112 protein-coding genes, 6 tRNA genes, 1 other RNA gene, 2 pseudogenes and 1 riboswitch (2 of these 122 cut by a window edge) are annotated in these 115,343 nt (G+C 40.7%); of the genes and pseudogenes, 58 read left to right on the forward strand and 63 right to left on the reverse strand.

What is annotated here, in order from left to right; genetic code table 11:
- A protein-coding gene (locus tag LXF01_RS04230) for a glutathione S-transferase family protein (RefSeq protein ID WP_180055598.1) crosses the window boundary here: on the forward strand, positions 1-25 show its final stretch. The gene continues 584 nt to the left of window position 1, outside the view; 25 of the gene's 609 nt are visible here — the last part of the coding sequence; the start codon falls outside the window, past its left edge; the stop codon is at positions 23-25.
- Between the two features lie 176 nt (positions 26-201).
- Here the strand turns inward: LXF01_RS04230 and LXF01_RS04235 are convergent, their stop codons facing one another.
- From LXF01_RS04235 to LXF01_RS04245, 3 genes are all read right to left on the reverse strand, one after another.
- A complete protein-coding gene (locus LXF01_RS04235) occupies positions 202-882 on the reverse strand; it encodes a hypothetical protein (RefSeq protein ID WP_233945057.1) in 681 nt (226 codons plus the stop codon).
- Between the two features lie 122 nt (positions 883-1,004).
- Positions 1,005-2,609, reverse strand: coding sequence for a bifunctional 3-(3-hydroxy-phenyl)propionate/3-hydroxycinnamic acid hydroxylase (locus LXF01_RS04240; RefSeq protein ID WP_180117596.1), 1,605 nt, complete (start codon positions 2,607-2,609; stop codon positions 1,005-1,007).
- A gap of 344 nt (positions 2,610-2,953) precedes the next feature.
- Positions 2,954-3,175, reverse strand: a complete 222-nt coding sequence (locus tag LXF01_RS04245) for a hypothetical protein (protein WP_233945058.1) — start codon at positions 3,173-3,175, stop codon at positions 2,954-2,956.
- 570 nt (positions 3,176-3,745) lie between these two features.
- On the opposite strand from LXF01_RS04245, the gene LXF01_RS04250 reads away from it, so the two are divergent.
- The 4 genes from LXF01_RS04250 to LXF01_RS04265 all read left to right on the forward strand — a co-directional run bounded on the left by LXF01_RS04250 (position 3,746) and on the right by LXF01_RS04265 (position 8,182).
- On the forward strand, positions 3,746-4,759 hold the full coding sequence (locus tag LXF01_RS04250) for a CobW family GTP-binding protein (RefSeq protein ID WP_233945059.1): 1,014 nt from the start codon (positions 3,746-3,748) through the stop codon (positions 4,757-4,759).
- Between the two features lie 65 nt (positions 4,760-4,824).
- Entirely contained in the window at positions 4,825-5,355 is a 531-nt protein-coding gene (locus LXF01_RS04255; protein ID WP_168379277.1) for a YaeQ family protein, read from the forward strand.
- A gap of 504 nt (positions 5,356-5,859) precedes the next feature.
- Entirely contained in the window at positions 5,860-6,198 is a 339-nt protein-coding gene (locus LXF01_RS04260) for an FKBP-type peptidyl-prolyl cis-trans isomerase (RefSeq protein WP_078191421.1), read from the forward strand.
- A 187-nt stretch (positions 6,199-6,385) separates the two neighbouring features.
- Complete coding sequence (locus LXF01_RS04265; RefSeq protein WP_233945419.1) at positions 6,386-8,182, forward strand: sensor domain-containing diguanylate cyclase; 1,797 nt, start codon at positions 6,386-6,388, stop codon at positions 8,180-8,182.
- Between the two features lie 126 nt (positions 8,183-8,308).
- Here the strand turns inward: LXF01_RS04265 and LXF01_RS04270 are convergent, their stop codons facing one another.
- Positions 8,309-8,755: a GNAT family N-acetyltransferase gene (locus tag LXF01_RS04270; RefSeq protein ID WP_233945060.1), complete on the reverse strand. Its 447-nt coding sequence runs from the start codon at positions 8,753-8,755 to the stop codon at positions 8,309-8,311.
- Between the two features lie 435 nt (positions 8,756-9,190).
- On the opposite strand from LXF01_RS04270, the gene LXF01_RS04275 reads away from it, so the two are divergent.
- The gene (locus LXF01_RS04275) at positions 9,191-9,679 is read left to right on the forward strand and encodes a hypothetical protein (RefSeq protein WP_180074120.1); all 489 of its coding nucleotides are present in this window, start codon (positions 9,191-9,193) and stop codon (positions 9,677-9,679) included.
- On the opposite strand, the gene LXF01_RS04280 is transcribed toward LXF01_RS04275, so the two are convergent.
- The 3 genes from LXF01_RS04280 to LXF01_RS04290 are packed head-to-tail and all read right to left on the reverse strand — an operon-like array spanning position 9,661 to position 12,005.
- Positions 9,661-10,224, reverse strand: a complete 564-nt coding sequence (locus tag LXF01_RS04280; protein ID WP_233945061.1) for a TetR/AcrR family transcriptional regulator — start codon at positions 10,222-10,224, stop codon at positions 9,661-9,663. The two genes, LXF01_RS04275 and LXF01_RS04280, sit on opposite strands and share 19 nt — an antisense overlap.
- Positions 10,225-10,274: 50 nt before the next feature.
- Complete coding sequence (locus tag LXF01_RS04285) at positions 10,275-11,165, reverse strand: alpha/beta hydrolase family protein (protein ID WP_233945062.1); 891 nt, start codon at positions 11,163-11,165, stop codon at positions 10,275-10,277.
- Positions 11,166-11,219: 54 nt separating this feature from the next.
- A complete protein-coding gene (locus LXF01_RS04290; protein WP_233945063.1) occupies positions 11,220-12,005 on the reverse strand; it encodes a crotonase/enoyl-CoA hydratase family protein in 786 nt (261 codons plus the stop codon).
- Positions 12,006-12,227: 222 nt separating this feature from the next.
- Here LXF01_RS04290 and pnuC point away from each other — a divergent pair, with 222 nt between their 5' ends.
- The 4 genes from pnuC (at position 12,228) to LXF01_RS04310 (ending at position 14,257) form a co-directional block, all read left to right on the forward strand.
- The gene (pnuC, locus tag LXF01_RS04295; RefSeq protein WP_168379271.1) at positions 12,228-12,812 is read left to right on the forward strand and encodes a nicotinamide riboside transporter PnuC; all 585 of its coding nucleotides are present in this window, start codon (positions 12,228-12,230) and stop codon (positions 12,810-12,812) included.
- A 79-nt stretch (positions 12,813-12,891) separates the two neighbouring features.
- Positions 12,892-13,191: a hypothetical protein gene (locus LXF01_RS04300; RefSeq protein WP_180023193.1), complete on the forward strand. Its 300-nt coding sequence runs from the start codon at positions 12,892-12,894 to the stop codon at positions 13,189-13,191.
- A gap of 109 nt (positions 13,192-13,300) precedes the next feature.
- Positions 13,301-13,582: a hypothetical protein gene (locus LXF01_RS04305; protein WP_233945064.1), complete on the forward strand. Its 282-nt coding sequence runs from the start codon at positions 13,301-13,303 to the stop codon at positions 13,580-13,582.
- A gap of 177 nt (positions 13,583-13,759) precedes the next feature.
- Positions 13,760-14,257, forward strand: a complete 498-nt coding sequence (locus LXF01_RS04310) for a DUF2505 family protein (RefSeq protein WP_078192225.1) — start codon at positions 13,760-13,762, stop codon at positions 14,255-14,257.
- Between the two features lie 54 nt (positions 14,258-14,311).
- Here the strand turns inward: LXF01_RS04310 and LXF01_RS04315 are convergent, their stop codons facing one another.
- Entirely contained in the window at positions 14,312-15,592 is a 1,281-nt protein-coding gene (locus LXF01_RS04315) for an MFS transporter (RefSeq protein ID WP_180055499.1), read from the reverse strand.
- Positions 15,593-15,970: 378 nt separating this feature from the next.
- Here LXF01_RS04315 and def point away from each other — a divergent pair, with 378 nt between their 5' ends.
- From def to LXF01_RS04345, 6 genes are all read left to right on the forward strand, one after another.
- Positions 15,971-16,453, forward strand: a complete 483-nt coding sequence (def, locus tag LXF01_RS04320) for a peptide deformylase (protein WP_180011481.1) — start codon at positions 15,971-15,973, stop codon at positions 16,451-16,453.
- A gap of 192 nt (positions 16,454-16,645) precedes the next feature.
- Positions 16,646-17,857: a GGDEF domain-containing protein gene (locus LXF01_RS04325; protein WP_233945065.1), complete on the forward strand. Its 1,212-nt coding sequence runs from the start codon at positions 16,646-16,648 to the stop codon at positions 17,855-17,857.
- An 18-nt stretch (positions 17,858-17,875) separates the two neighbouring features.
- Complete coding sequence (locus LXF01_RS04330) at positions 17,876-18,328, forward strand: hypothetical protein (protein ID WP_233945066.1); 453 nt, start codon at positions 17,876-17,878, stop codon at positions 18,326-18,328.
- A 64-nt stretch (positions 18,329-18,392) separates the two neighbouring features.
- A complete protein-coding gene (locus LXF01_RS04335) occupies positions 18,393-19,670 on the forward strand; it encodes a glutaminase (protein ID WP_233945067.1) in 1,278 nt (425 codons plus the stop codon).
- A gap of 90 nt (positions 19,671-19,760) precedes the next feature.
- Positions 19,761-20,801, forward strand: coding sequence for a molecular chaperone DnaJ (locus LXF01_RS04340; protein ID WP_233945068.1), 1,041 nt, complete (start codon positions 19,761-19,763; stop codon positions 20,799-20,801).
- Between the two features lie 170 nt (positions 20,802-20,971).
- Positions 20,972-21,337, forward strand: coding sequence for an endonuclease domain-containing protein (locus tag LXF01_RS04345; RefSeq protein ID WP_233945420.1), 366 nt, complete (start codon positions 20,972-20,974; stop codon positions 21,335-21,337).
- Positions 21,338-21,460: 123 nt separating this feature from the next.
- Here LXF01_RS04345 and LXF01_RS04350 read toward each other — a convergent pair whose 3' ends face one another.
- A complete protein-coding gene (locus LXF01_RS04350; protein WP_233945069.1) occupies positions 21,461-23,407 on the reverse strand; it encodes a protein kinase in 1,947 nt (648 codons plus the stop codon).
- A gap of 48 nt (positions 23,408-23,455) precedes the next feature.
- Positions 23,456-26,350: a valine--tRNA ligase gene (locus tag LXF01_RS04355; protein WP_233945070.1), complete on the reverse strand. Its 2,895-nt coding sequence runs from the start codon at positions 26,348-26,350 to the stop codon at positions 23,456-23,458.
- 184 nt (positions 26,351-26,534) lie between these two features.
- Here LXF01_RS04355 and LXF01_RS04360 point away from each other — a divergent pair, with 184 nt between their 5' ends.
- From LXF01_RS04360 to LXF01_RS04370, 3 genes are all read left to right on the forward strand, one after another.
- The gene (locus tag LXF01_RS04360) at positions 26,535-27,206 is read left to right on the forward strand and encodes a hypothetical protein (RefSeq protein WP_180093791.1); all 672 of its coding nucleotides are present in this window, start codon (positions 26,535-26,537) and stop codon (positions 27,204-27,206) included.
- Positions 27,207-27,250: 44 nt separating this feature from the next.
- Positions 27,251-28,057, forward strand: a complete 807-nt coding sequence (locus LXF01_RS04365; protein WP_233945071.1) for an SDR family oxidoreductase — start codon at positions 27,251-27,253, stop codon at positions 28,055-28,057.
- Between the two features lie 74 nt (positions 28,058-28,131).
- Positions 28,132-29,148 carry a hypothetical protein gene (locus LXF01_RS04370; RefSeq protein ID WP_233945072.1) on the forward strand — a complete coding sequence of 339 codons (1,017 nt, stop codon included), beginning with the start codon at positions 28,132-28,134 and terminating at the stop codon, positions 29,146-29,148.
- 34 nt (positions 29,149-29,182) lie between these two features.
- Here LXF01_RS04370 and LXF01_RS04375 read toward each other — a convergent pair whose 3' ends face one another.
- From LXF01_RS04375 to sdsA, 8 genes are all read right to left on the reverse strand, one after another.
- Complete coding sequence (locus LXF01_RS04375) at positions 29,183-29,626, reverse strand: YbjQ family protein (RefSeq protein ID WP_180005074.1); 444 nt, start codon at positions 29,624-29,626, stop codon at positions 29,183-29,185.
- Positions 29,627-29,629: 3 nt separating this feature from the next.
- On the reverse strand, positions 29,630-29,986 hold the full coding sequence (locus LXF01_RS04380) for a YbjQ family protein (RefSeq protein ID WP_078192212.1): 357 nt from the start codon (positions 29,984-29,986) through the stop codon (positions 29,630-29,632).
- 150 nt (positions 29,987-30,136) lie between these two features.
- Positions 30,137-31,591, reverse strand: coding sequence for a multidrug efflux RND transporter AdeIJK outer membrane channel subunit AdeK (gene adeK / locus LXF01_RS04385; protein ID WP_180021981.1), 1,455 nt, complete (start codon positions 31,589-31,591; stop codon positions 30,137-30,139).
- A complete protein-coding gene (locus tag LXF01_RS04390; RefSeq protein ID WP_111885287.1) occupies positions 31,591-34,770 on the reverse strand; it encodes an efflux RND transporter permease subunit in 3,180 nt (1,059 codons plus the stop codon). The genes adeK and LXF01_RS04390 overlap by 1 nt, the downstream gene beginning before the upstream one ends.
- Positions 34,771-34,782: 12 nt before the next feature.
- Complete coding sequence (locus LXF01_RS04395) at positions 34,783-36,048, reverse strand: efflux RND transporter periplasmic adaptor subunit (protein ID WP_233945073.1); 1,266 nt, start codon at positions 36,046-36,048, stop codon at positions 34,783-34,785.
- 42 nt (positions 36,049-36,090) lie between these two features.
- Positions 36,091-36,687, reverse strand: a complete 597-nt coding sequence (locus tag LXF01_RS04400; RefSeq protein ID WP_180063224.1) for a phosphatase PAP2 family protein — start codon at positions 36,685-36,687, stop codon at positions 36,091-36,093.
- Between the two features lie 152 nt (positions 36,688-36,839).
- A complete protein-coding gene (locus LXF01_RS04405) occupies positions 36,840-38,891 on the reverse strand; it encodes a site-specific recombinase (RefSeq protein WP_233945421.1) in 2,052 nt (683 codons plus the stop codon).
- 31 nt (positions 38,892-38,922) lie between these two features.
- A complete protein-coding gene (sdsA, locus tag LXF01_RS04410) occupies positions 38,923-39,900 on the reverse strand; it encodes an All-trans-nonaprenyl-diphosphate synthase (protein WP_180005068.1) in 978 nt (325 codons plus the stop codon).
- A gap of 459 nt (positions 39,901-40,359) precedes the next feature.
- On the opposite strand from sdsA, the gene rplU reads away from it, so the two are divergent.
- The 9 genes from rplU (at position 40,360) to LXF01_RS04465 (ending at position 48,616) form a co-directional block, all read left to right on the forward strand.
- On the forward strand, positions 40,360-40,671 hold the full coding sequence (gene rplU, locus LXF01_RS04415; RefSeq protein WP_078191390.1) for a 50S ribosomal protein L21: 312 nt from the start codon (positions 40,360-40,362) through the stop codon (positions 40,669-40,671).
- Between the two features lie 19 nt (positions 40,672-40,690).
- Positions 40,691-40,945: a 50S ribosomal protein L27 gene (gene rpmA / locus LXF01_RS04420; protein WP_067764378.1), complete on the forward strand. Its 255-nt coding sequence runs from the start codon at positions 40,691-40,693 to the stop codon at positions 40,943-40,945.
- Positions 40,946-41,127: 182 nt separating this feature from the next.
- Positions 41,128-42,465 (forward strand): YadA family autotransporter adhesin, encoded by a 1,338-nt coding sequence (locus LXF01_RS17510; protein ID WP_267967529.1) that lies wholly within the window; start codon positions 41,128-41,130, stop codon positions 42,463-42,465.
- A gap of 232 nt (positions 42,466-42,697) precedes the next feature.
- Positions 42,698-43,393, forward strand: coding sequence for an outer membrane lipoprotein chaperone LolA (gene lolA / locus LXF01_RS04440; protein ID WP_233945074.1), 696 nt, complete (start codon positions 42,698-42,700; stop codon positions 43,391-43,393).
- A gap of 161 nt (positions 43,394-43,554) precedes the next feature.
- Positions 43,555-44,346, forward strand: coding sequence for an RsiV family protein (locus LXF01_RS04445; protein ID WP_233945075.1), 792 nt, complete (start codon positions 43,555-43,557; stop codon positions 44,344-44,346).
- A 117-nt stretch (positions 44,347-44,463) separates the two neighbouring features.
- The gene (gene serS, locus LXF01_RS04450) at positions 44,464-45,735 is read left to right on the forward strand and encodes a serine--tRNA ligase (RefSeq protein ID WP_180023214.1); all 1,272 of its coding nucleotides are present in this window, start codon (positions 44,464-44,466) and stop codon (positions 45,733-45,735) included.
- 73 nt (positions 45,736-45,808) lie between these two features.
- Positions 45,809-47,209: a siroheme synthase CysG gene (gene cysG, locus LXF01_RS04455; protein WP_233945076.1), complete on the forward strand. Its 1,401-nt coding sequence runs from the start codon at positions 45,809-45,811 to the stop codon at positions 47,207-47,209.
- A gap of 258 nt (positions 47,210-47,467) precedes the next feature.
- Entirely contained in the window at positions 47,468-47,947 is a 480-nt protein-coding gene (locus tag LXF01_RS04460) for a tRNA (cytidine(34)-2'-O)-methyltransferase (protein ID WP_111885295.1), read from the forward strand.
- Between the two features lie 168 nt (positions 47,948-48,115).
- Positions 48,116-48,616: a hypothetical protein gene (locus tag LXF01_RS04465; protein ID WP_233945077.1), complete on the forward strand. Its 501-nt coding sequence runs from the start codon at positions 48,116-48,118 to the stop codon at positions 48,614-48,616.
- 112 nt (positions 48,617-48,728) lie between these two features.
- Here the strand turns inward: LXF01_RS04465 and LXF01_RS04470 are convergent, their stop codons facing one another.
- Together LXF01_RS04470 and LXF01_RS04475 are read right to left on the reverse strand one after the other, a co-directional pair.
- A complete protein-coding gene (locus tag LXF01_RS04470; protein ID WP_233945078.1) occupies positions 48,729-50,348 on the reverse strand; it encodes a PT dipeptide repeat lipoprotein in 1,620 nt (539 codons plus the stop codon).
- A 70-nt stretch (positions 50,349-50,418) separates the two neighbouring features.
- Complete coding sequence (locus LXF01_RS04475; RefSeq protein WP_233945079.1) at positions 50,419-50,814, reverse strand: hypothetical protein; 396 nt, start codon at positions 50,812-50,814, stop codon at positions 50,419-50,421.
- Positions 50,815-50,966: 152 nt separating this feature from the next.
- Between LXF01_RS04475 and LXF01_RS04480 the strand changes: the two genes are divergently transcribed.
- From LXF01_RS04480 to LXF01_RS04490, 3 genes are all read left to right on the forward strand, one after another.
- Positions 50,967-52,163 (forward strand): cupin-like domain-containing protein, encoded by a 1,197-nt coding sequence (locus tag LXF01_RS04480; RefSeq protein WP_233945080.1) that lies wholly within the window; start codon positions 50,967-50,969, stop codon positions 52,161-52,163.
- A gap of 66 nt (positions 52,164-52,229) precedes the next feature.
- Complete coding sequence (locus tag LXF01_RS04485; protein ID WP_233945081.1) at positions 52,230-53,042, forward strand: DUF6502 family protein; 813 nt, start codon at positions 52,230-52,232, stop codon at positions 53,040-53,042.
- Positions 53,020-53,658, forward strand: coding sequence for a hypothetical protein (locus LXF01_RS04490; RefSeq protein WP_078192196.1), 639 nt, complete (start codon positions 53,020-53,022; stop codon positions 53,656-53,658). The genes LXF01_RS04485 and LXF01_RS04490 overlap by 23 nt, the downstream gene beginning before the upstream one ends.
- A 64-nt stretch (positions 53,659-53,722) precedes the next feature.
- Here the strand turns inward: LXF01_RS04490 and LXF01_RS04495 are convergent, their stop codons facing one another.
- The 6 genes from LXF01_RS04495 to rpoD form a co-directional block, all read right to left on the reverse strand.
- Positions 53,723-55,120: an APC family permease gene (locus LXF01_RS04495; protein ID WP_180034458.1), complete on the reverse strand. Its 1,398-nt coding sequence runs from the start codon at positions 55,118-55,120 to the stop codon at positions 53,723-53,725.
- Positions 55,121-55,385: 265 nt separating this feature from the next.
- Positions 55,386-56,570: an iron-containing alcohol dehydrogenase gene (locus tag LXF01_RS04500; protein ID WP_078191377.1), complete on the reverse strand. Its 1,185-nt coding sequence runs from the start codon at positions 56,568-56,570 to the stop codon at positions 55,386-55,388.
- A gap of 3 nt (positions 56,571-56,573) precedes the next feature.
- The gene (locus LXF01_RS04505) at positions 56,574-57,107 is read right to left on the reverse strand and encodes a hypothetical protein (protein ID WP_180011534.1); all 534 of its coding nucleotides are present in this window, start codon (positions 57,105-57,107) and stop codon (positions 56,574-56,576) included.
- A 75-nt stretch (positions 57,108-57,182) separates the two neighbouring features.
- Positions 57,183-57,842: a lipoyl(octanoyl) transferase LipB gene (lipB, locus tag LXF01_RS04510; protein ID WP_180183115.1), complete on the reverse strand. Its 660-nt coding sequence runs from the start codon at positions 57,840-57,842 to the stop codon at positions 57,183-57,185.
- A gap of 154 nt (positions 57,843-57,996) precedes the next feature.
- On the reverse strand, positions 57,997-58,284 hold the full coding sequence (locus LXF01_RS04515; RefSeq protein ID WP_233945423.1) for a YbeD family protein: 288 nt from the start codon (positions 58,282-58,284) through the stop codon (positions 57,997-57,999).
- 127 nt (positions 58,285-58,411) lie between these two features.
- A complete protein-coding gene (gene rpoD, locus LXF01_RS04520) occupies positions 58,412-60,301 on the reverse strand; it encodes an RNA polymerase sigma factor RpoD (RefSeq protein ID WP_078192191.1) in 1,890 nt (629 codons plus the stop codon).
- Positions 60,302-60,700: 399 nt separating this feature from the next.
- On the opposite strand from rpoD, the gene LXF01_RS04525 reads away from it, so the two are divergent.
- Positions 60,701-60,910 carry a PA3496 family putative envelope integrity protein gene (locus LXF01_RS04525; RefSeq protein ID WP_078191373.1) on the forward strand — a complete coding sequence of 70 codons (210 nt, stop codon included), beginning with the start codon at positions 60,701-60,703 and terminating at the stop codon, positions 60,908-60,910.
- Positions 60,911-60,977: 67 nt separating this feature from the next.
- Entirely contained in the window at positions 60,978-61,502 is a 525-nt protein-coding gene (locus LXF01_RS04530) for a YecA/YgfB family protein (protein ID WP_078191372.1), read from the forward strand.
- An 80-nt stretch (positions 61,503-61,582) separates the two neighbouring features.
- On the opposite strand, the gene LXF01_RS04535 is transcribed toward LXF01_RS04530, so the two are convergent.
- The 5 genes from LXF01_RS04535 to trhO all read right to left on the reverse strand — a co-directional run bounded on the left by LXF01_RS04535 (position 61,583) and on the right by trhO (position 64,978).
- Positions 61,583-61,999, reverse strand: a complete 417-nt coding sequence (locus LXF01_RS04535; protein WP_180055764.1) for an ABZJ_00895 family protein — start codon at positions 61,997-61,999, stop codon at positions 61,583-61,585.
- Between the two features lie 123 nt (positions 62,000-62,122).
- Entirely contained in the window at positions 62,123-62,533 is a 411-nt protein-coding gene (locus tag LXF01_RS04540; RefSeq protein WP_078192189.1) for an ABZJ_00895 family protein, read from the reverse strand.
- Between the two features lie 20 nt (positions 62,534-62,553).
- Positions 62,554-63,165 carry a DedA family protein gene (locus LXF01_RS04545; RefSeq protein ID WP_168378111.1) on the reverse strand — a complete coding sequence of 204 codons (612 nt, stop codon included), beginning with the start codon at positions 63,163-63,165 and terminating at the stop codon, positions 62,554-62,556.
- A 389-nt stretch (positions 63,166-63,554) separates the two neighbouring features.
- Positions 63,555-63,851 (reverse strand): hypothetical protein, encoded by a 297-nt coding sequence (locus LXF01_RS04550; RefSeq protein WP_078192186.1) that lies wholly within the window; start codon positions 63,849-63,851, stop codon positions 63,555-63,557.
- A 194-nt stretch (positions 63,852-64,045) separates the two neighbouring features.
- Complete coding sequence (gene trhO, locus LXF01_RS04555; protein ID WP_111885306.1) at positions 64,046-64,978, reverse strand: oxygen-dependent tRNA uridine(34) hydroxylase TrhO; 933 nt, start codon at positions 64,976-64,978, stop codon at positions 64,046-64,048.
- Between the two features lie 188 nt (positions 64,979-65,166).
- On the opposite strand from trhO, the gene LXF01_RS04560 reads away from it, so the two are divergent.
- Together LXF01_RS04560 and LXF01_RS04565 are read left to right on the forward strand one after the other, a co-directional pair.
- Positions 65,167-65,655: a DUF1289 domain-containing protein gene (locus tag LXF01_RS04560; protein WP_168378110.1), complete on the forward strand. Its 489-nt coding sequence runs from the start codon at positions 65,167-65,169 to the stop codon at positions 65,653-65,655.
- A 63-nt stretch (positions 65,656-65,718) separates the two neighbouring features.
- Entirely contained in the window at positions 65,719-66,330 is a 612-nt protein-coding gene (locus LXF01_RS04565) for a LysE family translocator (RefSeq protein ID WP_233945082.1), read from the forward strand.
- 86 nt (positions 66,331-66,416) lie between these two features.
- Here the strand turns inward: LXF01_RS04565 and ribB are convergent, their stop codons facing one another.
- On the reverse strand, positions 66,417-67,076 hold the full coding sequence (ribB, locus tag LXF01_RS04570) for a 3,4-dihydroxy-2-butanone-4-phosphate synthase (protein ID WP_180101767.1): 660 nt from the start codon (positions 67,074-67,076) through the stop codon (positions 66,417-66,419).
- Positions 67,077-67,179: 103 nt separating this feature from the next.
- A riboswitch (FMN riboswitch) is annotated at positions 67,180-67,333 on the reverse strand.
- Between the two features lie 170 nt (positions 67,334-67,503).
- Here ribB and LXF01_RS04575 point away from each other — a divergent pair.
- Positions 67,504-69,345 (forward strand): DUF2157 domain-containing protein, encoded by a 1,842-nt coding sequence (locus tag LXF01_RS04575; RefSeq protein ID WP_233945083.1) that lies wholly within the window; start codon positions 67,504-67,506, stop codon positions 69,343-69,345.
- The gene (locus LXF01_RS04580; protein WP_233945084.1) at positions 69,342-69,965 is read left to right on the forward strand and encodes a GDYXXLXY domain-containing protein; all 624 of its coding nucleotides are present in this window, start codon (positions 69,342-69,344) and stop codon (positions 69,963-69,965) included. The genes LXF01_RS04575 and LXF01_RS04580 overlap by 4 nt, the downstream gene beginning before the upstream one ends.
- Before the next feature lie 123 nt (positions 69,966-70,088).
- Here the strand turns inward: LXF01_RS04580 and panD are convergent, their stop codons facing one another.
- From panD to LXF01_RS04635, 11 genes are all read right to left on the reverse strand, one after another.
- Positions 70,089-70,469 carry an aspartate 1-decarboxylase gene (gene panD / locus LXF01_RS04585; RefSeq protein WP_078192181.1) on the reverse strand — a complete coding sequence of 127 codons (381 nt, stop codon included), beginning with the start codon at positions 70,467-70,469 and terminating at the stop codon, positions 70,089-70,091.
- 150 nt (positions 70,470-70,619) lie between these two features.
- Complete coding sequence (gene pth / locus LXF01_RS04590; RefSeq protein WP_168378106.1) at positions 70,620-71,195, reverse strand: aminoacyl-tRNA hydrolase; 576 nt, start codon at positions 71,193-71,195, stop codon at positions 70,620-70,622.
- Positions 71,196-71,215: 20 nt separating this feature from the next.
- On the reverse strand, positions 71,216-71,512 hold the full coding sequence (gene rplY / locus LXF01_RS04595; protein ID WP_078192179.1) for a 50S ribosomal protein L25: 297 nt from the start codon (positions 71,510-71,512) through the stop codon (positions 71,216-71,218).
- A 98-nt stretch (positions 71,513-71,610) separates the two neighbouring features.
- Positions 71,611-72,564, reverse strand: a complete 954-nt coding sequence (locus LXF01_RS04600) for a ribose-phosphate pyrophosphokinase (RefSeq protein ID WP_078191360.1) — start codon at positions 72,562-72,564, stop codon at positions 71,611-71,613.
- 37 nt (positions 72,565-72,601) lie between these two features.
- Positions 72,602-72,676: transfer RNA gene (locus LXF01_RS04605), tRNA-Gln, on the reverse strand.
- Between the two features lie 91 nt (positions 72,677-72,767).
- Positions 72,768-72,842 (reverse strand) — tRNA-Gln (locus LXF01_RS04610).
- Between the two features lie 28 nt (positions 72,843-72,870).
- A tRNA-Gln gene (locus tag LXF01_RS04615) sits at positions 72,871-72,945 on the reverse strand.
- Positions 72,946-72,983: 38 nt separating this feature from the next.
- Positions 72,984-73,058, reverse strand: a tRNA-Gln gene (locus LXF01_RS04620).
- A gap of 3 nt (positions 73,059-73,061) precedes the next feature.
- Entirely contained in the window at positions 73,062-73,901 is an 840-nt protein-coding gene (ispE, locus tag LXF01_RS04625) for a 4-(cytidine 5'-diphospho)-2-C-methyl-D-erythritol kinase (RefSeq protein ID WP_233945424.1), read from the reverse strand.
- A 28-nt stretch (positions 73,902-73,929) separates the two neighbouring features.
- The gene (lolB, locus tag LXF01_RS04630) at positions 73,930-74,508 is read right to left on the reverse strand and encodes a lipoprotein insertase outer membrane protein LolB (RefSeq protein ID WP_180083771.1); all 579 of its coding nucleotides are present in this window, start codon (positions 74,506-74,508) and stop codon (positions 73,930-73,932) included.
- Positions 74,509-74,517: 9 nt separating this feature from the next.
- Positions 74,518-76,230 (reverse strand): hypothetical protein, encoded by a 1,713-nt coding sequence (locus tag LXF01_RS04635; protein WP_180005451.1) that lies wholly within the window; start codon positions 76,228-76,230, stop codon positions 74,518-74,520.
- 78 nt (positions 76,231-76,308) lie between these two features.
- On the opposite strand from LXF01_RS04635, the gene hemA reads away from it, so the two are divergent.
- Positions 76,309-77,592: a glutamyl-tRNA reductase gene (gene hemA, locus LXF01_RS04640; RefSeq protein ID WP_233945085.1), complete on the forward strand. Its 1,284-nt coding sequence runs from the start codon at positions 76,309-76,311 to the stop codon at positions 77,590-77,592.
- 55 nt (positions 77,593-77,647) lie between these two features.
- Here hemA and LXF01_RS04645 read toward each other — a convergent pair whose 3' ends face one another.
- Positions 77,648-79,576, reverse strand: a complete 1,929-nt coding sequence (locus tag LXF01_RS04645; protein WP_233945086.1) for a DNA primase — start codon at positions 79,574-79,576, stop codon at positions 77,648-77,650.
- Between the two features lie 221 nt (positions 79,577-79,797).
- Complete coding sequence (locus tag LXF01_RS04650) at positions 79,798-80,781, reverse strand: outer membrane protein assembly factor BamD (protein WP_180065829.1); 984 nt, start codon at positions 80,779-80,781, stop codon at positions 79,798-79,800.
- Positions 80,782-80,852: 71 nt separating this feature from the next.
- Between LXF01_RS04650 and rluD the strand changes: the two genes are divergently transcribed.
- From rluD to LXF01_RS04670, 4 genes are all read left to right on the forward strand, one after another.
- The gene (gene rluD / locus LXF01_RS04655; RefSeq protein ID WP_233945087.1) at positions 80,853-81,905 is read left to right on the forward strand and encodes a 23S rRNA pseudouridine(1911/1915/1917) synthase RluD; all 1,053 of its coding nucleotides are present in this window, start codon (positions 80,853-80,855) and stop codon (positions 81,903-81,905) included.
- Between the two features lie 44 nt (positions 81,906-81,949).
- Positions 81,950-82,690: a peptidoglycan editing factor PgeF gene (gene pgeF, locus LXF01_RS04660; protein WP_233945088.1), complete on the forward strand. Its 741-nt coding sequence runs from the start codon at positions 81,950-81,952 to the stop codon at positions 82,688-82,690.
- 40 nt (positions 82,691-82,730) lie between these two features.
- The gene (locus LXF01_RS04665; protein ID WP_180023236.1) at positions 82,731-83,282 is read left to right on the forward strand and encodes a flavodoxin family protein; all 552 of its coding nucleotides are present in this window, start codon (positions 82,731-82,733) and stop codon (positions 83,280-83,282) included.
- 229 nt (positions 83,283-83,511) lie between these two features.
- A complete protein-coding gene (locus LXF01_RS04670) occupies positions 83,512-84,861 on the forward strand; it encodes a hypothetical protein (RefSeq protein ID WP_233945089.1) in 1,350 nt (449 codons plus the stop codon).
- Between the two features lie 53 nt (positions 84,862-84,914).
- On the opposite strand, the gene smpB is transcribed toward LXF01_RS04670, so the two are convergent.
- Positions 84,915-85,388 (reverse strand): SsrA-binding protein SmpB, encoded by a 474-nt coding sequence (gene smpB, locus LXF01_RS04675; protein WP_078191351.1) that lies wholly within the window; start codon positions 85,386-85,388, stop codon positions 84,915-84,917.
- A 137-nt stretch (positions 85,389-85,525) separates the two neighbouring features.
- On the opposite strand from smpB, the gene coaD reads away from it, so the two are divergent.
- The 4 genes from coaD (at position 85,526) to LXF01_RS04695 (ending at position 86,838) form a co-directional block, all read left to right on the forward strand.
- Positions 85,526-86,017: a pantetheine-phosphate adenylyltransferase gene (gene coaD, locus LXF01_RS04680; protein WP_078191350.1), complete on the forward strand. Its 492-nt coding sequence runs from the start codon at positions 85,526-85,528 to the stop codon at positions 86,015-86,017.
- Between the two features lies 1 nt (position 86,018).
- On the forward strand, positions 86,019-86,282 hold the full coding sequence (locus LXF01_RS04685) for a YfhL family 4Fe-4S dicluster ferredoxin (RefSeq protein ID WP_078191349.1): 264 nt from the start codon (positions 86,019-86,021) through the stop codon (positions 86,280-86,282).
- Between the two features lie 26 nt (positions 86,283-86,308).
- An RNA gene (gene rnpB, locus LXF01_RS04690) (RNase P RNA component class A) lies at positions 86,309-86,688 on the forward strand.
- 73 nt (positions 86,689-86,761) lie between these two features.
- Positions 86,762-86,838, forward strand: a tRNA-Met gene (locus tag LXF01_RS04695).
- Positions 86,839-86,919: 81 nt separating this feature from the next.
- Here the strand turns inward: LXF01_RS04695 and LXF01_RS04700 are convergent.
- A complete protein-coding gene (locus tag LXF01_RS04700) occupies positions 86,920-87,498 on the reverse strand; it encodes a hypothetical protein (RefSeq protein ID WP_233945090.1) in 579 nt (192 codons plus the stop codon).
- Positions 87,499-87,659: 161 nt separating this feature from the next.
- Here LXF01_RS04700 and LXF01_RS04705 point away from each other — a divergent pair, with 161 nt between their 5' ends.
- Entirely contained in the window at positions 87,660-89,066 is a 1,407-nt protein-coding gene (locus tag LXF01_RS04705) for a KAP family P-loop NTPase fold protein (protein WP_233945091.1), read from the forward strand.
- Here LXF01_RS04705 and LXF01_RS04710 read toward each other — a convergent pair.
- Both LXF01_RS04710 and LXF01_RS04715 read right to left on the reverse strand, forming a co-directional pair.
- Positions 89,050-89,667: a CatB-related O-acetyltransferase gene (locus LXF01_RS04710; RefSeq protein WP_078192167.1), complete on the reverse strand. Its 618-nt coding sequence runs from the start codon at positions 89,665-89,667 to the stop codon at positions 89,050-89,052. The genes LXF01_RS04705 and LXF01_RS04710 overlap by 17 nt on opposite strands.
- Positions 89,668-89,768: 101 nt before the next feature.
- Positions 89,769-90,173, reverse strand: a complete 405-nt coding sequence (locus LXF01_RS04715) for a RidA family protein (protein ID WP_078192166.1) — start codon at positions 90,171-90,173, stop codon at positions 89,769-89,771.
- A 141-nt stretch (positions 90,174-90,314) separates the two neighbouring features.
- Between LXF01_RS04715 and LXF01_RS04720 the strand changes: the two genes are divergently transcribed.
- Positions 90,315-90,902 carry a TetR/AcrR family transcriptional regulator gene (locus LXF01_RS04720; RefSeq protein ID WP_078192165.1) on the forward strand — a complete coding sequence of 196 codons (588 nt, stop codon included), beginning with the start codon at positions 90,315-90,317 and terminating at the stop codon, positions 90,900-90,902.
- A gap of 79 nt (positions 90,903-90,981) precedes the next feature.
- Here the strand turns inward: LXF01_RS04720 and greA are convergent, their stop codons facing one another.
- From greA to carA, 3 genes are all read right to left on the reverse strand, one after another.
- On the reverse strand, positions 90,982-91,458 hold the full coding sequence (gene greA, locus LXF01_RS04725; RefSeq protein ID WP_078192164.1) for a transcription elongation factor GreA: 477 nt from the start codon (positions 91,456-91,458) through the stop codon (positions 90,982-90,984).
- A gap of 108 nt (positions 91,459-91,566) precedes the next feature.
- The gene (carB, locus tag LXF01_RS04730) at positions 91,567-94,797 is read right to left on the reverse strand and encodes a carbamoyl-phosphate synthase large subunit (RefSeq protein WP_233945092.1); all 3,231 of its coding nucleotides are present in this window, start codon (positions 94,795-94,797) and stop codon (positions 91,567-91,569) included.
- Positions 94,798-94,810: 13 nt separating this feature from the next.
- Positions 94,811-95,953, reverse strand: coding sequence for a glutamine-hydrolyzing carbamoyl-phosphate synthase small subunit (carA, locus tag LXF01_RS04735; protein ID WP_078192162.1), 1,143 nt, complete (start codon positions 95,951-95,953; stop codon positions 94,811-94,813).
- Positions 95,954-96,262: 309 nt separating this feature from the next.
- Here carA and LXF01_RS04740 point away from each other — a divergent pair, with 309 nt between their 5' ends.
- Entirely contained in the window at positions 96,263-96,748 is a 486-nt protein-coding gene (locus LXF01_RS04740) for a hypothetical protein (RefSeq protein ID WP_078192161.1), read from the forward strand.
- Between the two features lie 240 nt (positions 96,749-96,988).
- Here the strand turns inward: LXF01_RS04740 and LXF01_RS04745 are convergent, their stop codons facing one another.
- Entirely contained in the window at positions 96,989-97,528 is a 540-nt protein-coding gene (locus LXF01_RS04745; RefSeq protein WP_180083791.1) for a DOMON-like domain-containing protein, read from the reverse strand.
- Positions 97,529-97,534: 6 nt separating this feature from the next.
- Positions 97,535-97,858: a YhbY family RNA-binding protein gene (locus LXF01_RS04750; RefSeq protein WP_078191340.1), complete on the reverse strand. Its 324-nt coding sequence runs from the start codon at positions 97,856-97,858 to the stop codon at positions 97,535-97,537.
- Positions 97,859-98,053: 195 nt separating this feature from the next.
- Here LXF01_RS04750 and rlmE point away from each other — a divergent pair, with 195 nt between their 5' ends.
- The 4 genes from rlmE (at position 98,054) to LXF01_RS04770 (ending at position 102,108) form a co-directional block, all read left to right on the forward strand.
- Entirely contained in the window at positions 98,054-98,704 is a 651-nt protein-coding gene (gene rlmE / locus LXF01_RS04755) for a 23S rRNA (uridine(2552)-2'-O)-methyltransferase RlmE (protein WP_078191339.1), read from the forward strand.
- 136 nt (positions 98,705-98,840) lie between these two features.
- On the forward strand, positions 98,841-100,739 hold the full coding sequence (gene ftsH, locus LXF01_RS04760) for an ATP-dependent zinc metalloprotease FtsH (protein ID WP_078191443.1): 1,899 nt from the start codon (positions 98,841-98,843) through the stop codon (positions 100,737-100,739).
- A 112-nt stretch (positions 100,740-100,851) separates the two neighbouring features.
- Positions 100,852-101,706 carry a dihydropteroate synthase gene (folP, locus tag LXF01_RS04765; RefSeq protein WP_218954978.1) on the forward strand — a complete coding sequence of 285 codons (855 nt, stop codon included), beginning with the start codon at positions 100,852-100,854 and terminating at the stop codon, positions 101,704-101,706.
- 87 nt (positions 101,707-101,793) lie between these two features.
- Positions 101,794-102,108: a DUF5713 family protein gene (locus LXF01_RS04770; protein ID WP_078191338.1), complete on the forward strand. Its 315-nt coding sequence runs from the start codon at positions 101,794-101,796 to the stop codon at positions 102,106-102,108.
- A 61-nt stretch (positions 102,109-102,169) separates the two neighbouring features.
- On the opposite strand, the gene LXF01_RS04775 is transcribed toward LXF01_RS04770, so the two are convergent.
- The 3 genes from LXF01_RS04775 to LXF01_RS04785 all read right to left on the reverse strand — a co-directional run bounded on the left by LXF01_RS04775 (position 102,170) and on the right by LXF01_RS04785 (position 103,917).
- Complete coding sequence (locus LXF01_RS04775) at positions 102,170-102,838, reverse strand: hypothetical protein (protein WP_233945093.1); 669 nt, start codon at positions 102,836-102,838, stop codon at positions 102,170-102,172.
- An 88-nt stretch (positions 102,839-102,926) separates the two neighbouring features.
- Positions 102,927-103,012: transfer RNA gene (locus LXF01_RS04780), tRNA-Leu, on the reverse strand.
- Positions 103,013-103,182: 170 nt separating this feature from the next.
- Entirely contained in the window at positions 103,183-103,917 is a 735-nt protein-coding gene (locus LXF01_RS04785) for a hypothetical protein (RefSeq protein WP_233945094.1), read from the reverse strand.
- A gap of 195 nt (positions 103,918-104,112) precedes the next feature.
- Here LXF01_RS04785 and LXF01_RS04790 point away from each other — a divergent pair, with 195 nt between their 5' ends.
- The gene (locus LXF01_RS04790; protein WP_078191335.1) at positions 104,113-104,619 is read left to right on the forward strand and encodes a hypothetical protein; all 507 of its coding nucleotides are present in this window, start codon (positions 104,113-104,115) and stop codon (positions 104,617-104,619) included.
- 93 nt (positions 104,620-104,712) lie between these two features.
- On the opposite strand, the gene LXF01_RS04795 is transcribed toward LXF01_RS04790, so the two are convergent.
- From LXF01_RS04795 to LXF01_RS04810, 4 genes are all read right to left on the reverse strand, one after another.
- On the reverse strand, positions 104,713-106,053 hold the full coding sequence (locus LXF01_RS04795) for a CitMHS family transporter (RefSeq protein WP_233945095.1): 1,341 nt from the start codon (positions 106,051-106,053) through the stop codon (positions 104,713-104,715).
- A gap of 265 nt (positions 106,054-106,318) precedes the next feature.
- Positions 106,319-106,597, reverse strand: a complete 279-nt coding sequence (locus LXF01_RS04800; RefSeq protein WP_078191333.1) for a hypothetical protein — start codon at positions 106,595-106,597, stop codon at positions 106,319-106,321.
- 54 nt (positions 106,598-106,651) lie between these two features.
- Complete coding sequence (locus LXF01_RS04805) at positions 106,652-107,980, reverse strand: hemolysin family protein (protein WP_233945096.1); 1,329 nt, start codon at positions 107,978-107,980, stop codon at positions 106,652-106,654.
- 129 nt (positions 107,981-108,109) lie between these two features.
- A complete protein-coding gene (locus LXF01_RS04810; protein WP_078191331.1) occupies positions 108,110-109,102 on the reverse strand; it encodes a LysR family transcriptional regulator in 993 nt (330 codons plus the stop codon).
- Positions 109,103-109,785: 683 nt separating this feature from the next.
- On the opposite strand from LXF01_RS04810, the gene LXF01_RS04815 reads away from it, so the two are divergent.
- Positions 109,786-111,390 (forward strand): isocitrate lyase, encoded by a 1,605-nt coding sequence (locus LXF01_RS04815; protein ID WP_078192152.1) that lies wholly within the window; start codon positions 109,786-109,788, stop codon positions 111,388-111,390.
- 140 nt (positions 111,391-111,530) lie between these two features.
- Here LXF01_RS04815 and LXF01_RS04820 read toward each other — a convergent pair whose 3' ends face one another.
- Complete coding sequence (locus LXF01_RS04820; RefSeq protein WP_078192151.1) at positions 111,531-111,905, reverse strand: diacylglycerol kinase; 375 nt, start codon at positions 111,903-111,905, stop codon at positions 111,531-111,533.
- Positions 111,906-112,277: 372 nt separating this feature from the next.
- Between LXF01_RS04820 and LXF01_RS04825 the strand changes: the two are divergent.
- Together LXF01_RS04825 and LXF01_RS04830 are read left to right on the forward strand one after the other, a co-directional pair.
- A pseudogene (locus LXF01_RS04825) lies at positions 112,278-113,057 on the forward strand (MBL fold metallo-hydrolase); the annotation flags it as partial.
- Between the two features lie 90 nt (positions 113,058-113,147).
- A pseudogene (locus LXF01_RS04830) lies at positions 113,148-113,366 on the forward strand (hypothetical protein); the annotation flags it as partial.
- Positions 113,367-113,422: 56 nt separating this feature from the next.
- On the opposite strand, the gene LXF01_RS04835 reads toward LXF01_RS04830, so the two are convergent.
- Positions 113,423-114,610: a glycerophosphodiester phosphodiesterase gene (locus LXF01_RS04835; RefSeq protein ID WP_233945097.1), complete on the reverse strand. Its 1,188-nt coding sequence runs from the start codon at positions 114,608-114,610 to the stop codon at positions 113,423-113,425.
- A 271-nt stretch (positions 114,611-114,881) separates the two neighbouring features.
- Between LXF01_RS04835 and LXF01_RS04840 the strand changes: the two genes are divergently transcribed.
- Positions 114,882-115,343: the start of a multidrug efflux RND transporter permease subunit gene (locus LXF01_RS04840; RefSeq protein WP_233945098.1), read on the forward strand. The gene runs 2,646 nt beyond the window's last position; the window shows 462 of its 3,108 coding nt (coding positions 1-462); it begins with the start codon at positions 114,882-114,884; its stop codon lies beyond the right edge, outside the window.

Below are 115,343 nucleotides of genomic sequence, written 5' to 3' on the forward strand. Positions count from 1 at the left end.
TGTGCATTGGTTTCAGTCGGTTTAACTTGGATGCTTATTTGATTGTTGGCTGAACTTGGTATTGCTATATGTCTATTCATATAACTCTTTCTTTGAGAACTAAAAAGAAAGAGTTTTAAATATCAATCACGAAGATGATAAAGCGATTTTAATTATTGCCATAAATAATGTATGGCATATATTGCGCTAAATTAAATAGACTCAATCGTTGTTGGTTCTATTTAAAAAATCATGGGCTTCATCATCAGATAGAGGTGGGCCTAAATCTCTTTCAAGTTTGGCATATATTTCAAGCAGTCTTTTTTGTTGTGGATCCATATCTAAGGCACGATGCTGCTGATATGTTAATTGATCATTAATCCAATAATAATGCTGAACCGCAGCCCCTGCGAAACTGGTTTTCAAATGGAGTTTGTAATAACCAGAAAATTTATGTTTCTTGGTATCTAGACAGAGATACGCGAAGGTAGACCAACCACTTTCGGGAAATTTAAGGCGAGCTCGGCAGGGCTTCTTTTCTAGTGTAAATGTAGGTGAATAGACTTGGCCTTTTAGAATGATATTTTTATCTTGACCAAAATATTGAGTTTGTAATGCAAATAAAGCAAGAATCACTGTAGTGAGAAAAAAGCTGGCAATGACTGAATAAAAAAATGAAATGTATAAATGGAAGGACAAAAAATTAGATTCTTCGTTTTTGTTTACATCTTTTTCTAAGCGTAATAAATAGCAATTCAAAGAAATAAGAAAACAGAGGCAAAAAACGAAAATAGATAACCAACTATTGGCATGAAAATGATGTATCTCTACGAAAATGAGTGAACAGATAAAAATAAAGCCCAACAAACTATAAATGAATAATTTTTGAAATCTTTTTTGCATTTTGCGAAGCTTATAATTATGTATTGAACGATTATAGCATCTGATGTTTATAGTGATTATAGAAAAAAATCACCATGCTTTATGCATGGTGATTTTTAATTCTTGCAGATCTATTTGGATTATTAAGCATGCAATTTTGCAAACAATTGTTGGCTCACGCTGTCTAAAGTTTGTGGAATTGCAATCGCTGCAACAAAACGGTCTGGGCGAAGAATCGTAATAGATTCAGTGGTTTTACCAAACCAACCACGAATATCAGTACCAATATCACCAATCGTGATCACATTGTCGTACTTGGTGCGATTTTCATTGCTAAGCTGAACAGCAGGCAATACTTGGATAAATTTAACGCCCAATTTTTGCCATTTTTTCATGGTTGCATCTGACAGACCCCATTTCGGATCGACGCCCCAAGCAATGATTGCAAAGTCGTTACCGATGACTTCATCGAGTAGGACTTTCTCACCAGATTCAAGTTGAACATGTGGTTGAATGAACATTTTACCCACAGGTGAGTCTTTAACGCCGTTATTGATCAACGCACCGTCGTTGTACTTCGGCATCGGCTTGAAGCGCATTTCCAATAGATATTGCTTGATCGGTTTGATGTAATTGAGTGCATAGGCAATACCATCACGCACGAAACCTTGCCATTTTTTAGGTGGCGCAAGGACATGACCCGCCATTACAGAAAGATCAATCATCGCTTTGGCATGATCTTTACGTTCAACTTGGTATGTATCTAAAAGCGCAGGGCCAGCTTTGCCTTGTACAACCATTGCAACTTTCCACGCAAGGTTGAACGCATCACGCATACCACTGTTATAGCCTTGACCTTGCCATACTGGCATGATGTGCGCAGCATCGCCTGCAAGTAAAATACGGTCTACACGGAATTTATCTGCAATACGGGCATTGTGGGTATAAACGCGCTGACGAATCACTTCAATACCATCGGTCGTTGGAAGCACTTTCGACAATAGTTTGGCAATGTTTTCAGGTTTGCTTAATTCTTCTTGAGTCTCCCCAGGCATCACCATAAATTCGAAACGACGAATACCGTGTGGAAGCGCAGCAGATACATAAGGACGCACAGGGTCACAGCATAGGTAAATGTGTGGCGTTGCAAGTGGGTCATTATTGATGTCGATCACGATCCATTGGTTCGGTGCAGTTTTACCATCGAAGCCGATGTTGAGGGTACGACGTACCACTGAGTTACCACCATCACAAGCAATCAAATACTGCGCTTGAATTTTTTCAGCTTCACCGTCTTTATTTTGAATATTGAGCGTTACACCATTGGCATCTTGGCTAAAATCAGACAATTGACGAGAGAATAAAACATTTGTGGTTTCGTACTGTTTTAAACCTTGTAGTAGTACATTATCGACTTGCGGTTGAATAAAGGCATTACGACGTGAGAAACCAAATTCACGAGTGAGCGGTTGAATGTCTGCGAAACAACGACCTTTAGGGGTTAAGAAACGCATCGCGTGGTTTGGTGTTGTATGCGGTAACACTTGGTCCACTAAACCTAATGATTGGATGGTACGTAATGATTCATCATCAATACCAATCGCACGTGGGTAGTCAATCAGGCTGTCCAGTTGTTCAATCACAGTGACTTTGACACCTTGCTTACTTAAGTAGTTTGCAATGGTTAAGCCGACAGGACCTGCGCCCAAAATGGCAACTTCCGTTGTGTAATTTGCTTTATTGCTCATGCGTAAACATCCAATCACTTCACATATGCCACTATTAAGTTCTAAAGCTAGGCTTTCAACAAGCTAGGCATAAGTCGAAACGATGAATCGAATTGTCGTGTTTTTTGCAGGGTTTTATTTTAAATGAATGATATATATTTATTTATATGAAAATCATCAATCATTTTGAATGATTTGTCGATCATTAAAATCTATCAATCAGTGGCTTTGAGCATAAAAAAAGCCGAACCATTTTTCAATGATCCGGCGACTTTAATTCATTTAGCACAACATTCTATTAGTGAGGGATAAATGTTGAGCAGCAGACTAAATGAATTTAGCGTGTGGAGTACGCTATTCGTCTATTACTGAGCAGGTTGAGCTGGTGCAGAACCTTCAGCATTTGCTTCTGAAGCAGGTTGAGCAGCAGTACCTTCAGCAGCAGTTGTTTCAGTCGCTGGCTGTTCTTGAGTGCTAACCACGGCTTTTTCTTGCTCAGGCGTTTCTTGTTTATCTTTGCTCGCAGCAAAACTTGTTGCAGCTGCAGCAGCTAGAGTAGAAGCAAGTAAAATTTGAGTTAATTTCATTTTGAGCATCCTTATATATTTTAGTAAGTCCTGAAAAGATCACCACGTCCATCAGGAGAGAGCTCATGCTAAATCGAGAAAACCGAGTGATCAATGCGAGCAACAAAGTGAAACAGACTGGTTAACTGGATGAATACATAACCGTCCATCCTGTGTTTTAAATGTAAAAAAAATATCGGAATCTTCATTTAACTTTGCAAGAAAAAATGACCAAATCGGCTTCATGATTCATTCATTGTTTACATGATGATTACATCGATGTCGTAAATAAGCAGAATCCAGAAATTTCACTAAAATCCAAATGTAAGGATTCTTTTCGATATGACTATTTTTTTAAATATAAGAGTTAACTTTGCCAATAAAGTGTGACCAGATATGTAATGCATTCATGCCAATTGAGTAAACAGGCTGTTCAATAGCCAGATGATTATAAAATTCGTTGAAATAAGAGGCTGAACGATGCTTTAGGAAAATGAAGACAGAGAAATGAGGACTAGACTTGCAGCATTTTTTTGAAATCATTATGGTAAAGGCCATCAATCATTGGCTATTTATTTGAGTGACTCACTTTTGAAATTAGTTTCTACCTACGGTGCGATTCCGGTTCATATTATTTCTGGCTTTTTAGGTGCGGGTAAAACCACAGTTTTACAGCAGTTATTGAAGCAAAAGCCAGCGGGCGAAACTTGGGCCGTACTGATGAACGAGTTTGGACAAATCGGGGTCGATCAACAGATGTTGCCGCAAGATCAGGGCTTTGCGGTGAAGGAATTATTGGGTGGTTGTCTATGTTGTAGCAGTCAACTGCCGATGCAAATTGCGTTGTCACGGTTATTGTCAGAGGTGAAACCCGACCGACTGTTTATTGAACCGACAGGTTTGGGACATCCTGGGCAACTTTTGGAGCAATTGACCGAGCCACATTGGCATCCGCATTTAGCCATGCGGGCATTGGTAACCGTGGTTGATGGCTCACGCTTACATGATCAAGAGTGGACTTCGCAAAATCTGTATGCCGATCAACTCAAAGTGGCACAAATCGTTGTGGTGTCTCATGTCGATTGTATGAGTGATGCCGATCAAGCTGGTTTGGAACGACTCAAACAAGCATATTTACCGTATCAGCAGCAATGGATCAATGTTGTAAAAGGTGATTTAAAACTAACAAATATTGATCTTGCCTATATGGGAAGTCCTCGTAAAATTCAGCCTTTATTGGCGATGCAAAAGCAAATGTTGGTCGATGTACCCACAGAAATTAAACAGTTGCCTTATCATTATGTTGAATCCGCTCAGGGCTATAGTGTCGCAGGTTGGAAACTCCCAAAACGATGGATTTTCGACTTTTTTGAGCTGTTAGATTTACTCTGTGAGCAGCAAGATTGGCTACGGATCAAAGGTATTTTTCAGACAGACCAAGGGTGGAAAACCTTTAACTTTAATCCTGATCAGTTTAATTATCAGTCGAGCGAGGAAAGTATCGATAATCGTGTCGAAATTATTTACCAAACTGAACGTGAATGGCTCGAATTTGAAGATCGTTTAATGCAGTGTCGTATCGATGCCGATAAAGCGGAGAAATAAGTAAATCAACGCAGCAAAAGCTTGCTAAATCTTATATGCTAAGCGCCAAATTTGAGGACTTTCACATGGCGCTAAAAGCTACAATTTATAAAGCAGATTTGAACATTGCCAATATGGATGTACACCAATATGGTGATTATCAATTGACGATGGCTTTGCATCCTTCTGAAACGATTGAACGTTTGATGGTACGTGTCTTGGCATATGCACGCTATGCTGACGAAGCATTAGAATTTACCAAAGATCTTTTCGAAACAGATGAACCTGCGTTGTGGGAAAAAGATTTAACAGGTCAATTGGTGAAATGGATTGAAGTCGGTTGTCCTGACGAAGATAAAGTCAAAAAAGCCAGTGCTCGTTGTCCACAAGTTGCTGTGATTACCTATGGTTCTTCAGTAGACGAATGGTATAAACGCAACAGCAAACTGAAAACCCTGAAGAATGTTGAAATTTGGCAATTATCTGAAGCGAGTACAGCTGCCATTCAAGAGTTATGCGAACGAACCATGTCTTTACAATTAAACGTAATGGATGGCGAATGGACTTTGATTGGTGATAAAGCTCAAGCGGTGATTGAATGGACACAATTGCAATAAGCGTTTGATGTGATTTAACTCATCTTGATGGATGTGAGTTTAGGCTTGCATCCTTATATATAACAATTTTTTAGTGAATACTATTCTGTTGATTTAAAAGTTGATTTGAAACTCAGTCGATCTAAAACCATCATAAAAATCTAATTTGGGGAAAATTTCCAGGCCTCAATTTATGTAATGCTCATGGATGAATCCTCTTTATTATCATTGTAAATAGCGTTGTTCTTACCGCATAAACGTCTTCATTCAATGAACGTTCAAACTTTTAGAGCGCTTTAAATTTTTTATTCGTTTCTTCCCAATGCATCTTAGTGATAACGGAATACTCCTAAATGTTTCAAGACATGTGAGCTTTACTAGTAAATGTTTATTTGCATGCTGATCTAAATCATTGTGTTCTCAACTTTGAATCGGTAAGTTCTAACGCATTCAAGGGCATCATGTTCAGACTGATTCTGTTTATAATAGTGCTTTATTTAGATTGCGGCATTTGAGGTTGAGAGCATGAGCACGGAATTAGAAATTATTGACTTAGTGGTAGGTGAAGGTAAAGAAGCGGTTAAAGGCGCTTTGATTACAACACACTATACAGGCTGGTTAGAAGACGGTACAAAATTTGATTCATCACTAGATCGTGGTAATTATTTTGAAACGGTGATTGGTACTGGCCGTGTGATTAAAGGTTGGGATCAAGGCATCATGGGGATGAAAGTCGGTGGTAAACGTAAGTTAATCGTGCCATCACATTTGGCTTATGGTGAACGTAAAATGGGTAATGTAATTCCCGCCAATTCAAATCTTATTTTTGAGATTGAATTGTATGATGTAAAAACTCGCGATTAATAAAGCGACTGTTTTAGATCAGTGACATGGAAGTTATTGATCAATTTGATAAAATAGTAGTTGTTATTTTTGTCTTTTACCGTAGATTAGAATAATTGCTCGAGTATAAACGCAGGAATCAAAGCCGTTGTCTTTACAGTTGCCTTGCACCAGATTGTTCTGGGTTCTTACCTTTATTATTTTTACATTGGCACTCACTGTATCGACTGCTCAAGCACAGTATGAAACTGCTCCTAAATCGTTTTATTTAAAACATCAAAACGAAGTTAACCAAATCTACTTCACGGAAGACACCAGTAGCCTCTTACAAGGCAAATGGTTGTTTTATCCAAATCAATTTTTAACGTCTCCGAGTTCGGTTCTAGTCGGTCAAACGGTCTATCTGCCTGCATCATTTAAAGACATTACAGGGGACAGTAAAGGTTTTGGGACATTTACTGGACATTTCCAAATCCCTAAACAATTTATTGGTCGACGTATCGCGGTATTGATTCCAAATCAGTACGGTGCGTATCGGGTATTTTTAAATGGTGATGTGATCGTTCGTTTGGGCGAGGTGGGGCGTAGTGAAGCAGAACAAAAAACGGAGAATGCACCGCGAATTGCCTATTTTGTGGCACAAGATGAATATTTCACTTTAACCATTCAGGCTTCAAGTTTTAACAGTATGCACGGCGGGTTTGAAAACCCGATGCGTATTGGTATTGCTAAGACAATAAACCGCCAATTCCAACAACAAATGATGAGTATTGGAATGGTGTCGGGCGCCGTCTTGGGTGTGGGACTCTTTACGATCCTATTTTCTGTTTTCCGAGGTTTACGCGGTCGCAATAGCCGAAGTAATTTGGTGTTTGGCTTATTTATTGTCTTTTTAGCATTCCATAATTTATTTTCAGCACCTTATGCCTATACCACTTTTACTGATATCAATTGGTTGTGGGGCACGCGATTAGAATATTTATTTACTTATTTGGCGTCGATTTTCTTTTTAAGTTATATCCACTTACTCAGTCGTCGCTATTTATTTACCTTAAATTATCAGATAGCGATGTTGCTGTTGTCTTTGAATATTTCAGTGACATTTGTTTCGACGCCTGAGATTTTTCAGCCTTTGGCAACCTACAGCTTTGCCTATGTGATCGTTGTTCTGAGTAATTTTGCGTATGGTTTTTACCTAACACTGAAAAAGAAAGAACCTTATTCAAAATTAAATTTAATCGCGGTTATTTTCCTGTGCATTACTTTTTTAAACGACTTTTTGCTGATGATGAATTTGATTGATTCAGTCAATTTATCGTTCATTTCAACCAGTTTGTATGCCTTGTTGATCATGTTTCAGCAATCGCATCATTATGCACAGCAGTCGATGCATACGGAACAGTTGAATAATAGTTTGCTTGAGCTAAACAGTTCACTCGATCAGAAAGTCAAAGAGCGCACCTTACAGCTTCACGAGCTGAATAAAAAATTAGAGCTACAAATTCGTATTGATGCCTTAACGGGGGCATTCAACCGCCGTGCACTGAATGCTGAAATTCAACGCTTATATTCGGAAGTCCGTTTTCATAGCCATCGAACACTGGTCTTTGCCATGTTAGATGTTGATTATTTTAAAAATTATAATGACCACTATGGACATCTCAAAGGCGATGAGGTGTTACAGCAGATCGTGAAAACCATGCAAAATGCCCTGCCAAGTTCAGCCTATGTGGCTCGCTACGGGGGAGAAGAGTTTGCCATATTGATGCATGATGTTCCGTATGCGATTGCCCAAGAGCAATTGCAATTGGTACTCGAAGCCATGCGTAATGAACAACTTGAACATGTTAATCGGGGTGATGACAAAAATTACGTCACACTGAGTTTGGGCATGGCATGGATGGATAAGCAGAATGACTTCGACAGTATCGAAGCCTTAATGAAGCATGCAGACCATTATTTATATATGGCTAAACAGGCAGGACGCGATCAACTTAAGCCTTGATACAGAGTTGTAAACGGTTAAAACTTTGCGGTGCTATTGTTAGTACCATTGCCAATACTCATTTAAATTCATCTCTCAAATTCATGCTGTTTGAAAATCTATCCTTCTATGAACTTTATCTCTCTACTAACAGAGCTGTTTAACCAATTTGAGCGGAACATCGGCAGTCTCAAAATCCTGATGTGTGACAAAGCCATATTTTTGGTAAAAGGCGAGTGCCGTATGGGTACTTTCTAGACTGATCTCGGTAATATTCTTTTTCCGGACACAGTGAATCATGTTTAACAATAACGCCTTACCAATGCCTTGGTACTGACGTTCTGGGCAGATATAGTTCAGTAAAATTTCTCCCTGATCACTGACTAAAATAAAGCCGACCACTCGATTGTCACTGACGTAGACCCAACTATCGTTGTAAAGCATCCACATTAAGATATTTGATTGATTTGCCTCCTCAAGCCAAGTTTGAATCACACTTTCATTACGTTGATGGTCCTGGATACATGAACGAATGCTGTTGTGAATCACGTGAATAATTTCGGGTATGTCCTGGATTTGTGCTTCGCGTATCATAATTTTTTCTTTTTATAGAAAACTCCAACAGCCTGTCATTTCAGAAGATATCGCCCTGTGCTTAAAGAGGTTTCTTGTTGCGTTTTATGTTTTTTTGCTGCCATTGCGCTGTTGGGTTGGGTTTTTATTTCAAAATTGTTGCAAAATTTACAAATGTATATTTATAAATTAATCGTTAAATACGGATAAATAACGACATAAATGCATCTAACTATACTGTTTTTAAAGTAATAATAGATTTTTTAGAAATGTATACATACTCAATGATTTCAGCAGGTGTAATAGTTTGAAATAAATTAGCAATGAAAATAGGCAAGATTTCAGCTTTAAAATAATTTTGTATGAATTTTAAACGTTATTGTGCGTTATATTAGTCCATAAAAATATTCGGTGATTAATGATGTGTATGCGCGTCATCGGCAGTAGGTTGTTATTATGGTTAATTTTCTCATTGTGATGTGTATTCTGATTGCGTTGTCTGCAGCAGGAATCGTGGTCAAAAAAATAATAAAAACAGAAAAATATCGTCAAAAATATACGCGTTACCAAGCACCAAAAAAATCGAAAAGTATCTCTTTAGCATCGAATGATGATGCTATACGCCAAGTCGATCAGGTCATTGAAGTTGATGAATATGAACAGCAACTTTTTGATGATATTGCGGAAATTTTCTTTCAACAACAATACAAATTAGATTCGCTACAGGCGGCCGAACAGTTACAAGAAGTTTTTTTACGTCGCATGCCAGTCAATTGTAAAACTCAAATACGCCAATTAGATTTGAATGAATGGTCGATTTATTGGAGTTTTTACAATCAATCGCTCGAGTATTATTTAGGCCGATACGGCGAGTTTTATACACATGTCGACCGTTTTGGCGAAGAACATAAAATTGAATATCGCTATCAAGACTCTGCAAGTTGAAGCAAAATGCGGTCTCGGACTAAATCGAGATAACTCAAATCATCGCTCATTCGAGCCATTAAAATTGCGCCTTCATAATCCGCCAAGCTGACTTTGGCAAGTTGAGCGGCGTGTTCGATGGTCATGCATCGCTTAAAAAACACTTCAAAGGCGAGTTGCCACTCGTGAAAGATGGATTGTAATTTTGCAAAAATCTCAGTTGGCAAATGTTGCCGCTCCATACTTAATATCCCGACTAAACAACCTAATCCACCTTGGCTAAAAAATTGTATGGCGAGTTGATGGATGTGCGAGAAAGCCTGTTGAGGTGAGGTAGTAGTTTGCTGTAATTGCTGAAAAATACTGTGCTGTAACTTTATATGCGTCAGGTTTAAAATTTCCATCAGCAATGCGTCTTTATTCGGATAGTCATAATAAAATGCAGCTTTTGAGAGACCACAGACTTCGGCCAATTTCCCCATGCTACAGCCCATATAGCCATAGCGTTTAAAAGCGTGTGCTGACTGTAACAATAGATGTTCAGAGGTGTTTTTCCGTGGACGCATGTAATTCTCTATCCGAATAAATCAATATGATGTGTATGAAGTAAATTGGTCTAGGCGACTAATAGCTCGTTAAACCTTCCAATCACTTCCTGCCATAAGAGTTCAGCACCTTTGCGGAAATATCCCATATGACCAATCTGTTTTAGACCATAATCTTCCGCTTCAATATTGATATAGTGCATTGATGCTTGCGCATAATGTTGCATAAAAGCATGTCGTGAATTGGGTAATGCCCAGTCATCATCAAGTGCAGCGACCGCATAAATCGGCGTTTGAACTGCAGCATATTGTTGAGATAGCTCACTCAGCTCAGGGTCGGCAAAGAAATAGGTTGGGTTTTTACACCAACGGCGCCATTGTTTATAGACATCGACAGGAAGGTCAGCGCCCATATTGAGTTTGCTCCAAGGCAAATATCCTTTGACGGCAACCATCGGCGGAAAAACGATATTCCACATCACATGAACCTTCATTTTTTCTTTAAAGGGCATATAGCCATGCCAACCTGCGCCAGTGCCAAAACAATACATGGCACGTATCTGATCGTGATTTGAGGTAAGTCCTAGTGCTTGGCCGCCATAGGAGTGTCCCACTAGAAAAGTTTCCTGACCCTGTTGTTGCATATAAGCTATGGCACCAGAAAGGTCATAACGTCCCCAGTCGAGGTAGGACATCTTAAAGCCTTTAAGTTTTGACGGTGCAGAACGTCCTATACCACGATAATCAAAAGTCAGTACTTGATAACCGAGTCCTGCGGCATACTCGGCAAAACGACGGTAAAATTGTTGAGGTACACCTGTCGCACTTGAAATAATAATATTGGCCTTAGCGGCAGTATTAGGCCGATATTCAACGCCTGAAAGCGTATAACCATCGGTTGCAGGGAAACTCACGGGTGTACTATGTATTTCTTGCGTTGTTTGTTCTAAATCCGTTGACATAATTTTTCTCTTGATAGGCAGGACGTAAAGGGTTTATTCAGTTTAAATAAAGGGTTATTTGCCCTGAAAATTGGCTGCGCGACGTTGTAGCATGGCCATCACACCGTCTTGTACATCTTGTGTTTTTAGTAGTGGTTGTAAGTGCTGATCCAATTGAGCAAAGGCAGCATCGGCTCCCAAATGCCCCCCTTGCTGTGCTGCAGCGAGTGTTGCCTGAACCGCCAGTGGTGCAGCCTGTGCAATTTGTTCTGCAAGTTCTATTGCACGAGATAAGGGCGCTTGCTCAGTGATTTCAGTGACTAAATTCATATCAAATGCCGTTTGCGCATTGAAACGTTCACCTGTGAGTAAATAGCGCATGGCCTTATTCCAACCCGCTGCTTGCACAAAGCGAACTGTTGCACCACCAAAAGGAAGAATGCCACGTTGCACTTCCATTTGAGCGAACTCTGTCTGACGCTGTGCGATCACGACATCGGCATTCAGCATGAGTTCAATACCCGCTGTAAAACAGAACCCTTGTACCGCGACGACAACTGGTTTTTTTCGTTGTCGTGAGTTGGTTCCCCACGGATTAATTTGCTGATCAGGAAAATTAAACAGTCCACTGCCAAGTTTGGGTTGTAGTTCGACCAGATCTAGACCTGCAGTAAAATGATCACCATGAGCAAAAATCACTGCACAGCGTAAATTTGGATCATCTTCATATTCAGTGAGCGCCAGTGAAAGGTCATGAATTAAATGACTGTCAAACGCATTTCGTTTATCTGCACGGTCCAAACCGATTAAATAAAGATGACCATGGATTTCTCGACTTACACGACCTTGTTGTTCTGACATTTGGATGATTCCTTCTGATTATTCTTTAGGCATACCTAAGTTTTTAAACGATTGTTAGAAAACTGTCAAAACTGATGCGTTCAATACATCAAAATCAAAGTAAGTTGGATGAATGGTTTGATTTAAAATTTACAGAGTTGATATGAAATAGTGTGGGGTAGAGCTTGCCTTTGGGCTGATTTTTTCCATAATAGCTGCAGCTTTTTTAAGGCCCAATCTACCATGTCAAACTTAGAAATTTTTGCAGTCATTATTAGCTTAATCGGGGTGACTTTAACCATTAAGCGAAATATGTGGTGTTGGTGGTTTAACTTTGCAGCTTTTTTGCTGTATGCCTACCTGTTTTATACCTACAAACTTTATGGCGAAACCATTTTGCAGTTTTTCTTTGTAGTAGTGAACTTCTACGGTTTTTATCATTGGTTGAAGGGCAAACAACAAGACCACGACATTCGTATTGAACCGATTGCGACCAAACTCGTGATCTTTCAAATGCTCTTAGCTGCGGTGGGCGGTTTGATTTTTGGTTTAAGCCTGCACTATTTTACCGATGCAGCCGTGCCGATTTTGGATGCACAATTGGCCGCATTTAGTTTACTCGCAACGTATTGGACCAGCCGGAAACATATTGCTACTTGGGTGCTTTGGGTATTTGTCGATATTATCTATGTGGGTATGTTTATATACAAAGACCTGTATCTCACTGCGGCGCTCTATGCAGGTTTTGTAGGCCTAGCAGCGTTTGGTTGGTGGCAATGGACACAAGTCAAAAATAAACAGCAGCAACAGGCGATGAAAGCTTTATAAGGATCATTGGGTGATGGCAAAGCTACTTTTAATAGCCGATGATCCGATCCCGATGAATAAGTAAAGAGCGTGCAGAGTCATGATTATCGACTTTCAACTTGAGCAGCAACTGCGTTTTGACCGACAAGCTACGGTTCTACTGCAGCAAAAGGCGAGCTTTTTTCAGTTTGAGCAAATAGCAGATGTGTATAACGCTGAATGGCTCAAGGCATTTCCACAAGGGACGCAATGTAGCATCAGCGGTTTGGATGATGGTGCAGATGAATACGGCATCCAAATCAGTTATAAACACCAAAGCATCTTGATCGATTATTCACAACCGATCAAATTGGTACACCGTGATCGGGATGGTGTAGTGCATAGCATGCTGTTAAATTAACAACTTAAATTAAACTGAGATTTATAAAAGCAGTACCACAAAGATTTGTTATAGAAATATAAAAATAAGCGCAAGAAGAAATGAAAAGATATGGGAAGCTATTAAAGCAATGACGCAACTTGATCCCAAAGATTCAACATTTGAAATTTTTAATCAGCTATGTTTTGAACTGTTTCATCATTATGGCTCGCACTTCAAGTCTTTTGAACCTAGCGCTTTAATACATGCAAAACCAATGCAACAGCTTCCTGAACAAGCCAGCTTTGATATTGTAAGCCTCGACTTCGGTCATTGGTACGCAAAGTTGTCCTATGCAGGGATGTATTTAAAAATCGATGCGGGCTGGGAATTTCAGCTCGAGTTTAAAGATCAGCATGGGCAAATCTATTAAAAAGTCCTTTAAGGCAGAGTCCAATGAGTTGCAGTATGGCAATTCTGTTTTTTCAGCTTGGTTTCAGGTCAATGACAGCCACAGCGCTTTCCGATTTAATCCAAAACACAGTTTTAGCAACTGTAGACTGGGCGAAATAAAACAATAAAACCAATATTGACCTGAAGGATTACGAGAATGGCACATCAATTTACCGTCAATGCCACAATTCATGGCGTTTCACTTGAAGATTTTAAACGACTAGCCGCAGATATCAGCTTGCATGAAGCGGTGTGCAAACGCATACCGGGTGAAAATCTAGAAATTTTAGAATCAAAAAAAACAGGTGATATGTATACCTTAAAACGTGCCTATAACTTGGATGTAAATATTCCAGATATTGCCAAGAAGTTTTTAAAAGATGCGTTTCGTCTGAAACGTACGGATATTAGTAATTTGGCGGCATTAACCTCTGACGTCAAACTAGATCCAAACCTACCGCTCGAAGCCAGTTGTAAACGAAGTGTCAGTGGTGATGCAACACAAGTGAGTTTCAATTTGGACTGGACGGTGAAAGTCAAAGTTCCACTGATTGGTGGATTACTTGAAAAACATGCAGAAGGTGAAATTCGTCGTTTTAGTCAGCTTGAGATTGAAATTGTAGAAGATGAATTGCGTAAAAATTTAAAAGCCTGAATTGATTTGAAAGAGATTTAAAAAAAGCGGTCATTGACCGCTTTTTTTATTATTTTAATGAGATGTTTTTTCAAAACGTTGACGATAAAGCATCGCAGTAAAGAAGGTCACCAAACAGACAGTCCATATATAATACATAGCGCCAATGTTGCTGTATAAACTCAACCATTGAACCAATGGCAAAGTGATACCACCCGCGATGGCATAGGCCAAATTGTATGAAAATGAAATGCCCGAGAAACGAATCTGTGCAGGGAACATTTTCACCATACTATAAGACACCATACCAACTGTACCTGATGCCAAACCGAGCAACATATAGAGCGCAAACACGGTCGATGCTGCCACATGGCCCAAGCTGTTATAGAACACGCCCGCAATTATCGCGACAAGGAGGGAACCGAACAGCATCACTTTGCCCGCACCGAAGCGATCTGCCAAAAGACCTGCCAAGATACAACCGACCATTTGCATCACAATAGCGGCACTTTGCATTTTAAAGGCATCGGCCCGTTCAAAACCAAAGGCGCCCGTGAGCAGATTTGGCATCGCTAAAATCAGCACAACAACACAGCCTGTTAAGAACCATGTAAACAGCATACCAATCACAACGCCTGTTTTGTGCTGTTGCAGTACTTGTTTCACTGGAAGCTCTTTAGCCAATTGTTTCTTTTCTTGCATGGCTTTAAATACAGGCGTTTCTTTTAAATAACTGCGGAGATAGAGCGCAACAAAGCCAAAGATCCCGCCTAAAATAAATGGAATCCGCCATGCCCAATCATGGATTTCTGACTCTGTAAATTGTAATGAAATAAACAAAGACATCAGTGCGCCCAATAGGATACCCAAAGATAAGCCGGCAGTGAGTAGGCCGTTGGCGATACCAATTTTTTGCTCAGGAACATGCTCTGAAACAAAAGTCCATGCAGCAGGGATTTCACCACCAATCGCGATGCCTTGAATCACACGCATCAGTAGGAGCAGAAGCGGTGCTGCATAGCCAATACTTTCAAAAGTTGGCATTACACCGATCATCAGCGTAGGCAAAGCCATGAGTAAAATAGACAAACTAAATAAACGCTTACGACCAATCAAATCGCCAAAATGCGCCATTACCACACCACCCAATGGGCGGAAAAAATATCCTGCTGCAAAAATACCGTAAGTATTCAGCATCGCCCAAAATGGACTGAGTCCAGTGGGGAAAAACAGTTCCGAAATAATTTTGGCGTAAAATACATAAATAACGAAGTCATAAAACTCGAGAGCTCCACCGAGTGATGACAGTCCGAGGGTACGTTTATCTTGACGAGTTAGGCGTGGCTGAGCTTCCATGCAAATATTTTCCAGCAGCAAATAGCATTTGACGATTTTAGTGATTCAAATTTTTATTGAATAATCAAACTTTGTTGCATTATTAAAAACTTATAGTTATGAAAAAATCGTGAATTAAGAACAAAATAATATAGATAAAGTTGCATTAACTAAAAGAATGATTGGTAATAGATAATGGCACACCTTGATGTATAAATGATAAATATCAATAGCATAGGGTGGTGTGATCTGTCATTTTACTTTGTGCTCTATATAAACCACAAAAGATTCAAAGCCATAGCACGCTGTTGTTTTATACTCAGAACCGATAATAATGCATATTGCATGGTTGTTTTTTTAAAGTGATTTCAGCCCGCTAGACTTAAAAAGGATAAAAACATGAGTAATGTTGCTGCTGTTGCACAGCGTGGTGAAGCAATTTTGACGCTAACTGCCGCAGAGGTACAAGCATCTGAAATAGGTTCTGCATGGTTAACTGCACTAAGTGAAACACTGCATGCCACTATGCTTGAGCGTCAAGGCGTAGGCATTGCCGCACCGCAAATTTATGTTTCAAAGCGGGTGATTATCGTGGCTTCACGTGCAAATTTACGCTATCCAGACGCACCTGAAATGGAGGCGATCGTGATGGTCAATCCAGTGATTACATCTCGATCTACGACCACGGTTTTGGGTGAAGAAGGCTGCTTAAGTGTGCCGAATGCACGAGGGCAAGTCCCGAGAGCCGAGCAAATTCACGTGCGATATTTGACCCTTCAAGGTGAAGTCAAAGAGAAAACCCTGAATGGCTTTCCTGCACGGATCGTACAACATGAGGTCGATCATCTGAACGGGATCTTATTCACCGAGCGTTTAGAATAATAAACCGTACTATTTCAAAAAGATAAAAGTGACCAATTGAGCTAAAAAAAATAGCGGAAAAGTAATTTGAATAGTGGTGTAAGTGAAGTTTAAAGGCTTCAAAGGTTGCACTTTTAACTGTGAAAATAGGCTTTCTTTTTGAAGTTAAAACCTTGTATAACTAGCGAAATAATAAAATAAAAAAGAAGATTAATGGGGAAAAATTGGGGCAATGCTGTCTGTACGAAATGGGGCGTACAATGGCGTAAATTGAAGCATCTTTTGTTTGAGTCAGACTATCTCATCATCAATTGGTCTGACTACGATAAAGGGCGTTTACTTCTCATCTTTGGCATGCTGAGTCAAGTCAGCGTGTTGAAGTGGTGCATCATAAATTTTTATTATTCGACCAATCGGATTTGGTTTAATCCGAGTGAACTCAAGTTCAGGATCATCGTCGCTTGTATAGTCCTACTCAGTTATGGCGTATTGGCATTACTCAGTCTTTATTTCAAAAAATATTTAAATTTTAGACTGTTTTTTAGCTATTTTGCGCCCGTCCTGTTTGGGATCGGCATGATCTATGGTGGCTATATGATCGGGATCTATAGTCCTGCCACTATGGCGGGGACGGTCAATCTGCTGATGGTCGGTTTGGTTTTTTATCGTCCTGCGATTATGCTCAGTATTACATTTCCGATCACACTGTTTATTGGCTACATTTGCTATCAAACTTCGATTGACCATCTAGAATATGCACCGATTTTCAGCCCAGCTTTAAAACAGAGTGAGTTTTACGACAACGCCTTTTGGCTCATGAGTATGGCGGAGTTGTATTTGCCCATATTGATCGTCAGTGCAGTATTTTTTCAGATTTTGCTTTTACAGTGGCGACACCGTGAACAAAAGATGGAAGTCCTCAGCCGTGTTGATGGCCTGACCAATGTGTTTAACCGTCGTTATGTCAGTCATGAACTTGATACGCTCAGCAAACAGACACGGCCTGAATTTGCAGTGGTTTTGCTTGATCTCGACCATTTTAAATTGATCAATGACCAATATGGACATGATGCAGGAGATGCCGTTTTACAACGTGTTGCTCAAATTTTAAATGACAATACTCGTGTACAAGATGTGGTTGGGCGTTATGGCGGTGAAGAATTCATTTTAATTCTAAAAAATCAGAGTTTAGAGCAGGCGATAGAGGTCGCTGAACGTTGTCGATTGGCCATTTCTGACGCTGAAACCATGATAGCCAACCAACATATGTTGAAGATTAGTGCAAGTTTTGGTGTAGCAACTGCGATCGAGGGGACACCGTCTGCTATGGTCACGCGTATGGCCGATCAAGCGCTGTATATGGCAAAGCAACAAGGTCGTAACCAAGTGCGTAGCTTTCGTGAGTTAAACTTGGCAGAAGATTAAATAATTTAAACGATAGTTATGCAGCAATTACAATTTCAGCTCGGATTAGCGCAGCTCGACTTTCAGACCGAGCAACGGAATATTCATTTTGATCATGGCTTAGTGGCTTTGGTACAAAAATGTGTCCGACATCAGCGCTTCGATGCTTTAGCGATTGAATATTTGATCTATGAAATTGAAGAAATTTTAGAACGATTACAGCTTGATTATCAGACGCAGCGCTACGCTCAGTCGAATGATGCGATGCTGCATATATTGGCGCAAACCTTTTTTGAACATGCGCCCCGCATTGACCGACAAAGCTTTGAACATGGCTTTAATGAAATGATTGAACATACCGAATATTATCAAAATCTATTTGGTGAGCAGGCAATCATTCAACTCAGTTATTTCGTTTTTATTCGAGAAATGATGCACCATTTAAACCTACAGCACATACAAGTTTTAGCTCAGAATGCGTCTTCACCATAAGGACTTATACAGATGCAGCTCAATTTGTTATAAATAAAAAAGCACACAACAAAAAATAGACCTTATGAAAACGCCTGTTCCAGATTATTTACAGCATGTCCTCAATGCCTGCGATGCCAATCAGCACGGAGCTTTGGCAGATTATATTCCTGAGTTAGCTAACGCCAATCCGAATAGACTGGCTTTGGCACTGTCTACCGTAGATGGCACGATTTATTCTACAGGTGATGACGAGGTCGAGTTCACCATTCAGTCGATGTCTAAACCCTTTGCTTATGCCTTAGCGATTCGTCATCTTGGCTTGGACAGCGTTTTACAAAAAGTCGGTGTCGAGCCATCGGGAGAGGCATTCAATCAAATTGCGCTCGATCCACGGAGCAATACCCCAAAAAACCCGATGATCAATTCGGGGGCAATCACCACACATTCACTATTACCGCATGACGAGCACAGCACCCGAGCTGAAAAACTCCGTGAATTTTTAAGTGAACTGGCTGGGCGTGAGCTGAGTTTTGATGAAGCGGTTTACCAGTCTGAAGTGAAGACGGCTTTTCGAAATTTGTCGATCGGTTACATGCTACGTACAGTCGGTGTGCTTGAAGAAGACCCTGAAGATGTGGTGAATGGTTACATTCGTCAGTGTGCAATATTAGTGACGGTTAAAGATTTGGTAAAAATGGCCAGTGTGCTTGCCAATGGTGGTGTGCAAGCAGCCACAGGTAAACGGTTGCTGTCACGTTCGGTGGTGCGCCAAGTGTTGAGTGTGATGATGACTTGCGGCATGTATGATGCTGCGGGTGATTGGCTGACAACGGTCGGTATTCCTGCAAAAAGTGGTGTGGCCGGTGGCATCATGGGGGCTTTGCCAGGGCAGGTTGGGCTGGCAGTCTTTAGTCCGAAACTCGATACACATGGGAATAGTGTTCGAGGCGTCGAAATATTTGAACGACTGTCGAAGGACATGGGACTGCATGTCATGGAGGGAACACCTTCAGCGCAAACGATCGTCCAAAGTCGCTATACCTGCGGTATTGATCATTCGGTGGTGGTGTATGAACTGCGCGGCGTTTTGCAATTTACTGAGTCGGAAATGTTGCTGCGGATCTTAGAGGATGAACCTGTTGCGACTAACCATATCGTTTTAGACCTGACCAATATTTCTTTGATACACGATGTTGGTGTCCGAATGCTCTTTGAAGGTGTAGATCGTTTAATTGCGGATGGTCATCGCGTGGTAGTGATCGACTCAGAACATCTCTTGGAACAAAGTCGAAGTCATGCAGGGCATGAGGTGGTTGTTCGAGAAGAGTTGGGTCAATATTTACAACGGTTTGAGCGTTAATGGACCAAAAGCCATTGTTGATTCATATAACTTGCTCATAAGTTTAGTGCTTAGATCGGCTATAATTTTCTTTTTGCGTTAAATTTGCTTATGTCTTTTGAGTTAAAAGTCAGTTTACTCCCGAGTGCTGAAGCTTTATCCCCACAGCATAAAAAGCTGAATAAACTGATTGAGCAAATTGAACAGCAAAAGCTGGATTTAGATCTTTGGCAAAATGCCAAAAGTGAGATTCAGAGTTATATTCAGTTAAAACTTGTGCCGATTTATCGTGATTTGCATGCGGTGTACTACCGTCAGCTTGCACAGCTTTGGCTGCATCTACAGCAAGAAGACTTTGCCAAAGCGGATTTAGCACAGCTCGATGCCAAACTCACCAAATTGGCAAAGCAGCTTAAAAAATCCAATTACCTAAACACAGCCGAACTTGAAAAAGTCACTGAGGTGGATGCTTTTTATCAGCAGCATCATGCGCATAATCAAAAGCCGAATAAAAAGGGCAAGTCAGCACAAGCAGAACAGAGCAAAGTAGAAGGTCATTTTGATATAGACCAAGAAGTTGCAGAAGAACAAGGGATTTATGAAGGGTGGGACAGCGAACAATATCAACGTGAGAAAGAAGGGCATCAGCGTAAACGCCTAGCGCAAAAACGTGAGCAAGCTGAAAAGTTAGTGAATCAATCGCTGAAAACCGTGTATTTAAAAATCACCGCCATGATTCACCCTGACCGTGAACCTGATGAAGCTAAAAAAGCGGAAAAAACCGAGTTGCTACAAGTGGTGAACCAAGCCCATGAAGCACTGGATTTGTTTTATTTATTAAAGTTGCAATTACAGCTTGAGACCAATCGAGGCAAAAGCCCTAAAGCCTTAACCGATGAACATTTAAAGTTTTATAAAATGGCGCTAGAAGCGCAAAGCCAACGCTTAGCCAGTCAGATTGATGCCATCACGGATAGCTTTCACTGGAGTGAAAAGCCGAAGCCGAAAAATATGCAGGTCAAAGATGTGTTTAAGGTGATTGATGGCGATGTTTCGGTATTGAAAGAACAAGTGAAGTGGGAAAAAGAACGGCTGAAATATATGGAGAAGGTGAAAGGGTTGGAGGTGTTGCTGGAGAATGGGGTTTTATAAAAGCACCTCTCCCTAACCCTCTCCTAGGAGGAGAGGGGATTTCCATTATTGATTGAATTTTGGGTAAAATTTAGCTGTTATATTTTTTAAATTTGATAATTTAAATTAAGTGATATCACAATGAATGTTCCCTCTCCCTATGGGAGAGGGCTAGGGAGAGGGAAATAAAAATTAAAATTGACCCTGCATCATTAGAATTCGCCAAAACCATGCGTCACACCGCCACGGACGCTGAAAACCTCATGTGGCAACTCCTACGTGCCAAGCGCTTTATGAATCTTAAATTTCGCCGTCAGCATGTGATCCAACCGTATATTGTGGATTTTTACTGTCATGAAATTGGTTTAGTGATTGAGTTGGATGGCGGTCAGCATGGAACGAATGATGTCATTGAATATGATGCTGAACGAACTAAGTTTTTAGAGGCTTTGGGTTTAACTTTGGTTCGGTATTGGAATCATGATGTATTGGTGCGGACGGATGTGGTGTTGGAGGATTTGTGGGATTTATGTCTTGAGCAGAAAGTAAATCAATAATGAAAAATTCCCTCTCCTAAAAGGAGAGGGAACTCCATTGTGAAATTCATATAGCTATTAAATCAAATGATGCTCCCTCTCCCTATGGGGGAGGGCTGGGGTGAGGGTTGTATGACAATAAATTTATTCTGAAATAGTATTCGACTTTAAATCATCTAAAAGCTCAGTGTGCTTAAGATTTCGTAATGCTCTGTTAATAAAATCGATGAGTGCATTCGTGCTTCTTGAGGAAATTTTATCTGATAACTTATCCCAGTTATATGAGACATAGTTTTCATAAAATTGCTGATAGAACTGAGTACTTACTTCGATTTTCCATCCATATTGCTTACCGAAATTATATAAGCACCAAAATTCTCTAATTTTTTCAATACTATATTTTTGTAAGAATTCTTTATTTTCTATTTCTAGATCATTTGGTTTAAGGATAAGTTCCAAGAGTTTTGAGCTTGGAATTATTCCAAATTCATCATCAGATTCTTCAAACTTTAGTCCTCCAATAATAGTAAGAATCTCTTGAAGATTTAGATATAAAAGATCAACTTTAGGAGAAATATTTAATCTTTCATATTTAAAATCAAAAGGTAATGTATTTACTTTAGGAATTTCTCGATAGCTTAAGAAGCTTTCACAAAAATATTTATCAAATTCCTCAAAGCAGGAAAATTTTTTACTATGACGACCATCATACGTGGATCTATGTCTCCCATAGAGACAGTCATCTTTCACAAATAAGAAACTACCTCTATGAACAACGGTTATTCTTGATGATGTGTCTGGGAAAGGTTGTTCTTCGAATAAATTATACTCCCAATGCTTGGCATCAGTAATGAAATCATTATTGATCACTGTGTATTCAGTAGTTTCAGACTCAGAGTAATATTCAATGTTGGGTATTATTTCAGTTTCTAAATATATGTAGTTATTTCTAATATCTGCTGAGAAATTTCGATAAACTAACCTTTTAGGCTTAATCCATGTTTTAAAACCACTCATATTGATAACAATAAATTTTTGTCCTTTTACTTCAATAAATTCAATACCATGAATATCAAGTCCACCACCATTAGGGAAAAATGCATGATGCAAATCAGGTTCAAAGCTGTAAAATGTATTTAGAAAATTATATATAGCATGTATATCTGTAAGCGCAATTTTAGAAGCTTGATAAGGATTTAATTTGTTGCATACATCTTCCCATTTACCATCTATGTATTTGGAATAGTTTTTCAGTGATTCTTCGACTTGACTTAGTATATGAATGATTTCTTCTAAAGTTATTCGTTCTGATGGATTGGTTTTAGTACATCTTTCTATAATAGTGTGAATGTCAGTCAAAATAATTTTTTCTTTAGATAAAATCTGTTCTAGTTTTTCTCTTTGAGAAATAGAGTATTCACCATCAAATCCATGTTCATCTTGAGTTAAAATCATCCAAATTGTTACACCAAAAGAATAGATATCGGATTTTTTATAATCTTCTGTTTCTAAGTCTTTACCTGTTTTTCGCATTTCAGGGGCAATTGTTTGGTAGTTCCCCATACGTGTTCCATGAGGAGTAATCCCTGTAGTTTCCTGTGGGTCTGTCACTAGACCGAAATCAGCCAAATATAATACATTATCTAGAAATAGAAGGTTATTGGGCTTTATATCACGGTGACAGTAACCATTAGCATGTAAGCATCTAATATCATTACATAGTTTAATTAGGAGCTGAATTTTTCGTAAAAATGCTGTTTCAGCAATACCTTTATCAAATGTTTTTGCTAGAGGTAATCGTACCCAAGAGAAATCATTCTCATTTAATGAATAATCAAAAATAGGCAATACACTATATTTACCTTGAGAGTGATATAGAGTGGTATGGACTTCAAATTCTCTTTTTAATCGTAGAAAACCAATTTGACGATTAGTAGCAGGTAAAAACTTAAATACACATACATTAGATGGATTAGCTTCGTCATAAGCTGTCCAGATCAATCCATTTCCACCAGAGTTAATTTGTTCGATCAATACCCATTGAATGGCATTCGATTCAATTATTTTATTTTTTTTTGGTTTTAAAGTCATAAAAAATCCCCTCGCTAGGAGGGGATTTTAGATCAAACTAACAACACCTTAAAGCGCTGCAATTTGCTCCATATTCGCTTTAATCTTCGCTAACTGATCCGCAAATTCAGCAAGTTTCACTTTCTCGCCTTCAACCACAGCCGCAGGCGCTTTTGCCACAAAACCTTCGTTCGCAAGTTTAGTTGCAATTTGGTCATGCTGTTTTTGAACCTTATCTAAGTCTTTTTGTAGACGACCCAATTCCGCTTTAGGGTCAATTAAGCCCTTCATTGGAACGAATACAGACACATGACCAACTACAGATGAAGAAGATAATGGCGGTTGTTCAGCATCCGCTAGGAAAGTAATGCTTTCAACTTTAGCCAATGCTTTAAACAATGGTTCAATACGAGCGATTTGCGCTTTTTCAGCATCAGTCGTGTTTTGAAGAAGAACAGGCAACAAGCGAGCATTACCTAGACCCATCTCACCACGGATGTTTCGTACAGCACCAATTAAACCTTGAAGCCATTGCATATCAGCTTCAGCTTGGTCGTTAATGAGTGCTTGCTCAGCAACAGGGTACTGAGCCAACATGATTGTTTCGCCAGAAATGTTCAGTTTCGGTGCAAGCGTTTGCCAAATTTCTTCTGTTAGGTAAGGCATCAACGGATGAGCCAAACGTAAAGACGCTTCCATTACAGAAAGAAGAACACGACGTACTTCAGCTTTACGCTCAACAGATACATTTTCATCATTGAGAACAGGCTTAGTTAACTCTACATACCAGTCACAGTATTCATTCCAAATGAACTCGTAAATCGCTTGCGCAGCCAAGTCTAGACGATATGTTGCAAATGCGGTTTGCACACTTGCTTGAGCTTTTTGTAAACGGCTTACAATCCACTGTTCAGGCAATTCCCAAAGGTCTTGACGAGCATCGATACCAATCACTTGCTCTTCGCAGTTCATCATCACGAAACGGGTAGCGTTCCAGATTTTGTTGGCAAAGTTACGGTAACCTTCAACACGTTTCATGTCGAACTTAATGTCACGACCTGTATTTGCAAGCGCACAGAAAGTGAAACGTACAGCATCTGTACCGTAAGATTGAATGCCTTCAGGGAATTCTTTACGGGTTGATTTTTCAATCTTCGCCGCTTGTTTCGGGTTCATCAAACCAGTTGTACGTTTTTGTACTAGAGTTTCAAGATCAACACCGTCAATCAAATCTAATGGGTCAAGCACGTTACCCTTCGATTTAGACATCTTCTGACCTTCGCCATCACGTACCAAACCGTGAACGTACACAGTTTTGAACGGCACTTGTGGTGTGCCGTCTTCATTTTTCATGAAGTGCATGGTCATCATGATCATGCGGGCAACCCAGAAGAAGATGATGTCAAAGCCAGTTACAAGTACATCAGTCGGGTGGAAAGTATTTAAGAAATAGTTTTCTTTATCTTTCGCAGCGTCGCCAGTCCAACCTAGAGTTGAGAACGTCCAAAGACCAGAAGAGAACCATGTATCAAGCACGTCTTCGTCTTGTTTCAATTCAACTTCAGGCGCAATGCCATTTTTCGCACGAACTTCAGCTTCGTCGCGACCGACAAATACGTTGCCTTCAGCATCGTACCAAGCAGGAATACGGTGACCCCACCACAATTGACGTGAGATACACCAGTCTTGAATGTTGTTCATCCACGCCATGTACATGTTGCTGTATTGCTCAGGAACGAATTTAATCTCGCCATCTTTAACTGCTTTAATCGCAGGCTCAGCAAGTGGTGCAATTTTTACGTACCATTGGTCTGTTAGAAGTGGCTCAACGATCACGCCTGAACGGTCACCACGAGGTGGCTTCAAGGTATATGGTTGAATTTGGTCTAACCAGCCTTCAGCTTCAGCTTGAGCAACCAATTTTTTACGTGCTTCAAAACGTTCTAAACCAATGTAGTCCGCAGGTGCAGGAATGGTTTTAGAAATTTGCTCGCCCGCTTTTGCGATGTATTCAAACTCAGCCAACACTTCAGCATTTTTGTTGAAGATGTTGATGATTGGAAGTTCACAGCGTTTGCCCACTTCATAGTCATTGAAGTCGTGCGCAGGGGTGATTTTCACACAGCCTGTACCAAATTCTTTGTCCACATATTCGTCTTTAACGATTGGAACAGCACGGCCTGTAATTGGCAAGATAATGTTCTTGCCAACAAGCGCTGCATAGCGTTCATCATCAAGCGCAACCGCAACAGCTGTATCGCCAAGCAATGTTTCAGGACGTGTTGTCGCCACAACAATGTGATCTTTGCCGTCATGGGTGCGGATTGATTTGTCTTCAAAGAAATATTTGAAGTGCCAAAGTGAACCTGCTTCTTCTTTATCAGACTCAACTTCTAAGTCAGAAAGGGCAGTTTGTAGTTTAGGGTCCCAGTTGACTAGGCGTTTACCACGGTAAATTAAGCCTTCTTCATGCAGCTTAACAAACACTTCTTTCACAGCGTTTGATAAACCTTCATCCATAGTGAAGCGTTCACGAGACCAGTCTACAGATGAACCAAGGCGACGAATTTGACGGGTAATGTTACCGCCAGATTGTTCTTTCCATTCCCATACTTTTTCGATGAACTTTTCACGGCCAAGGTCGTGACGGCTGATGCCTTCAGCACCCAATTGACGTTCAACAACCATTTGCGTTGCGATACCTGCATGGTCGGTACCCGGCTGCCAAAGGGTATTTTTGCCAGACATGCGGTTATAACGAGTCAACGCATCCATAATGGCATTGTTGAAACCATGACCCATGTGCAAGCTACCAGTGACGTTTGGTGGCGGAATCATAATACAGAATGAATCACCTTTTTGAGATGGCTTGAAGTAGCCTCTCTCTTCCCAAGTCTTGTACCATTTTTTTTCGATCTCGGTCGGATCGTAGGTCGTAGCAATATTTTGCGCTGAATCAGTCATAGTCTAAACAGATCAAAAGTGGATAAAAAATTAGATCTATTGTAGCAAAAAAAATGGTGAATTAGGGATGTTGGGCGAATGTTAACTTTTAGGATTTGGCAGTAAATAAAAGAGTCCGTATGATAGGACCTAAGATAAGAAGTATCCATTGATCCCAAAACTAAGATAAAAGGAGCAATATCAAATGACTTATTCTATTTCTTTAAAGATTCAACCTACGACATATCAACGTTTTGAGACGATTCATCAAAAACTCAATGCAGGTGAAACAGAAAGTCAGTCCAAAGCCTTAGGGGATAATTTAGCGGATATTGCATGTGAAATTTTAGATCAAGTTTTTGGCCAAATGGCGCGCATGAATAAGTCTGGAGACAATGAATCCGAAAAAATTATTCAGCAAATACGTGAAACGACCCGTAAATATATGCCGTGGTCGGTGTCTTTTTTCAGCAATGACCGCCTTGTACCGATGGTAAATTATTTATATGGACGTTTTTACAGCGAAGATGGTCAGCATTATATGCATTATCCGATCGATGCCTCTTTAGCCACCGACTTGCTTGCCTATGTCAGTCAAATGAAAGAAGGGCAGAATCAATATGTCCCACTCGCATTGAAGGCATTTACACAAGTGGTCGATGCCGGGGTGACGCATTTGGTGCGAGAACCAAAAAAAATGCTGAAATTTAATATGGTGGTGGATAAAACTTTAACCGGTGTCATCAATCTCACCACGCAACTCGGATATAAACGCTTCGATAAACTCGGCAAAATTTATGATGCACAATCGATGAGTCAGTACTTTGATCATTTTATGGTGTTTTTGAACAATGAGCCTGTACTACGTAAAGCATAAAATACATATAAATGAATAAATTAGTTATTTAAAAGGATGTCAAAATGGTAAAACGTGATGATTTGAACGGAAAAGTGGTATGGATTACTGGGGCATCGTCAGGTTTGGGTGAAGCTTTAGCAAAAGAATGTGCTTTGAAAGGGGCGCAGGTTATTTTGACCGCACGTCGTTTTGAAGAGTTGGAAAAAGTCCGGGTTTCATTATTACATCCAGATCAGCATCTTTCAGTGTGTGCAGATATTACCAATGAAGAACAAGTTCGCCATGCTTATGAACAAGTCCTTGCGCATAAAGGTCGAATTGACTGGCTAATCAATAACGCGGGATTGAGTCAGCGTGCATTGATTACGGATACGACTATGCAAACTGAACGTGCCATCATGGAAGTAGATTATTTTTCGCAAGTCTATTTAACCAAAACCGTTTTACCGACATTTTTAGCACAAAAGTCTGGTCGAATTGCTTTTGTTTCAAGTGTTGCAGGCTTATTAGGGACACAATACCGCGCGACCTATTCTGCTGCAAAAGCTGCCATTCATATGTGGGCGAACAGTCTACGTGCGGAAGTTGCGGATCAAGGGGTGGGCGTATCGGTGATATTCCCCGGATTTGTCAAAACCAATGTTTCATTTAATGCACTCAATGGTGCCGGCAAGCCACAAGGGCATCAGGATGAAGCCATTGAAAATGGTCTAGAAGCCAATGAGTTTGCCGAAACGGTGGTGCAATCTTTGCAACGTGGGGAAGAATACATCGTGGTGGGTGGTTCTAAAGAAAAGCTCGGTGTTTGGGTATCTCGATTATCACCGACAACGTTATATAAAATGATTCGTAAAACCAAAGTGAAGTAAATTTTATCAAGTTTAAATAGTTTAAAAGTCACTCTTAACAGTGACTTTTTTAATGAGTAACGAGATTATAAGAAATGAAAAAGAATAATTTTAACAAATGGGGAATAGCCATCATTTTGTGCGCAATCATTGGTGCAATCGGTACAGTGGCATATTTTTATTTTAAACAGAAAACTCAAAAAATTGAGCACAACTCAACACTCGAAAAGCCTGAAAAAGAAATAGGAACTGTATCAGAACCCGTTACTGAATCTGTTGAGATTGAACCTAATGTTGAAGCGGCGAGTGCAGAAGTTGTAATACGAGGACCGAACGAGGGGTGGTTACCGATCGAAGCACTGTTTGATGAAAAAGGATTATTGAAGTCTGAGTATTATAGTCAAAATCCTCAAGATTCAGATGTTGATAAATTACCTTATAGCTCGAATAAAATTGGTGATTTTAAATGGCGAGCTGAATTTCATCCTGTTGATGATTTTAAAGGCGATCAAGCTAGACTCAAAGATCAATGTTTTGGATATTGTATTTTAGTGAAAGGTAAGTTGCTGACCAGTGTTGAATCGACTGTATTTACAGGAGCATTTATTGCGAAAGATCATTTGATCGAAGTGATTGCACATAAGGGGAGTGGTGCATATATGCCTGTCAACTATAGCTTTATCAAAATCGACAAAGCTGGTAATGCAGAGTTAATCTCAGATGATCATAATTCTTACAAAGATCAATTGGCTCGTATCAATCATTCGGGACTCGAGATTGACTTAAAACCATTTAGAAAACTTCAATATTTTCTTCTAATGAATGAAAATGGTTTAAATGTGTCGATGCAAAAACCCAATAAGGTGGATGTCGAACCGACTCAGTGTAAAGAGTATTACGAAGGAACATTAGAGGCATGTCCAACTTTATATGGATGTAAAGCTGACATTGTGGTGCAAGATCTGGCACGTGCTTATGCTGGAGATGTTGCATTTAGTTATCATGATCCAAATATTGATGAAAAAAAATTTAATGAAGTTTGTTTTAAAGTTTGTCGCAATGAAAATGTGAGTTATGAAGAGTTTGAAAACACATTGTGTAAAGTAAATTAAATAGTAAAAATGAATTGGGGGAGAAGTAGAGAGATCAGATGTCTCTCTTTTGAATTGCAGTCCCATACGCAAAGACTTCGACCATGCCGCCTTGCATACCCAGCTCAGTGGTGCTTAAACGCAGACCCATAATTTGCGTTGCGCCCATTTTTTCAGCTTCTTGCTTTAAACGCACCACGGCTTCACGACGTGCCCGATCGACGATGCTTTCATAACTGGTTAAACGTCCGCCAAAGAAGTTCTGAATATTGGCAATCACATATTTAAAATAATCATGTGAAATCACTACATTACTTGAAATCAGTTGTCCGAATTGTTCAGTAGTTTTAAAGCGGTTGTTGTCTATGCGAATATGCGCCAATCGCTTTTCTTGAGCTTCGAGTTCTTTGAGATGTTTTTGTTCGATATGGCGACCGAAGCCCCAGCCAATACAAAAGAGCACCACAAAGATCAGGACTTTAAAAATAAAGGCATCCATGACTTAGTCCTGAGTTGGAAATGGGTCTGGGAGTTTTGCTGAGTTGGCTTCTACGCGAACTGCCGTGCCATACACAAATAATTCAGAGGCGCCTTGAGCAATATTTGAGGTTGAAAAACGGATACCGACGACCGCATTCGCGCCTAAGGCACGTGCTTTATCAATCATACGGCTCATAGCTTCTTGACGAGATTCTTCGAGTAGTTCTGTATAACCTTTGAGTTCACCACCCACGATATTTTTTAGGCCAGCCATAAAGTCACGACCAACATGTTTACTGCGGACAGTACTGCCATAAACGACATCAAGTTGTTGTGTAATGGTATGACCTGGAACAGATTCAAGATTACTTAAAAGCATTTTTAGTTATCAATATAAAAAGGTGAATTGAAGATAGGAAACTCTTTAGCAAAAAGCAATATCTTCATTTTTATTTTGAGGCTTCGATCTAAAAATGAAAAAGCCCACCGAAGTGAGCTTTTCAAATATTACGGGCTAGGCTAAATCAAATTATTGTTTTGATGCAGCTTTACGCTCAGCAGTAGAAGGTTGGTATTGCACAGCATCAGAAGTGTTGGCTTTGATACCACCACCAAGTGTTTTATACAATTCAACTTGGTTGTTGAGATTTGCTTGTTCAAGCAACAACAAACCTTGCTCAGCTGCATAAGATGCACGCTGCGCATCCAGCACAGTTAGGTAGCTATCAATACCAGCACGGAAGCGAGCATTTGATAGTTTGTAAGTTGTATTGGTTGCATCAACTAAACGGCGCTGTGCTGCAATACGGTCACCGATGTTTTGACGAACTGCAAGCGCATCATTCACTTCACGGAAAGCAGACTGAACTGATTTTTCATAATCAGACAATGCAATTTTCTGGTCAGTTTCAGAAACTTTAATATTGGCCTGACGTGTACCCCAGTCGAAGATTGGAATATCTAGGCTAGGGCCAGCAGACCATACAAAGTTGCCTGATTTAAATAGATCACCTAAGTCCGTTGAAGCATAACCCGCAGAACCTGTCAGGCTAATCGTAGGGAACAGACGTGCTTTAGCTGCACCAATGTTCGCACCAGCGGCAGACAGTTTGTATTCAGCTGCACGTACATCTGGACGGTTGTTCAACAAATCACTTGGAATACCTGAACCAATGGTATTGGTCGAAGTAATACGATTGACACGTTGGTTCGGCAGCAAGTTCGCAGGCACTTGTTGACCCACTAAAAGGTTCAATAAGTTTTGCGCTTGAGCAATTTGAGTTTTGTAGTTCGCAACATCATTACGTGCAGTTTCTACAGAAATTTGAGCCTGACGAACAGGAACTTCACTGTCAATACCGACATCAAAACGCTTTTTGTTCAGGTTGTAAGATTCAAGCTGAGCTTTTAAGGTTTGATCCGCAAGCTTCAAGTTCGAATTGGCATACGCGTAGTTTAACCATGCTTGAGCCACTTGACCGATCAACGCAATTTGTGTTGCATCACGGGCACTTGCAGTTGCAAGGTAACTGTCCAAAGCATTGTCTTTTAAGCTACGTACACGACCCCAAAAATCAAGTTCATAGGCAGTGACACCTAAACCGACATTATAAGAGGTGATAGGCTTTTGTGTATTCAACGTGTCTTGACGAAGTACACTACCACTTGCACCAATGGTTGGTAATTGACCATTGGCAGTGATTTGATACTGTTGCTGTGCACGTTCAATATTTAAAGCAGCCGTACGTAGGTCACGGTTATTGGCTAAAGCTAAGTCAAGAACTTGTACCAGACGTTGGTCAGCAAAGAAATCTTTATATCCTTGTTCAGCAACAGAAGTACCAGAAGCACTTGCTGTGTAGCTTTCGGGGATATTGGTCTGAACAACCGGCTCTGGACCACGCATGCTTTGGCAGGCAGCCAAAGCAAGCGCAAGTGAAGAAACCGCAATGCTACGACCTGCAATAGACCATACATTTTGCATCACGATAAATGCTCCTGATTATTTTGTTGTTTTGGTTTGTACTTAAAGATACTTCGGATCCATACATAGAACACAGGAATAAAGAAGATACCAAGTAGGGTAGAACTGATTACGCCGCCCAATACACCATAACCTACGGAGTGCTGACTACCTGCACCTGCACCCGAAGAAAGGGCAAGCGGAAGTACACCAAAACCAAAGGCTAAAGTGGTCATGATAATTGGACGTAGACGCATTTTAGCGGCATGCAATGTTGCGTCAAACAGATCTTCACCTTTTTCTTGAAGTTCTTTGGCGAATTCTACGATCAAGATCGCATTCTTCGCAGACAAACCAATGACGGCAATAATAGCCACCTGGAAGTAAATGTTATTCGCCAAGTTTGGATTTTTGAAGAACACCATTCCAAGGAAAGTCAGTAATAACGCACCCAATACACCTAATGGTACAACCAGTAATACTGAGAACGGAATAGACCAGCTTTCATACAAGGCAGCAAGACATAGGAAGACGATTAACAATGAAAGTGCGTATAAGAATGGTGCTTGTGCGCCAGACTCACGTTCTTCTAGAGATAAACCAGTCCATTCATAGTCAAAGCCTTGAACGCCCATCGAAGGAAGTTTTTGTACAATTTCTTCCATCGCTTTCATCGCATCGCCCGAACTTACACCCACACCCGGTGAACCTTGAATGTTCACAGATGCGATACCGTTATAACGTTCAAGACGTGGTGAACCATAAGTCCATTCGCCAGTAGCGAAGGTCGAGAATGGAACCATTGTGCCTTGGTTGTTACGGACATACCACTGGCTCAGATCTTCAGGCATCATACGTGCCGCAGCTTCACCTTGTACATAGACTTTCTTCACACGACCACGGTCAACGAAGTCATTGATGTAAGAACCACCCCATGCCATACCCATTGTGGTGTTAATCTCAGAAATACTCACACCCATTGCACCGGCTTGAGCTTGGTCAATCGTGATTTTGTACTGTGGCGTATCTTCTTGACCGTTAGGACGAACACCCATGAGGCGTTTATCTTGAGCAGCCATACCGAGCACCATATTACGGGCATCGATAAGTTGTTGATGGGTTTGACCTGCAGAAGCTTTTAACTGCAAGTTGAAGCCGGCAGTTACACCCAATTCAGGCATTGCTGGTAATTGGATTGGCATGATGTATGAAGCATCCTTCACGATCATGTTCAATGCCATACCACGTTGAATAATCGCACCCACTTGAGATTCAGGTGATGTACGGTCTTCCCAATCTTTTAACTTGATGAATGCAAGACCTGCGTTTTGACCTACACCTGTGAACGAGAAACCGGCAACACTGAATACAGAATCGACATATTTTTCTTCGTTTTTCAGGAAGTAATCGGTCATTGCAGTGACAGTTTTATCCGTACGCTCAAGTGAGGCATTCGGTGGTAACTGTACCAGTGTCATTACAACACCTTGGTCTTCTTCAGGTAAGAATGATGAAGGTAACTTTTGGAATAAAAGCACTAATAACCCGATTACAACTGCATAAATCACACCAGAGAAAATCTTGTGGTGCGTCATGAAGTTCACGCCGCCTTGGTATTTATGCGCAACCTTATCAAAAGAGCTGTTAAACCAACGGAAGAAACGGGCAAAGATATTGTTGCTTTCTGGTTTGTTTGGATCATGTTGTTTCAACATGGTCGCACATAGGGCAGGGGTAAAGGTCAATGCCACAATCAATGACAGAATCATTGCTGTTACCAGCGTGATTGAGAACTGACGATAAATTACACCTGTCGTACCACCGAAGAATGCCATCGGCACGAATACAGCGGTTAACACAGAGGTAATACCGATAAGGGCACCCGAGATCTGTTTCATTGAGATTTCAGTTGCAGTCACTGGGTCAAGATGATCTTCAACCATGACACGTTCAACGTTCTCTACGACAACAATAGCATCATCCACGAGGAGACCAATCGCCAGTACCATCGCGAACATGGTGAGTGTGTTGATCGAGAAACCAAACATGTTAATGACAGCAAAAGTACCCAATACCACTACAGGTACAGCCAATGTCGGAATAATCGTTGCGCGCCAGTTCTGTAAGAACAAGAACATCACAAAGAATACGAGAATCACGGCTTCTACAAGGGTATGTACAACACTTTCAATCGATAACTTAATGAATGGAGTCGTATCAAATGCAAGCGTGTCTTCTAAACCTTCAGGGTAGTTTGGACGTAGTTCTTTTAAACGTGCTTCAACAGCTTCGGCTGTGTCTAATGCGTTTGCACCAGTTGCTAGTTTGATCGCTACACCACCAGCAGGTTTGTTGTTGAACTTAGAGTCGAACTGATAGTTGTCAGCACCTAATTCAACACGTGCAACATCACCTAAACGTACCTGAGCACCATCACTACTGTTACGCAGGAAAATGTTTTTAAACTGCTCTGGTGTTTGCAACAAACTTTGTGCTGTAACTGTCGCGTTCAGTACTTGACCTTCAGTTGCAGGCGCACCGCCTAACTGACCAACAGCAACCTGAGCATTCTGTGTACGGATAGCCGCAGCCACATCACTCGGTGTAACTTTCAGGTTTGCCATTTTGGCTGGATCTAGCCAAATACGCATCGCATAAGAACCACCAAATACTTGGACTTCACCTACACCTGCCACACGGCTGAGAGGTTCAGAAATATTCGAGTTTACATAGTCCTTAATGTCGTCCGCAGTCAACTTGCCCGACGGTGAGTGGAATGCTACAACTTGTAGGAAGCTTGCGCCAGATTTGGTGACTTTTACACCTTGACGCTGTACATCTTCAGGTAATAGCGCTGTCGCAGACTGGAGTTTGTTTTGGACTTGAACTTGGGCGATGTCTGGATCGATCCCTTGTTCAAAGTTCAATGTAATAGATGCCTGACCGTTACCCGCACTGTTTGACGAAATATAACGTAAGCCATCCAAACCATTCATTTGTTGTTCAATGATTTGGGTTACGGTGTTTTCAACTGTTTCTGCAGATGCACCAGGGTAAGTCGCAGAGATTGAAACCGTTGGCGGCGCAATGGTCGGATACTGTGCAATTGGCATATTTGATAGCGTGAGTACACCCGCCAACATAATCACCAATGCAATCACCCATGCAAAAATGGGGCGATGAATAAAGAATTGAGCCATTCAGTCTACTCCCTATGCGTTTGAAGTAGCTTTTTGTTCAGTTTTAGGCGCTGCTTGTTCTGCGGCTTTAGCGTTTGGCTTTGCTGCAGCAGGTTGTTGCGCACCTTGAGGTGCAGCAGCCTGAGGTTGATACGGTTTGGCTACAACTTGTTGCTCTGGCTTAACTTTCGCAATACCGTCAACAATCACTTTATCGCCAGTGTTTAAGCCTTGAGTCACGATCCAATTCGAACCTTGCGTACCAACAGTGGTTACAGGACGAGATTCAACAGCACCTTTTGCATTCACAATCATTGCAATCGCTTGACCTGTAGGGGTACGCGTAATGGCAGCTTGTGGAATCAGGTAAGCATTTGGAATCACACCTTGAACGATGCGAGCATTGGCAAACATACCCGGAAGTAATAAATGATTCGGGTTAGAAAAAACAGCACGAAGTGTAACCGTACCTGTATCTGGGTTTACACTCGCATCAGAAAATGCAAGACGACCTTCAATTGGGTATTCGCTACCATCTTCAAGACGTAATTTCACTTTGGTGTTATTACTGCTGTCCAAGTTGCCTTGGCTTAACTGTTGACGTAAGCGAAGAAGTTCAGCGCTTGATTGGTTAATGTCAACGTACATTGGATCAAGACGTTGAATTGTGACTAATGGATCAGCCTGAGATGCAGTAACTAAAGCACCCGCTGTGACTGTAGAACGGTTGGTTTGACCTGAAATTGGTGCACGTACAGTTGAGTAACCTAAGTTAATTTCTGCATTTTTAAGTTCCGCCTGAGATGCAGCAACATCTGCTTCAGCCAGTTTAACTTGAGCAACAATATCGTCGTATTCTTGTTTTGAAATCGCATTTGATCCCACAAGCTGACGGTAGCGACCTTCTTTAACACGTAACACGCCTAAATTTGCTTGTTGACGTCTTAAAGCAGCACGAGCACTGTCAGCTGAAGCACGGTTTGTACGCGAGTCTATCTCGTACAAGGCTTGTCCTTCGCGAACATAACTGCCTTCTGCAAATAGACGTTTCAGTACTACACCACTGGTTTGTGGACGTACTTCTGAAATTTCATAGGCAGATGTACGGCCGGAAAGTTCAACAGATTGTTCAACGCTTTGCGGTTGGGCAACAATGACACCGACTTCAGTTGGTGGCATTTGCTGTGCAGCAGCAGCTTGCTGTGCATTTTTAGGATCTTTGCTACAACCAACAAGTACAATACTTGTTGCCAATGCGCAAGCAGTCAGGGCGGGAGCCCAAAGCTTTGCAGACATCATTGTTCCACCTCAATTAGATATTTATCTAAATTATTCATTTGTTTACGCTTTACTGATTTTGATGTAACTCAAATAAAGTAGCGCGATCCAAATAAAACTTATGCTCCAACCGGATAAGACATCTGTCGGAAAATGAACCCCAACATATACTCGCGAAACACCCATACACAGCATCCATAACAATGCCAAAATGGTGATCAAGCGATGTTGAGCATGTTGTCGGCAAATCAAGATCATCAGACACGCAAGCGATGCAGCATAACAACTGTGTGCGCTTGGGAATGAACTCCCGTAAGACGCTACAAGATGGTACATTTCTGGGGGGCGCGGTCTGGTGAACGTAAATTTAAGCAACCATGCAAGGCCGATACTTCCAAAGATCCCTATACTGATAAAAACAATCTCTGTGTATTTTTTATACCACGCAAAGTGTAAACACCATAGCGTGGTGAAAAATAATACAAAAGGCATGCCGCCTAGCGCGGAAAGTCCGATGGCAATTTGATTAAAAACAGCAATACGGTGCTGACTCATCCATTCCACGATATTTAAATCTAATAGATTTAAATAGGTGGGATAAAGCGACAACACACTGATAATTAATGCAAAAAAACCAACAAACAGTAGCGTTCGTGGCATATTTTATTCCTTGTCATTTTAACCGGTTTGAGCTCGGTTAATTAATGGACTAAAGTGTACTCATCAGTACACTTTATTTCAAGTCTGTGTAAATCATACTGATTTTATTTTTTGTGTTCATTTACATCTTACTAAAATAAAACACAAATCTGCTAATGATTGTTCTTACTGGCTTGTGTGCCATCTTCAACTTCAAGTGGGGCTTTTGGTGGCCAGAAAAAGTCACTTGGTCGCGTTAGAAAATGAGTCATCACCAATTTAGCCAGTGGTTTCCATTGTTCAAATCTTACGCGACGTGCCCGTAGTGCCACAATAATGGTTAACGTGAAACTGACGAATAAGTTAGTCAGACCGATCAGAATAACTCCTAAGAATGACACAATGATTAAGCCAATGTCTGGTGAACCATTAATATTGATGAGGCCTTGAATGAAGTTGGCAGAGGCGAAGGCGATATGGCGAATATCTAAAGGTAAACCAAAAATAAATCCAATCGTTCCCATACTGCCTAGCATGATCCCGAATAAGAAGTTACCTGCTAAAGCACCTAAGTTTCGCTCAATGTAAGCGGCAAGCTTATCCAGTCTCTCTTGACCCATGATGCGTTTTAACTTTGGATGTGCTTGAATCCGTGGTCCAACTTTGCGATAGATCGCCATGTTGTCAAAGTACCCAGCAAGCAAACCTGATAAAAACAAACATACCCCAGCTATCGCAGCATGTGGCACAGCCAATGAGGTAAATGGATTGAGGTCGTGTAAGGTTTTAGCTGCTTTTGCATGATTCATTAATGGCTCATGTAAAGCCATGTCCCAACTGAGGGCGATCAATGCCGCAACAGGAATCGCAATACTAATGTTGCCTAAGATTGCAATAAACTGGGTTCGAATGATGTTAATAATCAGCGCGGCAAGTTCGGCAATCTGCGCCATTTTCGAGCCTTTACGATGTTGAACTGTCGAGGCAAGGGCGGCAGCTGTCATCGCAGGCTGTTTGGTAGCAACCGTAAAATGTAAGACATGAATCAGCATAAAGCCGAAAGAGTAGTTCAGACTATATGAAATGGCTTGCATGAGCGGTGCCATGCTGACACGGGCCATCAGCACTTTTAAAGTTGCCATACATGCAATGATCACACCGGCACCTGCCGCAGATCGGTACATGCTCATAAAGCCTTGTTTGTCCGTACTTACATAGTGTTCGCCAGTTTTACTTGCGTTTTCGGTGACTTGTAGGGCAACCAATTCACTATTGGTGGCGAGCAAATCGCGCACACTGCGCTCGCTATAAATCGCTGACGTCACATCACTGAGTAAACTACCCATAGACACATAGCGGACATCATCTTCTTCAACAATCAGGTTGAGTAAGATTTCTAAGCGATCTAAACACTGTTCTAAAAGCGACAATAAGTAAGTCAGGCTGACACTTACACCAATTCGTTTGGTCGCACGCCGAATCTTCAGCACCACATCACGACATTGTTCCAGCATTACCAACGCTTGAGAAGCATCTGGCGGTAGCACAGCACTCATTTCTTCAGCACTTTGATGGAGCTTTTTATACTGCTGAATAAAATCGTTTATTTCGCGGTTTTGCACCAAAAAAGGTGATTCATATTCGGTCAGTTCAGGCTGTGCATTAATAAATTCAGGATATAAGCCAATACCACTTACCCGATAGGACAAAACGGTAATGGCTTTAATTAACTCACGGCGAATTTTCTTTTTTTCTTCCTGATTGCTATGGCCTTGGTTAAACAATCGAAAGAGCTGCATCCATTGCTGATCATCAATATTGTCCAGCCAATATTTGTCGTTATGACGATAAAAAACTCGACGGACTAAATCTTGTAGTTGAGTTTCGTCATTGATCAGGGGAAGAAAATGTGCGCCAAGACGTTGGAACAGTTGTCCCCAAAAACCATCGAGAGACAAAATACCCGTGTCCGCATATAAACTGGTTTGTTTATATCGGCTAATGAGTTTTAGAACAAAGCTTTGCAGGGTAGAGGCTGCATCTGGCGTGATGAGTAAAGCTTGGATGAAAGCCTGAAATTTTTTCTTAATTTCGTCGGTATTTTTTGTATCTTCTGGTCGAATTCGGTTGACCAATTCGATCAGCAAGTTTTCATCCAACACAGCCCGAGGGGTATCGAGCTGTTGCTGCATGGTCAAAAAGATATCATTCAGTTTTATATGCATAGGCAAGGGGAATTACGATGAATATTGTTAATTATTGAATTCGGTGTAATGCCAAGTTTGCGAGGTTGATTAAAGCTTGACGATATTCAGTATCTGGTAGCGCTGCTAAAGCGGCTAGTGCTGCCTCAGTTTCTTCAGTCGCTCGTTGGCTACAATAATCAAGTGCCCCAGAGCTTTGTACAATCTGAATAACACGCTCTAAATCTGCCGTACCACCTGTGGCAATACTGCGGCGAATAATGTCATGTTCTTCGCCAGTGGTATTCTTTAAGGCAGAGATTAAAGGTAAAGTTGGTTTACCTTCCATCAAATCATCACCAATATTTTTACCTAATGTTTCAGCATCTGAGGTGTAATCTAAAATATCGTCAATAATTTGAAAGGCATTTCCAAAGTGTCCGGCAAATTTTCTAAGCGGTTCACGGTACTCTTGTGTACCTGTCAAAATCGCTGCACCTTCGGTAGCGAGCTCAAATAAACGTGATGTTTTGCCGTGAATAATATCTAAGTAGGTCTGTTCCGTGGTTTCTGGTTGATGCTGTGATTGAAGTTGTAAAACTTCACCTTCAGCAATTTCACAGGTACCCGTTGAAAAGTCTTTGAGTAATACTTTGCTGTCTAGATCCACCAATAAATCAAAAGCGCGAGAAATCAAAAAATCACCCACAAGTACGGCAGTTTGATTATTCCATGTCGCATTTGCTGTTGGGCGGCCACGGCGTAAACCCGATTCATCGACTACGTCGTCATGTACCAAGGTCGCGGTATGCAGCATTTCAATAATTGCTGCAAGTTTACGGTGTTTTTCTAAATCTTCTGCGCCACAAGCCTTTGCTGCAAGTAAGCACATAATGGGACGCATGCGTTTACCGCCTGCTTCAACCACATGTTTACTGACTGCCATGACCAAGGCAACTTTAGACGTGATCCCTTCATTAATAAATTTGTCCATCGCAGCAAAGTCAGTAGCAACAGGCGCGAGAATATCTTGCTTAAAGTCGATGGTCATATGAAGAGAAACCTCAATAATTTTTGAATTACAGACGTAGTGTAGCAATTTGTTATATGAATAACAGATAAGAACTTACTCAATTGACTTAATCTTAAGTGATTTTTTTCATCAAGCGGAAGTATTGTACTTATTTTTTAACAGACTTTTATCTTTAGCATGTTGTTTGAACAGCATGTTGTTGATGTCAGTCCAGAGTATATTAGCGAATTGTTGCTAAAAATCTATGTCAAACCTTGCCAAAAGCATGATAAGTGAAATAGAGCACTCATTTTAATGGTTTTAATGACACTGTTTATATAATAAACGCATACTCATCTAATATTTTACGGAAATGACTTGTTGTTTTTCGGGTTATCCCTTAAAATCTTTGCTTTTGCGAAACCCCAGTGACGATCGTTTTAAGATCGGTATATCCCTTTACCGGCACGACAACACGGGCATGTTTGGAGTACTTAAATGTACGCAGTAATCCAAAGCGGTGGTAAACAACACCGTGTAGTTGAGGGTGAAACCCTTAAAGTAGAATTATTGAAAGCTGAAACTGGCTCAACTGTTACTTTTGATGACGTGTTGATGCTTGTTAACGGTGACAGCATTCAAATTGGTGCACCAGTAGTAGCTGGCGCTAAAGTAACTGCTGAAGTAGTTAGCCATGGTCGTCACGACAAAATCCGCATCATCAAAATGCGTCGTCGTAAACACTATCGTAAACAACAAGGTCACCGTCAATGGTTCACTGAGTTGAAAATTACAGCTATTTCAGGCTAATTACGAGGAGTAAGTAGACATGGCAACTAAAAAAGCCGGTGGTTCGACTAAAAACGGTCGTGACTCGAACCCAAAAATGTTGGGTGTTAAAATCTACGGCGGTCAATCTGTGACTGCTGGTAACATCATCGTTCGTCAACGTGGTACTGAATTCCACGCTGGTGTAAATGTAGGTATGGGCCGTGACCATACTTTATTTGCAACTGCTGACGGCGTTGTAAAATTCGAAGTGAAAGGCCAATTCGGTCGTCGCTACGTATCTGTTGAAGCGTAAGCTTGAATAGAAAAAAACCCGCATTTTTTGCGGGTTTTTTTTTCGTCTGAAGAAAATGTGATGTATTTTTTTAGATTGTTACAAACGTTGTATATATCAATAAATCACCATAAATAGTGATTTAAATCACAAAAATTAAAGAGCGTAATAGAGGAGTACAAATACAAAAAAAGGATAGGGACATGAATAAAATATTGAATACAGTTTTTATCAATGCTGACTATCAGAAAAGGAATTGTCCTGATAAAAGCCAACAAATTGCATTTGAAAAGACACTAGGACTTGGTGAAATAACTTCAATCGCTATTAAAGCTGTACCAAAATTACTTGCTGTGAGTATTTTACTTTCTCTAGGTTCAATTGCATGGGCCGGTGGGAGTGGTTCATCACATCCTGGGCATACTTGTAATCGTTGCAATAGTGGAATTCCTGGCCCAGAAGGGCCAATAGGTCCTCAAGGTCCTGCTGGTGAAAAAGGCGATACAGGAGCAACAGGTGCTACTGGTAAAGATGGACTCAATGGCCGAGACGGCATCGATGGTAAGGATGGGTTGAACGGTCTGAATGGTAGCAATGGTTTAGATGGTGCAAGTGCTTATCAAGTTGCGGTGAACAATGGTTATGAAGGCAATGAAGACCAATGGCTAGAAAGTCTACATGGTGCAGTTGGCGCAGAAGGGCTAACAGGTGAAAATGGTTTCAGTGCATATGAACTTGCGATAAAAAATGGATTTGTAGGTACTGAAGTTGAATGGTTGTTGAGCTTAAAAGGAATAGATCCGTACATTAAAATACAATCAAACGTTGCCAATACAGCACCTAAACCAACTGCGAATGGACAAGATGCGATTGCAGTCGGTGCAGGTAATAAGACTGATGGTAATCAGTCTATTGCCCTCGGTGTAAACAATACAGTCAATGGTGATGGCTCTGGTGCAGTAGGTTCAAATAACACAGTCACAGGTAATAATACCTATGTGGTTGGTAACAATATCAACACCTCTGCAAATAATGCTGTTGTACTTGGCAATGGTTCAAGCTCTGACCGCAATAATACGGTTTCCGTTGGCTCGGCTGGTGCAGAGCGGCAAATTATCTATGTGGCAGCTGGTACGGCAGACACCGATGCGGTAAACGTGAAACAAATGCGTCAAGCAGATCTAGAAGTGTTAAATAGTTCAAAAGCATATACAGATCAGCATGGGGCAAATGTACTCAATCAAGCCAATAGTTATACCAATCAACGTGTGAATGAATTGAATCATAATTTCAATAAATTTAAAGATAATGTTTACGGTGCTGTTGCTTCAAGTATTGCAATCGCCTCCTTACCTCAACCCACAGATGCTGGATATAATATGTTCAGTGTAGGTATGGGGACTTGGGAAGGTTCACAAGGCTATGCAGTAGGTTTTAGTGGAGTAACTGAGAGCAATAAATATGTGTATAAATTGGCTGCAATAGGGAACTCTGAAGGTGACTTTGGCGCTGGTGCATCGATCGGTTGGCAATGGAAATAACTCAATATTGGATTATTAAAATTGCTAAATCGTTGTTTAACTATTTGAAAGGCATTTGAATCAAATCAAGTGCCTTTTTATTTTATATTTCTCCATCATGATGAATAAAAAACAGCAATTTGCATTAATAACCATACAAAACTTCTTATTTTCTCTAAATTTAGTCAATGAAAGTGGTTTAAGATGGAGCCATCTAACAAATTGCGTTGATGCAAATATAAAAGGTGAATCTATGAAAATGCTTCGTAAAACCATCTGTGCTATGGCATTAGGTGCAGCGACACTGGCACCGGTTATGAGTACGACAGTATTCGCGGCACCAGTTGCAGCGTCGGAGCAGCAGGCAACTACCAATTTGGTGAAACAATTATCGGGTATTAAAAGTTTTACAGCTAACTTTCAGCAAACTACAAAAGTGACTAACCCCAAAGCAACTCAAAAGAAAGGTTTAAGTGCGCAGCATATGAACCAGACTTTTACTGGGGTCATGAAAGTTCAGCGCCCGGGTAAATTCTATTGGGAAACAACCAGCCCATCTAAGCAAACCATTGCGACTACAGGTAAAACAGTTTGGATCTATGATCCAGACCTACAACAAGCGGTACGCCAAAGCTTAGATGACCAAGTTGCGAATACGCCTGCATTATTATTGTCGGGTAATACGGCTCAAATTATGAAGTCTTATCGTATTACACAGCCGAATAAGACCAAAACTTATTACACTTTATATCCAAAAAGTGATGATGGTGTGTTTCAAAGCTTAACTATTAGTTTTGGTGCGAAAAATGCGCCGACTTTAATGATTCTCCAAGACTCATTAGGTCAAACAACCCATGTACGTTTCAATAATGTGAAGGTGAATGCGTCTATTCCAGCGTCAACTTTTAATTTTGTACCTCCAAAAGGTACGGACATTATTGATCAATAATTGTCATGAACGAAAAAAAGCAGACATCGGTCTGCTTTTTTTATGAAGAAATGTAAAGGACGCAAGCTGAATTTAAGTGAAATTTAGTAGTATGCTGATATTCACAGTTTGCTTAAATGAAGTGACTTGTGGTTTTGATTGTTGCTATAGGGAATTTTGGGATGAAAAAAAATCATATGAATAATATAGCTTGGGCTGTTTCAGCTGTGGTTTTAGTCGGGTCATTAACGGCCTGCCATCCTCGAAATGAACCTGTTGAAGGTGAAACAACGGAACAGAAGCCAGCGGTCGTCGCTGATGCGATTCCACTTATTCAATCTAAATCTGTCGAGATGCAATTACCAAAAGCTCAAGCTTGCGATGCGGAAGGTTGTACCCAATATAGGATTCAAACAGTTGAAACCAATGTTGATTGGATTAATCAATATTTTACTGATCGGATTAAAAAAGCAGACCCGATTGCATTTTCAACTGAGCCGAATCAAAAAATCGATTTATCAGACAAGACGGATGCAGGCCTAAGTCAAAGTACCACTTCTGTTCGATATATTAGTCAGTGGGGACATATCGCAACTTTTGCAATCGAAAGCTATACCTACGCAGCGCATGCGGCTCATGGTATGTCCCATGTTGAATATGTCAATTTTGATTTAAAAGCCAAAAAACGTTTGGCTTTACAAGATGTCTTGGTCAAAGGTGCAGATGCGAAAGTGATTAGCGCACTTTTTGATGCCAACTATATGTGGTTAGATAGTCATGATATTGAACGTTCAAAACTTCAGTTAAGCGATAATTTTTATTATGGTGCGAACGGGATTGTATTTGCTTATCCATTGTATGAATTGGCGAGTTATGCAGAGGGCATGCCTGAGCTAAAACTTCCATATTTTACGGCTAAAGGACTATTTAAACCTGAATATTTACCAAGTTTGCCAAATTACGACACCAAATAAGACAATTTGAAGCAAGATTATTGGTCTAATAAGGGGCAGCTGTAAGCTCGGTCACTGTATTTTTGAGTGTTAAGAGCTTACACTATAGCCAGTTTTTTTCTTTACTTAAGATTGGCTATGATCGACCCGAAATTACTCAGAAATAATATTGAGGCTGTAAACTTAGCCTTAGCAAAACGTGGTGTTCAACTTAACGTAGCAGAGTGGGCAGACCTTGAAGCTCGCCGTAAGGAAATTCAGTCTAAAACTGAGTCGTTACAAGCTGAACGTAATGCTGGTGCAAAACAAGTTGGTCAAATTAAAAAAGCTGGCGGTGATGCATCTGAAATCATGGCACGTATGTCTGCTATTGGTGATGAAATTAAAGCCGCAGAAGTTGCACTTTCTGAGCTTCAGGCTGAACTTGAAGCCAAATCTTTATCGATTCCAAATTTACCTCATGAGTCTGTGCCAGAAGGTAAAGACGAAAACGACAATGTTGAAGTTTTAAAATGGGGTACACCACGTCAGTTTGATTTTGAGATCAAAGACCATACTGACTTGGGTGAAATGATGGGCGGTTTAGAATTTGAAACCGCAACCAAATTGACAGGTACTCGTTTTAGCGTACTCAAAGGCCCATTGGCGCGTTTACAGCGTGCAATTACCCAATTTATGTTAAATACACATACCTTGGAAAATGGCTATACAGAAGCGTATGTACCTTATTTAGTTAATGCAGATTCTTTACGTGGTACAGGCCAATTGCCTAAATTTGAAGAGGATTTATTCAAACTTCAAGGCGAAAAAGAATACTACCTGATCCCGACTGCAGAAGTGCCTGTAACCAACTTCGTGCGTGATGAAATCATTGATCCAGAACGTTTGCCATTAAAATATGCAGCGCATACGCCATGTTTCCGTAGTGAAGCGGGTTCGTATGGCCGTGATACACGTGGTTTGATCCGTCAACACCAATTTGACAAAGTAGAAATGGTTCAGATTGTAAAACCTGAAACTTCGATGGATGCTTTGGAAGAATTAACGGGTCATGCCGAAGGTATTCTTCAAGCATTAGGCTTACCATACCGTAAAGTCGTTCTGTGTGGCGGAGACATGGGCTTTGGTGCAATCAAAACTTATGATTTAGAAGTTTGGGTGCCAAGTCAAAATACCTACCGTGAAATTTCATCTTGCTCATGCATGGGTGACTTCCAAGCACGCCGTATGAAAGCGCGTTACCGTGCTGACCAAAAGAAAACTGAGTTTGTACACACGCTGAATGGTTCAGGTTTGGCAGTTGGTCGTACTTTACTTGCCGTGATGGAAAACTATCAACGTGCAGACGGTTCAATTGAAATTCCAACAGTACTTCGTCCATATATGGGCGGTGCTGAATTTATCGATTAATAGTCGATAAAGTGCATACATTTGTGCACAAAAATTGCTTAAGACAATCAGATTTAAACTATTGAGGTCGTGTGTGGATATCTTTCCAATCTCTTTGAAGTTGCAGCAGCAACCTTGTCTGATTGTTGGTGGTGGTCGAATTGCATATCGAAAGGCTGTGCTGCTTGCGAAAGCGGGCGCTCAGCTGACAGTTTGCTCACCCGAAATTGAAGATGATTTATTGACCTTGGTTAATAAAACCCAAGGTCAATATCTCAACTCGATTTATCACGAATCGGTTTATCAAGAAAATGCCATTGCGCTGCGTCAGTTTCGTTTAGTGATTGCAGCAACCAATGACAAAGCGGTCAATCAGGCGGTTTTTGAAGCCTGCGAAGCTGAAAATGTCTTGGTTAATAGTGTCGATGATCCGCCGCATTGCCGTTTTATGGTTCCTGCGATCATTGACCGTTCTCCACTGGTCATCTCCGTTGCATCTAATGGCACATCGCCAGTACTCTCGCGCCAAATACGCACCCAGTTAGAAAGCTCGATTCCGCATGGCATGGGCAAACTGGCTGAGTTCTCAGGTCAATGGCGCGCAGCCGTTAAAGCCAAAATCGTCAATCCAGATGAACGCCGTATTTTTTGGGAAGACTTGTATGCAAGCCCGCTCAAAGAGCAGGTATTTAATGACAATTTGACTGAAGCCAATCGTTTGATTGAACAGGCCTTATTGGAATGGAAACAGCCGAAAGGTGAGGTGTATTTGGTGGGTGCAGGGCCGGGTGATCCTGAACTGCTGACCTTAAAAGCCCTGCGTTTAATGCAGCAAGCGGATGTGGTGATCTATGACCGTTTGGTTTCTCAGCCGATTATGGACCTCTGCCGCCGTGACGCTGAAAAAATCTATGTAGGTAAAGCACGATCCAATCATGCTGTTCCGCAAGAAGGCATTAATGCCTTACTGGTAAAATACGCAAGTGAAGGCAAACGCGTCTGTCGCTTAAAAGGTGGAGATCCGTTCATCTTTGGCCGCGGCGGTGAAGAAATTCAGGAACTCTTTGCGGCAGGCGTTGCCTTCCAAGTCGTTCCGGGAATTACTGCTGCCTCTGGATGTTCGGCTTATGCAGGGATTCCTTTAACGCATCGAGATTATGCGCAAAGTGTACGCTTCTTGACAGGGCATCTCAAAGAAGGTTCACCTGAGCTGCCTTGGAATGAGTTGGTTTATCAAAATCAAACGCTCGTGCTGTATATGGGCTTGGTCGGTCTAGAAAAAATTTGTGAGAAACTCATCGCGCACGGGCAGCGTCCAGACATGCCTGCCGCATTGGTTTCTAAAGGGACGACACCTGAACAAAAAGTCGTGGTTGGAACATTGGCAGATATTGCATCTAAAGTCAGTGAATACCAAATTCAGGCGCCTACATTGACCATTATTGGTGATGTGGTGAGTCTGCGTGAACAACTTCAATGGCATGAGCGAGGGTAAGCAACGCAACGCGTTGCCCGAGCGCAAGGCGAAGGCTATGCCTGAGCAAAGAGGATAAGCAAGTTATTGTATTGTCCAATTGCAAGGCGAAAGCTAAGTACAAAGGATATGAGTAAGTGGATTGTCCTCGTGTAAAGCGAAAGCTAAGCAATGTAGATAAGCAAGCGCTTGTTGTACCATCTAAACTTATGCTACAGCTACAGAAACTATAGCCTGAGCTTTAAGCCATTATTTAACTAAAGAGTAGAGAAAAAAACTGTGATCCATGTTGTTTTATACGAGCCAGAAATTCCTGCAAATACAGGGAATATCATTCGTTTATGTGCCAATACTGGAGCGCAGTTGCATTTGGTCAAGCCATTAGGTTTTGAGCTGGATGATAAAAAACTTCGCCGCGCCGGTTTGGATTATCATGAATGGGCGCACATGAAAGTGTGGGAAAACTTTGAAGAATGTCTTGCGGGCTTAAAAGCGCAAGGTATTGAGATGGATGCCATTTATCCATTAACCACCAAAGGTTTTGAAACACCGCATACCTCTAATTTAAATCGTCCTGTGGCACTGTTGATGGGGCCAGAAACACGTGGTTTGCCGGAAGATGTCCGTATGATGTTCCCGAAAGAACATTGGATTCGCCTACCGATGGCACCAAATTCACGCAGTTTAAACTTGTCTAATGCTACTGCTGTGATTTTATATGAAGCTTGGCGTCAGCAAGACTTTAAAGAATTGGTCTAAGTGTGATCTGTTCAAAAAGCCGCTCTATCGAGCGGTTTTTTATTGGGAGTGAACACAGTGAACCGTTTACAGCAATGAAGTTTTGTAAAATAAGGGCTTAAAAACTTCAGCATCAATATAAAAATGTGTATAAGAACACTGTGAAGAAATAAAACGGGTACTTAAAACTTGAAATCTATAAATTTAAAAGCTTTTGGTGTTGTGATTGCGATCGGATTCATTTCATCAATGAGTTGGGCTAATCCAACCGTATCAACCACAACGGAACAGATACCAGTCACCGTTACTGCTACTACAGAAAATGTTCCAGTTGTACCGAAGGCTGAGGTGATTAAGCCTTTTACTAAGGCTGAAGTACAGCAGGGCATGCTGGAAATGCAGCAAAGACAAAATCAGCGTATTGAGGAATGGGGGAAAACACTAAAAGCCGACGATTTTGAGCGTTCTTGGTATGGTGGTCGCCAATTGAAAAAAGCAAAGCGTCAGGAAGTATGTGGACTATATCAAGGCTTAGTCAATGAAACATACAGCTTGGCTCAAAAAAATAAAGCGCGTCTTAGCGTTGCTGATCAACAGCTAGTAGCAGATCGAAATCAATTTATTCAAAGTTTGGGATATGAAAAAAATATTGTAGACACCAAGATGGGTTTTAATTGCCGCTTAAAATAATCGGTGTGTATTATTTGCTTTGATCTATTTCAATAATTAATGTCCTTGATGCCGAGACATCAAGGATATGGAAAAGTTCAAGGACTTTTAAAAGCTCAAATTACCTCGTAAATTAATCAATTAAATTAAAGTCACTCAGTTCTGTTTGTAGATGTTTTGGATTATTTGCAAATAGAAGTTGACCACTGGTGTATAACCAACCCAATTGACCTTGCTGCTGAAGACGTTTCAGTAAGACGTCGTTAAATGTCGACGTTGCAAAGACAGTTTCACTAAAGACTTTAAACTCACCGACATTGGTGTTTTCACTGTCTTTCATAAACAGCATGCCGTTTTTGGTGGTTGAACTCATATCTAAAGCACGGCTGACTAAGCGGTAACCGTCTTTAGCTTGCTCATCGATCATCTCCTGTAATTTTATGCTGCGCTCTACACTATTGCTGCCGGTTGGGTAAGTTTTATAGCGATAGCTGTAAGTGCCATGGTGTGCGCTGCTATTTATACAGGTTGCAACTTTAGGACTATTTTGTTTGCCGTTCAGAATTTCAGGACGAAAACCTGTGTAATAGCTTTTGAATTGAATAATACGGCAGCCTTGGGCACCCAGTGTATTGAGCATAGTTTCCAGTTGCACTGGGTCTACGAGCGGGGAAACATAGCCGCTGTCGTAAGTATATGTCGCGGTATCATTTTCCTTCTTAATAAAATAATCTTTGAAATTCAGGGCATTGGTTGGTCTGATGCTATGCAGGTATTGATAGCCTGATTTGCCTTTTTCATTTAACTGATTACGCCATGTAAAATATATGTCAGCGATAGAGGGTGCTGTACGGTCTGCAACAATATGATTGAAACGCGTATTTTCATTGGCAAGTTTCATGTAGCTATTAACATTACCATTGTCCAGGGTTTTAGTATCATAGCCAATTAACTTATAACCGCTTTGTCCCATTGTATTGAGCTGAGCCAAGAAGTTTACTGTGTCGGTGGTATTAATAAAGCTCTCAGACTTAAAATCTGCAGTTGTGATTTTGGTTTTCGGTTTTAAATTGGTGAAGAATTTATTGGAATTTTTTGTATAGCAGCGGCTGTCCTTGAGTGGGTCGGTAATTAGACCTCGTTGCATGATGATATAGCTTGGATTTGAAATCGTCGCGTTAATTACACAGAAAGAATGATTATTTAAAAAAGTTAAGACACGGTTGCTCGTCGCGCCACCTCTGACTGGTTGAAACTTAATCGAATGATATTCAAAGTTATTTAGAGTTGCCGCAGGCTGTATTTCACTCATGACCATGTCATGAAGTAATTGATAGCGTTTGGAAATAAATTCACCGCTGCAAGTTTTACTTGAACTATTGTGTACCGCATATTTTAGTTCTTCGTTCAGTGAACTGACTGAATTTTCACTGGTTTTATGAATTGAAATTTGTGGCAAATCACAATTACTGTTACCGAGGGCAGAGTTCCCTTGAATCCATTCTCCTGTGAATTTATCCGCTACAGTTGTTGGCGTTGGCGTTGGCGTTGGCGTTGGCGTTGGCGTTGGCGTTGGCGTTGGCGTTGGCGTTGGCGTTGGCGTTGGTGTAGGTGTAGGTGTAGGTGTAGGTGTAGGTGTAGGTGTAGGTGTAGGTGTAGGTGTCGCGCCACCATCATTGGAGCTTGATCCACCACAGCCCACCAATGTTGTAAATACAGCAGCAATAATGCTGATTTTGTGATTATTATTCATGACTAGTGCTCAATAGAGTGAAGTTGTTATGTATGGCTGATGCCGTTGTATACACTTTTAAAATCTAGATTTATTGCACAAGGTGTGACTCAATCCAGCCATTGCCATGTTCTGTAGTGACTTCGATCAAACCTGTTTTAGTCATGTTTCCCGCAAAAATAATGTCTGCATTTTTTGACAGTTTATTAATGACTTGGCTCGATTTATCGGCAGTTTGATAAAGCGGTAGATTATTAATTTTAGGTCTGAGTTGCTGTCCCATCCTGAAACCATTTGCAGCATAATTTGAGTTAGTCGTGGCCCGACTACCTGTCCATTCTTTTGCGGTATTCGATACTTCTTTGGATGTTTCATTAAATTGATTTAGCGTATTTCTTAAATCACGCATGGTATCGGCAAAACCTGCATATACCGGTATTGAAGCTAAAGACAGACTGCTAACAATAACTAAATGACGAATTTTCATGAACTTTCTCCTTTACTTTGTTATGTCATTCCGCATGAGTTTTGTCGGATTCATAACATTCGCGGTGTTTAAATACTTATAAAATGCGAAAATTTAGCATTTTTAAAATAGATCATTTATACTTCACTTGTAAAGAGGGTGGAGTGGTGAAAATGAATGTAGAAAGCCAGAGTGAACATTTAAAGCAAAGTAAAAATTGGTATCAGTCCTTACCGACGGAATGGCAAAATTGGTTGAATGAAAATATTGAAAATGGTTGCGATGTACAGAAAATAAGTCTAATTTTACAATCACATGGATTAAGCCCAAGGGCGGATCAATACTTATTTTCTGATGCAGACCAACTTTCAGAACAGCTGCAAAATGAACTTTTGGAATACAGTCTTGAGGGCTTAAAGACAGATGAAATTTTAGAAAAAATTAAGCAAAAAAATATTTCAAATCATTTGATCATTCAGTTTCTAAAGCGTGTAAACAATAACGTAATTTTTAAAAAACTGAAGCAAGTACAGCAACAGCAGAATAAACAGCGTTGGCTATTACAGGTGATGGGTCAATTGAATCAATTGAACGACCACATTCCATCCACAATCGATTGCATAGAAACACCTGATTTTGAAACATTTATAGAACGGTATTATAGCAAGATGCGACCGGTCATTTTAAAAGGTGGGATACAACATTGGCCTGCACTGCATAAATGGAGTCCTGATTATTTTGCACAGCATTTTGAAAATGAGTTGGTTGAAGTCCAGATGCATCGTGAGCAGCATCAAGATTTTGAAAAAAAATCGGTACAACTGAAACGTATTATTTTGATGCAAGATTTTGTCGCACAAATTAAAGCCACTAAGCACAGCAATGACATTTATTTAACTGCGAATAACGCCGCTCAAAATAAGCAATTCATGCAAAAGATTAGTGAAGATCTAGGTGACTTCGCCAAAGCTTATTGTCAAAAAGAGATCAAAAATCGACATTTTTTATGGTTTGGCCCTGCAGGCACATTTACACCACTGCATTATGACTTAACCAATAATATGTTGGCACAAATCTATGGACGTAAAAAAGTGACTTTGATTCCTGCATGGCAAATGCCGTATATGTATAACGATTATTGGGTATTCAGTCAGGTTTCAGACGTCGCAAAGGCTGATCTAGCAGACTATCCATCGTTGAAAAAGGTCACACCTATTGAGTGTACATTGAATCCAGGAGAAACCTTATTTATCCCAATTGGCTGGTGGCATAGCGTTGAAAGTTTGGATATATCGATCAGCGTGTCATTTACGCATTTTAATGTAAATAATCATTTTTTTACTGAATATCCTCAAGATCTCATCAGATAAAAATTGTGAAGTAGATTAAATAATGCGAAAATTTCACTTATGCAGTCTAATTTTCATGGCAATTCAATGAGCAAACTTCTCACTAATGAGGCAGATCAAAATTTACAGCAAGTATTGGTGCTGATGAATGAGCTGAGCCGATGGCTGATTCGCTCAGGTGTGGGATATACCGAGTTTACTGCTGCATTGAAACCGGTTTTTTTCCAACAAGCTGTACAAGAGTTGGAGCGTATCGATCAAAAACCCACGATTTCTGCGATCAGTTTACTTTCAGGCCTACACCGTAAAGACGTGACAGCTTATAAAGAAGTGATTTCTGAAGGTAAAGATTTGACCGAAGCGACTGTTTCAGAGCCGATTAGTGTGCCATCACGTGTGATTGGTTTATGGTTAGCAGAAGGTTGGGGGGATTCTTTACCATTTAGCAGTGAGTCAGAAAATAGCTTTGAAATGCTGGTGAAAAGAATTTCAACAGAACGTCATCCGCGTTCGGTACTCAATGAACTTGTTCGTTTGGAAATTGCCACTGAAAAAGATGGGCAGGTGTATTTACAACAGCGTCGTTTTATTCCAGATCCTTCACAATTAGAAGCACGCAAAATTTTAACGCGAAACGTTCAAGCGCATTTAGAAGCAGGTTTGCATAATTTATTGAATCCTGATGAAATGCCATACTTAGAACAAGCCATTTGTGCTGACGAATTAACAGAAGAATCGATTAATAAATTACATGAAATGAGCTTAGAGCTTTGGCAGAAATACTCACTACAACTTTTAAAACTTGCCGCGGAGCGTTGCGCAATGGATGACGGGAATCCTGAAGCAAATCGTGTATTTCGCTTTGGAGTTTATCAACATGATACGAAAATTAAACTTTAAGACTTTAACCCTTTGTGGCTTGATCAGCGTTTTAGCGGGTTGTGACATAGAGTTTTTTCGAAGTGGTGGGGTTACAATTGAAGGTACAGGTGATCCAATCATTGATATCGGTCATGCAGGGGATGGCCGCGGAACAATTATCTTGGGGACACGATATTTAGAGTTTTCAGCTTCCGTGCAGGATTCTTGTTATGGCGTGGAACGTAAATTAGCCTTCCTCAATCCATTTGATCGTCAGTCGATTGACACAAAAACGTATGTAGAAATACCTGCTGCCCAAGCGGATCTTAATTCGCAAAATGTTCAATTGATCTTAAAAAATACCAATAGCGTACCAGTCACCATTCATTTGCAATGTGATATGCCATTAACCATGCAATTATTCGAGCAGGTTAGACCATATTTTCCAAAACAAGTATGTGATACACCTATAGATATCAAACTCTATCCACAACAACAGCATATATTTGAAGCAGCTGTAAATTTAGAGACTGTTGAAGATGGTATATGGTCACACGGTGATGGAGCATCGGTTGAATTAAAAGGCAATACACCAGACAAGTGTGAAGAAATTTCAATTCAATTTCAGCAATCTAGAAAAGCCATACAACCTTAATTGGTATATTTAGAATAACAAAAAAGGCGCTTTAAGCGCCTTTTTTGTTTAGAGATAAACTTGATTAGAATTTATCATCAAATTCGTTATGTTGCGGTGCAGGGTGTTTAAAACCTTTAGTTTTATAACCAAGGTATAAAATACCGAACATTGCCCACCACAAACCATATTTCAATGCAGTTTCTTCAATTTCTAACCACATCGCAAAGATACTGATAAAGCCAAGCATTGGAATAACGACAAAGCTAAAAATATCTTTGGCTGTTTTTGTGCGGCCATCACGAAGTGCATAACGTGAAATCACAGATAAGTTCACGAAAGTAAAGGCTGTCAATGCACCAAAACTAATCATCGAAATGACAATATCAAGATTCATAAAGCCCGCAGTTAATGCAACCGCACCTACGATCATGATGTTGTACGATGGTGTGAAGTTTTTCGGACTAATATGACCAAAGATCTTCTTGTTAATTACGCCATCACGACCCATTACGTACATCAGACGTGATACACCGGCATGTGCAGAAATACCTGATGCCATTACTGTCACAATCGCAAAAGTTAAAACATAGGATTGGAACAGTGAGCCGCCGACGAGCATGAGTATCTCTGGCTGCGTTTCAGCAATATTCTTGAAATAGTTACCTGGCTCAGCAGGGAAGAATAGCTGCATGAAGTAGGTACTAATAATGAAGATAATCCCTGCAATTAAAGCAGTTAAGAAAATCGCTTTCGGCAGTGTTTTCTCAGTATCTTTGGTTTCTTCTGCCAATGAACTTAATGAGTCAAAACCAGTGAACGAGAAGCACAGTAATGTTGCACCTGTAACCAGCGCACCCACAGACGTCAGCTCATTCCAGAATGGCTCAAGGCTCCATAATTGGTAGCGTTCTGCAGCAGAAATCGGGCCATCAGCATTGAAGCCCATTTGAAGCTTGCTGTAGACCATCCACGTGAAAATACCAATTACTAATAACTGCACAAGTACAATCAGGCTGTTGAAGTTAGCAACAAAACGCGCGCCGCGTAAGTTAATTCCAGTCATGAATGCCGTTAGCACAATGACCCATACCCAGTGGTTTACTGTTGGAAATAGTGCTTCAAGGTAAATCACTGCAAGAATAATATTCACCATTGGAGATAATAGGTAGTCTAACCAAGAAGACCAACCCACCATGAAACCTACGTTCGGGTGAATAGATTTTTGGGCATAGGTATACGCAGAACCCGAAGAAGGGTAGCGACGGATCATATGACCATAACTAATCGAGGTAAACAGAATTGCAATAAGGGCAATAATGTAAGAAGTCGGCACGTGTCTATGACTTTCTTCAGATACTAAACCAAAAGTATCAAATAGAGTCATTGGTTGGATGTAAGCCAAACCAATAATAATAATGTGCCAGAGTCCAAGCGTTTTTTGCAGTTTAGCTGCCGATTGAGTCCCAGAGATATTTGTCAACGGCGTTATCCTCTTATCGTTGATCAAGGATCAGTCATATTCTAAGGATCGTTTGAGACGAACGATCCCCCCTACGTTTTAAAACAAAAGTGCGCCAATCTACTCCAAATTGGTACATTTTGTCAGTAACTTTGAAATTATTTTTAGCAGAAATTATGCCAGTTTGATTAAAAAATAACTGATATTGCGTTCTGCAAGTGAAAAGCCTGATGTTTAAAAAAACATCAGGCTTAATTTTTCGCTATATTCGCTTATTTTTCAGCAATTACCAAGCTTTTTTTAGAATAGTTTTAAGGTCTTCTAAGCTGGCTTCTTTAGGATTATAAATAATCGATCCATCATTCAGTGCTTTCTCTGCCACTTCATCTAATTGAGCTTCTGTCACCTTGCCAGTTTCACTCAAAGTACGAGGTAATTTGGTCAAACTATACAAGCGGTCACGCATGGCTAAAAGCGTTGAAATGGCTTTTTCAGCGCGGAGGTTGGCCGGCGTTTGGGCATAAATATCAGGGCCAGCCAGTGGTAATAGCAATTCAGCAATCTTATCGCCATTCACTTCTTTGTTGTATTCCAACACATACGGCAAGAATAAATTCATGCATAAGCCGTGGGGCAGGTGAGCGACTGCACCCAGCGCATGACCTAATGAATGCACCAATCCAACCATCGAATTCGAAAATGCAATTCCTGCCATCGTTGAGGCTTGTGCAAGTTCTAAGCGCCCATGCGCATCACTGGTATTATCTAAGACACCAAATAAGCTATTGCTAATTTTCTTGATTGCGGCAGTAGCATAGGCATCTGAAATAGGGTTCGCCGCCATGCACGTATAGGCTTCAATGGCATGCGTCATCGCATCCATCGCTGTCATCGCCGTAAGATGAGGTGGCAAAGTTTGCGTCATACGTGGGTCAAGAATTGCCGCATGTGGCATCAAATAATTCGATGCAAAAGCCATTTTGACATTCTTTTCAGGGTCAGAAACCACAGCGACCATAGTCACTTCTGAACCTGTACCCGAGGTTGTTGGAATCACAAAAAATGGTTTTAAAGGTTTAGGTAAGTTGTGCGCACCTGAGTATTTCAGTAGGTCATCGCCACCTTCAGATACCAAGATGTTGGTTGCTTTAGAGGTATCAATCACTGAACCGCCACCGACGGCAATAATGGCATCACATTGGTTGTCGCGGTAAAGTTGAGCCGCTTTACGTACGGTTTCTAGACTTGAGTCTGGCGGAACATCATCAAAAATATAGCCAATCACCGTCTCGGTACTTTCAAATGCCGCTTCAATCGGTGCAAGTAATTGATTACTGCGAACGCCTTTGTCAGTAATGATCATGGGGCGTTTAGCACCCAAAGTAGACAGTTCGAATGGAATGTGTTCTAAAGCAGCATGGCCAGCAATCACTTTTACAGGACAGAAAAATTCGTAATATGGTTTAGCCATGTGTTATGCGCTCCGTTTTAAATAAGACTGGGCTACTTTTAAATAAATATTTGCAGCACCGCTCAGTTTTTCTTTTAGGCTTAAATGTGTTGGATATTCTTTGACAGCCAATTCAGCCACCAATTTAGGTAAAATTAACGCTTCCATTTTGTTGAGACAACGCACCAGTCGGATGGCATAAGACAAATCACCATCGGCGATCATGCGGTCATTGGCAAAGGCTTGTGCGGTACTTTCTTGAAATGAGAAGACCAAAAAGGCATGATTCAAATGCTTAAACGTAATGGTTAAGTCAGGCTTTTGAGTGCCGGGTGTGAGGAGTTTGAGTTGATGGTCTTCCGTGACTTGCGCGACAAATGCAGCACCATTAGGAAAAACATTCATAGATAAAATAAAATTAACTGGAAATTTAGCAACTTCTTGTTTAATTTCTTCATCGACCTGGCTCGCCATGACCAGACCTCTGCCAATCACATCCATCATGAGTTTGACATAGGCCTGCTGGAGCGCGGGTTTAACGGATTTAGTTGCAATCACGTGTACATCCCTTATCTATAATTATTAATTTAGAGCTTTTACTCTAAATTATTTTATTTGAGAAAGCAAAGTCTTTTATAGTTGTTTGACTGTTACGTCTTTAAAGTAACCACTGTTTTTCAAAGTATCAATGATATCGACGCATAAGTTTTCAAATTTAGGGTAATCTTGCACCAAATCTTGTATACGAACCATTTCTAATCCAGCATAGCCACATGGATTAATGGTATGAAAACCAAATAGATCACAATCGATATTCAGTGCCAAACCGTGATAACTGCGGCCTTTACGAATTTTAAAACCGAGAGAACCAATTTTGCGTTCTGCAACATAAACACCGGGTGCATCAGGCTTGGCATAAGCGTCGATGCCGTACTTTTTCAGCAGTTCGATCATCAAGTTTTCTGCATAGGAAACCAGCGTACGCACGTTCCAACCTAAGCGATTTAAGTCAAACATGAAATAAGCGACCAACTGACCCGGTCCATGCCAAGTGACTTGTCCACCACGGTCTGTTTGTACCACAGGGATGTTACTTTGCACCAAAATATGTTCAGGCTTGCCAGCTTGCCCCTGAGTTAATACATCGGGATGTTGCAATATCCACAGCTCATCAGGTGAGTTTTCATCTCGCTGTTCGGTGAGAGTTTTCATCTCTAAAAAGCGGTCTGCATAAGGGGTAAGGTGGTTATATTGACGAATGATTAATTCGGGTTTTTGAACAGTTTCAGTCACGCGTGTTGCGTCCTTTATGGTCAAACATAGAGTTTTATTATAATGAATTGGCAGAATAATGGGGGCGTTGAACGGTTTGAGTTGTAATTTAATGCTCTATTTTCACATAAAAAAACACGCTCGAAAGCGTGCTTTTTTATTTAAATCAACAGAATTACAGCGCGGTACGAATGTATTTACAAGCTGCTAAATCCGCATAGACCGCATGTACTTGTTCTAACTCTTCGAAACGTAATTGAGCAGTAATTGAATGATATTTACCTGTACGAGATGGAGTCACAGTCATTTTACTGCCATCAAAATCAGGAAAATGTTTAACAAAAATTTCATTCACTGCAAGGCGAAGTTCTTCACCTGCATTACCAATCAATTTAATAGGGTAGTCCATAGGGAAGACCCAAAGATGCTCTTGCAATTCACGTGAAGGAGCGCGATTAGTCATATCAGTCATGGGACACCTCATTATTTAAAAATACCTGCAATGAGCAGGTATTTGGAATCATTTGCTACATGCTCATAATATGGGGCGGAAAAGCCCATATTCAAGCCTGCATTGTCCTAGTTATAGGTTAATCATTCTCAAGGAATGAACGCAGATGTTCTGAGCGTGAAGGATGACGTAATTTACGCAATGCTTTCGCTTCAATCTGACGAATACGTTCACGTGTTACGTCAAACTGTTTACCCACTTCTTCCAAGGTATGGTCGGTTGGCATATCGATACCGAAACGCATTTTCAAGACTTTCGCTTCACGTTCAGTCAAGTTTTCAAGAACTTCACGTGTTGCTTCTTTTAAGCCTTCTGACGTTGCAGCGTCAATAGGAGAGGTGATATTACCGTCTTCAATGAAGTCACCAAGATGCGAATCTTCATCATCACCAATTGGTGTTTCCATTGAAATTGGTTCTTTCGCGATTTTAAGCACTTTACGAACTTTCACTTCGTCCATTTCTAGACGTTCACCTAATTCTTCTGGTGTAGGTTCACGACCCATTTCTTGAAGAAGTTGGCGAGATACACGGTTGATCTTGTTAATGGTTTCGATCATGTGTACTGGAATACGAATCGTACGTGCTTGGTCGGCAATCGAACGCGTAATCGCCTGACGAATCCACCAAGTTGCATAAGTAGAGAATTTATAACCACGACGATACTCGAATTTATCCACCGCTTTCATCAAGCCAATGTTACCTTCTTGGATCAAGTCGAGGAATTGCAAACCACGGTTGGTGTATTTTTTCGCAATCGAAATTACCAAACGTAAGTTAGCTTCAACCATTTCCTTTTTCGCACGGCGAGCTTTCGCTTCACCAATCGACATACGTTTAGAAATGTCTTTGATGCCTTTAACATCTAAACCAAGTTCTTTCTCGATGTCAGCGATTTTTTGTTGGAATGCCAGAACGTCAGGGCGGACTTTTTCAAGATAGCCTTTCATTTCTGCAGGTGCTTTAGCAATTTGTTCATCTAACCAAGCAAAGTTAGATTCTTGACCTGGGAAAGACGTACGGAATTGAGTACGGTCCATACGACCACGACGTACTGCATAGCGCATAACTTCACGTTCAGAAGTACGGATTTGGTCATGGGTATTACGAATCAAATCAGAGATGATGTCGAATAAACGTGGCGTGAATTTGAACATCATGAACACAGTTGCAAGTGCTTCAAGTGCAGCAGCAGCTTCTTTACTGTTACGCCCATGTTTTTCAATTGCAGCTTTAGTGACTAACCATGCTTGTTCAAGCTCAGTGAAACGTGCTTTAGCAATTTCAGGATCTGGACCAGATTCGCCTTCAGAATCATCATCACCTTCAGACTCTTCTTCTTCATCGTCATCATCAAGTTTGACATCTTTAGTTGGCTTGTTGGTTGACGCTTCATCTTCATCGATCTCAGAATCATCTTCATCGATCACTTCTGGGATGGCTTCGTCAGATTCTGGATCTAAATAACCAGAAAGAATATCCGCTAAACGGCGTTCACCCGCTTCATAATCTTTATATTCTTGCAATACAACTTCGACTGCATTTGGCCAATAAGCAATAGAATGTAAAACGTCACGAATACCTTCTTCGATACGTTTTGCAATGCTAATTTCGCCTTCACGTGTCAAAAGCTCAACTGTACCCATTTCGCGCATATACATACGCACAGGGTCAGTGGTACGACCGGGTTCATTTTCAACAGATGCAAGTACAGCAGCGGCTTCTTCTTCAGCAACTTCGTCAGTCGCTTCGCTGCCACCTTCAAACATTGTATCGTCAGTTTCTGGTGCACGATCATGTACCGGAATACCCACGTCATTCAACATCTGAATGATGTCTTCAATCTGTTCACTTTCAGTGATTGAGTCCGGGAGATGATCGTTAACCTCGGCGAAAGTTAGGTAACCTTGCTCTTTGCCTCGGCTAATCAGAGCCGCTACTTGAGAAGTAGGGGAAGTCATATCGCTCATCTTTGCTTACTCTTCGTTGAATCTGTGGCAGTAAAAAACCGTGCATTTTAGCACGATCGTCTCATTAAATCTTGTGAATAGCTGGCTTATCCCATTAGGACGTTACAGCATCAAGCTGTCCAATGAGATATTAAAAATTTAAATTCAGTAATTTAGGTGGGGCTGAAATTGTTGTTTTCAAGTTCATCCCATGCATCGATTATTTTACGAGTCATCTTTGACTGTCATAAAAATGAAGGACGCAGGGTGGATTATATCATGCCACAGGTTTTGGTAAGAAAAAAAGCCCTATTTTTAAAGTTTAGTTGTTAAAAAAACAAATAAAACTTGACAATATTTTATATCCCATATAAATAGCGGCTAGACCCCTTCAATTTTTTTCATTATGAGGTAGTTTTGGTGTCTTCTACAGATTTTGAACTAGATGATAACTACGGTGATGATGATGTGAATTTCGATGAGGCCAGTGCAAAAACTAGCGCGAAAGAATCGTTAGAAAAGCGCCGACTTATTGATGACCTTCTGGCTCAGCGCCGTCTTGAACGTGAGCTTAAAGATTTTGATTACGACATCGACGATGACGATGATTTTGATGACGAAGAAGACTAAATAGCGATTTAGCATAGCGCTTGAAAATGCTATGCTTACGCATTAAGTTTCTAACTCTGGATTTGAAATGAGTGCTTTAGATTTAGACCTTTTGAGTGACTATCTAGACGGCGATGACAACGAGCATGGTCTAGATTTTGCAGCGACTCATGGTTTTTTGTGTGCAATTGCAGTAGGCCCAGCTTTTGATAAATGGCTAGACGAACTTTTTGATAACAATCAGAAAAAAGTACCTGCTGAAATTATTGCGCAAGTAAAAGCATGGCTCGAATCGATTCGTCAGAATCTTGCCAATGAAGATGGTATTGAATTTCCATTTGAAATTGAAGAAGCCGATGTTGAATCAAGTCTTGGTGACTGGAGTGTTGGCTTCGTTGATGCCATGTTCCTAAACGAAGATGCATGGTTCACCGACGAGTTTGAAGAACAATTGGTTGATTTAACTTTGCCAATCATGGTGTTCAGCGGCATTGATGAAGAAGATCCACAAATGGAATCTTTCCGTCGCAATGGTCAGTTGATGGATGAACTTGCAGAAGAAATCCCAACCAATTTGAACGAATTATATTTGATGTATCACACACCAAATTAATTTCGACGAAATTTAAAAAAAGCACCTTGGGGTGCTTTTTTTAGCGCTGTACTTTTTTAATTCAAAATCAATCTTAATGCTTAACTGCGTTGGGCTTTTAAGAAGCTTTTCGCCATCCATCCAAAAGATAAAGCCAACACGAGATAATGGATAAGTAGCGTAAAGCTGATAGCAAGCAGCCAGACCCAAGCGGGTAATTGCGTTAGCACCATTTGAATAAAGGCTTGGGTTTCTGGGAAGATTAAGAGACAAATGACGGTCGCGACGACACTAATCAGTACCGAAGCTAAAATACAGCTCCAAATCAAAGTTCGCTTTTCTAACTTATTTGGCACTCGCTGATGGTCTTTAACAAAGCTAGATGCTGCAGCAAGACCGCCCACGATGAGACAGGTAATAGATGAACCACCGGGTAAATCAAAGAAAGATTCGATGGCTGCGACAGCAACCATGGCGAGGGCATAAGCAATGCTAAATGTGATGATGTATTTTTTCATTATTTAATGTTCATGTTTTCGTTTTATAAAGAGCGAGTATAGCTTGCCCGAAGTTTCTTCACTGAATTTTAAGTTTCAGTGAAGGGTATTGATTCAAATTCTAACGGAATAAGTTAAAAAAATTTATAATTTTTTAGCGCAGTAGTCTGCATACCAACCGTAGGCAATATGAAATATCGTGCCATGAATGGCGACCATGCAGAGCATAACTACAGCAGTTAGCCCAATGCCTGCATTATCCACAGACTTCATAATGCTTTCGGCATTGGGATTCATCAGCACCAAGAACAGCACAAAAAAGCTACCAATGATGATTGCAACGGCACTGGAGCCCCAAACCAGTTGGATCTTTTCATGGTTGCTAGGCACACGTTGTTCTTTCTTTACAAAATGCCCAACGCTGATTAATGCACATGCCACCAATGTAGGAATTAATGTAATACCACCAAGATTTAATCCAAAAATTAATACGGTAATCAAAAGCACCAAGGCGATGCTATAAACAGCAGCAAAGTGTAGGAGATAGTGTTTCATTTAAGCCCCAAAACAAAAAATTAACGAGGTCGACGTTTATGTCGACGGTACAAAATCCAACTAATAATGATGACTGTGATCAGAATAATCACATGGCCAACTTTACTAAATATTTGCTGCATTAACTGCTGATTTTCACCTAAATAAAAACCCATACAAGCTAAAAAAGTGGTCCAAATAATCGTGCCTAAACCACTATAAAACATGAACTTCCAAAATGGCATGCGGCTCATTCCCGCAGGAATACTAATGAGAGAACGCACAGCTGGAATCATCCGGCCAAAAAATACAATGCGGTGACCGTATTGCTCAAACCATGCTAGAGATTTTTTTACATCTGCCGATTTGATAAATAAATACTTTCCATAGCGATCGACGAAGTGAAAGATGGATTCATGCTTAAATTTATAACCAATCCAATATAGCAATGCAGCCGCCAGTAAAGAGCCGACACAACCTGAAATAATGACACCAATGAGCAGTAGTTGACCTTGGGAGGCAGAATAGCCAGCCGAGGGCATAATGATTTCTGAGGGGATTGGGGGGAAGACATTGTCAAGGAACATGAGTAGGGCAATACCGAGATAACCCAATTGTTCCATGATTGAAATGATCCATTCAGTTAAAGTCATGGTAGCCAAGGCAGAGAAAAGGTGTATTTATCCTATGTTGAAAAGCGCAGTGGGTAAAGTTCAGTTTTAGATATTCCTGAAATCACCTAAGCAAAAACAATAAATATTGAGTTCATCTTGTATTAAGTAGCATGTAGGCTTAATTAGAAGGAACATGTAGGCTTAATTAGAAGGAAAATGTATTAATGCGTGATGGCATTAAGCAATGCTGAATGATATAAGATTGAAGAATTGAAAGGCTTGGATCATAGTTTTTATAGTATTGAGTGTACGCTGTTCAGTTTGGATTTTATTTTTGATTTTTGGCGCTTTAGCAGCCTTAAAAATCGTTTTATGTACTGAACAGCGTAGGACAAAGTTGCAATAAGTAGCGTTGCAAGGTGCATAAATTAATCATCATGTTCCATATTTAACAGTGTGTGAATATAGACTTGGCGTAAGCTCAGAGATAAAGCAAATGGAATCACACAAAGTCCAAGAATGTTGAGCATAGTGGGTTGTAAGTGCAATGTATAAGCAATAAATAAGGCAAAAATTGCACCAATGCATGTAGCAATACTGACTATCAAAATATGCGACTGTTGGTTAAGGAGGTGTTTTAATTCTCCTACACTTTCTTTTACACGGGGAGCGGGTAAAGCAAGGCGCCTTGAGGTTGCAATTGGAGAGTTGATTAATTTTGGCATAATGCTTTCCTTTTCAATTATCTATAATGATTTTCTCGGATCAATTGATCAGAATAAGCATAAATGCGCGAACTGATTCTCGTAAATAACCAGATATAGTTATTTTGTCAAAAAAATTAAGTCACTGTTGAGAATGCGTAAAAAAAGCCCTAAAAATAGGGCTTTTATTTATATATCGTTACAACAAATTTTCCTTAGAGACGCTTACGTTTTGCTGCCACAATTTGTGATTGACGCATACGGAAGCCAGCTTTTTGTTGTTCCGTGGTTTTGTCGATACAGTATTTGCATGATACGCCATGTTCGTAGCTCGGAAGTTCAACTTCAGCAGGAGCCAGTGGCCAACCGCATGCGTGACATTTGATATTTTCGCCTTCTTCCATACCGTGAGTGACAGCAGTACGACCGTCAAATACGAAACATTCACCTTCCCACATGCTTTCTTCAACAGGGGTTTCTTCTAAATATTTTAAGATACCGCCTTTAAGGTGATAAACCTCATTAAAGCCTTCTTGAAGTAAAAGTGAGGTTGATTTTTCACAGCGAATACCGCCTGTACAGAACATGGCAATTTTCTTATCTTTATGCTGCTCAAGCTCTTTTTTCACGTATTCAGGGAATTCACGGAAAGTCTCAGTTTTCGGGTCAATCGCACCCTTAAATGTACCTGCTTTGTACTCATAGTCGTTACGTGTATCAATTAGGATTACGTCATCACGTGTAATTAGTTCATTCCATTCTTTAGGATCAAGATAGTGACCGACTAAATCACGTGGTTTCACTTCCACACCTAAAGTCACGATTTCTTTTTTCAGTTTGATCTTCATTTTACGGAATGGTTTATCCGTACTATGTGATTCTTTGTATTCCATCGCATTAAAGCCTTCATTGAGAAGGAATTGATGGATGATATCTACAGATTTACGGTCACCGGCAACAGTACCGTTAATACCTTCACCTGCCACAATTAGAGTACCGCAAAGGTTGATGGTTTTTACCAAGTCTAAAAGACGTTGTTGAAGATCGGCAGGATCTTGAACTTCTTTGAATTGATAAAGTGCGGCAACAACCCAACCAGAGGTCGCTTGCTGTTCTACAGGTGCAAGCTGTTCTACAGTAGCGTTCATGGAGTACTCCAAATGAATAAACAGGATAAAAATTAAGGCGCACATTCTACCGTGATTTGGATGAATAAGCGAGTAAAGCGATGGCTTTTAACCACACATTTGATCATAGCTTCATTTCAGTAGTTTTAGCGTGTATAGTCATGCCGAGTTGTTTTTATCCCATAAATATTGCTTGAATGGAGCCGGTTTTGAGTACTGATCGTCGAATTGCCTCGTTAACCCCATGTGCAGGGCGTTGTTCTACGGTATTTGGTGATTCAGTCTGTCGTGGTTGCCGCCGCTTTAACCATGAAGTCATAAAATGGAATACCTATACAGCAGAGCAACACACGGCCATTTGGTGTCGTTTAGATGCACAATTAGATCAAATTTTAATACCGATGTTGCCGCAAGCAGATATCATCCATGTCGAAGGCTTTGTCTTGTCTAAGCGAGTTCGCTTACGTCCAGATGCAAGCAAAGGCCGTAAACTGTATCACGCACTCAAGCTCTGCGAAAAAAACCGTCATTTCACAGATGAAAGTGGACTCGGGATACATTACAAACAGGTGCGACCGTTGTGGGATGAATTTGAGCGTCGTGTTTTAGCACTCGCCACAGCCAGCTATGATTTGGCATTTTTAAGAGCAGATGCCATTCGCTTGCATTTATTGCAAAACATGGATGAAGAGGACTAAGTCCTCTTTTTTTATTTATGAAATTTATCGTGATGTAAAAAAAATAAGTGAAGGAATCTCAGCGTGAATTATTCGGAGTACTTTTTATATTGTGTGGCAGTCATCGTAATGATTGCAACACCTGGACCTGTCATGCTGTTGGTCGCAAGTTCAGGTTTACAAGGCGGATATAAAAAGGCATTTCAAACCATTGTCGGGACGAATTTTGCTTCACTGATTTTGATTGTGCTGTCAGTGTGTATTTTAAAAGGCATTTTAAATGTTAATGCGCATTGGCTCGATGGCATCAAAATACTGGGTTGTTTATATATTGCTTATATTGGATTTGATATTTTAAAAGAAGTAACTATACAGCCCACTGCACAATCTCTGCAGTTAAAAGCAGCACAAGGGGGCTTTAAGAAAGGATTGATCGTGGGAATTTCAAATCCTAAGGATATTATTTTTTTCGCGTCATTTTTTCCGCAGTTTGTAGGAATTACTCATCATCTTAATCTGAGTTTAATTGTGTTGACCCTGAGTTGGATCGTTTTAGATTTCGCAACCTTGTCTTTGGTGTATTTGTCTTTTCATCGATTGTCGAAATCACGCTGGTATAAAAAATTGTTGGCACTGTGTGGGCTGATTTTAGTGGTAGTTGCCATCTACGGGATCTATAGCATATTCACGGTTTAATTCTTAACTTGAAATGTGCAGTAAAAAATAAAAAGGCTGATTCAGTCAGCCTTTTTATGAACGTGTAGAGCTTTAATTAATTCGCACTAGAGATTGTGCTGTAAACGATATTGCACAATTTCTTCAATGGTGAGTACAGTCAAATGATGGGTTTGTGCATACGCTAAAACTTGTACGCCATTGGCCATTGTGCCGTCTGGGTTGGTTAATTCACACAAAACACCTGCAGGTTTTAAACCGGCCAGACGTGCCAAATCAATGGTGCCTTCAGTATGTCCGCGACGGGTCAATACGCCGCCTTCACGCGCACGTAAAGGAAAAACATGACCCGGACGGTTTAAGTCACTAGCAACAGCACCATCTTTAATTGCGGCTTTGACTGTAGTTGTTCGGTCTTTTGCTGAAACGCCAGTAGTAACACCTTCCGCAGCTTCAATGGTGACAGTAAAGGCAGTTTTAAAATGGCTAGAGTTATCAGACACCATGGGTGGAAGTTCTAAATGATTGGCTTGAGCATCGGTTAAACACAGGCAGACAATCCCTGAACCGTCACGAATCATACGTGCCATGGTTTCTACAGTCAGTGTTTCTGCAGCAACAATCAGGTCGGCTTCATTTTCACGGTCAAAATCGTCCATGACTAAAACAGGCTTGCCATGACGAATGTCTTCTAAGGCTTGCAGCATGCGCTGTTCTGCAGGTGGAAGGGCAGAAAAGAAAATTTCGGGTTGAATTAAACTAGACATTGAAACGCTCGCGTAAATTTTAGATACGGTTGAACATTTCAGGACATGTGAAATAGTGGCGTTACGATATATATTGAAAATGATCAATGATATAGAGATGTGACGTCGTCTTCTTTCATCCGGACTATACCGTCGGCTCAGGTATTGCACCTGATCTGCGAATCGCGTTTAAACGATTGGCTCGTGGGCTTTTTGTAGGGCTTTCAACCCAGCAAATTTACCACCGGTGGGGAATTTCACCCCGCCCTGAAGCGATGTGTCTTGAGTATAGACCTGTTTGTGTGGTGATGGGGGATTATTGTGTAGAATCATTTGCAAAATTTTAGATAAGTAAAGTTATAAGATTGGATTTGTAAGCATTTATATAAAGTGTGTCAAAGCATGCTATCGTGCCGATAAATCAACCATGATTGCATAATGATAAAAAATGACGCTTCCTCAGCATTCTCAGCAGCAGAATATAAAGCTGCATCATTCACAGTTAGATCAAGAGTTTTCAACAGATCTGTTCCAAGATGTACAGGTTATTCGGTATCTGCAAGTAATCGGTGTTGCACTGATAGCAGCCAGTTTCGTGTATTTGATCGCGGCAAACTGGTTGATGTTGCCAAAATTCATTCAATTGGCAATTCCAATGTTGCTGTTAGTACTTAGTGCTGTGACGAGTGTATATTTTGCAAGTCGTGTTTGGATTCAGCAAAGTTTAGATACTTTAAGCGGTTTGTTGCTTGGATTGTGTTTGGCTGTGATTGGGCAGGTCTATCAAACAGGTGCAGACAGTTATCTGTTGTTTTTGGTGTGGGCTTTGCTGCTTTTACCTTGGTTATATCGACCGAATATCGGAGTCTTTACGCTACTGTGTTTGATCAGTCAATTGGCATTATTTTTATATTTTAAACAAAGCTATTTAATCGTTGATCATTCATGGTGGTATTTACTCTGCATGAATATATTGACGGTAATATGTGTGACGTTTTGTTTGAAATATTATGCTGCACTGCGCTTTGTATTTATTGCATTCATTACATTAATGTCGATGTATTGCATGTTTTTATACTGTGGAAATGGGGTAGATCAGTATCAATGGCAATATTTAATTTTTGCCTTGTTGCTTCCAATTTATCTGATTATCTATTTTTATCGACAACAGCGTGCATTAGAAACCAGTTTACAAACTGCGGGTCTTGCCGCGAGTTTCAGTATTTTGATTTTCCAATGGGCAGAACATATTTTATCTGACTCGAGTGCAGGATTGTTGGTTTTTGCTTTGCTGATATTTGCTTGGTTTGCGGTGATCAGTTGGGCACTGATGAAATTTCTGCCACAGACTAAATTTGCGGTTATTCCTTTAGCGATTGGGGCATGGTTGGCAGGAATTATTTTATCGAGCTTATTGCTGACCTATTGGAAGGCGTTTTCGATCGTCATGGGCTTAGTTTTTGTAGCTGTGGCTTGGTGGTTGATTCGACGAGCTAAAAGTATCTTTAGTCGCCAATTTGCTTACTGCTTATGGGTATGTGGCCAATCTGCGGTCTTCATTCATACAGAGAGCTTAACCAATAGCATTTCGTTTATTTTAGTGTTGCAAATTGGCGTTATATTGCTCTGTTTATTTAGTCGAATGCATTGGTTTATTGTTTTTATTCAACTCATTGCAGGATACGGCCTTGCAGTGGTCACACTATTTGATGCCGATCTTTTTATGAGCGATGAACATGTCATCTTAGCTGTGACTGGATTGAATTATATTCTACTGATTTTCTTGCTCGGGAGTGCAACAGCTTGGTTGCACTCGATGTATCGAAAAAGTGTTGTGTTATGGATGTTATGCATCGTATTAGCGGGTGTGGTATTGCAAACTTTGTCAAATAACGTTCTACAGTTTGAACAGACCCAACATGGCGTTCTTGACCTGTTTATCGTTTATCTACTGCCTGTGGTTTGGCTTGGCCTTTACATCGCAAATCAGAAAAAACAGGCGGGGAGCGAAAAATGGCCGTTACTGCTATTGGGCCTTGTACTCATTGCGATGGGTTATTTTGAAATTTTCTTGTTATTGGTTTTATTGGCATGGGCGCAGGTTTATCAGCAATCTTTGGTTAAAGCCCTGAGCATCTTGTTGATCATTTTTAGCTTATGGATGCTGTACTACAATTTGGGTCTGAGTTTTTTATTGAAAAGTTTAACGATTTTGATCTCTGGCCTTTTGCTGCTTGGCATCACCAAGATGTTATCTGCAATACAGCTTAAACAAGTGGGAGGAGCATGATGAACATAATCAATAAAAAAATGCTTCCTATTGGGTTGGCTGTACTCAGTATTCTTTTATTTGTGCTGATGATTGCACGTCATGAATGGCATTTGGCAAACAGTCAGAGTATTTATGTAAAGTTGCAACCTGTCGATCCTCGCTCTTTGATTCAAGGGGATTATATGGCCTTGAATTATCAGCTCTACTTTGGTGGTCAGCCTTCTGAAGAGCAATCTGCCAATGGGCAGACAGCCAAAGTGAACGATGCTGAAAATTTACACCGTGACTATTTTGTCGATCAAAAAAGTATTGTGAGTTATGTGCAGCTTGATGCACAGCGTAGAGTGATTCGAACCAGTTTTAATCCAAAGTTATTGGCGCAGTATCCAAGCTCATCCACAAAACTGGTGCTCAAAAATCCTGACAATAGATTTGAGAGTTTATATCCCGCTGCGAGCAGCTTTTTATTTGCTGAAGGCTTGGAGTCGTGCTATCGCGATGCGCAATATGCAGAGCTAAAGGTACAAGAAAATGGTCAGCCTTTGTTGGTGGGTTTGGTCGGAGAGCATTTACAGCCCTTTGATTGTAAACAAAACCAAGCATGGTGGAAGGGCCCGAGAGCAGGGGAGATAAGTTGAGCTGTTGAGTTGTATGTAGTGATATGCGTCTAATACTGAATTTTTGCAGTCAATAATGCATAGTTCAGCCATAAAAAAAGCCCGCAAATTTTGCGGGCTTTTTAGAATCTTTAAATGCTTGAATTAAGCAACTTGAACTGGAATACAGTTCGCTGTGTGGTTCACAGTGTTGTTTGGGTTCGCATAGACTAAACGTGGCTTATGTGCATTTGCTTCAGCTTCTGTGAAATCGCCAAAAGTTGCGATAATCATCAAGTCGCCAATATCTGCTTGGTGAGCAGCACCGCCATTTACAGAGATAATGCCAGAACCTTCTTCACCACGAATGGCATAGGTGGTAAAACGCTTACCATTAGTCACGTTCCACATATGAATTTCTTCATATTCACGGATACCGGCTAAATCTAGAAGAATACCGTCAATTGCACAAGAACCTTCATAATGTAATTCTGCTTGTGTAACGACGCAACGGTGGATTTTAGCTTTTAATAAACGAGATAGCATGGCTAGCGTCTCCTTGGTAGACCTAAGATCGTATCTTATGGTGGAACAATCTCTTGAATGCTGGGTGAGCAGTCAAATGCAAGCGCATTTTGCTCTGAAATCATTCAGATGGCAATAAGTATTGTTCAACAATTTGTGGAATTGTCAGTTCTATTTGTAAGCGTTGATCTGGTTCATGGCTTGCTGAATCTCACCACTTACCAACAATTTAGTACGTGATAAGGCATGTGCAATAGCATCATCCATTAAGCCTTGTTCACTACTTGGTGCTTTACCTAAGACATGGCCTGAGACACGTTCTTTAGAACCAGGGTGACCAATACCAATACGTAAACGATGGAAATTTGGACCAATATGCGGGACGATATCGCGTAAACCATTATGGCCACCATGACCACCGCCAGTTTTCAGGCGAATGACACCAGGGTTCATATCAAGTTCATCGTGTGCGATAAGCATTGCTTCGGGAGCAATTTGATAGAATTTGGCGAAGGGAACAACACTTTGACCAGAGAGGTTCATAAAGGTTGTAGGTAACAGCAGACGAACGTCTTGACCTTCGATATTACCACGACCACTGATGCCTTTATATTTAGGATCAGCTTTGAGTTGGATGCCATATTGTTCTGCAAGGCGTTCTACAAACCAGAAGCCTGCATTATGGCGGGTTTGGGCATACTCAGAACCTGGGTTACCCAAACCAACAATCAGTGAAAGTTTACTCACTCATTTACACCATTTAACACTTATGCGCGTTTGAAGTCAGCGTGCATAGGAGTGTTTTTAGCTGGGTGACGTTGTAAAGCTTGGATTTTAACGCTTTCAGCTTTACCGTCAATGTTGATTTCAACAACTTCTTCAAAGAATGCGTTGTTTTCTAAAGCTTTAACAAGTTCGCGAAGTTCCAAAGTAACTGCTACAGGTTCAGCTGCACCACCGTAGATGATTGCTGGTACTTTATTTTGAAGACGAAGGCGGCGGCTCGAACCTTTCCCTTGTACTGCTTCTTCACGTGCTACTGCATTTAATACGAAGTTTGCCATGATAGACATTCCTATTTAAGTTTAATTAACTAGACCTTCGACCAGTCTAGTGATAGAAAGCCCCACCAAAAGGTAGGGCTTTTAAATTTAGCGCTATATTATAGATAAGAATCGAACATTGCGCTAATAGATTCTTCGTTGTTAATACGACGAATTGTTTCAGCAACCATACTTGCAACTGAAACTTGGCGAATCTTACCAAGAGCTTGAGCTTCTTCTGAAAGCGGAATGGTGTCTGTTACAACCAATTCGTCAATCACAGAGTTTTTCAAGTTTTCTAAAGCTTTACCAGAAAGTACAGGGTGAGTTGCGTAAGCAACAACTTTTCGAGCACCAAAAGTTTTTAGTGCGTCAGCAGCTTTACACAATGTACCTGCTGTATCCACCATATCATCAACGATGACACAGTCACGGCCTTTAACGTCACCGATCAAGTGCATTACTTGAGATTCATTCGCTTTTTGACGGCGTTTGTCGATGATCGCAAGATCGATATCACCCATTTGCTTAGCAACAGCACGCGCACGTACTACACCACCAACGTCAGGAGAAACAACCATTAAGTTGTCGTGTGACTGTTGACGAAGATCTGCTAAAAGCGCAGGAGTACCGTAGATGTTGTCTACAGGAATATCGAAGAAACCTTGGATTTGGTCAGCATGAAGGTCGATCATGACAACGCGGTCAATACCAACAGTTGTGAGCATATCTGCAACAACTTTTGCTGTAATTGGCACACGGCTTGAACGTGGACGACGGTCTTGACGAGCATAACCAAAATAAGGAATGACAGCAGTGATACGACCAGCACTTGCTCGACGCAAAGCATCAGCCATAACTAAGATTTCCATAAGGTTATCGTTAGTTGGAGCACAAGTTGGTTGTACGATGAATACGTCTTTACCACGAACATTTTCAGTAATTTCGACAGCGATTTCACCGTCAGAAAATTGACCTACAGATGCAGCACCTAGAGGGATGTGAAGGTGGCTAACGACTTTTTGGGCGAATTGTGGATGTGCAGATCCACTAAAAACGACAAGATTGGGCATGAAGCACCCTTGGCGGTTGGCAAATTGGAGAATTAGATGGCAGGGGCGGCTGGATTCGAACCAACGGATGCCGAGATCAAAACCCGGTGCCTTACCACTTGGCGACGCCCCTAATGCGGCAGAACTTTAATATTTTTACAGTATTTTGTCAAGTTGAAACAACAAAGATACTGCAAATTATGCTCTGTCTTTTTTGAAGTAAATGGCAGGGGCGGCTGGATTCGAACCAACGGATGCCGAGATCAAAACCCGGTGCCTTACCACTTGGCGACGCCCCTAAATTGATGAAATAGCGAATAAAGTAAATGGCAGGGGCGGCTGGATTCGAACCAACGGATGCCGAGATCAAAACCCGGTGCCTTACCACTTGGCGACGCCCCTAATACTTTACAGCAATTACATCTACAGGTGAAAAATGATGGCAGGGGCGGCTGGATTCGAACCAACGGATGCCGAGATCAAAACCCGGTGCCTTACCACTTGGCGACGCCCCTATATCAAACTTCAAAATGACGTAATGGTGATTCTTGCAAACTGCGAACCAAGTAAGATTTACATGGTGCATTTTTCAATATGTCATCAATATTCATATTTTCAGTCACTTCAGTAAATACACAAGCACCTGTACCTGTAAGCTTTGCTGTACCGAACTGATCTAAGTACCGCATTGCTTCATCGACTTCGGAATATAAGCTTCGTGCCACAGGCTCAAAGTTATTTCCAAAATCAGATGGCGTTTCCTGATAGCCGCAAAATTTAGTGGGCTTTGAGTCTCTTGTCAACGTTTTTTGTGAAAAAAGCAGTTGAGTGCTGATAAAACAGTCAGGTTTTAACACAATGTACTGTTTTTGAGCTAAATCTATGAATGTTAAGTGTTCACCGATACCTTCTGCCCATGCATTTAGACCATGTACAAACACGGGAACATCTGCCCCAAGTTGTAAGCCTAGTTCTGCAAGTTGTTCGGTATTTAGACCACATTTCCATAGTTGATTGAGCACGATTAGGGTGGTGGCTGCATTGGATGAACCACCGCCGAGCCCTGCACCCATCGGAATATTTTTTTCAATGTGGATTTTTTGTGCAGTCAGTGCTTTAGCAAACGGTTTGAGTATTTGAGCAGCACGATAAATTAAATTTTGCTCTAGATTAACGCTGTTTAAGCCCTCAATTTGAATAAAATTTTCATCAGCAGAATTTGCAAGTGGGTAAAATTCCATCCAATCTGATAAATCGATGAGCTGAAAAATCGTTTGTAATTCGTGATATCCATTAGGACGTCGGCCAGTAATGTGCAAAAACAAATTGAGTTTTGCAGGAGAAGGTACACGAATCATGGAAGTCATAGTTCAGCTTTTAGGCAAATTAACGATTTTGAATCACCATTGTAATACGATTTTCCTGACCGGATTCAAGTGCTTGTTTTAAAATTAACTTGTTCGGTACCGTCGCAGTCTCGTTATAGCTCAGGTCTACGGTCCAACCATCTTCAATAATCTGTTGTGGGCGCTGCGCAGTATCGCGTTGAATTTTTGCTTGTGTGGTTGCAGGGCGTGCCTGTACCCAGTCGACGAGGTGGGTAATGGGAGCTTGCCAACCGGTAGCACGCTCGAGTAATTCTTCTGGTGTTGCTGCTTCAATCAAACCGGTTTTTGCACTATTGAGTTGAACTTGACCGGGTTTACCGCTGATTTGAGTTTTTCCAACACCTAATATGCCACTCAGTTCGATATCATATTCATTGCGGTCTTGAACCCAAGTAAAAAAAGCACTTCCTGACTGTTGTGGCGTGCGCACACCAATCTTACCTTGTAAGTTGAATTGATTTGCAGCGACTTCTTCAGGGCTGGGTTGATCGGGTGTTTTAATATATTGCTGACAACCGGTAAAAAATAAAGCGCAGCAGGTCAGGGCAGATACCCCAAATTTTGAAGATACTTGCATAAAGTCTTTTTAACTCTTTTTCATGGGTTGGGGTAACAATAACGAATGTAGTTGCTCTAATTGCGGATCATTCGGATGTTTTTGTTGGAGTTGTTGTAACAACGCGTCAAATTTATTCATATCACCTTGCATGAAGACTGATCGTGCGTAGCGAATGCCAATTTTTAAACTATTACTCAGTTCATATGCTTTGGCCAAAACAGATGCAGATGTACTAAAATCATTTTGCAAATAACAAATATAACCGAACGTATCTAAAATTGAGGCTTGCTCAGGAGCATATTCTAAGGCATGTTCGACGTATTTTCGGGCTTCATCTAAGCGTCTATTTTGTACCGCCAAGGTATAGGCATATGCATTTAAATAGGTCGGGCTATTGGGTTCAATTTCAAGTAATTGTTTTAGTAATTGGTCGAGTCTATCTTTATCTTGATGGGCGTCGAGCAGTAGAACTTCGGCATAAATGAGCTCAGGATCTTCGGGCAAGTTTTTTACCGCTTCATCAAGCAAACGGACTGCTGCTTTTTTATTGTTCATGCGTTTTAAAATATCTGCCTGAGCAAGATATAAGAAACTGGCATGTTGAGGATAATTAACCCGCTCTTGGGTTAAAAAGCGCAGTGCATCATGCAGCTTATTTTGCTGGCTAAAAATGCTGATCATATTGCGCCGTGAAACTGTATAAAGACTGCCATCAACAAGGCGATAATAGGCTTTTGCCGTTTCATAATGCTGTTTGCGTTCAGCATTTACTGCGAGATAGTAATACGCTTCATTTTGGTATTTGCTTGAATAACGTAACTCCACCAAATACTTTTCGGCTTTTTCATAAAGCTCTAAGTCAATACTGGTCAAACCTGCCATAAATAGCGGTTCTTCAGCAGATGGCCATTTCTTTAGTATATCTTCGAGTTTTTCTAGACCTAATTCTGACTGATTGATTTTAATTAAATATTTTGCTTCTGCTAAGCGAACTTCCATATTGTTGCGGTGTTTACGGCTGGATTTTTCGAACCATTTTAAGGTTTCTTCTTCATCACCTAACGACATAAGTAAATTGGCTTTCATTAAGATATAACCAGTCACTTTCGGGCGTTTTTTCAGTGCTAAATTAATGGTGTCTAAGGCATCAGCAAAGGCACCATTTTGAGCTTGTAAACCTGCAACTAAGACCAAAATAGAAGGGTTGGTTTTCTCCTTGCTAGCGGTCAGTGCTTGAATCAGATAAGCGCGATCTTCCTCTGATTCAGGGGAAATACCCGCCAAAATTTGTTCTAAATCTGCATTTGGGTCAATGGTTAAAATTTTATCAAGTGTTTCGGCGGCAAGCTCATATTCATGGGCTTTCAAAGCAATATGTGATAAATAAAATAATGCTGGTACATCTTCAGGTTCTTGCACAACCCAATGTGTAGCAATATCTAAGGCTGCTTGTAAATCATTTTGCTCAATAGCAACGTTTAAAGCACGCTGTTTGACCATGGTGGATTTGCTTTTGATTGCAAGCACGGTGTAATTATGAAGCGCGGTTGGGATGTCGTTATAAGCTAAGGCAAATTCTGCAATCATACTTTGTTTAATTGCATCATATCCTGAATTTGCATGGTAAACTTCTCCCACAGCCCGAATTGGGGCAGTAGAAGCCATGCTACCAACAAGTAAGAATGTGGTAGAATACTGCTTTATTGTCTGGCCGTTCAGTCGGCTATTTGTTAGACGCAATTTTTCTTGATCCAAGTAATGCTTTTTATGACGCCGATAATGCACAATAGCATAAATTTAGCGAAATGATGATCTGATATGTCTTTCTTTGCATTGGGTGTCAACCATCAAACCGCCTCTGTAGAACTGCGCGAACAGATTGCATTTAACCCTGAAAAGTTAACAGCGCTGCTTGAACAGCAAAGCCATGCACCTGAACTCAATGACATGGTGGTGGTATCTACATGTAATCGTACTGAAGTCTATGCGATGTCTGAAAGTGCAGACATGGTATTGAATTGGCTTGCCCAATCAAATGGTATCGATGTAAAGCAATTGTCAAATCATGTGTATCGTTATGAAAATGCACAAGCGGTGACACACCTCATGCGTGTGGCTAGCGGCTTGGATTCGCTCATGCTTGGTGAGCCTCAAATTTTAGGTCAAGTCAAAACGGCTTTGTCCTTAGCCAAAGATGCCGAAACCGTTTCCCCAAATTTAAACCGTATTTTTGAATATGCCTTTTATGCGGCAAAACGTGTGCGTTCTGAAACAGCGGTAGGAAGTCATGCGGTGTCGATGGGCTATGCCGTTGCTCAGCTAGCTTTACAGGTTTTTAGTCAGCCTGAAAAATTGACGGTGATGATTGTTGCTGCTGGTGAAATGAATAGCTTGGTTGCGAAGCATTTGGCCGAAATGGGTGTGGGTAGAATTATTATCTGTAACCGTACACGTGCCCGTGCTGAAGCTTTATCCCAAGAGATTGCTCATCGTGTAGAAGTTGAAATAATTGATTTTGCAGATTTGGCAGACAATCTACATCGAGCAGATGTAATTTCAAGTTGTACCGGAAGCTTGCATCAAGTGATTTATTTTGCGGATGTCAAAGCAGCACTGAAAAAACGCCGTTATAAACAAATGCTGTTGGTCGATTTGGCTGTACCACGAGATATTGAAGCCAAAGTCGAAAGTTTAGATGGCGTTTATTTATATGGTGTCGATGACCTGCAAACTGTCATAGAAGAAAACTTGGCTCAGCGTCGCCAGGCGGCAGTTGAAGCCGAAGTGATGGTTAATCAGCTTGCGACAGATTTAATCACACAGCAAAAAGTGAATTTGGCTGGCTCGACAATTCATGCATACCGTGAACATGGTGAGTCATTGCGTCAAGAAGAACTGGCTTTAGCCCTGAATCGTCTACAAAAGGGCGAAGATGCTGCGAAGATTATGCAAGAAATGTCGCATCGTTTAACCCAAAAGCTGTTGCATCCAACCTCTATCGTGCTGCGCAATGCTGCGATGGCGGAAGATCCTGCTTATTTTGAAATGTTAGAACAAAATTTAGTTAATGTGGCTGAAAATCGCCGTAAACCAAAGAAATAAATAAGCTGATTCATTGAAAAGTATGTTGTTCACAGCTTGAACTTGAAGTTAAAACTTAATCTTCAAGGAGTGTGAGCGATCTTTTTTTATCAATATCATAAATACGTTGTTTTAAATTACGCATTTCTGCAAGGCTAGAAAACTTATTCGACTTGATCTTGAGTTGTAAGAATTGATATTGCAATTTTGTCGATAAATCTGCTGCGAGTTTATCTGCTTGTTCAGGTGATGATGTATAGTCACTGATATTGGCATGCTCTAAAATATGTTGTAATTCATGATGATGTGCTGCGCAAGCACCGAGTACATAATAGGTCGATAACTCTGGGTCATCAGGCAATTCATCAAAAATCACATTGAAAATATTTAAAACGTGATAAAGCAAGAGATCTTGTGAAACTAAGGCGCGTAAAGGCTCAAAATGAATGTAGAGATAAGGATGATTGATTAAAATCGCAATCACATATTCTTCAGCATCAATTTTTGTACTAAAGCTCAGAGACGCATCATTATTGACTTGAGGCTGCCACTTTCGGCTAAACCCTAATTTTTCACGGAAATATTGTTGTAGCAAATAACGATATGAACCACCTTTCGGCAACAGTTCAGTGAGCTGTCTGAGTTCACCCATTACCTGACTTTTACCCTCAGGTGAACTGACATTATGATTTTGCGTTAAATGTGCAAAAACAAATTCAGAAAGAAGCGGTGAGGTGTGCAGTAACCGTCGAAAATTTTCAATACCTTCACGACGGATCAATGAATCTGGGTCATGGTCATTCGGCAAAACAAAGAATTTAAGTTCACGACCATCATTCAGCAGTGGGAGGGCAATTTCGAGCGTACGTCGAGCTGCTTTTTGACCTGCGGCATCTCCATCAAATGCAATGGTAATACGGCTATTTTGCTTAAATAAAATGTTTAAATGTTCAGTATTACTGGCAGTCCCTAAAGTCGCTACAGCGCCATGAATGCCATATTGCTGTAGGGCAATGACATCCATATAACCTTCGACCATTAACCAGTCTTGTGCTTTTTGTTTGCGGCCTTCATATAAACCATAAAGTAACTGGTTTTTATGGAAAACTTCAGAGTCTGGAGAGTTGATGTATTTCGGTTTGATTTCATCATTTAAGGCACGACCACCAAAACCGACCACACGACCTTTCGCATCTCGAATCGGGAAAATCACCCGCTCGCGCAGTAGGTCAAAGTCACGACCACTGTCACTGGTTCGAATCAAACCGAGAAGTTTGAGTCCTTGGATATCTTGTGGAAAGGCTTTTTCTAGATGTTGCCAATCTTCGGGGGCATAGCCTAAACGCCAATAGGCAATGGTGTCTGCACTGAGACCCCGTTGTTTAAAATAAGCTTGACCAATTGGACTGAGCGGCAGTTGTTGCTCATAAAACTGTGCGACATTTTCCAGCAAGTCATATAAGTTTCCGTCTTGCGGCACATCTTCAAAACCACTTGTAACTTGGTCAAAGTGAGCAAACGGATCGTTCCCATAAAAGGCGTCTTCGTTATTTTGAAACTCAGCAAATGGGTCGTGTTCGAAATTTACTGCAGCAGGAGCGGTGTGTGTTTCGCCTGTTTTGGGCGGCAGAGCTTTTGCTTCGATTGCAGGTTTTTGTACAGGTTTTGGTTTAGATTCGCGTTTATATTTGAGTTTATTGGAATCGTTATTGTCTTTCGGTAGTTCAATACCCGTTTGGCTTGATAAATCCTTCATCACTTCAATGAAGTTACGGCTACCAATATCCATTAAAAAACGGATGGCATTACCATTGGCCTGACAACCAAAGCAGTGAAAATATTGTTTATCACGATAGACATGGAAAGATGGCGATTTTTCCTGATGGAATGGGCAGCATCCTGAGTAGGTGCGTCCAGTCTTTTTCAATTTCACAAATTGACCAATCACATCGACAATATCGGTGCGATCTAAAATTTGATCAATTGTATGTTGAGGAATGGCCATGCTGTTTTATCTGTCTATCTATTGAATTTGGGCAGTTCGTGAAATATGTTGAAATCAGCAATGCTGTAAGTTCAGGTGGAGATGCAGTACAGCATCGTCCATCGAACTATTGTATACCTTTTAATCTAACCGAATCTGTAGATCCTGAAAAGATAAAAGGGCAAGTATTCTAACTTGCCCTTTGTGAAAAATCGACCTTCGTTGCGACTATATTATTCAGCTTATTCTGACGACTCAGTTTTTTCGCTATGAGGACGATCCAATAAGCCAAAGCTTAAACGATTGGTTAAACTGCGTTTTTCTTCATCGGTTTCAACTACGTCTGTAGAGGTTTGCTCAGACATCGTCTGTGCTTCTTTACCGAAAATACCCAAAGTTGCACGGTTAAGGAAGCTGCCTTCACTACGTGCAGCACGCATATTGACCGTACCGTCTGACTTCACAAGTTTTGGATAGTTTAGCTTAAGCACTTCAATGTATTGCTGAGACGTGGTTTTATCACCAAGTTTGTCATAACCATAGGCTACAGTCGCTAGAGCTTCTGGAACTTGTGGCGCTTGTGGATAATGTTCGATCACCCAAAGTGAACGTTCAACAGCAGCTAACCATGCTTTACGCTTCACATTAAAACGTGCCGCATTCATTTCGCTTTCAGCCAATTCTTGACTGATGAACTTCATACGTTGTGCGGCATCGACTGCATATTCGCTCGATGGGTAGCGACGGATAAAGTCGACAAAGTTTTGATAAGCCACTTTGAGATAGCTCACATCACGATGCGATTGCTTTAAAGAAGTATAGCGAAGCAAACCGTTGTAGTTTTGCTCCATGTTTGAAACACCACGCACGTAGTACGCATAATCAACTTGCGGATGTTGTGGGTTCATTCGAATAAAACGGTCTGCAAGTGCAATCGCACCTTCATAGTCTTTTTGCTGAAACTTTACATACAATAGTTCAAGTTGTGCTTGCTGCGCATAGTTACCTGTAGGGTAGTAGGTCTCTAGAGCTTCAAGGTGTTTTGCTGCATCTGTATATTGGTTACGTTCAAGCGCTTTTTGTGCTTTTTCGATATAAATCTGTTCGCTTGATTGTGGACCTGTGTCGACCACTTCTTTCTTTGGATTACTGCTACAGCCTACCATTGCCGATGCAATGCCTATTGTTAGAGCAAGCATTGTCATTTTATATTTTGGTAGCGACATAAAAATTCCTCTGTTAATACGGGCAATGAGCTACAATTGAACTATTAAACCACTTTTGTCTGAATGAGCAAATGAGTCAAGCACAATCTTCCAATTCTAATTTCCCTGAAACTGATTTCAATTTACTTGAAGATTCTGAGGATGCAGATAACCATACTTCAGACTCAACTGCAACACGTTTATCGTTGCAATTTCAATTGGATGAAAGCTATTTAGGACAACGTATTGATCAGGTTTCAGCACTGGTTTGGACTGATTTTTCTCGTGAAAAGCTAAAACAGTGGCTCAAAGAGGGCCATTTGTTGGTCAATGGTAACACTGTGAAACCAAAGTACAAATGCGAAGGAAAAGAGTTACTGACTTTAGACGTCGAGTTAGAAGCACAAACCCGTAGCTTACCTGAAGATATTCCACTTAATATTGTCTATGAAGATGACGATATTATGGTGATTAATAAACCTGTCGGTATGGTTGTTCATCCGGGCGCTGGAAACAGTACAGGCACATTGGTGAATGCAATTTTGCACCACTACCCAAAATCTTCAGAGTTGACCCGTGCAGGTTTGGTGCATCGTATTGATAAAGACACCTCAGGTCTGTTGGTTGTGGCGAAAAACCTCGAATCCCAATTTTCTTTAAGTAAGCAATTGGCGAAGAAATCGGTTTACCGTATTTACGATTTGATCGTATATGGCAACATTATTGCAGGCGGTACAGTGGATGAGCCAATTAAACGTCATCCTGTTGATCGCATTAAAATGGCTGTATTGCCGGGCGGTAAAGATGCAGTGACTCACTATAATGTGAAAGAACGTTTCCAAAACTTTACCCGCGTTCAAGCACGTCTAGAAACGGGTCGTACCCATCAAATTCGTGTGCATTTTACTTATATCGGTCATGGTCTTGTGGGCGATCAAGTGTATGTACCACGTGTACGTATGCCTGCAGGCGCGTCGATGTTATTAGATGACACTTTACGTGGCTTTAAACGTCAGGCTTTACATGCGGTTAAATTGGGTCTCGTTCATCCACGTACAGGTGAAGACATGATGTTTGAAGCACCATGGCCTGAAGACTTTAACCAATTGGTTGAAGTTTTACGTAGCGAAAACAAAGCTTATTAAGTTTTAAACTGATTTACACGCCATAGATAGAAAAGGACGGTAACATGCAATTTGTTCAGGGACTTCCACAGGGTGTTTTTGTGGGACAAACTCGAGTTCATCATGATCAGACGCAACCCGCTGAACAACCTGAGCTGGCAGGATTTAATCTGGCATTGCATGTGGGAGATGATGCAGCGCGTGTGCAAAAGCACCGGATGCAATTGCTCAAAGACTTTGCTAAATATGGCGTGAATAAAATCAGCTGGATGAACCAAACGCACAGTAGGCTATGCCATCGCATTGATGAACAGATCAACTTTGTTGCACCCGAAGGCGATGGTATGGTCACGCAGTCTAAACATCATGCCCTGATGATGATGACCGCAGACTGCTTACCCGTGGTTTTGGGTAATGCTGACGGGACAGAAGTTGCCAATCTGCATGCAGGTTGGAAGGGCTTGGCCAACGGTATTGTGGAAAACACCATTGCAGCCATGCACACTCAGCCAACATGGGCTTGGTTGGGGGCAGCTATTTGCCAAGAGAGTTTTGAAATTGGTGCAGAAGTCAAAGCTGCCTTTTGTTCCAAATACCCAGAACTTGAAAGTGCATTTAAAGCTTGTGTAAGGGAAGGCAAATATTATGCTGATCTTTATGCGATAGCGCGTTATATTCTTGCATTACATGGGGTTAAAGCCGTAACAGGTGGCGACCAATGTACCTTTTTGCAAGCTGAAGAATATTTTTCTTATCGCCGCGAAGCGAAAACAGGACGTATGGCAACATTCGTCTTTATGCTTTGAAAATGCTAAACTTGACTGAATCTATCGACTTTTAAATGTTATGTCTTTGACTGCTAAATCTCTTGCTGTTGTTTACCACAGTCCCTATGGGCACACTGCCAAAGTGGCGAATTTCATTGTACAAGGTGCAGAAAAAGCCGGTGTAAAAGTCCATCTCATGAATGTAGAGCATGTGGATTGGGATGAATTGGACAGTGCAGATGCCATCGTTTTTGGATGCCCAACCTATATGGGCAGTATGAGTGCGGCAATGAAATTATTCATGGAGCAATCATCTAAACGCTGGTTAGCACGGACATGGCAAGGCAAGTTAGCCGCTGGTTTTACCAATGGTGGCGGCTTAAGTGGAGATAAATTGGCAGTATTGCAGCAAATCAATTTATTCGCCATGCAGCACGGCATGTTGTGGAGCGGTCTTCCATTGATGCCAACTGGACGCAGCACAACAGATTTAAATCGGATGTCGAGCTTTTTAGGTTTAATGACACAATCGGATAATGCGCCTGTTGAAGTCACGCCACCTGAGGGTGATTTAGAAACTGCTATTTGGTTTGGTGAATATCTGGGGTTGTTGTTAAATAAAGTTAATTAATTTGTAAATAAATCGTTTGAACTATCATTTATAAATCTTTGAAAACCCTAGTGATGGAAATGTTACTGGGGTTTTTATTGACCTAAAATTCGTGAAAATTGGCATTTTGTATAATTGAGTTGTGATGCGTGTCACAAATTGCCATTCATTTACGCCAACGCTATTGATTTAATCTTATCATAAATTTCACTCGGGATGAGTGACGAATATTAAAAAGGATTAAATAATCGTGAAAAAAACAATAGTCGCAATGGCATTGACCTTATGTGTTTCTGACGTTGTTTTTGCAGCAGAAGGATTGGTGGGATTAGCAGATGAAGAATTGTCTGCCATCAATGGTGCTGCATTGATGAATATGTCCTATACCGATCCTATTTTGGTCAACCAACAAATGGTCGATGAAAATATTGGTTTCTACAAACTCAGTTTAGATGCCGTCATGGATCTGAACGTCAATGTCAAAAGTTTGCAACTCGGCTGTGGTGGGGTAAATGGGTCAAATGGCTGTGATATTGATATTCGTCATCTAGCGTTGAGTGGTAATGCAACGTCGACCGATGCCAACGGTAATCCCGTCTTTAATGGTGATCGAGCGTCAACCAGTGCCGAACTGAAAAATCCGTTTATTGAATTTGCAATTAAAAACCCAAAACAAGCCGCTTTACGCGAAGTTAAAGGCTTCCGTGTCAGTGCTGAATCAATTACAGGTTTATTGACCACTGGTATTCAAAACACGGGTGCGCCGACAGATGGGATTAAGTCACTGAGCGGTTATATGAAAATTGCACCGACTACAGGGACAGCAAAGACCCAAGCCGCGATCTTTGGGGATAGCACCAGTGAGACTTTATCGGGGAACTTGGTGATTAATACGATTTGGAACAATGATCGTAGCTTTGTAAGTCAACCTGAAAATAGTAAGGGTTTAAAAATTCCTTCAATGAATGTGCCATTTACCGTCCCTGAAATTACCATCAACGGAAAACGACAAACTCAAGCCGTTGCCAAAAATATCAGTGCGACAGTGCCATCGATTCAACTCAACCGTGATAGTGGTAGTTTACAGGTCAAACTTGACCGTAATTTGTTATGGGTAGAAGGGGCGCAGTTCTTTATGGATTCTGGCTCATCAATTGATGGTTTGAAAATGAACATTACCTTTGAGCAAGCCTTAAATATGATTCATAACATTCCATTAAATGGCACAGCCGGTTATTTATCGCTTCAATCTCAAGATATTAGTTGGCCAGATGCCAATGCAGATGATATTGCACGTACAGGTTGGTGGATGTCATTTAAAGACCCGATCAATATTGGCAAATTGAATCCAACATCTGAAGTGGATATCTCAGGCGTCTTGCCACAAGTTGCTCAAAAAGTATCGCAAATTTTAACCAATGAACCAATTTATATTCCCTTAGGTTCTGCTGTTGGTGCAGCATTTGGTCTGCCAATTTATAAAAATGTAGGTTCAATTAACCTCAGTAATGCAGGTGCGGCCAATTTAACGTTAAAAAATCAGGTCTTGGGGAATCAGGAAGTTCGGACTAACTGTTTTGGTGGGTTGAAATTCTGCTAAATCTGCAATTTAAAAATAAAAAAACCTCCAAGATGGAGGTTTTTTTATTGAACTTATTTATGAAAAATACGGGCTTTATCGCGCTGCCAATCACGGTCTTTTTCCGTTGCACGCTTGTCGTGAAGCTGTTTACCTTTTACTAGGGCGATTTCAAGTTTGGCATGAGGACCTTTCCAGTAACATGCCAAAGGCACACATGAATAACCTTTTTGGTTAATCGCACCTTGTAGTTTTTCAATTTCACGGCGGTTCAGCAATAATTTACGAGTACGTGTTGCTTCAGGCACCACATGTGTCGAAGCACTCAGTAAAGGTTGCACTTGAGCGCCGAATAAAAATGCTTCACCATTTTTAAACGTAATATAGCTCTCTACGATAGTCATACGACCCGCACGCATTGATTTGACTTCCCAGCCTTGTAATGAAAGACCCGCTTCAAATTTTTCTTCAATGAAATAATCGTGACGCGCACGCTTATTTAGGGCAATCGTACTGCTACTATTTTTTTTAACTACTGCTTTCGTCATAATCAAAAACTTCCAAACTTAGCACTATTGTACCCGAACTTTGAATAAGATGAAGTTTTTAAATTTACAAGCTGACTTCACCTATAAATCAAGATTTTGTTAAAATACCCGTCTACAAAATAACAGAGTACAACTGGATGTCTAAAACTCGTGTAATTTATCCGGGCACATTCGATCCAATTACTAATGGTCATATCGACTTAGTGACACGTGCATCACGCATGTTTGACGAAGTTGTCGTGGCAATTGCAATTGGACATCACAAAAACCCTGTGTTTAGTCTGGAAGAACGTGTTGCACTAGCGCAAGAGTCTTTAAGTCATTTGTCAAATGTTGAGTTTGTAGGTTTTGATGGGCTGTTGGTCAACTTCTTTAACGAGCAAAAAGCAACAGCCGTGTTACGTGGTTTACGTGCAGTTTCAGATTTTGAATATGAATTTCAATTGGCAAATATGAATCGCCGTTTGGACAGTAAATTTGAAGCCGTGTTCTTAACCCCATCAGAGCAATATTCGTTTATTTCATCTACGCTCGTGCGTGAAATTGCACGTTTAAATGGTGATGTCACTCAGTTTGTACCACAAGCTGTCGTGGAAGCCTTTAAGCGTAAACAACAGCAAGGTTGGTAGAGTGTCTTTATATATCACTGATGAATGCATCAACTGCGATGTCTGTGAACCTGTATGCCCCAATGAGGCGATTTTCATGGGGGAACTCATTTATGAGATTAACCCTGATTTGTGTACGGAATGCGTTGGGCATCACGATAAACCGCAATGTCAGTTGTTCTGTCCGGTGGATTGTATTCCATTGGATCCGGCACATCCTGAAACTCAGGAACAGCTTCAACAAAAGTACGAAAAACTAACTGCTCAAAAAACATCAAGCAATTAGTTGTCAGATTTGTTAGAATGCGCCCCGAAGTGAACCAGACGATCGCTGCTGTGTATAGGTCTCCGTGACTAAAGCAGGGGAGGAAAGTCCGGGCTTCATAGGGCAAGGTGCCAGGTAACGCCTGGGCGGTGTGAACCGACGGAAAGTGCAGCAGAGAGTAGACCGCCTTCATTATGGTTTCGAGCAATCGAAATCGGAGGTAAGGGTGAAAGGGTGCGGTAAGAGCGCACCGCGTGTCTGGTAACAGTTCACGGCATGGTAAACCCCACCGGAAGCAAGACCAAATAGGGATCCTTTAGGCATGGCCCATGCTGGATCCGGGTAGGTCGCTTGAGCGTATGAGTGATTGTACGCCTAGAGGAATGATCGTCCTCGACAGAACCCGGCTTATCGGTTCACTTCAACAAATTTTGATCAAATACGCGCATTATGGGCTTGACGATATTTAAATATCCCTCCATAATGCGCGCACAGTTTAAGGCTATGTAGCTCAGTTGGTTAGAGCACCGCACTCATAATGCGGGGGTCACAAGTTCAAGTCTCGTCATAGCCACCATATTCAAAAAAAGACCACTCCGATTGAGTGGTCTTTTTTTTGTTTCTGCGTTTTAAAGTCTCAAGTTTTTTATCTTAAATATCATCGATAGACAAAACGACGCATACCTGCACGTAAGGCAAATGCGCCATGCATATATACGCCACCGAGCCAATACGGCAAATTGTAAATATCTTCATGGCGATATTTAACTAAAGCAAACTCAGCCAATAGTCCTTCAAAGAACATGCCGCCAATGGCAAGTATAATGGCTAATATCAGTAGCCATGTACGCTCATAGCTAAATAACCAACGAATAAAAAAGCTAAGGTAAAAAATCCAACAAAGTGCTTCGGGATGAAAATTACCAAATCCGCTGAGTATGTAGACTATGGCAAATAGTATTAGGCTCTCGACGAGGGGCGCAGTGCTGTCATGATGGCAACTGAGCTGAGTCATCACATAGTGTTTGAGTAGTTGCGTAAGTTGGATGTAGCTAAATGCCATGAAAGCAAAGGCAATAAAAAAGCCGGGGAATACCCACCAAGCCTGATGGAAAAATAATGGGTGGGGATAACTAAGCGTTTGGGTATAGACATGAATCGCATCGCAAAAAGTTGCGACGACTGCTGCTAGCAGGGCAAGTATAAATATGCCTGAGAATTGAGTGGTTCTCGTCATCATTCATCCTGAAAAGTGGGTCTTTTTATTTTATGTGTTCTTTATAGTCTGAATTTGAGGAAAAGGCTATGACAAGTTACGAGATGCTTATGGGTTAAATGTTAATTTATAGCGCTACTGCTATACTCAATACATAGTTAACTTGATGAATATAAATAGAAATGATGAATAACCAATTAAACTTGGCTAAAGATAATTTTGAGAATATTGAAACTGCATGGGAGGGTGATCTTTGGGATCGCCGCCGTTTAGGTGAACAACTCACCAATTATGTTGACCGCTTAAATTGTGGAGCTGTTCTTGCTTTGGATGCGCGTTGGGGTGAGGGCAAAACGTGGTTTGTCCGACATTGGGCAAAGCATTTAATGGATACTGAGCATAACGTCATTTACCTAGATGCATTTGCTAATGATTATTTGGAAGATCCATTTTTAACTATTGCCGCTGAAATAAGTCAAACTTTTAAAGAATCAAAAGAAATTGATGATGATGAAATTAAAGATTTTAATGCAAAGACTGCTTCAGTTTTAATATCGTTGGCGGCAGTTATTCCAATGATTGCGGCTAAAGCGGGGATGCATTGGATTGGCATGGGTGGAGCTGGAGAAGCATTTAAAGAGGTATATGAAGAAGGAAAAGCGTTGTATGACACAGCAAGTGAGGAAATAGCTGCAAAAGTTAAGGAGAAAATCGAAAAGAAAATTGAGAATCATCAGGTTGAGAAACAAACAATTCATGACTTTAAGAAAGAACTTGCTGTATTAGCTGGAAAATTAGATAAACCTTTAGTTTTTATTATTGATGAATTGGATCGTTGTCGTCCTGATTTTGCGATACGATTAATTGAAAGGGTTAAACATTTCTTTGATATTCCTAAAATTGTTTTTGTTTTGGTGATGAATAAGCCACAATTATCACAGTCAGTTCAGAATTTTTATGGTTATGAAGCAGAGATAACAGCTGATTATTTTGAAAAATTTATAGATTTAACAATTAAATTTCCAAATTTGGAACCTTATATTAACTATGAAAATGTATTGAAGGAAGAACTTTATAGAATTGGTGAGATGGAGCATAAAGAAGCTTTAAATGAATTCTTTTTTTGGGTATTAGCATTACAAAATTATAAAAACTTCAACTCACGTGAATTAAAAAGAAAAATTAATCAATATGCTATTTTGAAAACTAATGATTTTAGAAAAAACCTAATATTAATTGCGTTTGTATTTGGTGTGGAATTTTCAAAAGATTTGAAAATATTTCGTTTAGTTTTAAGTAAGTTAGTTGAAAAATTTAATTTGTCTTTTAGTGACAGTAAATTTCTTGGAAATATTATTATCAGTAAACTACGAACTGAATATTTCATTGATGAATTTCATATAGGAAATTTATATAATAAACAAGTAACATTGAATGAAAAATATGTATCAGTGGGACAACAAGATGCCAAAGAATTGTATATGCTGGAAACTTATACTCCCTTTGCTATCCAGAAATTAAAACACTCCGATGATTTTATAATTGATTGGAAAAACTATGTTGAATCGGGATTTAATCTAGATATTTGATTAATGTATCAACATCATCCGTCTGCAATTTTTCCCGCATCTTTAAAAACTGCTTTTCATCTAAGTCATAGAGCTTGAGGGAAAGTAGTTTTTTGATATCTTCTTCAGGAAAGCGATATTTAATAATTTTAGCAGGGACTCCGCCTACTACTGCATAAGGTGGCACATCTTTAGTCACCACAGCACCTGTAGCAACGACAGCACCTTCACCCAGTGTAACACCTTGCATAATCATGGCACGTGAGCCGATCCAGCATCCATCACCAATAATTGTGTCACCCGCAGGGACAAAACTCCGTGTATCAAACGGAAAGGCTGAAATCCAGTCCGTGCGGTGGAGTTGGTTACCACCCATCATAATCACGCATTCTGCGCCAAAACAGACAAAATTACCGATATGTAGCTGGTCTATCGGCTTCTCAGTTGTTGCGGGTTTGTCGTGCAAATAACGCACCACACAGCGCTCAAAACCCTGATCCCAATATGCAGAATAATATGAATAATTACCTTTGATGTGAATATTTGGGTTCTTCACTGTTTTAGAGATGAACTCAAATTCACACCAATGATTGACAGGTGAATTAATCAATTTTTCAGACATAACTGGGATACAAAAATAGGGAATGTGCCATTATACCGAATAGATCTTTACGCTGGTGAACAATCCAATTCCACAAATGAACTGATGGCAAAACTAAGTTTTTAGGTGGTTTTAGATTGTTGAGGAATACGGGCAATGACCTTAATTTCAAAATCAAAACCCGCCAGCCAATTCACACCAATCGCTGTCCAGTTCGGATAAGGCTTTTGGGTAAATACCTGATTTTTGACTTTCATAATGCTTTCAAATTGCTGTTCAGGATCAGTATGAAAGGTGGTGACATCAACGATATCATCAAAAGTACAACCAGCAGCTGCCAATGTTGCAGCCAGGTTTTCAAAAGCCCGTTCTACCTGTTTCTCAAAATCAGGTTCAGGAGAACCATCCTCACGGCTACCAACCTGACCTGATACAAAGAGTAAATCTTCCGATTTGATGGCAGCCGAGTAACCATGCTGTTCATACAAAGCATGCCGATCTTGGGGAAATATTGCAGTTCTTGTCATGACTATTCTCGCTTAATGTTAAATTTAAAAAAATATTTTTAAAAACGGCATAAGTTTTTACATACGCTTCGTATGTAAACATAATTGACATACGGGCCGTATGTCAATTAAAATTTTGGTAAGGATGAGGTAAGCAAAGCAATGTCTGTTCGTGAACAAAAAATGGCGGCAACCCGCAAGAAACTGATTGAAGTGGCACGTCGTGCATTTGCTGAGTATGGTTATGCAGACACGTCCATGGATAAACTCACGGCAGACGCGGGGCTGACCCGTGGCGCGCTGTACCATCATTTTGGCGACAAACGGGGCTTATTTGCTGCTGTGGTCGATCAAATTGATTCAGAAATGGCTTCATCTGCCCAGCAGCATCTGGAGCAGCCTGAAGATCTTTGGGAAGGGCTGATGCTTGAAGGGCAAGCCTATATTGAAAATGCTTTGAATCCTGAATTTCAGCGTATTGTACTGCGTGATGGGCCAGCTGTATTGGGAGATCCTGCACATTGGCCCAGTCAAAACAAATGTTTGCAGTCTACCCGTGAGTGCGTACAACAGTTATTGGCAGTAGATCGAATTAAAGCAGTAGATCCTGAAGCGGCTGCCGTATTTTTAAATGGCGCTGCCATGAATGCCGCACTTTGGGTCGCCTCCAGTGAGCATCCTGAACAGGCACTCCCAGAAGCATTACATGCCTTTCAAGTCTTTGCGTCAGGATTGTTAAAAGAAGGATAGAGTGGGGTTGTTGATAATCAATTGTCTGAATATAAAAAACCCCTCAAAAGAGGGGCTTAAAATTGCTTATCTTAATGAATTAAAGATATTCAACTTTAGAAATTTCATACTCAACTTCACCTTGTGGTGTGTTGATTTTTACATCGTCGCCTTCGTTTTTACCCAAAAGACCACGCGCAATTGGTGAATTCACAGAGATTTTGTTGATTTTAAAATCTGCTTCGTCATCACCAACGATTTTATAAGTCTTTTGTTCTTCAGTATCTAAGTTTTCAATGGTCACAGTCACACCGAAAACTACACGGCCATTTTGCTCAAGTGATTTAACATCAATCACTTGGCAAGCACCCAATTTACCTTCGATATCTTGGATACGGCCTTCACAGAAACCTTGTTGCTCACGAGCAGCGTGGTATTCTGCGTTTTCTTTCAAATCCCCATGTTCACGCGCTTCAGCAATTGCTGCAGTAATACGTGGACGGTCAACACTTTTAAGTTGCTGTAATTCTTTCTCTAGGGCAATTTTGCCTTCGGGAGTCATAGGATAACGTTGCATTGTTGTCCCTCATATTTGTAAAAAAGAAAAAATCAGTAAAATTTTTACTGACCTAGAAATGAAAAAAAGCCCGCCACCGAGAGGTGGCGGGACTTCTCGGTAACTTAATTAACCTTTAGTAAGGTCTTGTAAGCGGTATACATCCATTGGCAATTTGATTGCTAAAGCTTGGCATACTGCATCAGCACCGTTAAGGGTAGTTGTGTAATACACTTTACCTTGTAATGCAGAGCGGCGGATCGAGAATGAATCTTCTTGAGCCTGTTTGCCTTCAGTTGTATTGATAATGAGGTGAACTTCGCCATTTTTCAAGCGGTCTACGATATTAGGACGGCCTTCAGTCACTTTGTTCACACGTTCACATTCAATACCAGCATCTTTAATCACATCATAAGTACCGCCAGTAGCGATGACTTTGAAGCCAAGATCTGTTAACTGTTTCGCAATACCAACAGCACGAGGCTTGTCAGAATGACGAACAGATAAGAATGCATGTTTTACTTCGCCTTCCGTTGGTAGGCCTGGTAAACGGTCATTAGAGCCTAACACAGCTTTATAGAACGCTTCACCAAATGTTTTGCCTACACCCATCACTTCGCCTGTAGATTTCATCTCAGGGCCAAGAATTGGGTCAACACCAGGGAATTTGTTGAATGGGAACACTGCTTCTTTTACAGAGAAGTGTTCAGGAATAATCTCTGTAGTGAATCCTTGAGATTCTAAAGATTGACCAGCCATACAACGCGCAGCAACTTTCGCTAAAGATTCACCAATGCACTTAGATACGAATGGAACAGTACGTGATGCACGTGGGTTCACTTCTAGAATGTATACGTCAGTGCCTTTAACAGCAAACTGTACGTTCATTAAACCAATTACGCCAAGCTCTTTCGCCATAGCGATGGTTTGACGGCGCATTTCGTCCTGAACTTCTTTAGATAAAGAGTAAGGAGGAATAGAACATGCTGAGTCACCTGAGTGAATACCAGCTTGTTCGATGTGCTGCATGATACCGCCGATCACAACGTCTTTACCGTCAGATACGCAGTCCACGTCAACTTCAATCGCGTCATCTAGGAAGTGGTCAAGAAGTACAGGTGCTTCGTTCGATGCTTGAACCGCATCACGTAAGTAGCGTTTCAATTCGTCATCGTTGTACACGATTTCCATCGCACGACCACCAAGTACATAAGATGGACGTACCACAAGTGGGTAGCCAACTTTTGCAGCTTCGGCCATACCTTCTTCAGCAGATTTTACTATGCTGTTGTTTGGTTGACGAAGTTGTAGACGTTGAATCATTTGTTGGAAACGTTCACGGTCTTCTGCACGGTCAATCGCGTCAGGTGATGTACCGATAATTGGCGCACCAGCTTCTTCCAAAGCACGAGCCAATTTAAGCGGAGTCTGACCACCGTACTGAACGATAATGCCTTTAGGCTTCTCGATACGTACGATTTCAAGTACATCTTCCAAAGTGATTGGTTCGAAGTACAAACGATCTGATGTGTCGTAATCTGTAGAAACAGTTTCAGGGTTACAGTTCACCATGATAGTTTCATAACCGTCATCACGCATTGCAAGGGCAGCGTGTACACAGCAGTAATCGAATTCGATACCTTGACCAATACGGTTAGGACCGCCACCGATGACCATGATCTTGTCGCGAGTAGACGGATTCGCTTCACATTCTTCATCGTAAGTTGAGTACATGTAAGCTGTATCAGATTCGAATTCAGCCGCACAAGTATCGACACGTTTGTAAACAGGGGTTACGCCCAAGTTCCAACGGTGTTTACGGAATTGTTTTTGTGAAATGCCCATCAATTTCGCAATACGAAGGTCAGATAAACCTTTGCGTTTGAACGAACGGATGTTGTCAGCGTTTAAGTCACCGAAACCTAAAGATTTGATTTTTTCTTCAGTTTTGATGATGTCTTCGATTTGGATTAAGAACCAACGGTCAATATTCGTTGCAGCGAACACTTCATCAAGTGTAAAGCCATGACGGAATGCATCGCCCACGTACCAAATACGCTCAGGACCTGGCACTTTAAGTTCTTGAAGGATTTTTTCTTTCGCACCTTCAGTACCCACTTCGATTTTTTCATCAAAGCCCGCAGCACCCACTTCAAGACCACGAAGCGCTTTTTGTACAGACTCTTGGAAGTTACGGCCAATCGCCATCACTTCACCCACAGATTTCATCTGTGTAGTCAAAGTTGCGTCAGCTTGCGGGAATTTCTCGAAGTTGAAACGAGGAATTTTCGTTACAACATAGTCGATCGCAGGTTCGAAAGATGCAGGAGTTGTGCCGCCAGTGATGTCATTTTTCAATTCATCAAGGGTATAACCGACAGCCAATTTCGCCGCGATTTTCGCAATTGGGAAACCAGTTGCTTTAGAAGCAAGGGCAGATGAACGAGAAACACGTGGGTTCATCTCGATCACAACCATACGGCCGTCTTTCGGGTTGATACCGAACTGAACGTTCGAACCGCCAGTTTCTACACCAATTTCACGAAGTACTGCTAAAGATGCATTACGTAAAAGTTGGAATTCTTTGTCAGTCAATGTTTGCGCAGGAGCAACAGTGATTGAGTCACCTGTGTGCACGCCCATTGGGTCAAAGTTTTCGATTGTACATACAATGATACAGTTGTCGTTTTTGTCACGAACAACTTCCATTTCGTACTCTTTCCAACCAATTAAAGATTCATCGATCAGCAATTGGTGAGTAGGAGAAAGGTCGAAACCGCGTTCACAGATCTCGATAAATTCTTCTTTGTTGTATGCGATACCACCGCCTGAACCACCCATCGTGAATGATGGACGGATAATTACAGGGAAGCCGAAACGTGCTTGAATTTCAAGTGCGTGTTCCATGCTTTCTGCAACGTCAGCGCGAGGGCATTCCAAACCGATTTTGCGCATCGCGATATCGAAAAGTTTACGGTCTTCCGCTTTTTCGATAGCTTCTTTGGTCGCGCCAATCAATTCAACATTGTATTTTTCTAAAATACCGTTGGCATCGAGTGCAAGAGCACAGTTCAATGCTGTTTGACCACCCATTGTAGGAAGAACTGCGTCTGGGCGTTCTTTCTCAATGATTGCAGCTACAGTTTGCCAAGTGATCGGCTCGATGTAAGTTGCGTCTGCCATCGCAGGGTCAGTCATAATGGTCGCTGGGTTAGAGTTCACCAAAATAACACGGTAGCCTTCTTCACGAAGGGCTTTACATGCTTGCGCACCTGAGTAGTCAAACTCACATGCTTGACCGATCACAATCGGACCAGCACCAATAATTAAGATGCTTTTAATGTCTGTACGTTTAGCCATGATGCTTCCTTAATTACTTCTTAGATGCTTCGATAAGTTCGATGAAATGATCGAACAGTGGTGCGCAGTCATGTGGACCAGGGCTTGCTTCTGGGTGACCTTGGAAACTGAACGCAGGTTTGTCTGTACGATGAATCCCTTGAAGGGTTTGGTCGAACAGTGATTTGTGCGTAGCTTTCAAGTTTGCAGGAAGAGTTTCTGCATCCACTGCGAAGCCGTGGTTTTGAGAAGTAATCATCACTGTACCATTTTCTAAGTTTTGTACAGGATGGTTAGCACCGTGGTGACCGTGAGGCATTTTCACAGTTTTTGCACCTGATGCAAGTGCAAGAATTTGGTGACCTAAGCAAATACCGAATACAGGTACATTGCGTGCGTCTTCTACAATTGTTTTTACAGCTTCAATTGCATAATCACATGCTGCTGGATCGCCGGGGCCGTTCGATAAGAACACGCCATCTGGATTCAGCGCAAGTACATCAGCAGCAGGAGTTTGCGCAGGCACGACAGTCAATTTACAACCGCGGTCTGCGAGCATACGTAAGATGTTGGTTTTGACACCGTAATCGTATGCTACAACATGGAATTTAAGTTCTGGTTGAGCGAAACCTTTACCAAGCGCCCAAGAGCCTTCAGTCCACTCGAAACCGGTCGGATCACAGCATTCTTTTGCAAGGTCTAAACCATTAAGACCACCAAAAGCACGTGCTTTAGCTAACGCTTCTTCTTCAGTTGCATTTTCACCAGCAAGGATACAACCGTTTTGCGCACCTTTTGATCGCAGAATACGCGTTAATTTACGAGTATCAATATCTGCGATAGCAACAACATTGTGTTGTTTAAGGTAATCACTTAGTGATTGCTCAGCACGGAAGTTGCTATGCAATAAAGGTAGGTCACGAATGATCAATCCGTTGGCCCATACTTTATGAATTCGACCTGACTCAGCGTCTTCATCATTACAACCTGTGTTACCGATATGTGGGTAAGTTAGGGTCACAAGTTGTTGTGCATAACTTGGGTCAGTCAAAATTTCTTGATAGCCAGTCATGGCAGTGTTGAAAACGACTTCACCAGTCGTACTACCCGATGCGCCAATTGAAGTACCTTTAAAAATAGTACCATCGGCAAGGGCTAAAATTGCTGGGGTGCTCAAACCAAAGCTCCTGAAATTTAGGCTGTAAAAAAGCGAGAAGACGAAAAAAAAGGAAGGTTGCTTAAAAACCTACCCTCCTTACATCTGCTCGCTTGAACTTAACACGGCATTATACGCAGAAAGCCACTGAAAGTCCATCGTAAATATTAGGAATAAAGCAGATAAAGCGCTTGCATTTTAGAATAAAGTTTGGTTTTGCAAAATCGTAGAAAAATGTAAGCAATTAATTATTGTCAGACAAATCATAAATTAAAATTTATCAATAAGCGCTATTGTGGTTCGGTCAGCAAAAACTATAGGTACAAAGTCATGGCAACACAACAAAAACAAACAGCGGCTAAATCCTCCCTGAAAGAAGTCGTTATCGAAGGTGCTGAAAAGCTTGAACAAGTTGCAAAAGAAGCGAGTGTCCAAGCCACAGAAGCGGTCACTGAAAGCAAAGAAAAGATCGGAGCAGAGGCAAAGCAGTTGAATGCCAGTGTGCAAGATCAATTGCGTCAGTTGAAGCAAGATGTGTTGAATAAACTTGATCAGCTAAAAGTTCAATTTGGTTCATCGCAAAAAGATTTTAGTGAACTCAAAGAATTTGTGAAAACTGAGTTTAATACGGTTATTGATGATCTTTCAAAACTTGGAAAAGAGCTGAAAGAAGATGTGACCCAAATTTCAGGAAAACACAAAGATCATCTAACAGAAACATTTAAGCGTTCTAAGGAACATACTTTGGAAGCGTGGAAAAAAATTTCACCAGTGAAAGCTGAAGTTACGGATCAAACCACAGATCTTAAAAGTTAATTGTGAATGACATGAATTTTAAAGCGCTTAAGCTAAGTCTAGTCATTCCAGGGAGCTGGATTGGGTGAGAGCGAATTAAACTTAAAGTTAACGCTATATATGCATAAGGGAGCCATTAATGGCTCCCTTATTGTGAATAGTACATTTAAGTACAAAGCACTTATTTAAAAATAAGCAGGCAATAAAAAAAGCAAAAGATCGTACTTTTGCTTTTTATTGAAGATCAAAACATTAAAAAGTTTAGAACTGATGTAGCCAATCACGTTTGTTGTGAAAGTCAGCATTTGGACTACTATGCTGCATGGCATAGTACTGTTCACCTTGAGAGGTTTTCAGTACTGCAGTTAGACCGATATAGAGATCTTCCCATTTAAGTTTGTACTTCAGCATAAATTCTGTCAGATCAAGACTGACATTTAAGCCATAGTGCGTCCGTTTCAACTGATTCAGTTCGATATCGTAAGCAGCTTGTGGCGGCATATCTTCTGGATAGCGATATTCTTCAAACTGGTAAACCTGCCAAGCTTGTGAAGGGGAGAGGTTGATTTCACGATAAAAGTCTTCATTGCGTACACCAATAAAAACTTCTAAGCAGGTCTGTTCCCACAAAAAATCGATTCGTGGGTGAGCTGATACCAATTCTGGCCATTGAATCAGTTGGTTTGGGTCTCGAATCCAATAACCCACATTTAAAGTATATGGGCTTTGTTGTTCGATAGCACCAACGACTGATACAGCCTGAAAGCGACGATCAAAAGCGCTGAGTTCGAAACTTGCCATAAATGCTTAGTTAGACAGGTGTGCGTAGCGAACAAGGTTAGACAGTTTTGCATTTTGTTTTGCCGCTTTGCGGTAAATCAAAGCAATCTTACCAATCGTTTGAACAACTTCAGAACCTGAAACAGTCGCAATTTCAGTAATCATTGCAGCACGAGCTTCACGGTCTTCTGCCACCACTTTCACTTTAATTAACTCATGGTCGTTTAACGCACGGTTTAATTCTTCAACAACGCTTTCTGATAAGCCTTTGTCCGCAACCATTACAACTGGGTTTAGGGTGTGACCAATTTGACGTAAGCGTTTACGTTCTTGAATAGATAAAGCCGCCATAAATATAACCTAATTTTAAAAACGACCTAGTATAGCAAAATCAAAGTTGAAGCGCTGTATTTAATCGGCATTTTCTCGATGAAGATTATTGAAAAAAATATGATTTAAGATGCTTTTTAGATACACATGTCTACTGCAAAAGTGCTGAATTTCACGTACAATCAAGACTGAGAAGTTTTTTTTATTTAGAGAGTTATGGCTACCCGCATTACTAACCAGAAATTATCCAAAAGTAGTCGTGACTGGATGCGTGAGCATCTTGATGACCCCTTTGTGAAAAAAGCACAAAAGGAAGGATATCGTGCGCGTGCCGCTTATAAATTGCTTGAAATTCAAGAAAAATACAAATTGATCAAGCCAGGCATGACCGTTGTCGACTTAGGTGCTGCACCAGGTAGTTGGTCGCAAATTGCCGGTAAACTTGTTGGCGACAAAGGTTTGGTTATTGCTTCTGATATTTTACCAATGGATGCTTTACCCGATGTGACCTTCTTGCAAGGTGACTTTCGTGAACAAGAAGTGTTCGATGAATTGTTAAAAATTTTAGATGGACGTACTGTAGACGTTGTAATTTCAGATATGGCCCCCAATACATCAGGTAATAAGGCTGTAGATCAACCGCGTCAGATCTATCTTTGTGAATTAGCAATCGACTTTGCTCAAAAGGTTCTTGGACCAAATGGACAGTTTGTTGTTAAAGTGTTCCAAGGTATTGGATTTGATGAATACCGTAAGCAAGTTGTAGACACATTTGATGTGCTGAAAACAGCAAAACCGGCGGCTTCACGTGCTCGATCTAAAGAAGTGTTTTTAATCGGGCAGGGACGTAAGAAAGCTTTCAAGTAAAGTTTACTTGCCAACTCGTTAAAAATTGTGCATTTTGTACGTTTTTAAATTATTGCGAAGCTACTCTGCAGCGTAAGTATTAGAGTCACCCATGTAAGTGGGATTGAACGAATTAGATAGAAATGGGAATAAAGCTTTGAGCGATCTTTTTAAGAATGCCGTGTTGTGGCTGGTTATCCTAGGCGTGCTGGTTTTAATCTTCAGCAACGTCAGTGACCGCAATCAACCGACCGCGATGAACTATTCTGAGTTCGTGGCAGCCGTAAATGCGGGTCAGATTAAACAAGTCACCATTGATGGCGAAAGAATTCGTGGCGAAAAATCAAACGGTTCAGAGTTTGAAAGTATCCGTCCTGCGGTTCAAGATCCTGAACTTATGCCGAACCTGATCAAGAACAATGTTGTTGTTGAAGGTACAGCGCCACAGCGTCAAAGTATTTTGATGCAACTTCTGATTGCAAGTTTCCCTGTTCTTTTAATCATTCTGTTATTCATGTTCTTTATGCGCAACATGGGTGGTGGAGCTGGTGGTAAGAATGGCCCAATGAGTTTTGGTAAGTCAAAAGCAAAAATGCTGTCTGAAGACCAAATCAAAGTGACATTTACTGATGTTGCGGGCTGTGATGAAGCTAAACAAGAAGTTGTTGAAATCGTTGACTTCCTAAAAGATCCATCTAAGTTCAAACGACTTGGTGCAAGCATTCCGAAAGGCGTGCTCATGGTTGGTCCTCCGGGTACGGGTAAAACTTTACTTGCTAAAGCGATTGCGGGTGAAGCAAAAGTACCTTTCTTTAGTATTTCGGGTTCTGACTTTGTTGAAATGTTCGTGGGTGTGGGTGCGTCCCGTGTCCGTGACATGTTTGAACAAGCAAAGCGTCATGCGCCATGTATCATTTTCATCGATGAGATCGATGCCGTTGGTCGTCACCGTGGTTCAGGTACAGGCGGTGGTAATGATGAGCGTGAGCAAACATTAAACCAAATGTTGGTTGAAATGGATGGTTTTGAAGGCAACGAAGGTATTATCGTCATTGCTGCAACAAACCGTGCTGACGTATTGGATAAAGCTTTACTTCGTCCAGGTCGTTTTGACCGTCAAGTGATGGTATCTCTACCGGATATTAAAGGTCGTGAGCAAATCCTGAATGTACATTTGAAAAAATTACCTTCTGTGACTGGTGTAGATGTCAAAGTCTTAGCACGTGGTACACCGGGCTTCTCGGGTGCACAGTTGGCTAACCTTGTAAACGAAGCGGCACTGTTTGCTGCACGTCGTAACAAGAATACGGTCGATATGCATGACTTTGAAGATGCAAAAGATAAGCTTTACATGGGTCCTGAACGTAAATCGATGGTGATTCGCGAAGAAGAACGTCGTGCGACGGCTTATCATGAAGCAGGTCATGCAATTGTTGCTGAAATATTGCCGGGTACAGACCCTGTGCATAAAGTGACAATTATGCCGCGTGGTTGGGCACTGGGTGTGACTTGGCAGTTGCCTGAACATGACCAAACCAGCCATTACAAAGACAAAATGTTGAATGAACTTTCAATTTTGTTTGGTGGTCGTATTGCAGAAGAAGTCTTCATTAACCAAATGTCGACTGGTGCTTCAAATGACTTTGAACGTGCAACGAAAATGGCACGAGCAATGGTTACTAAATACGGTATGTCCGATAAAATGGGCGTCATGGTTTACGAAGATGATTCACAGCAGTCATTCATGGGTGGTTTAGGAAGTCGTGTGATTTCTGAAGCAACGCAGCTTGAAGTTGACCGTGAAGTTCGCCGCATTTTAGATGAACAATATAAAGTTGCACGCGATATTCTTGAAAATAACAAAGATATCGCACATGCCATGGTGAAAGCATTGCTTGAATGGGAAACCATTGATCGTGATCAAATCCGTGACATTATGGAAGGACGTGAACCTCAACCACCAAAAGTGTACATCGCTGAGAATCCAGTGATTGATGTCACACCAACGGATGGTCCAGATGTTCCACCACCATTACCGTCATTGCCAAAAGCATAAAAATTTAAAACCACCTTCGGGTGGTTTTTTTATATGAAAATAAATGCATGTGAACGAAATGCTGAGCAAACTTAGCGTTAAAATAAGCGCAGCAAAATCTGGGATGTGTACTATGAAGTTGGTGTCTTTGCCTAATAAAATTTTAAACTGTGGTAATTTGCAATTAGATTTGTCAGAGCCACATGTGATGGGAATTTTAAATGTCACACCGGACTCTTTCAGTGATGGTGGCAAACACAATGGTAAAGACCAAGCTATAGCACATGCCTTACAAATGATAGTGGATGGCGCGACAGTGATTGATGTCGGTGGTGAGTCAACACGTCCGGGTGCATCTGTTGTTGAGGTTGAAGAAGAAATTCGACGGGTCGTACCCGTCGTTGAAGCCTTATCTAAACACAATGTAGTGATTTCTATCGATACCTCACAGCCTGAGGTGATTGAGGCAGCGGTTCAGGCAGGTGCGCATATCTGGAATGATGTACGTGCATTAACTCGGCCGAATGCCTTAGAAACCGCTGCAAAACTGGATATTCCAGTGATCATTATGCATATGCGTGGCGAACCTACCACGATGAATAATCTAGATCAGTATCAAGATGTCGTGGCTGATGTAATCGATGAATTAAAGCAACGTGTGCAAGATGCATTAGATGCAGGTGTGCGTGCAGAAAACATTATAATTGATCCGGGTTTTGGTTTTGCTAAAAATGCGCAGCAAAACTTAAAGCTTTTACAGCAATTCTATCAATTGAATGACATGGGCTATCCGATCCTGTCGGCATTATCTCGTAAGCGTTTTATCGGTGAAGCACTTGGCGGTGCAGATGCACAAAATCGCGCTGTAGGCTCGGTTGCAGCGCATCTACTCAGCATTCAACAAGGTGCATGTATGGTTCGCGCACATGACGTCAAAGCAACAGTAGATGCGATACGTGTTTGGCAAGCCATGCAGAATGCAGACTGATTTGAAAATACTAAATCCCAATAAATTTGGTGAATTGTAGTATTTGTGTTATATAAGCGCCCTGAATGTTTTGTGATAGAGTTTCGTATGTTTGCAGATTTACTGCTACCCATGTTTGATGATGAATATTACCCAGATGTGTTGGTTGCAGAGGTGAAGTTATTGGTTGTTCAATTTGCGAAGAAAATTGCAAAAGCAGATTTAAGTTCAACTGATATCTACCATTTTGCCAATGAAACGGTTGCACAGCTCAATAAGATGAAACCTCAATTTGAAGATTTAGATTCGTCTTTGGATGATACGGCTGCAGATTATATTGCAGAAGCCATGATGATGGTGCTGCAAGATGAAGGCCATATGGATATTGAAATGGAAGAGTTGGTTGCTAACCGAGAATGGTAATTGAACTTTAAAAAAAGCCCTGTAGTGACAGGGCTTTTTTGTGTTTAGGGATTTAAAAAAGTCATTGAGCATTGTCTAAAAAATCTTTAAATGATGATTTGATCGATGCTGATAGTTTTTGTTCTTCATGCATGGCTTGTAAATGTAGGGCGTAGAAATACGTTTGATGCTCTTTTTGTTTTAAGGATTGTTGATAAGACCAATATGCCAGTTGGCGAAGCTTTTGTAGTTTTACCCGTTCAATGGCGCTGCTTTCAGGTTTATAAAATAATTCAGTAAATACACATAAAAACAGACTGAAAAAAAGTCCACAGAGACTGATGAGGTTTAATACATCTGTTTGTAGATACTTAAAGTTTATAGCAAGGAGAAGTGTGAATCCCCCAAGGAGATACAGCTGTATTTGCAGACGTTGAACTGCGGACTTACTGCTAAAACGAGCTTGATAATGTGCATACCAAACATAGCAATAGATGCATGGAAGAATAATCAGTAAACCAAGATTAAACGCCATTTTTGGGTCGTGAATTGAAAGTGCCGTTGAAAGTATATGCCCAAGTACAGCGCTGCCAAGAGAGATTAAAAGTATCAGACAAAAGCTAAAGATTAAAACGGGTGCAATGGGCGTGAGATTGATGATTTTAAAATGCGCAAACAGCAACCGTTGATAAAAGGCATCGGGATGCTTGAGTTGTAGTGCAGGGAAATCAAAATCTGAAGGTATTGGCATTGAATAATAATAGATTTATAAATTTTAGGCATAAAAAAACCAGCAAATTGCTGGATCTTTTATTGCACCAATCTTAGAAGTATAAGAATGGTGCCCGAGGCCAGACTCGAACTGGCACGCTTTGTGGGCGGGGGATTTTAAATCCCCTGTGTCTACCGATTTCACCACTCGGGCATGTGCGCAATAATAGAGGACGAAATGAAGCTTGGCAAGTGTATTTGATGGTGTTTGTTTTAAAATCAATCAATTCATGCATATAAGTTGAAAATATTCAAAAATAGTTATGTATTGAATGATTTTTTGAGCAGTAATTGAAAGTTTTTTTGCACTATATCAATGCTAACTTATTTCATTAGCTCATCAAGATAATGTTCAACATTTTGGTGCTTTAGCTTTTTACACAGCTGATTTTCCTGGTGCAGCATTTGTATGTGTAAATTTTGGAAATGGGTAAAGCGCTCAGATAACTGTTTATGATTTGCTTGATTTGGATTGCTGAGTGTCAAACGAAATTTGGCTTTAAGTATTTGTTTATACGACCAATAAGCAATACGACGTGTCTCTTGCAGAAAATAGTATTCTTGGGTGTTACTTCCACCTTTGAATAGATTTTCTTTATAAAAACGCACAAAGCCGAAACTCATGGCGAAAAAGAACAATACAGATTGAACAAAGGTGCTTTGTAAAAAGGCGATATTGAGTAACTGTAATAAAATTACAATCGCAAGTCTGAACGGCGTATTCTTCAAACTTTGATACAGTGACATTGAACTGTGCTTGATTTGCTTGATGACTAAGGGTACAACCAGCATGAAAAACAGCATAATACTCAGTACAGCAATACCATGAGCTCGAAACTCACTCATATCAGGAAAATACAGTTGCACTGCATGACCAATACTCATGCTCAAAGAAATAAAAATCATCGCCGCCAAAACCCAAGGAATAAGTTCTTTGAGTTCGTCTAAAATGCCTTGAGTTTTCAGTTGGCTATAAAATAAATAATTATGTTTAAAGGCTGCTGGATATTGCTGTTTCAGTTGTTGAAGGTAAAGTGCAGCCTGTTTCTTTTGAGCCATATTGTGACGTTAGTATTAAAGCGTGAAAGTAATATAGTTGATTTCGATATTTTTGACAGAATTTTTTTCTAAATCATGTTGTATATCTGAACATTATAAGAGAAAACGCAATTTCTATAGCGAAGGTCGCAGTTTTCAAGCTACTTTTATGCGAAAATACATACTTATTGAATATTAAGTTTTTATAGGCAGTTTATGACTGATCACTCTCCTGAAACATTAAGCGATATCGAAATTCTAGACATTCTTCAGTCGATGAAATCAGATGTTTTAAATACTGAAGCAAATGAAGTGATTCGTAGTGGGGGAAAAGCTGGTCGTCAAGAAGCACACAAACAAGCTTTGGTGAAATTAAATCAAGCATTTGAAGATAAATTTGTTGAAGCTGTGACTCTGGCTTTAGGCTTAAATGAAGGCCAAAGTAAAAAAATTCGCTATAAGAAAGACCGTATCCGTATTTTGAAAGTTCGTGGTATCGATTATTTAGCGATTGATGGTGCTGAAACTGCACAAGTATTGTCACAAGTTGCACAAGCAATTGTACGTGAAGACGCAACGGTGACTCATGACCTGCATAATATTTTCCCATTTTGGAAAGAAGGATGGCCAATGGTGCAATTCGACAATGTCTATAAAATTTTAGAAGATGACATTCGTATTCATTATGAAGCAGTTCTAGAAGCATTAATTTCAAAGCATTAATCGCTACAAATGAACCTGTGAGTGTAAAGCACTGGCTAGTTCTATTGTTAAGCATAAAAAAGCACCTGATGGTGCTTTTTTATCTTTAAAATTTTAAGTTAAGCTCGAATAAAACGGAAACATCCCAAAGATCAGGCCTGCTGCTAACATGACAAAACACGTGATTACAGCCCAGATAATGGTAAATTTCTGATGTTGTCCAAACTCGATACCTGCAAGTCCACAGAGTAAATAGGTCGATGGGACAAGCGGAGAGAGTAGGTGTACAGGTTGCCCTACGATGGAGGCACGTGCCATTTCTACAGGTGCAATTCCATAATGAGCGGCAGCATCGGAAAGAATCGGCAAAACCCCAAAATAGAAAGCATCATTTGACATAAAGAAAGTCATCGGCATACTGATCACAGCGGTGATTGGTACTAAATACGGACCCATACTTTGAGGGATAATCGCCACAAGCTCTTTTGACATGGCTTCTACCATGCCTGTTCCAGCTAAAATTCCGGTAAAAATACCTGCAGCAAAAATGATGCCGACCACGTTTAAAGCACTACCTGCATGATGTGCGATTAACTTTTTCTGCAAGTCGACATTTTTGTAGTTGACGACTAGTGCAATACACAAAGCCACCATGAATAAAATAGGCATGGGTAAAATACTAAAAACCAGACAAATCATCAGAACGACGGTTAACAGTGCATTAAACCAACGTAGATCTGCGCGGTTGGCTTCTGGATTATCTGAGATTTGAATGTTTTCACCATGGCTGATATCCAATTGGACAATTCCTAGACGCTTTCTTTCCATGCGACCATACATCGTTCCTAAGAAGTACAACCAGCCGATGGCAAATAACATCGGTAAAACCATCGGAACAAATACATCACTTGGGTCGACATGAAGTGCGCTGGCGGCGCGGGCTGTAGGCCCACCCCATGGCGTAAGGTTCATAATGCCGCTAGAGAGCATAATCAAACATGCCATAATCAATGGGCTCATACCTAAGCGCTTATAGAGTGGCAGCATGGCAGCAACACAGATCATATAGGTTGTAGAACCATCTCCATCCAAAGAGACAATTAACGTCAGGGTAATGGTTCCAAGAACGACTTTTAAGGGATCACCTTTGACCATTTTTAAAATAAATTTCACCGAAGGGTCGAACAAACCTGTATCAATCATGATGGCAAAATACAGAATCGCAAAAAGCAGCATGATGCCAGTCGGTGCAAGTTTTTTTACACCTTCAATCATCATGTCGCCAATTTCATTTATTTGTATGTGTGACAAGCTGTCAAAATAAAAACCATGTAACCACGCAATCAAGGCAAAAAGTAAGGGAATTAAAGTCAGTGCGACAAGTGGGCTTAAGCGTTTCGACATGATCAAATACATAAAGCACAAGATCATGCCCAAACCGAGTACGGTTAACATGGTTCATTCCTTTGAAATATAAAGCTGTTTTTAAATCCAAGGGCAGAGCATAAAGAGAAATTTCATCAGTCAAAACAAAGGTGAGAAAATGTGAAATACATCACTATTTTGATGAAAAATAGTCATTAATAATGAAGGTATTAGGGAAGCGGGATTTTTTGATTTATTTTAATTTTTATTCAAAAAAGTGGTCTGTTTACATATATTCAACATCTGTAGAGAACTGTAAGTGCGTTTAGATCCAGTTTGATCACAATAAGTGCGCTTAAGCAAAAATAGACAGTAGCGTCCGAATCGGCCAACTAAAAAATCGGAACCAAAAAATTAAGGGATTATAAAAGAACAGACCAAAACGCATGGTTTCGTCATATTGTTGTCTGCCACGTTCATAAGGATAAGGCGTTAAAAACCAAGCAGTGACGATCAGTGCAACACCGAGCAATAGAAATAAAGGTTGTGGATGAGCTTTGAAAAAATAATAGATTAGATAAGCCCCAGTATAAAAACTAAAGCAAGTCAAAATAGCTTTAAGTGAAAAAGACATCTTCGTATTCCATCGGATTTATATTTTATTGTTTTAGAAAAAAGAAGAATCGAATTAATCCGATTCTTCTGTTGTATCAAGTTCAGTTTCAGCCTGTTGTAAGCGGGTCACTAATAATTGGTCAATTTTAAAGTGGTCTACATCCACAACTTCAAATTTGTAGCCATGATAAGCAACAAAGTCAGCTGGACGTGGAATTTTACGCAGTTTAAACATCATAAAGCCCGCAAGGGTTTCATAGTTTTCTTCATCGGGCATTTCATCTAAAGCGAGGGCATGCTTTAAATCTTCAATTGGTGTACTGCCATCGATAAGCCAAGAATCTGCATCACGTTTAATAATTTGTTGTTCTGCTTCAATCGGTGTTACCCAGTCACCCATCACGGTAATCATAATGTCGGAGAGGGTAATAACGCCGACAACTAACGCGTATTCGTTAATTACTACGGCAAATTTTTCTTTGGTTGAACGAAAGCGATCGAGTAATTCAGACAGTGTTAATGTATCTGGAATCGTGAGGACATTACGAATAGTATTTTCATTGAGCTGTAGAAGTGACTGATTGTTGAGGATACGAACCAAAATATCTTTGGCATCCACATAGCCAATCACGTCATCAATATTTTCACTACAGACCAAAAACTTCGAATATGGAAATTCAGCGAGTTTTTGACGAATACTGGCTTCTGATTCTTTGAGGGTAAAGTACACCACGTTTTCACGTGTAGTCATACTTGAAGGGACGTTACGTTCTTCCAGCTCAAATACGTTTTCAATAAAGTGGTGTTCTTGCTTTTGTAGTACACCAGCTTGAGCACCGGCATCCATCACGGCTGAAATGTCGTCAAAGGTAATATTGTCATCACGTGTTGTATTCACTTTGAATAAACGAAACAACAAATTGGCAATGGCATTAATCACCCACGCCATTGGCTTACACACCTTAATAAAGATTTGAATCGGGTCAACAACAGCAACGGCAATTTTTTCAGGTGCGATCATCGCCAAACGTTTTGGCATCAAATCAGCAAATAGAATGAATAAGGATGTGACTAAAGTAAACGACAGGGTGAAACCGATAGTTTCAGTCCACGGGCCCTGATAAAAACGAGTGACTAAGCTAATGAAATAAGGACGAAATGCACCCTCACCCAAAATACCGCCAAGAATTGCCACGGCATTTAAGCCAATTTGCGATGCAGCGAAAAAGTCTGCTGAGTTGGCTTGTAAGTCAAGCACACGTTGTGCACGTGAATCTCCAGATTCAGCCAAAATTTTAAGTTTTACTTTTCGTGCACCCGCAAGGGCAATTTCTGTTAATGAAAGAAAACCCGCACCGACGATCAGGAGAATAATAATGACTATATTTTGGAAAAGGCTCACGAATACACCTGTTTGTGATTCATTCTATTTTTCTGTATTTCTAACACAAAAATGGGCAAGGTAGTAGTCTTAACTACTACCTATATAGTGACAGTATACGTTTGAATTAATAAGGAATTAAAGAATTAATTACTGATACTGTGAAAACTGAGAGTTATTCATTAAGTATTCGCGGTTTTCTTCTTCAATCATTTGACGTGCAACATACAATATAAGTTGACGTAACCAGCGATGAGCAGGGTGATGATGAAGTAATGGACACCAAGCCATTTTTAATTCAAATTCAGGAATATAGAATGGTGGATCGCGAAGTAATAGGTTTTGACTTTTGGCTTGAAGGCGAGCGATACGGCTTGGCAGAGTCGCAACCAAATCAACATTCGAGGCCAATAAGCCAGGCATTTGATAATGACGAGTAAAAACTGAAATTTTACGTTTTTGGCCAATACGTTCTAGAGCCTGATCAATCCAACCTAGACCCGCTTGTTTTTCAGGATTGACACCAAAACCGACACCCATACCTGTTTTAGATACCCAAATGTGTTGTGCATCTAGATAGCTCTTCAGGTTTAAATTATTTGCAGCAGGATGCTTGGCATTTAAAAGGCATGAAAAACTGTCACGCCAAACCAAAACTTGGTGGAAACTTTGCGGAATTTCATTAAAGCGGTTAATCGCCAAGTCGACTTTACCTTGTTCCATATCTCGATAAGACACATCACTAGGCGTTAAAAAATCGAGAACCACATTGGGTGCTTCTGAGCGCAAAGCTTTTACTAGGCGCGGCACCAGTGTTGCTTCAGCATAATCTGAAGTCATGATGCGGAAGACACGATTTGAGGTGTAAGGGCGGAACTCGGTACGGGGTTCCAAAATCATCGAAAGGTCAGAAAGTGCATCACGGATACGTGGCTGTAATTCAAGCGCACGTTCTGTAGGTGTCATACCTTCTGAAGAACGAATAAGAAGTGGATCATTAAATAAGTTGCGTAGACGACGTAAAATATTACTCATCGCGGGCTGAGTTACACCCAGTTGCTCGGCAGCACGAGTCACATTTTTTTCACGAAGAAGTACATCAAGATAAATTAATAGATTGAGATCGACCCGCTCCAGATTCATAAAATAAATACCGACAATAAAATCATGAAATTTATCTGATTATGCCATAACTACTAAGGCTTGTGTAAAAAATGGATGAAAAAATGACGTGTACTTTTGTACTAAAATTCGGCAGTTTTAAGACAAATTTGTTGAAGTCCCAGCGCATATTTCTTAAATACTTATTACCTTTTTAGACCGATATTTTTAAATAAATATAATAAAAATACGGAGCAATTTTGATTATGCGAAGTGATGTTCATAAAACTCAAAAGTAAGATGAAATATCTCATTTACATGATCATTTGAGGACGGAATAACCATGCATTTAGTTTGGTAAGTTTGGGCAAAAATGGCGTAAAAAATGCTGTTTTTTTTAAAAGTGAATGCTCAGTCGACTTAAGTCTAATGAAGAATAATTCATCAAAATGTTTGAAAAATAGACAAAAAAATTAGCAAAATATATTAATAAAAACATTTAAAAACAAATACCTATAAATGTTGATTAATTATTATAATACGACTTTAATCTACATATTTTTTAAATAAATACTGAAAATTAATGCAGAATATTGGATTAATTTTTTTAGTCAATCTACTCTGTGTCTATCGCAACGAAGTGTTCTAAATCTGAACAATCATTCGAGGGTATGATTTTAGCCTTACGTTGCAGAAAAATCCTAATATTATTACAGGAACATATCATGTCTACATACTTAACAGCGATTGATGCAATCCGTGAATTAAAAGCAAAATTCGGAAGCACTTGGCGCGATATTAGCCCAGAAGATGCTGCACGTATGCAAATGCAAAACCGTTTCAAAACTGGTTTAGACATTGCGAAATATACAGCTGCAATTATGCGTCGTGATATGGCTGCTTATGATGCTGATTCTAGCAAATACACTCAATCATTAGGTTGCTGGCACGGTTTTATCGCACAACAAAAAATGATTGCGAACAAAAAATACTTCGGTACAACTGAACGTCGTTATATCTACCTTTCTGGTTGGATGGTTGCAGCTCTTCGTTCAGAATTCGGTCCACTTCCTGACCAATCTATGCACGAAAAAACTTCAGTTCCTGCATTGATCGAAGAAATCTACACTTTCCTTCGCCAAGCTGATGCGAAAGAATTAAACGACTTATTCCGTGCGCTTAAAAAAGCAAACGAAGCAGGTGATACTGCTAAAGCTGCAGAAATCACTGCTCAAATCGACAACTTCCAAACTCACGTTGTGCCAATTATTGCGGACATCGACGCTGGTTTCGGTAACGAAGAAGCGACTTACTTACTAGCTAAGAAAATGATCGAAGCGGGTGCTTGTGCACTACAAATCGAAAACCAAGTATCTGACGCTAAACAATGTGGTCACCAAGCTGGTAAAGTTACAGTTCCACACGAAGACTTCATCGCGAAAATCCACGCTCTTCGCTATGCATTCTTAGAAATGGGTCTTGATGACGGTATCATCGTTGCTCGTACTGACTCTGAAGGCGCTGACTTGACTCAAAAAATCCCAGTGGTTAAAGAGCCAGGCGACATCGCTTCTCAATACATCAGCTATTTAGACACAACTGAAATTGACATTTCAGAAGCTCAAGAAGACGAAATCCTAATCAAGCGTAACGGTAAACTTCACCGTCCAAAACGTCTTGCTTCTGGCTTGTACCAGTTCCGTCCAGACACGCAAATCGACCGCGTTGTACTTGACTGTGTATCTAGCCTTCAAAATGGTGCTGACCTTCTTTGGATCGAAACTGCGACTCCAAACGTTGAAGAAATTGCTCACATGGTTAACCGTGTACGTGAAGTTGTTCCAAATGCGAAACTTGTTTATAACAACTCTCCATCATTCAACTGGACATTAAACTTCCGTCAACAAGCGTACGATCGTTGGGTTGCTGAAGGTAAAGACGTATCTGCATACGACCGCGCTAAATTAATGAGCGCTGAGTACGATAACTCTGAATTAGCTGCTGAAGCTGACGAAAAAGTTCGTACATTCCAAGCAGATGCTTCTCGTGAAGCGGGTGTGTTCCATCACTTAATTACACTTCCGACTTACCACACAGCTGCACTTTCTACACATGAACTTGCTCAAGGTTACTTCGGTTCTGAAGGTATGTTGGCTTATGTTGCAGGCGTACAACGTAAAGAAATCCGCGGTGGTATTGCATGTGTGAAACACCAAGCAATGGCTGGTTCAGACATCGGTGATGACCACAAAGAAATCTTCGCTGGTGACAACGCGCTTAAAGCGGGTGACGATGCGAAAAACACAATGAACCAATTCGCTGCTCACTAAGCATTGAACTGATTCGAAAAAAAGCCCAGCGAAAGCTGGGTTTTTTTATGGCTTTAAAATCTTCTTAAATCCATTTCTTGAAGTGTGTCGATATAAAAAAGCAGGGCATAACCCTGCAAATATAATGAGACACCCTTTATTTAAGGCAAAAGGATAATTAACCAAGTAAAAAAAATAATTGCTAAAGCAACAAATTGAGCTGCACTTCCCATATCTTTGGCAATTTTAGAAAGTGGATGCTTGTCTAAAGATACCCGGTCGACCACGGCTTCAATAGCAGAATTGAATAACTCAACAATTAAGGCAAATAAACACACCACTACCATAAGGACATGTTCAACACGACTCACATCGAGTAAGCAACTGGTGGGAATAAGCACAATATTCATCCAGACAATTTGTCGAAATGCAGCTTCATTTTGATAAGCAGCTTTGAATCCGTCGAGGGAATATTGTGTTGCATTAAAAATTCGTTTAAGTCCAGATTTACCTTTAAACGGGGAAATTTCACTCATAGTACTGTACAGACGTATAGATTTAAAAACTGGCGAAAATATAGCATGCCAAGCTTAAAGTTTTCTTGCATTCAGCTTTTATTTTATTAGGCCTAAAAGTTTAGGATGATTTACATGTGCCTGTATCAAGTTAGTGCTATGTTTATCCAGTATGAGACTTAAAATTTGCCTGAATTTCAGGCACAATACAGACGTTTAAAATTTTTAATTTTGAAGCATTTGCTTCATTGCATGAAATAATAAAAGTGATATAGGTCAACAATGAAAAACTTTAGTTTTGCTGTGCTTGCAGCAACACTTTTAACCAGCCAGTTTGTCTGTGCAGAGCCGGCAGTTATTCAAACGGAAATCAAAACGAATGTGACACAGCCCATGGGATTTTATCCTTTCCAAGTGGGTGCATATAAAGTCATTGCTTTAAAAGATGGGACACTCGAATTAAGTCCTGATTTATTTAAACAAAATTTAACTCCAGAAGAAGTCAGTGCTTTATTCCAAAAGCTTGCGGTTGATCAGAGCAAAGGCATACAAACCAGTGTCAATGCCTACCTGATTGATGATGGACAAGGCGGCATCAGTCTTGTCGATAGTGGTGCAGCCAGTTGTTTTGGTCCGAACTTAGGTTCTATTGCACAAAATATTGAAGCAGCTGGCTATAAGCTTAATCGCGTACGCAGTGTTTTCTTAACCCATTTACATCCTGATCATGCATGTGGCATTGCGAAACAAGGTAAGGCTGTGTTTCCAAATGCAACGGTCTACGTCAATGAGCAAGAAAGTCAGTATTGGTTAAGTGAAAATACCGTCGACACTTTGGCTGCTGAAAAACGTGAAGGTTATTTAGCGACCGTTGCAAAAATTAAAGCTGCGATTGCGCCTTATCAAACTATGCGAAGTTTTAAGACCTTTAGCGTTGGTTCGGTGATTAATGGCTTAGAAGTACTACCGAGTGTTGGGCATACACCAGGGCATTATTCTTTTATCTTAAAGTCGCAAGCTAAAAGTTTTGCTATCCTCGGGGATGTGGTTCATTCGTATCATTTACAGTTTGAACAACCCAAGTTATCTGTTGATTTTGATGTCGATCCGGTCAAAGCCAGTGAAACTCGTTTAGCAATTTTTAAACGTTTTGCTCAAGAGCAAACCTTCGTTGCATTTGCACATTTACCATTTCCGGGTATTGGTAAAATTAGTGAAATGAATGATGGTCAGTTCAGTTGGAACCCGCTAAATTTAGCTCCGACAGCTCCGACAGCTCCGACAGCTCCGACAGCTCCGACAGCTCCGACAGCTCCGACAGCTCCGACAGCTCCGACAGCTCCGACAGCTCCGACAGCTCCGACAGCTCCGACAGCTCCGACAGCTCCGACAGCTCCGACAGCTCCGACAGCTCCGACAGCTCCAGCACCTCAGCCAGTGGCAACGCAGTCAGCCGCAGAATATTTGGCAAACCCGCTTTAAGGTTTCCATTGAACAATAAAAAAGACGCCTCGGCGTCTTTTTTCATTTTAGGAAAACTAGGGCTTTTGCAGTTGTGTTAAGGTTTTGCGTGCCAGTCCCGGATCATCTGCAAATACACCATCTACACCAGCTTTATAGAAGTTTTCAAATTCTTTAGCCGCACCGGTATCACAACGTTCGGTTGCCACTGAGCTACATTTTAAATAGTCAGGTAAAAAACCATTTTCAGGTCTGAGCGTATAAGGATGGACTTTCAAACCAGCAGCATGGGCATCTTTGACAAAACTGGTTTGTTTAAACTCAGTGTTTGAAAAGATATACGTTTTACTAGGACCCACACCATCTGCATATTTTGCCACTGATTTTAGGCCTTCTGCAGTGGCTAAACTTGCATAATTTTGAGGTGAGCTTTGTTGCTGTAAGTCACCCGGTATGGCAGTTGGGCTATCTAATAATTGAATAATTTTGCCATGTTTGAGGGTTTTCTTTTGCGTGAGTTGATCACGTAAGTACTTCAGATTGGTGGTTTCAAAGGATTGTAAATATACAGGTGCGATATCACGTGTATAACCGTATTTGGCAAGCGTTGTGAGTAAGCGATCTTCCATGGCTAGATTTTGCTGTTGGAAAAATGTTGGGTGCTTGGTTTCAATATATAAACCAACAATTTTCCCAGTTTTTTTATAGTGAGCGTCGGCAAGTTCAATGATTTGTTCGAGCGTTGGGATGCTGTATTGATCATTATATTGAGTGTTATTAGGGCGATATTGAGCAATACGCTCACGTGCTTTTACATTTTGAGTCAGTTCATTCAAATTAAAGTCTTCCGTAAACCATCCTGTATAGTCGATACCATCGATTTTTTTGGTGGTTTTTCGATCCGCAAATTGTGACAGCGTACTAATATTGGTTGTCCCTGAAATTTCACTTTCATGGCGCGCAACCAGATAGCCATCCTTGGTTGGCACTAAATCGGGTTCGATAAAATCCGCACCATCATCAATCGCTTTTTGATATGCGGCAAGAGTATGCTCAGGTCGCAAAGCACTGGCACCACGATGCCCAACAATGACAAAACCTGTATCAGGCAAAATAGGGGGCTTGGTGACATGGGTTTTATCGTCATCCGAATTACATGCAGATAAACCAAAAACGCTAAAAAGGAGCAGTGAAGACACGCCCCATGAGGATTTCACTTTGCTAGTTATGGCTAGATTTAACTGTTTTGTTAATTGTTTTTGCATGGCTGCCTCTGCATCTTTTTATATAAATGAATGATGTTGCAGGCATACATTGCAGGGCAGTGGCTAAGACTTGATGACAGAAGCGGTTTTGTCACATAAATTTACTAAAATAGCTGAAGTGGAGGCTCTCCATATTTTCTACATATTTCGCTTCAAGCAAGGTTTTTATGTAGTCTAAGCTTGTAATCAAGCACATTGTGATTGATTATCAATAAGATTTTTTGAAAAAATCAATCAACATATTTTATTAATTGAAAAGTGACATGGACTGATGCTGTCTAAGTTTTTTATTTATCGACCGATTTTTGCAGGTGTCTTGGCGATCATCATCATGGCGCTTGGGCTATTTGCTGTGCTCAATTTACCGGTAGAGCGCTATCCAGATATTGCACCACCACGAATTACGGTCAGTGCAAGTTATAGCGGTGCGTCAGCAGAAACAGTCGAGGAAAGTGTCACACAAGTTCTTGAGCAACAAATTAAAGGAATTGATCATCTTTTATATTTTAGTTCAAGCAGCGACTCTTCAGGTCGAAGCCGGATCAGCATCAGTTTTGAAAATGGCACTGACCCAGATACCGCTCAAGTACAAGTACAAAATGCCATAAATGGAGTAATCAATCGGCTGCCTGAAGATGTGCAGCGCCAAGGGGTAAATGTCTACAAATCTTTGGGTGATACCCATATGGTTATCGGCCTCTATGATGAGACTGGCAAGAGTTCGAATATCGAA

The organism is Acinetobacter sp. SH20PTE14 (assembly GCF_021391555.1).
Classification (GTDB): domain Bacteria; phylum Pseudomonadota; class Gammaproteobacteria; order Pseudomonadales; family Moraxellaceae; genus Acinetobacter; species Acinetobacter amyesii.

Excerpts from the sequence above, each read along its gene's own strand:
- LXF01_RS04235 (WP_233945057.1), bottom strand. The coding sequence starts at position 882 with ATGCAAAAAAGATTTCAAAAATTATTCATTTATAGTTTGTTGGGCTTT.
- LXF01_RS04240 (WP_180117596.1), bottom strand. The coding sequence starts at position 2,609 with ATGAGCAATAAAGCAAATTACACAACGGAAGTTGCCATTTTGGGCGCA.
- LXF01_RS04245 (WP_233945058.1), bottom strand. The coding sequence starts at position 3,175 with ATGAAATTAACTCAAATTTTACTTGCTTCTACTCTAGCTGCTGCAGCT.
- LXF01_RS04255 (WP_168379277.1), top strand. The coding sequence starts at position 4,825 with ATGGCGCTAAAAGCTACAATTTATAAAGCAGATTTGAACATTGCCAAT.
- LXF01_RS04260 (WP_078191421.1), top strand. The coding sequence starts at position 5,860 with ATGAGCACGGAATTAGAAATTATTGACTTAGTGGTAGGTGAAGGTAAA.
- LXF01_RS04270 (WP_233945060.1), bottom strand. The coding sequence starts at position 8,755 with ATGATACGCGAAGCACAAATCCAGGACATACCCGAAATTATTCACGTG.
- LXF01_RS04275 (WP_180074120.1), top strand. The coding sequence starts at position 9,191 with ATGGTTAATTTTCTCATTGTGATGTGTATTCTGATTGCGTTGTCTGCA.
- LXF01_RS04280 (WP_233945061.1), bottom strand. The coding sequence starts at position 10,224 with ATGCGTCCACGGAAAAACACCTCTGAACATCTATTGTTACAGTCAGCA.
- LXF01_RS04285 (WP_233945062.1), bottom strand. The coding sequence starts at position 11,165 with ATGTCAACGGATTTAGAACAAACAACGCAAGAAATACATAGTACACCC.
- LXF01_RS04290 (WP_233945063.1), bottom strand. The coding sequence starts at position 12,005 with ATGTCAGAACAACAAGGTCGTGTAAGTCGAGAAATCCATGGTCATCTT.
- pnuC (WP_168379271.1), top strand. The coding sequence starts at position 12,228 with ATGTCAAACTTAGAAATTTTTGCAGTCATTATTAGCTTAATCGGGGTG.
- LXF01_RS04300 (WP_180023193.1), top strand. The coding sequence starts at position 12,892 with ATGATTATCGACTTTCAACTTGAGCAGCAACTGCGTTTTGACCGACAA.
- LXF01_RS04305 (WP_233945064.1), top strand. The coding sequence starts at position 13,301 with ATGACGCAACTTGATCCCAAAGATTCAACATTTGAAATTTTTAATCAG.
- LXF01_RS04310 (WP_078192225.1), top strand. The coding sequence starts at position 13,760 with ATGGCACATCAATTTACCGTCAATGCCACAATTCATGGCGTTTCACTT.
- LXF01_RS04315 (WP_180055499.1), bottom strand. The coding sequence starts at position 15,592 with ATGGAAGCTCAGCCACGCCTAACTCGTCAAGATAAACGTACCCTCGGA.
- def (WP_180011481.1), top strand. The coding sequence starts at position 15,971 with ATGAGTAATGTTGCTGCTGTTGCACAGCGTGGTGAAGCAATTTTGACG.
- LXF01_RS04325 (WP_233945065.1), top strand. The coding sequence starts at position 16,646 with ATGGGGAAAAATTGGGGCAATGCTGTCTGTACGAAATGGGGCGTACAA.
- LXF01_RS04330 (WP_233945066.1), top strand. The coding sequence starts at position 17,876 with ATGCAGCAATTACAATTTCAGCTCGGATTAGCGCAGCTCGACTTTCAG.
- LXF01_RS04335 (WP_233945067.1), top strand. The coding sequence starts at position 18,393 with ATGAAAACGCCTGTTCCAGATTATTTACAGCATGTCCTCAATGCCTGC.
- LXF01_RS04340 (WP_233945068.1), top strand. The coding sequence starts at position 19,761 with ATGTCTTTTGAGTTAAAAGTCAGTTTACTCCCGAGTGCTGAAGCTTTA.
- LXF01_RS04350 (WP_233945069.1), bottom strand. The coding sequence starts at position 23,407 with ATGACTTTAAAACCAAAAAAAAATAAAATAATTGAATCGAATGCCATT.
- LXF01_RS04355 (WP_233945070.1), bottom strand. The coding sequence starts at position 26,350 with ATGACTGATTCAGCGCAAAATATTGCTACGACCTACGATCCGACCGAG.
- LXF01_RS04360 (WP_180093791.1), top strand. The coding sequence starts at position 26,535 with ATGACTTATTCTATTTCTTTAAAGATTCAACCTACGACATATCAACGT.
- LXF01_RS04365 (WP_233945071.1), top strand. The coding sequence starts at position 27,251 with ATGGTAAAACGTGATGATTTGAACGGAAAAGTGGTATGGATTACTGGG.
- LXF01_RS04370 (WP_233945072.1), top strand. The coding sequence starts at position 28,132 with ATGAAAAAGAATAATTTTAACAAATGGGGAATAGCCATCATTTTGTGC.
- LXF01_RS04375 (WP_180005074.1), bottom strand. The coding sequence starts at position 29,626 with ATGGATGCCTTTATTTTTAAAGTCCTGATCTTTGTGGTGCTCTTTTGT.
- LXF01_RS04380 (WP_078192212.1), bottom strand. The coding sequence starts at position 29,986 with ATGCTTTTAAGTAATCTTGAATCTGTTCCAGGTCATACCATTACACAA.
- adeK (WP_180021981.1), bottom strand. The coding sequence starts at position 31,591 with ATGCAAAATGTATGGTCTATTGCAGGTCGTAGCATTGCGGTTTCTTCA.
- LXF01_RS04390 (WP_111885287.1), bottom strand. The coding sequence starts at position 34,770 with ATGGCTCAATTCTTTATTCATCGCCCCATTTTTGCATGGGTGATTGCA.
- LXF01_RS04395 (WP_233945073.1), bottom strand. The coding sequence starts at position 36,048 with ATGATGTCTGCAAAGCTTTGGGCTCCCGCCCTGACTGCTTGCGCATTG.
- LXF01_RS04400 (WP_180063224.1), bottom strand. The coding sequence starts at position 36,687 with ATGCCACGAACGCTACTGTTTGTTGGTTTTTTTGCATTAATTATCAGT.
- LXF01_RS04405 (WP_233945421.1), bottom strand. The coding sequence starts at position 38,891 with ATGCATATAAAACTGAATGATATCTTTTTGACCATGCAGCAACAGCTC.
- sdsA (WP_180005068.1), bottom strand. The coding sequence starts at position 39,900 with ATGACCATCGACTTTAAGCAAGATATTCTCGCGCCTGTTGCTACTGAC.
- rplU (WP_078191390.1), top strand. The coding sequence starts at position 40,360 with ATGTACGCAGTAATCCAAAGCGGTGGTAAACAACACCGTGTAGTTGAG.
- rpmA (WP_067764378.1), top strand. The coding sequence starts at position 40,691 with ATGGCAACTAAAAAAGCCGGTGGTTCGACTAAAAACGGTCGTGACTCG.
- LXF01_RS17510 (WP_267967529.1), top strand. The coding sequence starts at position 41,128 with ATGAATAAAATATTGAATACAGTTTTTATCAATGCTGACTATCAGAAA.
- lolA (WP_233945074.1), top strand. The coding sequence starts at position 42,698 with ATGAAAATGCTTCGTAAAACCATCTGTGCTATGGCATTAGGTGCAGCG.
- LXF01_RS04445 (WP_233945075.1), top strand. The coding sequence starts at position 43,555 with ATGAAAAAAAATCATATGAATAATATAGCTTGGGCTGTTTCAGCTGTG.
- serS (WP_180023214.1), top strand. The coding sequence starts at position 44,464 with ATGATCGACCCGAAATTACTCAGAAATAATATTGAGGCTGTAAACTTA.
- LXF01_RS04470 (WP_233945078.1), bottom strand. The coding sequence starts at position 50,348 with ATGAATAATAATCACAAAATCAGCATTATTGCTGCTGTATTTACAACA.
- LXF01_RS04475 (WP_233945079.1), bottom strand. The coding sequence starts at position 50,814 with ATGAAAATTCGTCATTTAGTTATTGTTAGCAGTCTGTCTTTAGCTTCA.
- LXF01_RS04480 (WP_233945080.1), top strand. The coding sequence starts at position 50,967 with ATGAATGTAGAAAGCCAGAGTGAACATTTAAAGCAAAGTAAAAATTGG.
- LXF01_RS04485 (WP_233945081.1), top strand. The coding sequence starts at position 52,230 with ATGAGCAAACTTCTCACTAATGAGGCAGATCAAAATTTACAGCAAGTA.
- LXF01_RS04490 (WP_078192196.1), top strand. The coding sequence starts at position 53,020 with ATGATACGAAAATTAAACTTTAAGACTTTAACCCTTTGTGGCTTGATC.
- LXF01_RS04500 (WP_078191377.1), bottom strand. The coding sequence starts at position 56,570 with ATGGCTAAACCATATTACGAATTTTTCTGTCCTGTAAAAGTGATTGCT.
- LXF01_RS04515 (WP_233945423.1), bottom strand. The coding sequence starts at position 58,284 with ATGACTAATCGCGCTCCTTCACGTGAATTGCAAGAGCATCTTTGGGTC.
- rpoD (WP_078192191.1), bottom strand. The coding sequence starts at position 60,301 with ATGAGCGATATGACTTCCCCTACTTCTCAAGTAGCGGCTCTGATTAGC.
- LXF01_RS04530 (WP_078191372.1), top strand. The coding sequence starts at position 60,978 with ATGAGTGCTTTAGATTTAGACCTTTTGAGTGACTATCTAGACGGCGAT.
- LXF01_RS04535 (WP_180055764.1), bottom strand. The coding sequence starts at position 61,999 with ATGAAAAAATACATCATCACATTTAGCATTGCTTATGCCCTCGCCATG.
- LXF01_RS04540 (WP_078192189.1), bottom strand. The coding sequence starts at position 62,533 with ATGAAACACTATCTCCTACACTTTGCTGCTGTTTATAGCATCGCCTTG.
- LXF01_RS04545 (WP_168378111.1), bottom strand. The coding sequence starts at position 63,165 with ATGACTTTAACTGAATGGATCATTTCAATCATGGAACAATTGGGTTAT.
- LXF01_RS04550 (WP_078192186.1), bottom strand. The coding sequence starts at position 63,851 with ATGCCAAAATTAATCAACTCTCCAATTGCAACCTCAAGGCGCCTTGCT.
- trhO (WP_111885306.1), bottom strand. The coding sequence starts at position 64,978 with ATGAACGCTACTGTAGAACAGCTTGCACCTGTAGAACAGCAAGCGACC.
- ribB (WP_180101767.1), bottom strand. The coding sequence starts at position 67,076 with ATGTCTAGTTTAATTCAACCCGAAATTTTCTTTTCTGCCCTTCCACCT.
- LXF01_RS04575 (WP_233945083.1), top strand. The coding sequence starts at position 67,504 with ATGACGCTTCCTCAGCATTCTCAGCAGCAGAATATAAAGCTGCATCAT.
- LXF01_RS04580 (WP_233945084.1), top strand. The coding sequence starts at position 69,342 with ATGATGAACATAATCAATAAAAAAATGCTTCCTATTGGGTTGGCTGTA.
- panD (WP_078192181.1), bottom strand. The coding sequence starts at position 70,469 with ATGCTATCTCGTTTATTAAAAGCTAAAATCCACCGTTGCGTCGTTACA.
- rplY (WP_078192179.1), bottom strand. The coding sequence starts at position 71,512 with ATGGCAAACTTCGTATTAAATGCAGTAGCACGTGAAGAAGCAGTACAA.
- LXF01_RS04600 (WP_078191360.1), bottom strand. The coding sequence starts at position 72,564 with ATGCCCAATCTTGTCGTTTTTAGTGGATCTGCACATCCACAATTCGCC.
- ispE (WP_233945424.1), bottom strand. The coding sequence starts at position 73,901 with ATGATTCGTGTACCTTCTCCTGCAAAACTCAATTTGTTTTTGCACATT.
- lolB (WP_180083771.1), bottom strand. The coding sequence starts at position 74,508 with ATGCAAGTATCTTCAAAATTTGGGGTATCTGCCCTGACCTGCTGCGCT.
- hemA (WP_233945085.1), top strand. The coding sequence starts at position 76,309 with ATGTCTTTCTTTGCATTGGGTGTCAACCATCAAACCGCCTCTGTAGAA.
- LXF01_RS04645 (WP_233945086.1), bottom strand. The coding sequence starts at position 79,576 with ATGGCCATTCCTCAACATACAATTGATCAAATTTTAGATCGCACCGAT.
- LXF01_RS04650 (WP_180065829.1), bottom strand. The coding sequence starts at position 80,781 with ATGTCGCTACCAAAATATAAAATGACAATGCTTGCTCTAACAATAGGC.
- rluD (WP_233945087.1), top strand. The coding sequence starts at position 80,853 with ATGAGTCAAGCACAATCTTCCAATTCTAATTTCCCTGAAACTGATTTC.
- pgeF (WP_233945088.1), top strand. The coding sequence starts at position 81,950 with ATGCAATTTGTTCAGGGACTTCCACAGGGTGTTTTTGTGGGACAAACT.
- LXF01_RS04665 (WP_180023236.1), top strand. The coding sequence starts at position 82,731 with ATGTCTTTGACTGCTAAATCTCTTGCTGTTGTTTACCACAGTCCCTAT.
- smpB (WP_078191351.1), bottom strand. The coding sequence starts at position 85,388 with ATGACGAAAGCAGTAGTTAAAAAAAATAGTAGCAGTACGATTGCCCTA.
- coaD (WP_078191350.1), top strand. The coding sequence starts at position 85,526 with ATGTCTAAAACTCGTGTAATTTATCCGGGCACATTCGATCCAATTACT.
- LXF01_RS04700 (WP_233945090.1), bottom strand. The coding sequence starts at position 87,498 with ATGACGAGAACCACTCAATTCTCAGGCATATTTATACTTGCCCTGCTA.
- LXF01_RS04705 (WP_233945091.1), top strand. The coding sequence starts at position 87,660 with ATGATGAATAACCAATTAAACTTGGCTAAAGATAATTTTGAGAATATT.
- LXF01_RS04710 (WP_078192167.1), bottom strand. The coding sequence starts at position 89,667 with ATGTCTGAAAAATTGATTAATTCACCTGTCAATCATTGGTGTGAATTT.
- LXF01_RS04715 (WP_078192166.1), bottom strand. The coding sequence starts at position 90,173 with ATGACAAGAACTGCAATATTTCCCCAAGATCGGCATGCTTTGTATGAA.
- LXF01_RS04720 (WP_078192165.1), top strand. The coding sequence starts at position 90,315 with ATGTCTGTTCGTGAACAAAAAATGGCGGCAACCCGCAAGAAACTGATT.
- greA (WP_078192164.1), bottom strand. The coding sequence starts at position 91,458 with ATGCAACGTTATCCTATGACTCCCGAAGGCAAAATTGCCCTAGAGAAA.
- carB (WP_233945092.1), bottom strand. The coding sequence starts at position 94,797 with ATGGCTAAACGTACAGACATTAAAAGCATCTTAATTATTGGTGCTGGT.
- LXF01_RS04740 (WP_078192161.1), top strand. The coding sequence starts at position 96,263 with ATGGCAACACAACAAAAACAAACAGCGGCTAAATCCTCCCTGAAAGAA.
- LXF01_RS04745 (WP_180083791.1), bottom strand. The coding sequence starts at position 97,528 with ATGGCAAGTTTCGAACTCAGCGCTTTTGATCGTCGCTTTCAGGCTGTA.
- LXF01_RS04750 (WP_078191340.1), bottom strand. The coding sequence starts at position 97,858 with ATGGCGGCTTTATCTATTCAAGAACGTAAACGCTTACGTCAAATTGGT.
- rlmE (WP_078191339.1), top strand. The coding sequence starts at position 98,054 with ATGGCTACCCGCATTACTAACCAGAAATTATCCAAAAGTAGTCGTGAC.
- folP (WP_218954978.1), top strand. The coding sequence starts at position 100,852 with ATGAAGTTGGTGTCTTTGCCTAATAAAATTTTAAACTGTGGTAATTTG.
- LXF01_RS04770 (WP_078191338.1), top strand. The coding sequence starts at position 101,794 with ATGTTTGCAGATTTACTGCTACCCATGTTTGATGATGAATATTACCCA.
- LXF01_RS04775 (WP_233945093.1), bottom strand. The coding sequence starts at position 102,838 with ATGCCAATACCTTCAGATTTTGATTTCCCTGCACTACAACTCAAGCAT.
- LXF01_RS04785 (WP_233945094.1), bottom strand. The coding sequence starts at position 103,917 with ATGGCTCAAAAGAAACAGGCTGCACTTTACCTTCAACAACTGAAACAG.
- LXF01_RS04790 (WP_078191335.1), top strand. The coding sequence starts at position 104,113 with ATGACTGATCACTCTCCTGAAACATTAAGCGATATCGAAATTCTAGAC.
- LXF01_RS04795 (WP_233945095.1), bottom strand. The coding sequence starts at position 106,053 with ATGTTAACCGTACTCGGTTTGGGCATGATCTTGTGCTTTATGTATTTG.
- LXF01_RS04800 (WP_078191333.1), bottom strand. The coding sequence starts at position 106,597 with ATGTCTTTTTCACTTAAAGCTATTTTGACTTGCTTTAGTTTTTATACT.
- LXF01_RS04810 (WP_078191331.1), bottom strand. The coding sequence starts at position 109,102 with ATGAATCTGGAGCGGGTCGATCTCAATCTATTAATTTATCTTGATGTA.
- LXF01_RS04815 (WP_078192152.1), top strand. The coding sequence starts at position 109,786 with ATGTCTACATACTTAACAGCGATTGATGCAATCCGTGAATTAAAAGCA.
- LXF01_RS04820 (WP_078192151.1), bottom strand. The coding sequence starts at position 111,905 with ATGAGTGAAATTTCCCCGTTTAAAGGTAAATCTGGACTTAAACGAATT.
- LXF01_RS04835 (WP_233945097.1), bottom strand. The coding sequence starts at position 114,610 with ATGCAAAAACAATTAACAAAACAGTTAAATCTAGCCATAACTAGCAAA.